The sequence below is a fragment of the Prochlorococcus sp. MIT 1303 genome (assembly GCF_001631965.1).
GTDB classification, from domain to species: domain Bacteria; phylum Cyanobacteriota; class Cyanobacteriia; order PCC-6307; family Cyanobiaceae; genus Prochlorococcus; species Prochlorococcus marinus_D.
Map to the genome: position 1 here is coordinate 1 of NZ_LVHK01000039.1, position 83,850 is coordinate 83,850.

79 protein-coding genes are annotated in these 83,850 nt (G+C 50.0%); 38 read left to right on the top strand and 41 right to left on the bottom strand.

The window, feature by feature from the left end:
* A partial coding sequence (locus PMIT1303_RS04860; protein WP_197459770.1) for a substrate-binding domain-containing protein occupies nt 1–291 on the bottom strand: 291 nt, incomplete at its 3' end.
* A 350-nt stretch (nt 292–641) separates the two neighbouring features.
* Between PMIT1303_RS04860 and PMIT1303_RS04865 the strand changes: the two genes are divergently transcribed.
* Nucleotides 642–980 (top strand): c-type cytochrome, encoded by a 339-nt coding sequence (locus PMIT1303_RS04865; protein WP_011129888.1) that lies wholly within the window; start codon nt 642–644, stop codon nt 978–980.
* A gap of 74 nt (nt 981–1,054) precedes the next feature.
* Here PMIT1303_RS04865 and PMIT1303_RS04870 read toward each other — a convergent pair whose 3' ends face one another.
* The 3 genes from PMIT1303_RS04870 to PMIT1303_RS04880 all read right to left on the bottom strand — a co-directional run bounded on the left by PMIT1303_RS04870 (nt 1,055) and on the right by PMIT1303_RS04880 (nt 2,890).
* A complete protein-coding gene (locus PMIT1303_RS04870) occupies nt 1,055–1,939 on the bottom strand; it encodes a GNAT family N-acetyltransferase (RefSeq protein ID WP_011826386.1) in 885 nt (294 codons plus the stop codon).
* Between the two features lie 91 nt (nt 1,940–2,030).
* Nucleotides 2,031–2,288, bottom strand: coding sequence for a DUF6737 family protein (locus tag PMIT1303_RS04875; protein WP_063397763.1), 258 nt, complete (start codon nt 2,286–2,288; stop codon nt 2,031–2,033).
* The gene (locus PMIT1303_RS04880; RefSeq protein ID WP_063397764.1) at nt 2,285–2,890 is read right to left on the bottom strand and encodes a PCC domain-containing protein; all 606 of its coding nucleotides are present in this window, start codon (nt 2,888–2,890) and stop codon (nt 2,285–2,287) included. The genes PMIT1303_RS04875 and PMIT1303_RS04880 overlap by 4 nt, the downstream gene beginning before the upstream one ends.
* Before the next feature lie 176 nt (nt 2,891–3,066).
* Here PMIT1303_RS04880 and PMIT1303_RS04885 point away from each other — a divergent pair, with 176 nt between their 5' ends.
* Together PMIT1303_RS04885 and PMIT1303_RS04890 are read left to right on the top strand one after the other, a co-directional pair.
* Nucleotides 3,067–3,285 (top strand): CopG family transcriptional regulator, encoded by a 219-nt coding sequence (locus PMIT1303_RS04885; RefSeq protein ID WP_231901330.1) that lies wholly within the window; start codon nt 3,067–3,069, stop codon nt 3,283–3,285.
* Nucleotides 3,286–3,665: 380 nt separating this feature from the next.
* Nucleotides 3,666–4,214 (top strand): hypothetical protein, encoded by a 549-nt coding sequence (locus PMIT1303_RS04890; RefSeq protein ID WP_063397766.1) that lies wholly within the window; start codon nt 3,666–3,668, stop codon nt 4,212–4,214.
* A 27-nt stretch (nt 4,215–4,241) separates the two neighbouring features.
* On the opposite strand, the gene PMIT1303_RS04895 is transcribed toward PMIT1303_RS04890, so the two are convergent.
* Complete coding sequence (locus PMIT1303_RS04895; protein WP_231901332.1) at nt 4,242–5,270, bottom strand: transporter substrate-binding domain-containing protein; 1,029 nt, start codon at nt 5,268–5,270, stop codon at nt 4,242–4,244.
* Nucleotides 5,271–6,041: 771 nt separating this feature from the next.
* Between PMIT1303_RS04895 and PMIT1303_RS04900 the strand changes: the two genes are divergently transcribed.
* A complete protein-coding gene (locus PMIT1303_RS04900; protein ID WP_063397768.1) occupies nt 6,042–7,595 on the top strand; it encodes a hypothetical protein in 1,554 nt (517 codons plus the stop codon).
* Nucleotides 7,596–7,714: 119 nt separating this feature from the next.
* Here the strand turns inward: PMIT1303_RS04900 and PMIT1303_RS04905 are convergent, their stop codons facing one another.
* Nucleotides 7,715–8,185: a CBS domain-containing protein gene (locus tag PMIT1303_RS04905; RefSeq protein ID WP_063395742.1), complete on the bottom strand. Its 471-nt coding sequence runs from the start codon at nt 8,183–8,185 to the stop codon at nt 7,715–7,717.
* 32 nt (nt 8,186–8,217) lie between these two features.
* On the opposite strand from PMIT1303_RS04905, the gene PMIT1303_RS04910 reads away from it, so the two are divergent.
* Entirely contained in the window at nt 8,218–8,787 is a 570-nt protein-coding gene (locus tag PMIT1303_RS04910) for a CDP-alcohol phosphatidyltransferase family protein (RefSeq protein WP_063395743.1), read from the top strand.
* Here the strand turns inward: PMIT1303_RS04910 and PMIT1303_RS04915 are convergent.
* Nucleotides 8,756–9,661 carry an NAD-dependent epimerase/dehydratase family protein gene (locus PMIT1303_RS04915; RefSeq protein ID WP_231901333.1) on the bottom strand — a complete coding sequence of 302 codons (906 nt, stop codon included), beginning with the start codon at nt 9,659–9,661 and terminating at the stop codon, nt 8,756–8,758. The genes PMIT1303_RS04910 and PMIT1303_RS04915 overlap by 32 nt on opposite strands.
* A gap of 118 nt (nt 9,662–9,779) precedes the next feature.
* On the opposite strand from PMIT1303_RS04915, the gene hisA reads away from it, so the two are divergent.
* The 18 genes from hisA to fba all read left to right on the top strand — a co-directional run bounded on the left by hisA (nt 9,780) and on the right by fba (nt 26,611).
* Nucleotides 9,780–10,547 carry a 1-(5-phosphoribosyl)-5-[(5-phosphoribosylamino)methylideneamino]imidazole-4-carboxamide isomerase gene (hisA, locus tag PMIT1303_RS04920; protein WP_063397770.1) on the top strand — a complete coding sequence of 256 codons (768 nt, stop codon included), beginning with the start codon at nt 9,780–9,782 and terminating at the stop codon, nt 10,545–10,547.
* Nucleotides 10,548–10,702: 155 nt separating this feature from the next.
* Nucleotides 10,703–11,077, top strand: coding sequence for a Fur family transcriptional regulator (locus PMIT1303_RS04925; RefSeq protein WP_231901344.1), 375 nt, complete (start codon nt 10,703–10,705; stop codon nt 11,075–11,077).
* A gap of 71 nt (nt 11,078–11,148) precedes the next feature.
* Entirely contained in the window at nt 11,149–12,825 is a 1,677-nt protein-coding gene (locus PMIT1303_RS04930) for a DUF3685 domain-containing protein (protein ID WP_063397771.1), read from the top strand.
* 32 nt (nt 12,826–12,857) lie between these two features.
* A complete protein-coding gene (locus tag PMIT1303_RS04935; protein WP_063397772.1) occupies nt 12,858–13,427 on the top strand; it encodes a thylakoid membrane photosystem I accumulation factor in 570 nt (189 codons plus the stop codon).
* Nucleotides 13,428–13,508: 81 nt separating this feature from the next.
* Entirely contained in the window at nt 13,509–14,675 is a 1,167-nt protein-coding gene (locus PMIT1303_RS04940; RefSeq protein WP_063397773.1) for a hypothetical protein, read from the top strand.
* 58 nt (nt 14,676–14,733) lie between these two features.
* Nucleotides 14,734–15,771, top strand: coding sequence for a hypothetical protein (locus PMIT1303_RS04945; RefSeq protein ID WP_231901334.1), 1,038 nt, complete (start codon nt 14,734–14,736; stop codon nt 15,769–15,771).
* Entirely contained in the window at nt 15,768–16,253 is a 486-nt protein-coding gene (ruvX, locus tag PMIT1303_RS04950; RefSeq protein WP_063397774.1) for a Holliday junction resolvase RuvX, read from the top strand. Before PMIT1303_RS04945 ends, ruvX begins: the two co-directional genes overlap by 4 nt.
* Nucleotides 16,254–16,273: 20 nt before the next feature.
* The gene (locus PMIT1303_RS04955) at nt 16,274–16,810 is read left to right on the top strand and encodes a DUF3727 domain-containing protein (protein ID WP_011826367.1); all 537 of its coding nucleotides are present in this window, start codon (nt 16,274–16,276) and stop codon (nt 16,808–16,810) included.
* Nucleotides 16,811–16,815: 5 nt separating this feature from the next.
* Complete coding sequence (locus PMIT1303_RS04960; RefSeq protein ID WP_063395751.1) at nt 16,816–17,325, top strand: YqeG family HAD IIIA-type phosphatase; 510 nt, start codon at nt 16,816–16,818, stop codon at nt 17,323–17,325.
* Nucleotides 17,322–18,407, top strand: a complete 1,086-nt coding sequence (gene proB / locus PMIT1303_RS04965; RefSeq protein WP_063397775.1) for a glutamate 5-kinase — start codon at nt 17,322–17,324, stop codon at nt 18,405–18,407. The genes PMIT1303_RS04960 and proB overlap by 4 nt, the downstream gene beginning before the upstream one ends.
* Before the next feature lie 56 nt (nt 18,408–18,463).
* Nucleotides 18,464–19,507: a UDP-3-O-(3-hydroxymyristoyl)glucosamine N-acyltransferase gene (gene lpxD, locus PMIT1303_RS04970; protein WP_063397776.1), complete on the top strand. Its 1,044-nt coding sequence runs from the start codon at nt 18,464–18,466 to the stop codon at nt 19,505–19,507.
* 37 nt (nt 19,508–19,544) lie between these two features.
* Nucleotides 19,545–20,618, top strand: a complete 1,074-nt coding sequence (gene leuB, locus PMIT1303_RS04975) for a 3-isopropylmalate dehydrogenase (protein WP_063397777.1) — start codon at nt 19,545–19,547, stop codon at nt 20,616–20,618.
* A 97-nt stretch (nt 20,619–20,715) separates the two neighbouring features.
* Nucleotides 20,716–21,618: a phosphoribulokinase gene (locus PMIT1303_RS04980; protein ID WP_063395755.1), complete on the top strand. Its 903-nt coding sequence runs from the start codon at nt 20,716–20,718 to the stop codon at nt 21,616–21,618.
* Between the two features lie 385 nt (nt 21,619–22,003).
* Nucleotides 22,004–22,816: an A24 family peptidase gene (locus tag PMIT1303_RS04985; protein ID WP_063397778.1), complete on the top strand. Its 813-nt coding sequence runs from the start codon at nt 22,004–22,006 to the stop codon at nt 22,814–22,816.
* A 187-nt stretch (nt 22,817–23,003) separates the two neighbouring features.
* Nucleotides 23,004–23,885, top strand: coding sequence for an acetyl-CoA carboxylase, carboxyltransferase subunit beta (accD, locus tag PMIT1303_RS04990; protein WP_063397779.1), 882 nt, complete (start codon nt 23,004–23,006; stop codon nt 23,883–23,885).
* A gap of 44 nt (nt 23,886–23,929) precedes the next feature.
* Nucleotides 23,930–24,298 (top strand): hypothetical protein, encoded by a 369-nt coding sequence (locus tag PMIT1303_RS04995; protein ID WP_063397812.1) that lies wholly within the window; start codon nt 23,930–23,932, stop codon nt 24,296–24,298.
* A 9-nt stretch (nt 24,299–24,307) separates the two neighbouring features.
* Complete coding sequence (locus PMIT1303_RS05000) at nt 24,308–25,417, top strand: Gfo/Idh/MocA family protein (protein ID WP_063397780.1); 1,110 nt, start codon at nt 24,308–24,310, stop codon at nt 25,415–25,417.
* Between the two features lie 120 nt (nt 25,418–25,537).
* The gene (gene fba, locus PMIT1303_RS05005; RefSeq protein ID WP_063395759.1) at nt 25,538–26,611 is read left to right on the top strand and encodes a class II fructose-bisphosphate aldolase; all 1,074 of its coding nucleotides are present in this window, start codon (nt 25,538–25,540) and stop codon (nt 26,609–26,611) included.
* A gap of 59 nt (nt 26,612–26,670) precedes the next feature.
* On the opposite strand, the gene PMIT1303_RS05010 is transcribed toward fba, so the two are convergent.
* The 3 genes from PMIT1303_RS05010 to purS are packed head-to-tail and all read right to left on the bottom strand — an operon-like array spanning nt 26,671 to nt 28,585.
* Nucleotides 26,671–27,627, bottom strand: a complete 957-nt coding sequence (locus PMIT1303_RS05010) for an LD-carboxypeptidase (RefSeq protein ID WP_231901336.1) — start codon at nt 27,625–27,627, stop codon at nt 26,671–26,673.
* A 27-nt stretch (nt 27,628–27,654) separates the two neighbouring features.
* Nucleotides 27,655–28,308 (bottom strand): phosphoribosylformylglycinamidine synthase subunit PurQ, encoded by a 654-nt coding sequence (gene purQ / locus PMIT1303_RS05015; protein WP_011826357.1) that lies wholly within the window; start codon nt 28,306–28,308, stop codon nt 27,655–27,657.
* Between the two features lie 7 nt (nt 28,309–28,315).
* On the bottom strand, nt 28,316–28,585 hold the full coding sequence (gene purS, locus PMIT1303_RS05020) for a phosphoribosylformylglycinamidine synthase subunit PurS (protein ID WP_063397813.1): 270 nt from the start codon (nt 28,583–28,585) through the stop codon (nt 28,316–28,318).
* A gap of 601 nt (nt 28,586–29,186) precedes the next feature.
* Here purS and gltS point away from each other — a divergent pair.
* Entirely contained in the window at nt 29,187–30,431 is a 1,245-nt protein-coding gene (gene gltS / locus PMIT1303_RS05025) for a sodium/glutamate symporter (RefSeq protein ID WP_063397782.1), read from the top strand.
* Nucleotides 30,432–30,821: 390 nt separating this feature from the next.
* On the opposite strand, the gene PMIT1303_RS05030 is transcribed toward gltS, so the two are convergent.
* Nucleotides 30,822–35,558, bottom strand: a complete 4,737-nt coding sequence (locus PMIT1303_RS05030) for a 2-oxoacid:acceptor oxidoreductase family protein (protein ID WP_063397783.1) — start codon at nt 35,556–35,558, stop codon at nt 30,822–30,824.
* 654 nt (nt 35,559–36,212) lie between these two features.
* On the opposite strand from PMIT1303_RS05030, the gene PMIT1303_RS05035 reads away from it, so the two are divergent.
* Complete coding sequence (locus PMIT1303_RS05035; RefSeq protein WP_231901337.1) at nt 36,213–37,442, top strand: sodium:proton antiporter; 1,230 nt, start codon at nt 36,213–36,215, stop codon at nt 37,440–37,442.
* Between the two features lie 301 nt (nt 37,443–37,743).
* On the opposite strand, the gene PMIT1303_RS05040 is transcribed toward PMIT1303_RS05035, so the two are convergent.
* A complete protein-coding gene (locus PMIT1303_RS05040; RefSeq protein ID WP_063397784.1) occupies nt 37,744–38,967 on the bottom strand; it encodes a glycosyltransferase family 2 protein in 1,224 nt (407 codons plus the stop codon).
* A gap of 650 nt (nt 38,968–39,617) precedes the next feature.
* Here PMIT1303_RS05040 and PMIT1303_RS13050 point away from each other — a divergent pair.
* Entirely contained in the window at nt 39,618–39,980 is a 363-nt protein-coding gene (locus tag PMIT1303_RS13050) for a hypothetical protein (RefSeq protein ID WP_156486904.1), read from the top strand.
* A gap of 769 nt (nt 39,981–40,749) precedes the next feature.
* On the opposite strand, the gene PMIT1303_RS05055 is transcribed toward PMIT1303_RS13050, so the two are convergent.
* Both PMIT1303_RS05055 and PMIT1303_RS12790 read right to left on the bottom strand, forming a co-directional pair.
* A complete protein-coding gene (locus PMIT1303_RS05055) occupies nt 40,750–41,160 on the bottom strand; it encodes a hypothetical protein (RefSeq protein ID WP_231901338.1) in 411 nt (136 codons plus the stop codon).
* Between the two features lie 256 nt (nt 41,161–41,416).
* Nucleotides 41,417–41,584: a DUF4278 domain-containing protein gene (locus PMIT1303_RS12790; RefSeq protein WP_071818067.1), complete on the bottom strand. Its 168-nt coding sequence runs from the start codon at nt 41,582–41,584 to the stop codon at nt 41,417–41,419.
* Nucleotides 41,585–41,599: 15 nt separating this feature from the next.
* On the opposite strand from PMIT1303_RS12790, the gene PMIT1303_RS13290 reads away from it, so the two are divergent.
* The 3 genes from PMIT1303_RS13290 to PMIT1303_RS05065 all read left to right on the top strand — a co-directional run bounded on the left by PMIT1303_RS13290 (nt 41,600) and on the right by PMIT1303_RS05065 (nt 44,500).
* The gene (locus PMIT1303_RS13290; protein ID WP_156486905.1) at nt 41,600–41,779 is read left to right on the top strand and encodes a hypothetical protein; all 180 of its coding nucleotides are present in this window, start codon (nt 41,600–41,602) and stop codon (nt 41,777–41,779) included.
* A gap of 885 nt (nt 41,780–42,664) precedes the next feature.
* Nucleotides 42,665–43,444: an SIMPL domain-containing protein gene (locus tag PMIT1303_RS05060; RefSeq protein WP_011129925.1), complete on the top strand. Its 780-nt coding sequence runs from the start codon at nt 42,665–42,667 to the stop codon at nt 43,442–43,444.
* 543 nt (nt 43,445–43,987) lie between these two features.
* Nucleotides 43,988–44,500 (top strand): hypothetical protein, encoded by a 513-nt coding sequence (locus PMIT1303_RS05065; protein WP_011129926.1) that lies wholly within the window; start codon nt 43,988–43,990, stop codon nt 44,498–44,500.
* Nucleotides 44,501–44,909: 409 nt separating this feature from the next.
* Here the strand turns inward: PMIT1303_RS05065 and PMIT1303_RS05070 are convergent, their stop codons facing one another.
* From PMIT1303_RS05070 to PMIT1303_RS05095, 6 genes are all read right to left on the bottom strand, one after another.
* Nucleotides 44,910–45,620 carry an SDR family NAD(P)-dependent oxidoreductase gene (locus PMIT1303_RS05070; protein ID WP_063397786.1) on the bottom strand — a complete coding sequence of 237 codons (711 nt, stop codon included), beginning with the start codon at nt 45,618–45,620 and terminating at the stop codon, nt 44,910–44,912.
* A gap of 52 nt (nt 45,621–45,672) precedes the next feature.
* Nucleotides 45,673–45,864, bottom strand: a complete 192-nt coding sequence (locus tag PMIT1303_RS05075; protein ID WP_063395770.1) for a hypothetical protein — start codon at nt 45,862–45,864, stop codon at nt 45,673–45,675.
* 355 nt (nt 45,865–46,219) lie between these two features.
* Nucleotides 46,220–46,768 (bottom strand): MAPEG family protein, encoded by a 549-nt coding sequence (locus PMIT1303_RS05080; RefSeq protein ID WP_063397787.1) that lies wholly within the window; start codon nt 46,766–46,768, stop codon nt 46,220–46,222.
* 477 nt (nt 46,769–47,245) lie between these two features.
* The gene (locus tag PMIT1303_RS05085) at nt 47,246–47,680 is read right to left on the bottom strand and encodes a hypothetical protein (protein ID WP_231901345.1); all 435 of its coding nucleotides are present in this window, start codon (nt 47,678–47,680) and stop codon (nt 47,246–47,248) included.
* A 422-nt stretch (nt 47,681–48,102) separates the two neighbouring features.
* Nucleotides 48,103–48,930, bottom strand: coding sequence for a methyltransferase domain-containing protein (locus PMIT1303_RS05090; protein ID WP_063397789.1), 828 nt, complete (start codon nt 48,928–48,930; stop codon nt 48,103–48,105).
* Between the two features lie 44 nt (nt 48,931–48,974).
* Entirely contained in the window at nt 48,975–49,817 is an 843-nt protein-coding gene (locus tag PMIT1303_RS05095; RefSeq protein ID WP_063397790.1) for a class I SAM-dependent methyltransferase, read from the bottom strand.
* Between the two features lie 323 nt (nt 49,818–50,140).
* Here PMIT1303_RS05095 and PMIT1303_RS05100 point away from each other — a divergent pair, with 323 nt between their 5' ends.
* The 3 genes from PMIT1303_RS05100 to PMIT1303_RS05110 are packed head-to-tail and all read left to right on the top strand — an operon-like array spanning nt 50,141 to nt 53,108.
* A complete protein-coding gene (locus PMIT1303_RS05100; RefSeq protein WP_197459772.1) occupies nt 50,141–51,292 on the top strand; it encodes a glycine betaine/L-proline ABC transporter ATP-binding protein in 1,152 nt (383 codons plus the stop codon).
* Nucleotides 51,289–52,203, top strand: coding sequence for a proline/glycine betaine ABC transporter permease (locus PMIT1303_RS05105; protein ID WP_063397792.1), 915 nt, complete (start codon nt 51,289–51,291; stop codon nt 52,201–52,203). The genes PMIT1303_RS05100 and PMIT1303_RS05105 overlap by 4 nt, the downstream gene beginning before the upstream one ends.
* Before the next feature lie 50 nt (nt 52,204–52,253).
* A complete protein-coding gene (locus PMIT1303_RS05110) occupies nt 52,254–53,108 on the top strand; it encodes a glycine betaine ABC transporter substrate-binding protein (protein ID WP_231901340.1) in 855 nt (284 codons plus the stop codon).
* A gap of 42 nt (nt 53,109–53,150) precedes the next feature.
* Here PMIT1303_RS05110 and PMIT1303_RS05115 read toward each other — a convergent pair whose 3' ends face one another.
* The gene (locus PMIT1303_RS05115) at nt 53,151–54,266 is read right to left on the bottom strand and encodes a GTP-binding protein (protein WP_063397816.1); all 1,116 of its coding nucleotides are present in this window, start codon (nt 54,264–54,266) and stop codon (nt 53,151–53,153) included.
* 26 nt (nt 54,267–54,292) lie between these two features.
* A complete protein-coding gene (locus PMIT1303_RS05120) occupies nt 54,293–54,889 on the bottom strand; it encodes a pentapeptide repeat-containing protein (protein ID WP_011129936.1) in 597 nt (198 codons plus the stop codon).
* On the opposite strand from PMIT1303_RS05120, the gene PMIT1303_RS05125 reads away from it, so the two are divergent.
* The 3 genes from PMIT1303_RS05125 to ilvD are packed head-to-tail and all read left to right on the top strand — an operon-like array spanning nt 54,888 to nt 57,534.
* Nucleotides 54,888–55,505 (top strand): uracil phosphoribosyltransferase, encoded by a 618-nt coding sequence (locus tag PMIT1303_RS05125; RefSeq protein ID WP_063397794.1) that lies wholly within the window; start codon nt 54,888–54,890, stop codon nt 55,503–55,505. The genes PMIT1303_RS05120 and PMIT1303_RS05125 overlap by 2 nt on opposite strands.
* A gap of 24 nt (nt 55,506–55,529) precedes the next feature.
* Nucleotides 55,530–55,823: a hypothetical protein gene (locus PMIT1303_RS05130; RefSeq protein ID WP_011129938.1), complete on the top strand. Its 294-nt coding sequence runs from the start codon at nt 55,530–55,532 to the stop codon at nt 55,821–55,823.
* Nucleotides 55,824–55,863: 40 nt separating this feature from the next.
* Nucleotides 55,864–57,534 carry a dihydroxy-acid dehydratase gene (ilvD, locus tag PMIT1303_RS05135; protein WP_063397795.1) on the top strand — a complete coding sequence of 557 codons (1,671 nt, stop codon included), beginning with the start codon at nt 55,864–55,866 and terminating at the stop codon, nt 57,532–57,534.
* 11 nt (nt 57,535–57,545) lie between these two features.
* Here the strand turns inward: ilvD and PMIT1303_RS05140 are convergent, their stop codons facing one another.
* The 9 genes from PMIT1303_RS05140 to glpX form a co-directional block, all read right to left on the bottom strand.
* Nucleotides 57,546–57,941, bottom strand: coding sequence for a hypothetical protein (locus PMIT1303_RS05140; RefSeq protein WP_011129940.1), 396 nt, complete (start codon nt 57,939–57,941; stop codon nt 57,546–57,548).
* 263 nt (nt 57,942–58,204) lie between these two features.
* The gene (locus PMIT1303_RS05145; RefSeq protein WP_063397796.1) at nt 58,205–58,774 is read right to left on the bottom strand and encodes a CIA30 family protein; all 570 of its coding nucleotides are present in this window, start codon (nt 58,772–58,774) and stop codon (nt 58,205–58,207) included.
* A 258-nt stretch (nt 58,775–59,032) separates the two neighbouring features.
* Nucleotides 59,033–60,235: a cytochrome P450 gene (locus tag PMIT1303_RS05150; RefSeq protein WP_063397797.1), complete on the bottom strand. Its 1,203-nt coding sequence runs from the start codon at nt 60,233–60,235 to the stop codon at nt 59,033–59,035.
* A complete protein-coding gene (locus tag PMIT1303_RS05155; protein WP_156486906.1) occupies nt 60,225–60,800 on the bottom strand; it encodes an EF-hand domain-containing protein in 576 nt (191 codons plus the stop codon). Before PMIT1303_RS05155 ends, PMIT1303_RS05150 begins: the two co-directional genes overlap by 11 nt.
* Before the next feature lie 448 nt (nt 60,801–61,248).
* The gene (gene pgl, locus PMIT1303_RS05160) at nt 61,249–61,959 is read right to left on the bottom strand and encodes a 6-phosphogluconolactonase (RefSeq protein ID WP_063397799.1); all 711 of its coding nucleotides are present in this window, start codon (nt 61,957–61,959) and stop codon (nt 61,249–61,251) included.
* A 10-nt stretch (nt 61,960–61,969) separates the two neighbouring features.
* Nucleotides 61,970–63,388, bottom strand: coding sequence for an NADP-dependent phosphogluconate dehydrogenase (gene gndA / locus PMIT1303_RS05165; protein WP_063397800.1), 1,419 nt, complete (start codon nt 63,386–63,388; stop codon nt 61,970–61,972).
* Nucleotides 63,389–63,564: 176 nt separating this feature from the next.
* The gene (locus tag PMIT1303_RS05170; RefSeq protein ID WP_011129945.1) at nt 63,565–64,860 is read right to left on the bottom strand and encodes a glucose-1-phosphate adenylyltransferase; all 1,296 of its coding nucleotides are present in this window, start codon (nt 64,858–64,860) and stop codon (nt 63,565–63,567) included.
* A 123-nt stretch (nt 64,861–64,983) separates the two neighbouring features.
* Complete coding sequence (locus PMIT1303_RS05175) at nt 64,984–66,294, bottom strand: glutamyl-tRNA reductase (RefSeq protein WP_063397801.1); 1,311 nt, start codon at nt 66,292–66,294, stop codon at nt 64,984–64,986.
* A 31-nt stretch (nt 66,295–66,325) separates the two neighbouring features.
* Nucleotides 66,326–67,330, bottom strand: coding sequence for a class II fructose-bisphosphatase (gene glpX / locus PMIT1303_RS05180; RefSeq protein WP_063395785.1), 1,005 nt, complete (start codon nt 67,328–67,330; stop codon nt 66,326–66,328).
* A gap of 212 nt (nt 67,331–67,542) precedes the next feature.
* Here glpX and rpe point away from each other — a divergent pair, with 212 nt between their 5' ends.
* Entirely contained in the window at nt 67,543–68,226 is a 684-nt protein-coding gene (gene rpe, locus PMIT1303_RS05185; RefSeq protein WP_011129948.1) for a ribulose-phosphate 3-epimerase, read from the top strand.
* Between the two features lie 85 nt (nt 68,227–68,311).
* Here the strand turns inward: rpe and ccsB are convergent, their stop codons facing one another.
* From ccsB to PMIT1303_RS05220, 7 genes are all read right to left on the bottom strand, one after another.
* On the bottom strand, nt 68,312–69,268 hold the full coding sequence (gene ccsB, locus PMIT1303_RS05190) for a c-type cytochrome biogenesis protein CcsB (protein ID WP_036915410.1): 957 nt from the start codon (nt 69,266–69,268) through the stop codon (nt 68,312–68,314).
* Nucleotides 69,269–69,307: 39 nt separating this feature from the next.
* Nucleotides 69,308–70,519, bottom strand: a complete 1,212-nt coding sequence (locus tag PMIT1303_RS05195) for an LptF/LptG family permease (protein WP_063397802.1) — start codon at nt 70,517–70,519, stop codon at nt 69,308–69,310.
* Nucleotides 70,516–71,244 (bottom strand): LPS export ABC transporter ATP-binding protein, encoded by a 729-nt coding sequence (gene lptB / locus PMIT1303_RS05200; protein ID WP_063397803.1) that lies wholly within the window; start codon nt 71,242–71,244, stop codon nt 70,516–70,518. The genes PMIT1303_RS05195 and lptB overlap by 4 nt, the downstream gene beginning before the upstream one ends.
* The gene (locus PMIT1303_RS05205) at nt 71,241–71,627 is read right to left on the bottom strand and encodes an LptA/OstA family protein (RefSeq protein ID WP_231901343.1); all 387 of its coding nucleotides are present in this window, start codon (nt 71,625–71,627) and stop codon (nt 71,241–71,243) included. The genes lptB and PMIT1303_RS05205 overlap by 4 nt, the downstream gene beginning before the upstream one ends.
* Before the next feature lie 102 nt (nt 71,628–71,729).
* Entirely contained in the window at nt 71,730–72,119 is a 390-nt protein-coding gene (locus tag PMIT1303_RS05210; protein WP_063397804.1) for a DUF309 domain-containing protein, read from the bottom strand.
* Nucleotides 72,120–72,127: 8 nt separating this feature from the next.
* The gene (gene typA / locus PMIT1303_RS05215) at nt 72,128–73,930 is read right to left on the bottom strand and encodes a translational GTPase TypA (protein WP_063397805.1); all 1,803 of its coding nucleotides are present in this window, start codon (nt 73,928–73,930) and stop codon (nt 72,128–72,130) included.
* Nucleotides 73,931–74,076: 146 nt separating this feature from the next.
* Nucleotides 74,077–74,808, bottom strand: coding sequence for a M15 family metallopeptidase (locus PMIT1303_RS05220; protein ID WP_063397806.1), 732 nt, complete (start codon nt 74,806–74,808; stop codon nt 74,077–74,079).
* A 109-nt stretch (nt 74,809–74,917) separates the two neighbouring features.
* On the opposite strand from PMIT1303_RS05220, the gene chlP reads away from it, so the two are divergent.
* Nucleotides 74,918–76,324, top strand: coding sequence for a geranylgeranyl reductase (chlP, locus tag PMIT1303_RS05225; protein WP_063397807.1), 1,407 nt, complete (start codon nt 74,918–74,920; stop codon nt 76,322–76,324).
* Between the two features lie 15 nt (nt 76,325–76,339).
* Here chlP and glyS read toward each other — a convergent pair whose 3' ends face one another.
* The gene (glyS, locus tag PMIT1303_RS05230; protein WP_063397808.1) at nt 76,340–78,505 is read right to left on the bottom strand and encodes a glycine--tRNA ligase subunit beta; all 2,166 of its coding nucleotides are present in this window, start codon (nt 78,503–78,505) and stop codon (nt 76,340–76,342) included.
* A 96-nt stretch (nt 78,506–78,601) separates the two neighbouring features.
* Here glyS and PMIT1303_RS05235 point away from each other — a divergent pair, with 96 nt between their 5' ends.
* A complete protein-coding gene (locus PMIT1303_RS05235; protein WP_063397809.1) occupies nt 78,602–80,398 on the top strand; it encodes an NADPH-dependent assimilatory sulfite reductase hemoprotein subunit in 1,797 nt (598 codons plus the stop codon).
* On the opposite strand, the gene PMIT1303_RS05240 is transcribed toward PMIT1303_RS05235, so the two are convergent.
* Both PMIT1303_RS05240 and recG read right to left on the bottom strand, forming a co-directional pair.
* Complete coding sequence (locus tag PMIT1303_RS05240) at nt 80,353–81,111, bottom strand: M15 family metallopeptidase (protein WP_197459773.1); 759 nt, start codon at nt 81,109–81,111, stop codon at nt 80,353–80,355. The two genes, PMIT1303_RS05235 and PMIT1303_RS05240, sit on opposite strands and share 46 nt — an antisense overlap.
* 324 nt (nt 81,112–81,435) lie before the next feature.
* A partial coding sequence (recG, locus tag PMIT1303_RS05245; protein ID WP_074159203.1) for an ATP-dependent DNA helicase RecG occupies nt 81,436–83,850 on the bottom strand: 2,415 nt, incomplete at its 5' end.

Consider the following 83,850-nt stretch of genomic DNA (forward strand, 5'->3'; position numbering starts at 1 on the left):
ACGCTGAACCTTGTCAATATCTTCTTGCTTCATCGGATCATCCGATGCCGCGAAGCTCACGGTCTGATCAATGAAGGCTTTACGACCAGATCCAGAGCCAACAGCCTGATAGTTGACCTGCGGCCCCTCAGCCTTGGCCAGCTCAGAGAACCAACGGGTATAGATCTTTGCAGGGAAAGTGGCACCAGCTCCGCTGAGACGGCCGGATGAACTTGAGGTGCTGCAAGCCGTGATGCCAGCACTAAGAACAACCACTGAAAAGAGCAAAAGGGCCTTCTTTGAGAACGACATGGGGCCCCTGAAGGATTTCATCAACCCATAACTAGATAAGAAATGCCCTTTGATGGGAAAAAGTCAGCAATTGACTAGGAGATCTTGATGAATCGGTGAGTGGTTAAGGGAGACAAGAATGTTCTACCCAGTAGAACCCTTTTCTTTTCTCTAGGCAAAAGCCCAGCAACTGAACTATCAAAGGGAGATTCCTGCCCCCTTGCTTAGTCAAGCTAGGCTTCGCCTGGATCTGCAACGATCAACAAGGAGTTGGTTTTTCGGTGAATATTTGAATTAATAACAGCTTCTATCCAAAAGAGCTCAATGCCCATTTGATCACCAACAATGGTGGGCGTTGATACATGCTTCTGATGCGTAGGCTACTTTCAGCTCTCCTTGCTATCACCGTATGCTTTGCAGCTCCTTCTTGGGTGATGGCTGCTGACTCGGCCCATGGCGGACAAGTCTTCTCGTCTACTTGTGCCGCATGCCACGCTGGCGGCGGCAACATCGTAGATCCTGCAAAGACCCTGCAAAAAGCGGCCCTAGAAGCAACCTTAAGCAACTACGGCTCAGGGCATGAAGAAGCAATTGTTGCCCAGGTCACCAACGGTAAAGGCGGCATGCCTTCTTTTGCAGACGTCCTCAGTGCAGCAGATATTGCTGATGTAGCAGCCTATGTTGAAGCGCAAGCCAGCAGTGGTTGGTAGTTAAAAGTCAATTAATCGTTTCAAATCCTTCAGTCAAGTCTGGTTTATTAACCAGCTTGATTGAAGGATTTTTTTTAGCCCAACTCCAAGCAGGCCAAACCATAAACCTCGTCTAAAGGAATAGAGGGTTGTACTCCGCGATACATTCGCAAAGTTTGAGAAACAGCATTGAAGCCAAGTCGTTTCAGGAGGGGCTCTGCTGAAGAGTTGCCTCCAGGTGCGTCCAAGAGCACCACACCTGGATGACGTTGGATCAAACGCTTCAGCAACAGCTCTGCGAGTTGCGGACTATCAGCCAATAGCGGCCCAATCCGCCAGCCTTCCCCATCACGTAATAAACAAGGCCGGATCCTGCCAAATCCATGGCAACAATCGTTGCCATCTACCAGGGCCAACACATTACCGGCCGGATGCTCAAGCCAATCGGAAAGGAAGTGAGGGCGGGGGCTGGGTTCCCGTATGGCGTCATAAGACTGCACAGCCATCGCGGGGATCGAATCACCCTCAAGCAGTTGCAACCCTTCGCCATTGGAATAACCATCGTTGCCAACGAGGTTGCCATCACAAATCCTCTGCCAGCGGGTTGTCGGCGATGCATTTGCAAAGCCCCATCCGGCATAGTCGTCAATTCGATCGTACGCAGCTTCTAAACCAACGCAGGGAAGATCAACGAGATGCTCGAGAGCATGTTCCCATAGCTCAACCCCATACCCATGCCCTCGATGTTCCGGAATGACAAGGAACAATCCGATGAAGCCATAGGCGGCGTTGTAGCGAACTCCGGCAATGCAACCGACAGGCTGATTGCCGAGCCAACCCACCCATAATCCCTGACGGTCGGTATGACGATAAATACTTACATCACCCACACCAGGAGCAAAACCCTCTGCCCTGGCCCATTGCGTAACCATGGCGATGTCATTGCGTTGCAGCGGCCGGATCTTTAGCAGCGAGGCCATAACAGAGCAATTAACGAGATGTTTTTCAGGATCAAGCTGGTTTGGAAGATTGATCCAATGATGGGGCGTGATATTTAATGATTGAGATGCATCAGGATGAGATTTGATCTTGTTCCGAAAGTTGCTGCTGAATCTGCTGTCGATAGATCGCTGGGGCTAGCACTAGAAACAAGCCCCACCATCCGAACACGCCTATAGCGATCAGAACAGTAAACCAAAGCAGATTGGGCCACCACCAACTGACAGCGACACAAGCAACACCTGTGAGCAGAATGCTCCAGGGTTGACACCACCAGGGTTTTTCATCCCAAAAGCTTGCAGTGGTTGCTTTGCCTTGATCACTACTCATCGCAGTGTCTCTAGTTGGCCAGAAGCATGCATCTTCGAAAGTTCATCGTAACCGCCAATCAACTCACCATCGATGAAAATCTGAGGGAAAGTATTGAGCTCACTAAGGTGATTGAACTCCTTGAAAGAGGCATCATTGTCGATGCTCTTCACGGTGTGCGGAATTGAAAGAGAACGAAGCATCCTCAGAGCTCTTGTCGACCAAGGGCAACCGGGCAGAACAGCAATTTCCACCCTTGGTGTCTGAGAAGAATCAGGAGAGTCTTTTGGGAGAGACTGATCCAATAAACCCACCAGCAGATCAGCACCCTTGAGCACAAGGGTGCCTGGTTCAAGATGGCCACCCCATACCTGACAGGCACTATCAGAGAGGCTGAGATGCAGATGCACACTATTGGGAGAAACTGTGCCATTCAGAGTGATGATCTCCAAGTTTCCCTCGAGGACAGTAGGCCCTGACTGACCAGGACACTGAAATGCTGCACGCGAAAGATTGCCAACCACACCAAGAACAAAACCTGAGCTGTTCTGTTCCTGAGCTATTTTCTTAAGGCTTATCAGCAGGTCGCTGCCTGGAGCAAGCTTCAATGGCAGCGATCGCATGGAGTTCTCCTTTGAGAAAGCACAGATTAAGAAGTCAACAATAAATACCGGTCCTCAGAGCTGATCGATAGACGACTCGAAGATTGCCATAGAGAGCTTGTGGGCATGAATGGCAACTTATTGCTGAACTATTGATGCCAAGCTAAGACGTCAAAGTGTCGTCACTGCAGAACCCAATGGCCGAGCTGCAAGAGCGCCAAGGATTGTCTCAAGAGGCTCCAAGTGCAGCAACGGTGGCCGATTCTGCTCAATCGGAACGCCTAAATGTGACCCTGCCGGCGGGTTTGATGAATCGGCTCAAGCAGCATGCCCTCGCAGAAAGCCGTAGCTGTAGCAGCCTTGCCTCGTTCTTGATTGAAGATGGACTGCGCCGTCATCGTCAGTTAGACGGGTGACGCCCAGTTCTACTAAATAGCGAGGATCTTGACTGTTTAGATGCTGACGTAAGTGCAGTATTAGAAGGTTGACTAAATAGTGTTATTGGTTCGTCTTTGCTGCATTGATGAGTTGGAGGGGCGGTTTACTGGATATTTATAGTCTCAATCTCTGGGAAAATATTATTGAGATAAAAGTATCTTTATAGCTTCTGCGGCAATGATTTGTTTCGAATCTTTTAAGTCGATCGTTGATCGTCTTAGTCATCCAGTGTAAAATAGTTCTAATGAAAAAACTGTGTCTATGGAGAGTCAATTTAGGCGGCGCTTATTAATTTTATAAGTTGATCTGAATACACCTGCTCTTAGCCTCTGTCAACGTGGGGATAGACCAAGTTGTTATGTTGTCCTCCGTAATGCATCTGACCAGTCAGAAAGGATGTCGTCTAGCCATCGGAGCTTATCCAGCCTTTAGTTATGACGCTAGAGGTGGCGGTGGAGACGGTCTTCTAGGGCCTTTAAATCAAGATGGGCTGAGAAGTCTTCGCTTTGATCCAAAAAACCTGATCATTCCTGCTCTCAGCTGGCGCACAACACAGATTCTTGGCTTGCCAATGCCTCCTGGTTTGAACATCAGTATTACAACCCAAAAGCTTGAAGGGTCTTTCGCACCCGATAGCGGTGAATTGTCACTTCAGTTTGAAGCGCACTTCCGTTTCACGGTTGGCAGTTGGCTTACTGCTCCTGACCTGACTGTGAACACATGCCTCAGCAGTGGAAAGGTTGAGAGTCAGCGCCATCATGTACAAGGACAGGCACTTGATGCGGATGGCAATGCCGTACTTGTGGGCGTCGCCACCGTGCCACTGAGTGGAGCCGCATGGCTGGATCAATTTTTGGGTCTACCCGATGAAGCGCTAGCAGTGCTGAAGTGTCAGCTGCAAAACTAAATGTTTGTGAGCATTAGATCAGAGGAATTATTTCAAAAGCCTGTCGCTTATCGCTTGAACCTGATTACTGCGTTCAAGACGAAGGAGTTCAATATTAATTAAACGTTCCAATGGACTATCACTAGGCAAGACAAATCCATAGGTCTGAAGGGAAAGCCTAAAAGGTGCTAATTTTAGAGATTTATCAGGATTATTTTTCATATAATAACTCAAGATAGGTTTGTCTGAGATCAGTCCTGAGACTTTATTTTTCTTGATTAGATGAATAGCTTCCTTAAGGGTTGGTACTGGCAACGGCCGTGCGCCATATGATCTTGCTAAAGATACACCTGTGGTGCCAGTGACTACGCCAATTAATTCACCATCCAAATCCGATGGTTTCATGATCCTAGACAATTGTGTCTGAGATAGCGAGACGGTAAATGCCGAAGCCAATCCTGCAGTAATTGTCGACACTGATACTAGCGAAATTACCATCCACACCCCTGCTATAGTCCTTCCTGCCTTCGTTAAAGGTGCACGGTCTCCGTAACCTACGGTGGTGAGTGTAACCAAGGCAAACCAAATCCCATTCCCTAGACCCTTTATATATTGAGGAGGAAAATGTTCAGGGTTGCGTTTTCGCTCTGCAAGCCAAATCAGATTGCCTACACAAAAAAGTGTAAATAGCAAGAACGTGATAGAAGATAAAGCAGCGACACCAAAGAGAGGTTTGATCCTCGTCCATAATCCGGGTGGCTGTGATGGTACTAAAACACCCTCCTCTGCATAGAAATAAGGTTGAGTGAATTCAATCCCATTTTTTGCCGCCCGATCTGGCGTAATGCTGATAGGCCCGATGGCTAAATCAATCTTTCCATCAGCAACCGCCTTGATGTTCGAATCTATGTTGGGATATGGAACGAGAATGTATTCAAGCTTCTCTGCATTAGCGATTTGTTCCCAAACTTCAATACTAATCCCCTCATATACATCAGCCCTCTTGTCCACAAATGGTGGCGAACCACTCACACCAACTCTTAAAGCCATTGCCTGAAGGGGAGACGGAGTCGCCATGACAATCAAGGCAGCAACGGAGAGCCTTCTCTTGAAATTCATGCCGCCCATCAATCGCCTATACACGAAATGAAAAGCCCATCTCACCTAAGGCTGCCATAGGAGTGCGGACGATTCTTATCCACACCACCACGACAAGAAAGGTTGTAAGACCAGTCTGAGCAAGAACTTGAAAGGAGAGACAAGCAACAGCTTATTTCTGTTCAAGGCGACGAACGATCAAAATCATTGCTAGAACCGATCCAACTAGGGCACTAATCAGAAAAAGAGTCATCTAGAAGCTACGACTGGAAAGGTCATCTTAGATTGCGATCAACAGCCCTGAAGAGCATTTTGCTATTTCCTTTTGTAAGCTTTAAGCGCTTGCAAGAGTTGCAGATGGTTGCCTAACACAACCATAACCTTTGAATAAGACAGTATCTGACGGCATAACTAGGCCAAACAGATTGATCGCGTTTCGATGACATGACAAAGCCAGCCAGGCCAAATTCTTCCCTAAGCAATATTGATGTGGCTAGGAATAGATAACGGATGCAGCAAAAATACGGCTAACAAGCATTGACTATGAAAAGGCTTGAAATGGATCAAAATTCAGCACAGAAAGACCTTTTGGAATCATGAGAAGGTAATAAATTCTGGCAGAGAAAGGTTCGAAGCTCGAATGTCTTTGCCTGTTTCATTTTTGAGTAAGAAGCCATTCACCAACGACTTCCTTCATCTAGGGAGTTGACGGGAAGCCATTGATGCAGTGAGCTTTAGCTGAATTTGCTGATGGTGAAGGTAGCCATTTTTCACTTGCCCCGAACGAAAACAGCTACAACCAAAGCAAAGGCAGCCCCACTTAGACGTGCTGGCCGCACAGCCTCCCCGCCAAGGCGGCGACGGCGGCCTCAGCGTAGGAGATCTCAGCTATCCAAACGCTTACTTGTGATTGGGTTGCCGCTCACTGTTTTTGCGGGTCTTGTGGCTCTGGCCCCGAAAGCACCCGAACGCTTCAACCCAAGTCAAGTCGCCCCAGAGAGCATTAAGAGACAAGTACATGCTCCCTTTCGCTATCGACCAAACGATGAGGTCTACGCACTCGATTTTGACCCACGTAAAGTGAAGTTCGGCCTTCTTGAAGGCTGGGATAGAGAACAGGACGCTTTCCAGGACTCCTCTTCACTGGCATTTGTCTCTGGTCCGATGTATGAGCGGCATGTCGACATTGGCGGCCAAGAGATCACAGTTCCTCTTGGAGATCTCAAGCTGGGTCAACGCGTCTGGAGTAGTCGTAACCGCGCTGCCTCCATCCAACGCGCCTACATAGGCATTCGCTACAACGGCAGAGTTGACTTCGGTTACGGAGAACTAACAGCCAATCGTGCCTCCACCTACGACACCTTTATCGGAGGCCTACACAGCATTTACAACGATCTGGAAGCGCCTCCTCCTCGCTACAAGGGCGCATACAGCATCAGTATGGGCCAGCGGATCCGCTACTACCTTCCTCGCATCAGGATGATCATGGGCCTGCGAGAAGACGGGCGTATGGAGGTATTAATGAGCAGAGATGGGTTAACCCTTGAACAGAGCAAGGATTTAGCCCGCAGCCGTGGCCTTGTGGCGGCTTACATGCCAGACCATGCCTCCAAGAGTCGTTTGATCATTCCAGGCGTCAAGGGCTTCACAGAGGATGACGCCAATTGGATCAGCGGTGGTGTCACAAGCTTTGTGCATGTTCCCTATCTCCTGAGGCTCAGTGAACGTCGCTTCCAGCTTCAGGGCACCTTGGCAGCCTCTCTCAGCCCCAGGATTGATGGGGCGCAAGACTGCAATGGAGTTAATTGCCAACAATGGCCGGGCGTAAGACTGTTCGACCGGGCCCTGGCTGGACTGAATCGCTTGATAGAGCAAGGTGTGGAGCCCATCGCCAGGATGATCTGGGCGCCCAAGCCCGGCACTACCATTCCCAGCGATAGCCAACGCACTTTGCTGGCTCGTAATAGTGATCGAGCTCCTCTACGGGAACCGCCGATTACGGCAGATCCACTGGTATTGCTCGAAACGCCCGAAAAGTTGGATTCACCCTTGAATCTTAAAGATAAGGATCCCTTGAGAACGGATCTGGAATGGGGCAACACCCTGCTTCCCCCTGATCTGCCACCACCTTTGCTGCTTCGGGAAGGCGAGGTCCTGCCTACAGCCCAGGAGATCCATCAACGAAGAGACCCGATCCATCAAAATCCAGCTGAAATCGAGCCTCCACCACTGATCGGAGCCCCACCACTGCCGGTATTACCTCCACCACCGCTGTCTGCATCAGAGGTAGGACTGATCAATTAACAGTTAAATCAATCGTTTTCATGGCAGGCCTCTACCGATAAGGCCTTGCCAATTTGAATCGTGTTCAATTCCCTACGCCTCAAGATTGGCTAGTGCATATTCGCGAGCTTAGATAGGCACTAGTCACCCTGCATTGATAAAGCTCGAACAACATCACCCCGGGTAATCACCCCAACAAGTTTGCGCTGATCGTTGATTACAAATAAGCGCTGCGTACTGCGGTCATGAAGCATGGCGGCTGCCCTTGGTAATGGCAGTGCTTCATTGCAGGTATGGGTGTCGCTGCGCATCAAGTCGTTGACGCTGGTACCAAGCACCTGGTGAACTTGCTTATCCCAGTTAAGGGGGTTCCGCAAGTAGATAACACTGTCGAGCAGTAACACATAGGGACCAGCATCAACGCCGCTCTCGCGCACCATCAGATCTTGCTCAGTGAGTTCCCCCACAAGCGTTCCATCGTCGTTGACGACTGGCAGGCCACTGATGTGGTGATCAGTCAGCAGTTGTACAGCCTCCTGCAGAGATGTGGCTGGCACGACACTGAGCACAGGCGTTGACATGACATCCTTCACCGTCTGCTGGAGCACCATGAATCACATGCAAGTTCATTCATTCTGAGCCTGTGAGTGCACCATCCCGCCTCGGTTCACCATCAACACTGAGAAGATCGGCAAATGCTCTAACAGTGGGGCGTTCTGCCGCAGGCCTCCCCCTGGTGTTGTTGCTTCAATTGGGTCAGCCTGCTCTGGCATGGGTGTTGTTGCTGCTGGCAGGGCTTAGCGACGCCGCTGATGGCTGGCTAGCCCGCAGAGCAGGTGGTGGTAGTAGCTGGGGCGCTCGCCTGGACCCGCTTGCTGACAAGCTTCTTCTAGCAGCACCGATGATCTGGCTGGCCAGCAACGAGGTCTTGCCTGTTTGGTCGATCTGGCTACTGCTGGCCAGGGAACTACTGATTTCTGGTTGGCGTGCTCAAGCCTCATCTGGTGCTCCTGCTTCTTGGGGAGGTAAAGCAAAGACGATCCTTCAATTCCTAAGCATGCTGCTGTTGTTGTGGCCGCCTAGTTGGGGAAGCCACAACTTTTGCCTCAATATGCAGCACCTGGGCTGGTGGTTGTTCTGGCCATCTCTGTTCCTGGCGCTTAGCTCTGCGTTGGCATACATCAAACCCCGATCAAGGAATGATCGGCACTGAAATCTGGTTCAGCCGTTGGCTTCAAGGAGTAGTCGTTGCAGTAGCTATCTTCGAGGCCAGTCTCAAGGTCAAAGCGTGGCTGCCAGGCCAATTCCCGCTCCACCCTGGTGATATCGGTAAGGAAATGACTCAGCCTCAGCGGGAAGGCCTTACGAGCTTTGGGATTCAGGCCTGAAGGATCAAAAGAACGAAGCTCAACGGTATTTGGATCTTTGCCACAAGCCCTTGCTGCCGCTGCAATCAAGCCCCTGAAGGTGATACCACGCTTGCTGGAACAGTTGTAAATGCGATTCGTCGCTGTCTCCACCTCAAGGGAACGAACCATGGCATCAGCCAGATCAACAACATGCCCCAATTGGGTGATGGTGGTGCCATCTCGTGGCAAAGGAACCGGTCGATTATGGACGATACGATCGAAAAACCAACGTTCAATTGGGTTGTAATTACCAGGACCATAGATATAAGTAGGTCGGAAACTGGTAAAGGGAATTCCTTGCTGAAGCAGCCATGATTCGGTCTGAGCCTTGCCGGCATGACGACTGTTCGGGTCGGTTGCGCTCTCCTCATTCAGTGGCCACTGTTCGGAATCCGCATAGACGCCAGCGGAACTGACATAGAGGAAACGATGCTTTGGCTCTCCTGTACAGGCCACCACCCTTTGACTGTCTTCAAGCTTGCGCCCTGAGCTGTCGACGATGACATCGTAGCTTCGGCCTTGAAGACGACTCAGCCCCTCAGTGGTGGTTCGATCACCACTGAGATGTTCCACACCATCTGGCAAAGAATGGCGGCCACGAGTGAACAACGTGAGCGCATGGCCTTGGGCCTGAAGTCGAGTAACTAGAGGCTTGCCGACAAATCGGGTTCCCCCCATGATCAGAATCTTCAAAACAGCTGAATCATCAAACGCGCATATTGAAGCGCGTTCGATCAGCAACTGAAGGCCCTTCGCCCTGCAGGATGGAGGTCTCAGGCAACGTTCTTTGCCAATCATGGATATCATCCCAGCCATCGACCTACTGGACAGCGCTTGCGTGCGACTTCACCAGGGGGACTACGAGAAGGTGACTCGCTTCAGCGAGGACCCCGTTGCTCAAGCCCTGAGCTGGCAGAAGCAGGGTGCAACACGCCTACACCTGGTGGATCTCGATGGCGCCAAATCTGGTGAGCCGGTCAACGATTCCTGTGTGCGAGCTATTACCTCTGCTCTCAATATTCCTGTCCAGCTCGGGGGTGGTGTGCGCACTCTCGAACGAGCTGAAGAACTTCTCGCCTATGGCCTTGAACAAGTCATCCTTGGCACCGTGGCAATAGAGCGACCCCAGCTAGTGAAACAGCTTGCCCAAAGGAATCCCGGTCGGATTATCGTCGGCATCGATGCGAAAAACGGCAAGGTGGCAACGCGAGGATGGATTAGCCAAAGCGAGGTGAATGCAACAGACTTAGCCGCCGATTTCAATGCTGCCGGCATCGCTGCAATCATCAGCACAGACATTGCAACCGATGGAACTCTTGAAGGGCCAAACCTAGAGTCACTACGTGCAATGGCAAACGCCAGCAGCGTTCCAGTAATCGCCTCCGGAGGTGTGGGTTGCATGGCCGATCTACTTAGTCTGCTTGCTCTTGAACCCTATGGAGTGAGTGGGGTGATTGTGGGAAGAGCTCTCTACGACGGCAAGGTGGATCTAAAAGAAGCAATCCGAGCTATTGGCGATGGCCGACTGCAGGACCCACCAAGCAGCCAACCACTGATGGCATGAGGACCTTGGACTATGAATTGACCTTGCTGGAGCCGTAAATTGAATTCATTATCACTTCAGTTGTGACACACACCGCTCCCAAGATCAGCGGCTCAAGTGGTGGGCGGGATGAAGATGGATTGCAGGGAGCCTTCGAACGCTGCCGGCTGCTCGGGATGCGACTAAGCCGTCAGCGGCGCATGGTGCTGGATCTCCTCTGGAGTGAAGCCACTCATCTCAGTGCTCGCGATATCTTTCAAAAGCTCAACACCTGTGGTCGGTCCATCGGTCACACATCCGTCTATCAGAACCTGGAGGCACTTCAATCAGCAGGACTGATCGAATGTCTCGATCGAGCCAATGGTCGCCTATACAGCTACCGAAGCGATCCTCATAGCCACCTCACCTGCATAGAGACCGGCAACATCACAGACCTTGATATAGAACTACCTGAGGATTTGCTCGATCAAATCGAGGCCAAAACTGGTTACTGCATTCACTCCTACACCCTTCAACTCAGCGGTCGGCCAGCATGTAAGAACCAGAACTAAAAACATCAAGATCTCAACGGACTGGAGGATTTGCCTAACGCTCGTTACCTTGATGGCATAAGCCTTGTGCCGTGGTGAATTTGGCGGACAGCACATCCACTCAGATCCTGTTGTTAGCTCCCGATCTACTCGGTGAATCCTTAGCGTTGCAGCTCAGCAGTGCAAACCCAAACCTGGATGTCATTCTGCGGACGGACCAGCTGAGCCGTCATCCAGTCCTAGTGATCTTGTCGGTGGAGAGTTTCGAAACTCTCAGCACATTGCAACTGGAACTAAAAAGACTTCAGGAGCATTGGCAACCTGCTCCAGTAATGCTGATCCTTCCGGCCCAGCTTCGCTTCAATGCAAACGAGTTGTTGAGCCTCGATTGTCCAGGCCTGCTTCAAGACCCCGATCTGGTCACATTGCAGGCTGCCATCACCACCCTTTGTGGCGGTGGCAGAGTTGTGAGACTCAATGCTGCCCCCGTCTCCCCAGACAGCATTCCCCAAGCAACGATGGGGCTTGGTCAGTGGCTTTTGGTGAGTGGTCTCCAGCAGATCGACAACGATCTGAGGTTGATCGAAGCATTCCTCAACCCACCGCCCAAAAATGAACTGTCTCGTCTTTTGATGGAAGGGCGCCAGCGGGAACTCCGCAGTGCAAGAGATTTTTTGTTCTGGATTTGGGGCCCGCTGCAAGTGGGATTACGCAACCCTTTCCCCCAAAACCGGCCAGCCCAAAAGGCACGCATCAATTTCGATTTCGATGCTTCAAGACAGATCTCAGCAGAAGCTGCTGGAACGGTTATCTGCCTTAGTGAACGCAACGCAGTGGCGGTATGGGGAGCGATTCGTCAGCGGCTTAGCGATTCCGTAGAAAGAGGACTCAGCAATTCAACAGGCAGCCTGCTAGCGATTGAAAGCCTCAATCCCGAGCGACGTCGTGATCTACTCCTGGCCCTTTTGAACCAATTGGATCAAGTGATGAAAAGGCTGCGTCAAGCCAACAGTACCGAGACCCCACTCAATGACTCCTGGCTGACGCTCGAATCTGAACTACGTGAACAAGCCCTGCGATCCATGGCAGGTAATTACGTCAGACTTCCTCGAGGTGGTGAACTCAAACCAGTGGCAGATCAATTGCTTGCCACTGCCAATCTCAAGGGAATTGATCAAGAACTTCCAGATCCCCAGAGAATGCTGGCTCCATTGCTGCTCGACAGACCCGTGCTTGTTGAGGGGCAGCTGCTGCCGGCAGATGCCCCTCGTGCCTTACTGCAACTCGAAATGTTGGTGGGTAACTGGCTCGTACGAACCGCTGAAATAATCAGTGCTGAAGTTCTCGGAACCTGTGGTGAGTGGCCCGAACTACGCCGATTCCTACTTAACCAGCACTTGATCTCCACACGAGAACTCGAGCGATTGCGTAATCAACTCAATACTCAGGCCCGTTGGCAAAACTGGATTCAAAGACCAATCCAGCTCTACGAAAGCAAACGACTCCTCTACAGGTTGCGAGACGGCATTATCGAGCCATTACTGCTGACCGAACCTCGTGATGAAGAACTCAGCCAACTTGGTTGGTGGCAGCAGCAAGTTGCTCTATTGCTCGAAGCCCGCGATGCTCTGGCACCCTCAATGCAATCCCTGATCAAACGCATTGGTGATCTCATGGTGGTCGTGCTTACTCAGGTATTAGGCCGTGCTATTGGTCTGGTTGGACGAGGAATCGCTCAGGGAATGGGACGCAGCCTGAGAGGTGGCTAACTCCCACACTTTCGAGGCACTCAAGCGCCAAAATGAGCATTAAACATCTCCGTGTACTGCCCATGACCCATCTGCTCAAAGCACTCCTGAGCTTGGGTCTGGCCATTCTTCTGATGGGGCCCCCAGTCCAAGCCATCCGAGATGACGATGCCTACGACGGCAACATCTTTCCGATCTATGCGGGTGATGGTTCATTGGGTTACGGGCAAGCAACAAATCTTCCCGAAGCCCTTAGAGAGAAGCGCACAAGTGTGATCGTGTTTTATCTAGATGACAGCGCCGTCAGCAAGGCTTTCTCGCCTGTGGTGTCAACAATTAAATTGATATGGAGAGATTCCATTGATCTCATCCCATTGACCACGGACGAGTTTCAAGGACGAACAAGCAACGATCCCCAAGATGAGTCTTATTACTGGCATGGACGCATCCCTCAAGTGGTGGTGATCGATGGTCAAGGTGAGGTGCTACTCGATCAAGAAGGCCTAGTTTCACTCGATGAAATCAATGATGCAATCAGTACTGCTACAGGCCTAAGTAAACCAATTGATTCACTTAAAATCGACAGCTTCAATGAATACAACAGCTTCATGGTGAAAGAATAAGGCGCTAAAGTACTGCTATCAGCATCAACTACCCTTTACGCTGCGCGCCAGGTCCCCCGGTCTAGTAAGCCGGCTGCTCCAATGACTTGCCTGCTTGAGCTGCTCCTACTGCTGGGTCTTTGTGTGTTTTGGCTCGAGCTGAGGCATCGTCTGAGGCCCGCCTCCCCTCTGAGCCTCAAGGCGCTTGACTTCAAGGTCAAGCAAAACAACTCTGATCTTGATGTAGAAATCTGGCTGGAGATCAGCAACCCCCATCCGCGCATGGAAGTGATGGTGCCTGAGTTGCAAATTAACCCTGTTCTGCTTGGCAAAGCCGATCTAAGTGAAGTCAAGTTGAGCACAAAGATCACACCACATCATCCAGATGAAAAGGCTCGCGATGATGGTTACTGGGCGGCCTACATTGTCAAAGGCCACAAAAGCACGAGGGTGCAGGTGAACCTGCACCTGCAGAACAGTAAAAGCAGCGATTTGAAAACCAGTGCTGACAGCATTTGGGTAGATGTGAACTGGGTGAACTACGGCCCCTTTGGTCGGCTGAATCGTCGTCAAGGTGTCCTGGTGCCACTCCATCAGCCTGAACCCCTCCAACCCTCTGAAGTCAGCTTTCAAGCTGGCGATTGCTGTGAGGTGTTGCCTCTGAAAACCCATTTGCTTGGCACCCTCGATAACACCGTTGAGATCTTGCGTGACTACGCCAAGCCGCATCTACGCCCCGGAGATGTCCTCACGATCGGGGAAACCCCGGTGGCGATCATGCAAGGGCGCTATCACCACCCCAGCACAGTCAACCCTGGATGGCTCGCCCGGTTCCTTTGCCGAGCCTTTCATCCCACAAGCAGTCTTGCTACTGCTTGTGGGATACAGAGCTTAATTAATCTGGTAGGGCCAACCAGAGTGCTACTGGCATGGATCGTTGGCCTAATTCTGAAAACGCTAGGAATCAAAGGAGGCTTCTACCGACTTGCTGGCGAACAGGCACGTCTAATTGATGACATCACAGGAACCACTCCTCCATACGATCAAACGATCGTGCTTGGGCCCCTCGCGCCAACAAAGCTCTGCAGACAAGCAGCCGCTGAGTTGGGAGTTGGCGTTGCCATCGTTGATGTCAATGATCTGGGCCGGGTCAAGGTCCTGGCCTCTAGTGATGGTTGCGATGAAACCCTTCTCAAAAAAGCTCTGCGTCCGAACCCAGCCGGTAATGCCAATGAACGCACGCCTTTGGTCTTGGTCCGACCCAATTGACCACAATGGAAGACACGGTCAAGCTGGATAAGATTCAACTGAAGGCATTGGTCGAGGCGTGATCGAGGCATCCAGCAGCCCCCTTCAGGTGATGTCCCTCAGAGCGAGCCACTTCCCCATGCTGAATGCCAGCGATCACGCTGGTCGGATGCACTGGCTAGAGACCATGCTTTGGCGCGGTTGGCTGGCAAGAGCTGAACAACAACTTCCAAGCTTGCTGCCAACTAGGCAGCCAAGTTGCCTAGTTGCTCTTGAGCAGAAAAATCTGGTCGGCCTCGTTGTGATTAGGCCCTACAACCGACGTGGTACCTGCTGGTCAGTGACCTCACCGGAGTTAATAACGTCGCCGCGGCACTGCAGCAAGCAAAGCGTGAGCCGTGACCTTTTGAAAAATGCCATCCAGCAAGGCAGTAAGCGGGCACAAAGCTGGATCTTGCGCTGCCCCGTCAATGACACCGATCAGCTGGCACTAGCCCGAGTGCTCGGCTTTCAACCTCTCAAGCTATTCCAGTGTTGGACACCACCCTCACTGATGGCCCAGGCGATACCAACTTGGCCTGATGAGCTCAGCTGGCAACAGTTGAGCCGTCGAACAGCCTCCTTGCTTTGGCCACTGGAAAAAGCCGGAGGCTCTGGCCATCTCCGCCAGATCGTCGATCGACAATGGATCGACCTTCTTGACCAAAACCAAACGGGCAGTGGCGTGCTGCTTACCCAGGGCGGCGCAACGATTACGGCCATTGCAGGTCTGGTCAGCCATCCTGGAACAAACTCAGAAACAGTGCTTGAACTCATTCGCGATGTCGGCTGGGACCCTCGACTGTCACAAGCTCTGCCAAAAGTTTTGGCTGACCTTACGAGCATGTCCAAAACATTCCGACTGATCACCACCAGCGAAGACGAGCCGCTCAATACTCTTCTCGAACAACTGAGATGGAAGCGTGCGGGAGAAGAGTTGCTGCTTGGTCGCAGTCTTTGGCGTCGCCAGGTAAGCAGCAAGTTGCTTCTTGGAGCTCGACCACTGCAATCGATGCTGGGGCGACTGCAACCACAGCAACCACCCCTCCCTACTCCAAGCCTGGGCCGACGTGAATGACGGCAACAAAACCCAGCCCCAAATCCATTCTTAGTCTGGATTTGGGGAAAAGACGCATCGGCCTAGCAGGCTGCGATCCACTGGGAATCACGGTGAGTCCTCTACCACCTCTGCAGAGAAAAAGCTTCGACCGAGACCTAAAATCATTGCAGCGGCACTGCACTAGTCGCAAAGTGGAAGGTCTGGTCGTGGGTTTGCCGCTCGATGCCAAAGGTCTGCCCACTGATCAAGCACGACACTATGAGCGTTATGGACAACGCTTGGCGAGAGCTCTCAAGCTGCCTCTCGCTTTGGTCAATGAACACAGCAGTAGTTGGGCTGCTGCTGAACGCTACAACTTGCAAGGCGATCGCAGTGGCCAGCTTGATAGCGCTGCGGCAGCACTTCTGCTCGAGCAGTGGTTGCGAGAAGGTCCCGAACTGAAACCGGTCCACGTGGCGGCCCATCCAGTGAGCCAGGCGAACAGCGATAGTGGATCCTGAGCAAATCAACCTCAGCTCTAATGACTGCCCCGGGTCCAAACATCAATGGCGAGGTGCCAACGGTTCTAGTAAGAGATGATGAAGGGCGGGATCTGCTCTGTTTTCTCGAGCAACTCATTCCCCTTGATGACAAGGATTACGCCCTACTCACACCGGTCGACACCCCCGTCTCCCTCTTCCGCCTCATCGAAGGCAACGATCCTGAACTGATCGAAACGATTGCCAGCAGTGAACCAATCCTTTCAGTGGCCGATGTCGTGCTGCAAGAACACGACCTCACTCTTGTTCGCTCAGCCGTAACACTCACTGTGAACGGTGAACTAGACGAACCCGATCCAGAGGAATTGGAAGATGAGGAAACCGATGACGACTCAGAGACATACGAATTGCTCGTTAGTTTTATGGTCCAAGAGCAGGAGTATGGCCTTTATATCCCTCTGGATCCCTTTTTCGTTGTGGCTCGCATGACCGACGGTCAAGCGAAGCTTGTAGAAGGAGAGGAATTCGATCAAATCCAGCCACGTATTGAAGTCGAGCTCGAAGATAGGGAGCTGTAGATCTGATGAGCCAACACTGGCTTCAGCCAAACTGGGAACCCGGCCTGACGCTCCCCCATCTGCCGATCCAGCACTTGCTGGATCAGGGCCTGCAGGCCCTGATCCTTGACGTTGATCGCACCTTGCTGCCCGGGCGTGAGATTGAACTACCGCTATCCGTTACAAGCTGGGTTAAGGAAGCCCAACGCCATCTATTACTTCACCTCTTCAGCAACAATCCCTCTCGAAAACGTATCGGTTCGGTAGCTGAGCAACTAGATCTCACCTTCACCTGCAGTGCAGCGAAACCTCGCAGAGCCCGACTGCGAAAGGTACTCAATCAGCTCCAGTGCAAACCTACAGAGATCGCCATTGTGGGAGATCGAATCTTCACTGACGTGCTAGCCGGAAACCGTCTTGATCTCTATACCGTTCTAGTTCGACCACTACGCGCCGATGGCTACCCCTGCAACAACAACCGAGTTCAGCGTCTCGAACAAAAACTTGCCGCATGGCTAGGGGCCCCACAGACATGAGTCTGTGGGTGGTGAAGGTGGGAACCAGCCTGCTGAGAGGCAATGAGAAGCAATCCACCGCCGAAGTGATTGAGAGCTACAGCGCCTGCCTTTCAGCAAGCCTCAAGCGGGGGGATCATGTTGTCCTCGTAACAAGTGGCGCCGTAGGTCTGGGTTGCAATCGTCTAGGGCTAAGCCAACGGCCGGTCGATGTGGTGGCTCTCCAAGCGACGGCGGCTATCGGTCAAGGACAACTCATGGCTCTCTATGAGGCTGCCATGAGCCGAAGGGGCCACACCGTGGCTCAGGTATTGCTCACCCGCTCAGATCTTGGCTCGAGGCACCGTTATCGCAATGCTTCAAGCACCTTGAAGCAACTGCTCGACTGGGGCGTGCTGCCGGTGGTGAATGAGAACGACGCCCTCTCTCCGGAAGAATTGCGTTACGGCGACAACGACACCCTTTCAGCTCTCGTTGCAACCGCAGTGGGGGCTGATCAGCTCATCATGCTCACCGACGTGGATCGCCTTTATTCCTCAGACCCCCGCATTAATGCCTCTGCCGAACCGATCTCAGATGTTTACCATCCCCATGAACTGACTGCCCTGGAAGTCGCGGCCGGGGAGGGAGGTCCCTGGGGCACTGGGGGTATGACTACAAAACTTGCGGCAGCTCGCATCGCTACCGCAAGTGGCATCACCGTTCTTCTTGCTGATGGCCGCGATCCTCAAGTACTTGATGGGTTGCTGCAAGGAAGACGGAGCGGCACGGTGTTTCATCCTCACCCTCAACCTCTCGGCAATCGCAAGAGCTGGCTGGCCCATGCCCTTAAGCCCTTAGGGACCCTTCAGCTGGATGAAGGCGCCTGCGATGCCCTTCAACATCGTGGCGCCTCCCTCCTCTTGGTGGGGGTTAAAGAGGTGGAAGGAAACTTTGAAGCCAACCAGCCGGTAAGACTCATGAATCCCGAAGGAAACGAGCTCGCTCGAGGCTTGTGTTCCTTGAGCAGCAAAGAACTGCGCGAGGCCATTGAGACCCAAATGAGCACGAATCGTTCACCGGTTGTGGTGCATAGGGACGTGTTGGTTCTCCGCAACGCGTGACTTGAGTGAACATCAACAACACATCACGCCTACGATCCGCCGAAAAGTGATTTGACATGCGCTTCAGCCAGTTGATCGCCTCCCTCCAACAAGGAAGCGCTGGGCTGCAGGACCACCAGCTAGCTGAAGATCCTGAACTGCTTAGCGGCGCATCTCTCGATCAAGCAAAGGCCAATCAGCTCAGTTTTCTGGAACAGGGCAATGCACTAACCACACAGCTAAGCCACAGCAAGGTTGGGGCCGTATTGATTCCACCTCAGGATGATCTACGTGTCATTGCTGAACAAAGAGGGCTGGCCTTTGCGGTGTTGCGAGATCCTCGCCTGGCATTCGCTGAAGCCTTGGAACAATTGCATCCACGCTCGCGGCCCAAGGCAGGCGTTCACCCCACAGCTGTGATCGGAGATCAAGTGCATCTTGGCCAAGGGATCTCAATCGGTGCGCACGTCGTCATCGGTGATGGCAGCCGTATTGGTGCCTATAGCGTGGTTCATCCAGGCGTAGTGATTTACGAAGATGTGGTGGTGGGTGAAGCTAATGAACTTCACGCCAATGCTGTTCTTCAGCCTGGTTCCAGGCTAGGTCTGAACTGCGTTGTGCACTCCAATGCCGTTGTGGGATCAGAGGGTTTCGGTTTCGTACCTACCGCCAATGGATGGAGAAAGATGCCTCAAACAGGTTTGGTGGTTCTTGAAGACGGTGTAGAAGTGGGCTGCGGGTCGACCATCGACCGTCCATCGGTTGGTGAGACTCGCATCGGCGCTGGTACCAAAATTGACAACCTTGTGCAAATTGGCCACGGGGTGGTTACAGGCAAAGGATGTGCCCTTGCCTCACAGGTGGGGATTGCCGGCGGTGCTCGCCTGGGTGACGGTGTAATCCTCGCTGGTCAGGTTGGAGTCGCTAATCGAGCTGTAATCGGCGATCGTGCCATCGCTAGCTCGAAGAGCGGTATTCATGGCGAAGTTGAAGCGGGGGAAGTTGTCAGCGGCTATCCCGCGATTCCAAATCGCCTCTGGTTGCGCTGTTCCGCAACCTTCAGCAAATTACCGGAGATGGCCAAAATGTTGAGGAAGCTGACAAGAGATACACCTCAGTAACCTCATAGGAGGCACAAGCCATTTGGGAGTCCTCCACATGCGCCAGCACCGCATCGTTCTGCTGCCTGGTGATGGTATCGGTCCTGAAATCACTGCTGTAGCAAAGTTGTTACTTGATGCAGCAGGCGAACTACACGGTTTCAAGCTGAATTTCGAGCAACACCCCATAGGTGGTGTTGCCATCGACGCAAGCGGATCGCCGCTGCCAGCCAGCACCCTGGAGGCATGTCGAGCCAGTGATGCTGTGCTCCTTGCAGCAATTGGTAGCCCTCGCTTTGATGCCCTGCCCAGAGAGCAACGGCCGGAAACAGGCCTTCTATCCCTTCGTGCAGGACTGAAACTATTTGCGAACCTCAGACCGGTGACGATCCTGCCGGCCCTGATCGATGCCAGCAGCCTGAAAGCAAAGGTGATCAAAGGCGTTGATTTAATGGTGGTGCGGGAGCTCACAGGCGGGATTTATTTCGGCCAACCGAAAGGGCGGATTGAGGCCGATGGGGATGAGCGCGCTTTCAACACAATGACCTACTCCAGAACAGAGGTGGACCGAATCGCCAAGGTCGCTTTCGACCTCGCCCGCGATCGCAGCGGAAAGCTTTGCTCGGTAGATAAGGCAAATGTGCTTGATGTCAGTCAACTGTGGCGTGATCGTGTCGATGCTTTGGCTGTCAACTATGTAGATGTAGAGCTCAGCCACATGTATGTGGACAATGCCGCGATGCAATTGGTGCGCAACCCCAGGCAATTCGATGTGCTGCTCACCGGTAACCTGTTCGGAGACATCCTTAGTGACGAAGCAGCCATGCTGACAGGCTCGATTGGCATGCTGCCCTCAGCTTCGCTCGGCAGCGAAGGACCAGGACTGTTCGAACCGGTGCATGGCTCCGCACCCGATATTGCAGGACAAGACCTGGCCAATCCAATGGCAATGGTGCTTTCCGCAGCAATGATGCTGAGAATTGGCTTAAAGGAAAACGATGCCGCAACGGCTCTTGAACGATCAGTGGACCGTGTTCTTGCGGCTGGTTTCCGGACAGGTGACCTCATGAGTGAGGGCTGTACCCAACTGGGCTGCGCAGAGATGGGTGAGCAATTGCTGCAAGCGCTTTAAAGGATCGACAACTCTGATAAGCAAATGCTGATGTTGCCAAATTGAGCTGTTTGCTCCATGACCTGCCAAAATCTCTGGGCCTGTCCTGCCTGCGTCGATGTCGAAGCGTCACCCGGTTGTCGCCGTTACAGGGTCCTCTGGAGCCGGAACCAGCACCGTAAAGCGGGCCTTCGAGCACATTTTTTCCCGAGAGAAAATCACGCCCGCCGTTGTAGAGGGCGATAGCTACCACCGCTTCGAGCGGATGGCCATGAAGGAAGCCATGGCTGACGCCTTGGCCAAGGGTGAAAACTTCTCCCACTTCGGCCCAGAAGCGAACTTATTCGACAAGCTCGAAGAGCTCTTCCGCACCTACGGTCAAACAGGGGGTGGCAAGAAGCGTTACTACTTGCATAGCACTGAAGAGGCAGCAGAACATAACAGCCGCCTAGGTACGAAACTTGACCCTGGTCAGTTCACCCCTTGGGAGGAAATTCCAACCAACACTGATGTGCTCTTCTATGAAGGTCTGCATGGTGGTGTCGTTGGTGATGGCTACGACGTAGCAGCCTGCGCTGACCTACTGGTTGGGGTGGTACCAATCACCAACCTTGAGTGGATACAAAAAATCCACCGCGACAATGCCGAGCGTGGCTATTCCGCAGAGGCAATTGTGGATACGATTCTGCGCCGCATGCCTGATTACATCAACCACATCTGTCCACAATTCAGCCGCACAGACATCAATTTCCAGAGAGTGCCCACTGTGGACACCTCCAACCCATTCATTTGTAGGAACATCCCTACGCCGGATGAAAGCTTTGTGATCATTCACTTCCGCAAAGGTGCTCGCGAAAAATGGGGCATCGACTTCGGAGATCTGCTCAACATGATTAATGACTCGTTTATGTCGAGTCCGACAAGCATCGTGGTGAACGGAGGCAAGATGGGTTTTGCAATGGAATTAATTCTGACCCCGATCATTCATCGCCTGATTGAAGACAAACACAACCTCTCCTAAGCAAAATAATTTCGTTACCTCAAGAAACAACTATGATGGGATTATCTGAGTAATCAGTTAATCCTATTTCTATTTCTAACCTCTCATTTGTAATTTCAACAGCTGCTTCCCGATCAACCGAGGCAGCACGCTGGGATCGGATCAACAGTGGCCAACTGATTGAGAAAGCACGACAAATTTATTTCAACTATCTCTCCAACACCATCACTGGCACGGAACCCAGTGGTGTTGTTCTGAATGAAAACAATGGGAAAGGACGCGTTGTCTTTGATCTTCCGGTTCTGCTCCCAAAAGAAAAGTATCTCAAGCTAGAACTCCTTCGCACCCTCCCGATGCGCTCCCGTCAAACCCGCGCAAGAAACATCGCCATCTCTAGGCGCAGCTAATGCTCTGGATTTATATAGCGATCATCGGAGCTTGTATGGGCAGCTTCAGCAATGTGATGGCCTGGCGGCTTCCCCGAAAGGAATCATTGATTTGGCCTGGTAGTCATTGCCCACGTTGCGGATGTGGTGTGCGTTGGCACGACAACATCCCAGTACTCGCATGGATTCAACTGGGCGGTCGCTGTCGTGATTGCAGAACCACCATTCCAGTGCGTTATCCAGCTGTGGAGAGTCTCAGCGCCGGGCTTTGGGTATCGGCTGCCTTGGCAGCTCCAACCAGCATGGGCGAGTTCTCTTCCTTGTTCAATCTCTTTGCTGGAGTGGTGCTTGTCAGTGTGCTGTTGCCACTGGTCCTTATCGACCTCGATCACATGTGGTTGCCAGAACCACTCTGTCGGGCTGGTCTTTTGTTAGGCCTGGCTTTCACAGCGACAGCGGCAGCTTCAATCGGCTGGAGTAAGGGATCAGCCCTGCTGCTCGACCATTTACTAGCAGCAGCAGCAGCCTTCATTGCGATGGAAGGGCTTAGCTTCTTTGCCAAAAAGCTGATTGGTCAGCCAGCCCTTGGGCTTGGCGATGCCAAATTGGCGGCCCTTGCTGGAGCATGGTTAGGACTGAATGGGGTGGCTATGGCCATGACCTTGGCCATCATCAGCGGCGCAATGGTTGGTCTCATCGGTCGGCTTACTGGTCAGCTACAACCTCGCCAGCCTTTTCCCTTCGGGCCTTTCATTGCCTTTGGAGTCTGGGGTGTATGGCTTTGCGGATCAGATTGGTGGTGGCAAAATTGGGTGAACCTAATGGGTCTTTAATAGACCAAAGGCTGCTAGAAAAAAATGCCAACTGTCAGTGAGTGAAGCGCGCTTTAGATTTGGATGATTCACCACTTCTTAATTTGCGGTATTGGACATAAGCATGGACACTTGATCCATCCTTATGTCTGTCCGAGAAGCCTTGTGCCAGTTGAGAAGTCACCCGTCCTCACACTGATTTAAAAGGATGAGTTTATTCGACTGGTTTGCTGATCGTCGCAAGGGTCAGTTCGTTGGCAAGGTGAGCCAGGAAACTGAAGAAAGCGATGGCCTTTGGGTCAAATGCCCCGAATGCGGTCAGGTTGTTTATCGCAAGGATCTTCATGCCAATGCAAGTGTTTGTTCCAACTGCGGCTATCACCACCGCATCGATAGCGACGAAAGGATCGTCCTGATCGCTGACCAAGGAAGTTTTAAATCACTGGATCGCAACCTCAGCCCTACAGATCCACTCGGATTTAAAGATCGCCGTGCCTATGCCGATCGACTGAGAGAAAGCCAGGCCTCAACAGGCATGAAGGACGGGGTCGTCACAGGTCTTTGCCAAGTTGAAGGAATGCCGATGGCCATGGCGGTGATGGATTTCCGCTTCATGGGCGGTTCTATGGGATCAGTCGTTGGCGAAAAGATCACCCGACTGGTGGAGCGGGCCACAGCCCAAGGTCTACCCCTCTTGATTGTCTGCGCTTCAGGCGGAGCTCGAATGCAAGAAGGCATGCTCAGCCTGATGCAAATGGCCAAGATTTCCGGTGCTCTTGAGCGACATCGAGAGGCTGAACTGCTCTACATGCCACTGCTCACTCATCCAACTACTGGCGGTGTGACTGCCAGTTTTGCCATGCTCGGTGATCTAATTCTGGCGGAACCGAAGGCTCTGATTGGCTTTGCTGGACGCCGGGTGATTGAGCAGACCTTGCGGGAAAAACTACCCGACAATTTTCAGACTGCCGAATATCTGCAAGAGCACGGCTTCGTAGACACAATCGTGCCTCGCACGCAACTTCGTAAAACGCTGGCCGCACTCTTGATGCTTCATGGCTGCAAAGCGAAAAAGGCTGCGGGTAAATGAGCAAATCTTTATTCCGATTCTGCCTCTGGCTTGGTCAGGGTGTCATGCTCCTGCTGCTAACCCTTTGGATTCCTTTTGGCTTTCTCGAAGCAGAAATCGCAAGCGCTGGCCCAGTGGAATGGAAGGAAGTCCCAGCCACTGAAGCTGGACAGCAATGGTGGGATATAGGCAGCCTTCACTACGACAAGGATGGCAATCTCAGCGTGCTTAGTCGCTTTACTCCAGCGCTCAGAGAAGGCGAGAAGCAGCAAAATGGCAGCCTTTATTTGATGCATGTGGACTGCGATCAAAAGCTCTTCAGGGATACCTCGGTGAATGGTTTGCATCGTTTCCGCGCAGAATGGAAACCCTCTGATGGCGATGGGCTCATCGATGCAGTCATCGATGAGGTTTGCACTGCAGAGGTGACGTAAATATCAATCATGAATCCAATCCGCCCTCCAATTGGTGTTGCGATTGCCGGCCTTGGCTTCGGTGAAAGCGTTCATCTTCCGGCACTAAAAGCCAATCCAGACCTACAACCTGTTGCCCTTTGGCATCCACGCACAGAGCGATTAGAAAAAGCCTGTAACCAACATGAACTTATCGGCTATAGCGACTGGTCAGCCCTATTGATTGATCCAAAGATCGAGGCCGTGATTCTGGCAACACCACCAGGCCCGCGTTTTGAATTGGCGCTAGAAGCACTGAAAGCTGGAAAACATTTGCTTCTGGAGAAACCCGTGGCGTTGCATGCCGATCAAGTCGCTGAACTGCAACGACTGGCCATCAAGAAAAGATTGAGCGTGGCCGTGGACTTTGAATACCGTGCTGTGCCGTTGTTTATGCAAGCCAAGCGTTTGCTTGATCAAGGCATCGTGGGAACGCCATGGCTGGTGAAACTTGACTGGTTAATGAGTAGTCGCGCCAATGCTTCAAGACCATGGAACTGGTATTCCCAATCCGAGGCAGGTGGCGGCGTGATTGGGGCGCTAGGCACTCATGCCATCGACATGCTGCATTGGTTGTGTGGGCCAACTCGCCAGGTGAGTGCTCTGCTATCCACCTCGATTCAAACAAGGCCTGATCCAAGTAGTGGCGAACCGTGTGATGTGAGCAGTGAAGACGTCACCCTGGCTCAGTTAAAGCTGGGTGGAAATGAGAGGCCTGAAATTCCTGCCCAGGTGAGCCTCACGGCAATTGCCCTCCAGGGAAGAGGGTGCTGGCTGGAGATCTACGGCAGCAACGGCAGCCTCTTGCTTGGCAGTGACAACCAGAAAGACTATGTGCATGGCTTTGGCCTCTGGGCAGCAGCTGCCGGTGAGCCACTACGCAGCATTAGCGCTGATTTGGATCTAGCATTCCCCACCACATGGACTGATGGTCGCATCGCCCCTGTGGCGAGGCTTCAAGGCTGGTGGGCCGAGAGCATGCGCAGTGGCCAGCCAATGCTGCCAGGCCTTGCGGAAGGATGGGCCAGCCAAAAGGTATGCGACAAAATAAGGGATTCAGCTAGATCAGGACAGCGACTTGAAATCCAATCGACACTCTGAAAATAAATAAGCCTGATAGAGATAGGTGACAGTTCTGACCATCGTCTTATAAAGTCCGGAGCCGCAGGTCCAGGACTCTTTGCTTGAGAACTGGCCCCTACTGACACTACGGAGATTTCTATGGCCCTCGTTCCGCTAAGGCTTCTGCTTGACCATGCCGCAGAAAACGGCTATGGCATCCCTGCTTTCAACGTGAACAACCTCGAGCAGGTGCAGTCCATCATGGAAGCGGCTGACGAGACTGACAGCCCAGTGATCCTGCAGGCCTCCCGCGGTGCTCGAAGCTACGCAGGTGAAATCTTTTTAAGACATCTGATCATCGCCGCCGTTGAGACCTATCCAGACATCCCGGTTGTGATGCATCAAGACCACGGGAATAGCCCCTCAACGTGCTTTGGTGCTGCCGCCAACGGGTTCACCTCTGTGATGATGGATGGTTCTCTTGAGGCAGACGCCAAGACACCTGCCAGCTACGAGTACAACGTTGCTGTCACAAAAGAAGTCGTAGGCGTGGCCCATGCCATTGGCGTAAGCGTGGAGGGTGAACTGGGCTGCCTGGGCTCCTTGGAAACAGGTATGGGTGAAGCCGAAGACGGCCACGGATTTGAAGGCAAGCTCGACCACAGTCAACTGCTCACTGACCCAGCTGAGGCCTCCGACTTCGTCGCTAAAACCAAAGTTGACGCTTTAGCAATCGCGATTGGGACCAGCCACGGCGCCTACAAATTCACGCGCAAACCCACTGGTGAAGTATTAGCGATCAGTCGAATTGCAGAAATCCATAAGGCCATCCCTAACACTCATTTAGTGATGCACGGTTCCTCTTCCGTTCCCCAGGAATGGCTGCAAATGATCAATAAATACGGAGGTGCAATCCCTGAGACCTATGGCGTTCCTGTCGAAGAGATCCAAGAAGGGATTCGCAATGGCGTGCGTAAGGTCAATATCGACACCGACAATCGCCTGGCTTTCACCGCTGCTGTGCGTGAAGCCTCTGTCGCTGATCCTGCCAACTTCGATCCACGCCACTTCAACAAACCTGCGCGTAAATATATGAAGCAGGTCTGTCTTGATCGCTATCAGCAGTTTTGGTGTGCCGGCAATGCCAGTAAAATTAAGCAACGTGATATCAACTATTACTCAGCCCTTTATGAGAAAGGGCAGCTTGATCCAAAAACCGCTGTTGCTGCATGATTAAGGCCAAATGAATTGTTTAGGGGGGCTGTGAGGCCTCCCTTTTTAATGACTATGGCTTAGGACAACAACATTAGAGATCCATTGCGTCCGTCGAGGCGCGCGATTGCTCCAAGAGGCAAGGCAAGATTCGGTTGGCCATGACCAACAGGAAGATCACTGACCAATGGCACGCCAAGAGAAGAAAGACGCTCCTCAAGGATGCCGACCATTGAGAAGTCTCCAGGGACAATCTCCCCTTTCCAGCTGAAACGGCCTGTAGCTACAGCCGCAACATCTCGTAGCAGCCCTGCACTGCGCCATTGTGTGAGCATGCGATCAACCCTATAGGGTGCTTCCCCTACATCCTCGAGCACTAACACGGCACCCCGCAAATCAGGGAACCAGGGTGTTCCGATTAAATGTGTAGCCACGGTGAGATTGGTTACCACTAAAGGGCCTACAGCAATGCCTGGAATCACCCCAATGCCTGATATCGGAGCTACAGATTGACAAGACAACAGATCAACCGTTCGTTGCCATTGTTCGTCAGACCCAGTCATCGACCCATGGATGGCGCCGCGAGATCCCACAGCCCACTGGGCCAATAACAGAGAACTGGAGTCTGAGAAGCCGAGGCTCCAAAGGGAGCGTCGTGGAAAATGGAATCCGTCCTCCAAAACCCTTGCGCCACCCCAACCAGAGCCGATGTAGACAATTCCATCAACATGAGGATCCCTCCACGCGTCCTCTAGTTCAGTGCGGCGCTGGGCATCTGTGCCAGAAAACCACTGCCATTGGCGATGCAACGATGGAGGTAATTCAAGGAGCCACCCCTGCGCCTTGCAACGCTCAACTAAAAGAGAAAAGTCTGTTTGAGGATCGATCCACGTACCAGTATTGACCGCCCGAATTCGTGAACCATCACGCAGTGGTGTTGGCGCCGCTAACGGTGTCGATGCATTAAAGGCTGGGGTATACGTTTGCCCCAGCTTTGGCCAAGCCAAGCTTGCTGCTAAGGCAGCCGGAACCCCCATCAGCAGCGAACGCCGTCGCATCGTGAATCAGCCAAGCAGTGACTGCAACAATCCTCTGCCATCCACACCACCAATCACAGGATCACAAGCCCGTTCAGGATGGGGCATCAAGCCAAGCACATTGCCAGTCTTGTTTGTAATACCAGCGATATCAGCCACTGAACCATTGGGATTATTGACATAGCGCAAGGCGATAGCGTCATCGTCTTGTAGCTGGCAAAGGGTTTCGTCACTGCACTGATATCGACCCTCACCATGGGCAATGGGCAGAGTGAGAGCATCCTTGCGTTGATGACCCATTAGCCAAGGCGTGCGATTGCTTTCCACAGTGAGCAAAGCATCCTCACAGATGAAATGAAGGCTTCGATTGCGGGTTAGAGCTCCAGGGAGCAGACCTAGTTCAGTCAGAACCTGAAAGCCATTGCAGATGCCGAGCACTCTGCCGCCACGTGCAACAAATTCCACCAGCGATTCAAGCACCGGCGCAAAGCGGGCAATTGCACCACAACGGAGGTAGTCGCCATAACTAAACCCGCCTGGAAGCACAACAGCATCAAGACCATTTAAATCACGGGTCTCATGCCAGAGAAAGCGCGTTGGGATGTTCAAGCATCCTTGCGCTGCCCAGCGCACATCGCGATCACAATTTGAGCCAGGGAAGACAACAACACCAATACTCATGGCTGAATTAAGCGGTGGTTGTAGGAACCGGCTGAAGCTCAAGGCTCCAATCTTCAATCACGGGATTGGCAAACAGGCGATCACTGAGCAGTTCCAGCTGCTTGCGTGCTTCCGCTTCATTATCAGCCTCGAACTCAAGATCAACAACCTTTCCGATCCGCAGTTTGCTGATGCCTTCCACCCCAAGGCGATTGGCAGCAGATCGAGCAGCCTCCCCAGCCGGGTCAAGTACTGAAGGACGCAGACTGACAAGAACGCGGGCATGAAATCGCGGCACGGTCTGTAGGAAGTGGATTGTTAAATCTTCGCAGCTCAAGGCACCCGCTTTAAAGGATGAAAGCGCGTTTAAGACCTAGGCCCCTAGGCCCGCACTGCTTGCGTGGTGAATGGTGATGCTTGATTCAACGATCAAAACAATGCTGATTGTCATTACAAGACTGGTCTTGTTAATGCTATTGATGAAGCATGCAAGCAGAACTGATAAGTGCAGTGGTCATAGGGTAGTGAAATTGCTAGAGGATTCCAGGCAATGGTTTCGATGGACGTGGGGCAGAGAAGTCGATGATGCTGGCTCTACGTCAACAACCAACACATCTGCTTTAGCCAAGGTGGCAGTGGAAAGATACAGATATGCTCATAAACAGTAAAGTCACTTGACAGCTATTCAGCCATTTTTTGATCAATGGGAAAACTCTGCGGTTAGGGAAGGTCTGATGACATGGGGACGTCCCACTGGATTAAAGCTGAGAAAGCAGGCGATCTACCGAAGCCCAAAGATCTAGAATGACCTGTGAAATAAATAGTTACTTTTAACGCACCTGTGCACTAGAAGTAACTAGTCTTACAGAAATTATAATTAAACATTAATTCAATAGGCAATGGATACACTTGAAATTAGATCGCTGATATCAATCTCAATTGGCATACTTGTACTGTTTATTGGCAAGCGCATCAATGGCAATATTCAAGCGCTGCAGAATTCATCGATTCCTGATTCTGTTACAGGCGGACTGATTGCAGCACTAGCAATCACACTCGTGAAATTGACAACGGATATAGAGGTTGTATTTGATCTTGGTGCAAGAGACTTCTTGCTTATTTATTTCTTTACTACGGTTGGTATAAGTTCAAATTTAATCAACATGAGAAGGGGTGGGAAAGCCCTGGGAATATTACTCGGTCTGGTTATTGCTTTCATTACGATTCAGAACATTTTCGGTGAATGGACAGTTAATCTATTTGGACTCCAAGAAGGCCTTGGACCACTTTTGGGTTCAGTTTCGCTTGCAGGTGGCCATGGTGTGACCATCGCATGGGCGCCAACCTTTGCAAAACAATTTGGCATCAAGAATGCTTTGGAAATTGGCGTTGCAGCATCTACATTTGGGTTGCTATTTGCCAGCCTAATAGGTGGGCCAATCGCCAATTACTTGATTCGAAAAAATCATCTGAATTTAGATCATAAAAAAGAAATATATAATGAAAACAGGAATGGAGAAGAAAATACAAACAAGACGGCATTGAATAATCAATTGCCATCAAAATTGGATTACAACAGTATTCTTTCGTCAGTGCTTGCTGTCAATATCTGTATTATTCTCGGGAAAATATGCCAGGGATTTCTTTTTAAGTTAGATGTTCAACTGCCACTTTTTGTTGTTTCTATGATCGTTGGAATCATTTTGAGCAGCATTTTGCCGGATCGTATGATTTCAAATGATTTTCTAATTTGGCCTAAGCAAACGGCTGCATTATTACTTCTGGCAGAGCTTTCCCTTGGCACATTTCTGGCAATGTCAATCATGAGTCTGCAGTTTTGGGATCTCTTGGATCTCCCTCCGGCCTTGCTGTTGATATTGGTTTTCCAAACTATCCTCTCTATCGTAGTCAATCTATATCTTGTTTTTCCGCTTATGGGTCGCAACTACGATGCAGCTGTGATTTGCGCAGGATTTGCGGGCATGTCGATAGGGTCATCGGCTGCTGGGCTCGCAAATATGACGGCAATATCAAGGAAGTATGGGCCAACCAAAAAAGCATTTATAGTCGTGCCACTGATCGCAACATTTATTGAGATTATAAATTCAGGTCTTATTATTCCAGCCTCAATTAGGTTTTTATGATTTATTAAATCATAAAATGAAGAATTCACCCGGTAAATAAAATTGCCAATATCTTCATCAGTGATCCGCCAAAGATAGACTGCTTATGCAAATCCTGAATAGCGAATCAATAGATGCAGGTACAGGAAAAATATAACACAAAAATTATAGTTATCCGAGCAATACTATGCAGCTAAAGTAAAGAAGAGCTGAATGGACTGTGCTGACCCTGGTTGTTAGTTGTCTGGCTGATGGCAAGTAAGACTCTCTGATGAAATCTTAACTTACAAGAGGATATAGATTATTTTGCTAAGCATGAGACAAGTCCCTAATAAAACAATGGGCTAGAAATACTCTCTGGGGCTCTATTGCGTCAATAATATAGATAAGAATTGGATGAAGTGAGTTTGGCTAGTGGATGGCTTGTTTGATTTGTTCATTCATCAACTCTCTGCCTCGACTAATCAAGTCATCTCGAGTGAACTCACCAGAATCCAGCTTTTGCAATATGATCTTCTGTGCTGCATAGTCTTCGTTGTGCAGTCCAGCACGGCTTTGCATCATCCGCCATGATTTACGGCGCTCTACATGGAAGAGAACCATCTGACGACTAACCGCATAATACTTAAACTTGCCATTGATTTCAGCCTTGAAATAGACACCCCAATCAGGCACATAGGCATGATGATTCTCATTGAAAACATTTCTATAAATAACATCTTGCTGCCTAATTAGAGTAAGCATATTATCGATATGTATAAACTCGTCGACTTGTGCTTCGGGAATCTCTTTGAGGTGTCTGCGAAAACGTGCTTCGGTAAGAGCCCAGTGAGCAACAGTGAGATTATATGGCTTTCCATCTGATTGATATTTAGCTGACCTCCAGTCTCGATTGATTGAAGGGTTACCCTTGAGCTCAAAAGTTTCCTGGATGGTCTCGCCAGCGCGAGGATTATAGATAAACTCAGGCATCCCACGACTATCGCGAATCATACGAGCCTGATAGGCACTCATGTCGTCACCAATACCATGCTCTGGTTGACAAGATGTATAGCATTGGAAAAAGGCTGTACCACGATATTCAAGTCCATCAAGCATGGCCTTATACATTTTTCCTGAATTTGCCATCGAAACCTGGGCAATAAATGGCGAACCATGGCCAGATGTAAATGCTTCTGCAACACTTTTCTTCTCTACGAGCTTACCTTGCGAAGCAACACCAAATTGGTTCATGTCATATCCACCCAACATGTTAGAGCTGTCAGAGTTTTGACCTCCGGTGTTGGAATAGACCTGGGTATCAAGCATCAGTAATTTCACATTTGGACGGTTTTGCAAGACGACCTTTGAAACGTTTTGGAAACCTATATCGCCCATAGCTCCATCTCCACCAATCGCCCAAACCTTAGGTAACTCACGTATTTCCTGATCAGTCATGAGTGAGTCATCAAGATGAGTTAGTTCGAAGTATTCACGCTCACTACAAACATTGATGTCACGATCGAGAAGTGCTGTAGCAAGTCGTTCCGGAGTCACAGATCGACGTGCATGATTGAGGACAGCAGATTCTCCTATCAGCCAACTAATGGTTGCGCCATCCTGAAATAAGGAATTCATCCAGGGGTATGGATGAGGATTGGAGGGAGGCGTAGAGCCGTAAACCGTATTGCAGCCAGTATGAGCACCCATATACATGGTGCACATTCCATTTGCCATACGTCCATCAACTGCCTGTAGATCACAGTGATTAAAGGCATCCTGATTGAGGACTGTTACCAGTGCTGTGATGATTTCTTGATCAGTGATCTCACCAAATCTATTGAGCCGAAGAGTTGTATCATCTTCGTTTTCACCACCAAGACCCATCACTGCATGGGCTACAGAACGCTTAAACCAACTATATTCATCATCATCTTGAGTCTTTAGAGTTGCCAACCTTGTGACACCACATTTTTCTAATAGTTGTGCTTTATTGCGTAACCGCTCTGCTTTTTGGTGATAAATCGGTCGCATGTATGCCTCTGTGATAGAAGCAGCGGCCCTCAGCACACTTTTTTCGCCACAGCCTGCACAAGCACCATCTCCAGAGACAAGAGACTCGTAATTACTCCGTACCATCAAGTGCTTCCGCAGGGCTGATTCAAGAGAAGATTCTGGTGATTCAGACTGATATTGCCCAAGAAACTTTTGACTGGTATCTGGTAATAAGCGGCTAAACACTTGGGCAGTTGTAAGATCGGCATTAAGTTCAGGCGTATCCTGCTTCATTCGCAGGGCATCATGTTCGCCACAAACCTGAACACACTCCCCACATCCTTTGCAGAGGTCGCTAACAAAAATAGAAAAGATACCCCCACTACCAGGATTCTTCTTCTCAAGACTTTTGTAAATACTAGGGGTGTTGTTATAAGCAAGTGGTAACTTGTCAACAATATCAATTAGCTGCTTACGGGAAGCTTGATCGATTGATGTAAGCTCATTCAACTCATTACTTAGAATAGTTTTAAATGGCTGTTTGGTTTTGGATGCAACATTGTCATTCATTTTTTCGTGGCAACGTTGATCTAATCCAGGTACCTCCTTCAAAAGTTGCTTCGATGCATTCTCATCAATGACATAATTGCGTATGGCAGTGACAAGAATTGTACTTACATCTTGTGCTGTATTAGGCAAGGCAGTATCAGGGCATGCAGCGATACATTCCATGCATTGAGTACAATTCTCTGCGATGTAAATTGGGGTTTCGCGCCTGGCTACATATTTACTTTGTGTAGCGCCACTGGCAGGTCCCATAACAGATAAGCTTGCAAAAGCACCTGATGGTTGGTGATAGCCCAAGTCGTTTCGGAATTCTGAATCAAATTTCTGCAGTGTTTGGAATGGTGACCTATTGGCTTGTCCATCAGGCATCGAACAAGACGAACAACCACTAGCAGCACAACCTGCAGTTGCTGGAATCTCAATGAGAGCAGAATCCTTTGGTGCAAGCATGGGATTACGCATGCTTGAAGTGTCTACATCCTTATTTTTTCCATAAGCAATTTCCTCAACCCGTTCAAAGCCACCAGCCATAACTTTCATGTTTGATTCAACTACCGCGTCACCAAAGCGTCCGAACTTCTTTTGATATTGGTTGCGAACAACCTCCTTATACGCTGCCTCACTAATTTCGTGATCTTGCAGAAAGGTTGAAACTTTGAAGAATGCACCAAGGAAGGAATTGCCTTGCATCCTTAATTGCAGATCAGTTCGAGTTGTTGCTTCTCGAGCGATATCGAATCCAGGCAGAATAAATACACGAATGCCGTTGTCCTTGATGAATTTTCGATACTTTGAGGGAATTCGCTCCCAAGCTTCAGACGCGGGCTCACTTGATTCCCATACAAGGCAACCGCCTTTATTTAAACCCGCCAGCGGATTAGTATGTGTGAATGCTTTGGGGTCACAACAGAGCACAACATCAACATGATTGAGCTCACAATTCACTTGTATCTTTTCAGCCGCAACTGTTAGGAAATAATTAGTAGGGGCTCCTTTCTTTTCAGAGCCATACTTGGGGTTGGCCATAATGAAGAGCTTTTCTTCCAATTGGCCATGTTGATCATAGGTTGGATCACGTTCGGAAACCATTTGCCCAAACTTACCGATAATTTCACCAAGGTTTTTACCCGTGGTGATCATTCCCCAGCCTCCAATCGAATGGAATCGAACAGCAATAGCTCCATTCGGCAATAGCGATGGTGTGTCTTTAGAAACCACGCTATAGGGGTGATCAATACCTAGTGTGAAATAAGCTTCGCCATCAGCTGCACTTTTGCCGTCTTTCCGGGCAATCTCCCCAGTGGCATATTCAAAAGCTCCGATGATATGTTCCGGACGAAAATCTCTAGAGCCAAGCCCATAACTTCCGCGAAAAATTCTTGGTGTTTGCTCAAGTGTTATCGCAGGCATCATGCCTCCATACTGAGTAGACTCTTGTCCTTTACTTAGAGCAGTGCGGATGTCTCGACCTAATGGATTATCACCAGCCAAGCCTTCATCTGTTCGTTCTAAAATAATGACATTCTTTTTCCCACGCAAAGCATTAATTAATGCCGCTTCAGGGAAGGGACGTAAAACATTTATATGAATAGATCCAACCTTGGCATTGCGGTGCTTACTTAGGTAATCGCATGCCGCTTCAATGTTTTCAGCCGCACAACCAAGAGAAATAAAGACTGTATCCGCTTCCTCGGTTTTATATTCTTGAATAAGACCGTAGTTGCGGCCTGTTAATTGACTAAATTCAAGATAGCATTTCTCAAGGAATTCAAGGATTGGTTCATTGAAATTATCACGACGTGCTATGACACCATTCATATGGTGTTCTTGATTTTGAACCGGACCTAAAAGCACCGGATTCTTTAAATCCAACATTTCGGGAACTCGGCGACGCCGAACTCCGAACAGTTCTCTTTGAGCTTGAGTGGGGCAATCTATCTGGTCATCTGGTGCACCTAGATATTCACGTAGGAGATCTGCTTCTGGTGCTCGATAAGTACGTTCAGAATGGGTAGTCAACATCCCATCCTGAATATTCATTCCTGGATTTAAGGCTAATTCATTACATTTACGCAGAATAATTGCCTGATCTGCAGCTTGCTGGGCATCACGGGCAATTAACATCGTCCATCCAGTATCTAGTGCCGCATTGAAATCATCATGACCACAGTGAACATTAAGAGCATGCTTGGTCAGGGCTCGAGCTCCAACCTCTAAAACCATTGTCGAGAGCTTTCCCGGGGCATGGTAATACTGCTCCATTGCATATACAATTCCCTGCCCAGAGGTGAAGTTAACTGTGCGCTTACCAGTCATCGCTACCGCAGTAGCACCGCCTTGCGCTGCATGTTCTCCTTCTGCTTCCACAGATAACTTTTGGTTGCCCCATACATCAAGAGCGCCTTCTGCAAAAGACTGTTGATATATTTCGCCACCCTCTGTTGAGGGTGTGATTGGGTAATAGACACCTCCTTCAGTAATGCGCGTTTCTACCCACTTGGTGACAAGATGATTGCCATTACATGTCACCGGAACTCCTGGATACTTGGGGTTTTCCCCCCCCAGTACTGCTGGAATCATTTCCTGTTCTACGGTTTGATCTGCCATACGTAGAAATCAACGAAGGAACGTCTGCTGTGTGCGTAAAATCTACTGAAATCTGTGAACAGATTGCAGCACTTGATCAAAGAGAGCGAAACAACACCTAAGCCCAGGCCTCAACGAGTCGATTCTAAAAAAGCTTAAGCCTCACCAGTCTGGCGAATGCCAGTCTTGAGGCTTTCCTTGATTTTTTCAAGAGCTGTGGTCTCTGCTATCAACCCCTAAAGATAGTGAACTGTTGTTCCTGGCTGCACAGGGGATGTTGCCTCAATCTGTTTTTAGAGGTTCTCAGCTAGCGACTCTGTTGTTTTCAAGTACACAAACCTCGAGACTACCTGGTATGACTACGGAATAGGCCTGTCTTGCCTGTGCAAGCACAAAGTCCTGTGCTTGCTTGTAGCTCAACAAGACCCATAGCTATCAACATTCTTGTCGTTCCTTGCCTTCGCAATAGCGCCCTCATCAAGGCCTATTGAATCATTGGTTGAAACAGGCCACCTCTTTTGAAGATCATTGGCAAAGCATCGTGGCAAACCGCTCAAGGGGCATGAATCGGTTTCACAGAACTTCCATCAACAAGATCTGAACATGGATGGTGGATTTTGAGATCTACATCCGAATTATGGGCAGCATCAAGGGGACACAAACTCACCACTAGCCGTGCTGCACAGCGACCTTGACCTGGCAGTGATCAGTTTAGTGATCTTCGCCTATTGCCTGCTTTCAAGACGATTGTCCAGGACAGCAGTCTCTGGACCACTGGTCTTTGTTGCGCTGGGCTTAGTTCTTGGCCCTGCCAACCTGGGCTGGCTCAACATCTCATTGGATTCAGCACTGCTAAGGCGTCTGGCAGAGATCACATTGGGTCTCGTGTTGTTTACCGATGCAGCAGCATTGGACTGGACAGTGTTACGCAACAGTGCCCGCCTGCCAATGCGCCTGCTGCTGCTCGGACTGCCACTCAGCATTCTGATGGGTTTCGTGGTGGCCCGATTGATATTGCCTGAACTAAGCCTGATTGAAGCAGCCCTACTTGCTGTGGTGCTCGCTCCAACAGATGCGGCACTTGGCGAAGCGGTGACCACCAACCTCGACGTACCAGAAGCTATCCGCGAAGACCTCAATGTTGAAAGTGGCCTCAATGACGGAATTTGTGTTCCTATGTTGTTGTGCTTTCTTGGTATATCAACTGGTCATCTTGACCAGATCAATGGACCGAAGGATGCATTGCAGAGCTTCGCCCAGCTGCTTGTCAGTGAAATAGGTCTCGGCCTCGTGATAGGAGCCTTTGTTGGATTATTGGGTAGTTGGTTAAGGGATCAGGCAGAACAACGCAAATGGATTGCTGAGGATTGGAGGCCTTTGATCACAGTGGCCCTGGCCCTGAGTGCCTACACCCTCGCCCAAACCCTTCATGGGAGCGGATTCATTTCCTGTTTCATCGCTGGTCTTTTTTATGGGATCTGCAGTCGCAAAGAACTCAAGGACGGTGAGATGGTGGCTTCCCTGGCAATGGGGGACATGTTGGCCCTACTGACCTGGGTTTTATTTGGCAGTGCCATGGTGCCCGATGCCTGGAGCCACATCACAGTCGCAAGTGTGGTCTATGGGGCTTTAAGTCTGACACTAGTGCGCGTTCTTCCCGTTGCCTTAGTAACCAGCGGCCTTGGACTTGATCACTGGACGAAACTCTTCGTTGGTTGGTTTGGGCCAAGAGGTTTAGCCAGCATTGTGTTTGTTGTGATGGTGGTAGACGCGGCGCTTCCAAGCGCACAAGCGATCCTTACCACCACAACGGTCACCATTGTTTTGAGTGTGATTGCCCATGGCATTACAGCTAACCGGTTTTCGATGTTCTACGGCCGTTGGGAAAGAAGCCATTCAGGCTGAAGTAAAGAAGATTGAGTTTATAAAGACTAAACAAAAAAGACGAAAGCCCAAAAGGACAAGCTAGTCAAATGAACGATCTATTGAAATGAAAGTATCTACAGTAATGATGCTCAGGATTAGGGCTGGAGATGGTTGAATGACATGTCTATCTATCTATATCGTTAGTGCTTGGAATTGTCAAAGATAATGAATGATAGAAATATGAGCCTATTGAGTGTTCTGCTGGAAGATGAATGAATTTAATTCTAGTATTAATTAATAATTGATGCGACTAGTTTGATTCATGGATAGCCAACACTCTTCAAGCCAAGGAACGGCCTTTCCAGGTCCAATCGCGTCCAGTCAGTGTTCTCCAAACTGAAGTTGGCCCAAGTAAGCCAATAAGGATGCCACCTGCACTCATCAACCACCAATTCGTTAGGGGCACCTCGAATTTTTGACGTGTCCAAAGACGTAGAATGAACTGAAGCAATACACCAATTAACGAAAAAGTAAAGGCAATTAATAGTGCCCCATAAAAAGGGATCCAGAGCAGGCTAACTATGATCAGAAACAATACTAGCCAGGGGCCTGTGAACATCCAGAACACTAGTGCTGATGCTCCGATTGCTTTGACGATACTGCTATCTAGGCCTAGAAACCAATTCTTGCTCCAGCCTTCCCAAAGCTCAGGAAAATTGTCGTACATCCGCAATTGCAATGCATCTAACCCAAGCAGATAACGCAGTCGAAAGCCCCCGCTTTTCACTCTACGAGCTAGAGCCAGATCCTCTATCACCACCTCAGCCAGTGCACGATGACCACCAATCTCCTCATATGTTGATCGGCGAAATAACATAAATGGTCCAGCGGCAAATGCTGTTGATTCAGCTGGATCATTGGCGGCTTTAATCGGAAAACCTACAGCCAAAAGACAGGCCATGATCGGTTGCACCATCCATTCAGCAGAGCAGCTGCAGTTAATACGTGGTACCAGGCTCAGCAGATCTGCTTCTTCCTCAATTGCCTGATTCAGTGCACGCTTGAGGGTTTCTGGGTGAAGCTCCACATCTGCATCTACAAACAGCACCCAGGTGCTACTTACAAGCTCCATTGCACGTGAGCAGGCCCAGTTCTTGCCTACCCAACGCTGCGCCAAGGGTCTTGGTCCGGCGTTCAAAATTGTAAAGCGACCTTCCTCGAGCTTTAAGACTGAGGCAACAGCGCTTGCAACTTGAACGGTTTCATCAGTACTCCCGTCATCAACCAACAACACTCTCCAGTTATTGCAGGGTGGATCACTGGCCAAAATGCTGCTCAGGCACACTTTGATGTTGGTGGCCTCGTTATAAGCAGGAACAACCACTGTGAGCTCCGTTCTCTTGAGGGTTTCCCCCTTGCTAGTAGGTGGCTGCCCAGGCTGAAACTGCTTGGAATTTAAGGTTGGAGCATTTTGGAACACACGTACAAGACTGAACAGCAGCAGTAATAAGCCGAGTGCTGCTCCTGCAGCAAAGACAATCAAGATCCAAGTAAGGATCAACAAAATTGTTTCCCTAAAAAGTCCTTCTATCAAATCATCTCAAGGAGTAATCGCGGAAATCAGTTCCATAGGCATTTGCGGTGAAAGCTGGAATGACCAGTTAACTCTGTAATCAAAATCACAGGTCGCCATGAGCACAGTCACTAACTAACTGATAAAAGTCATGGATAATCATTGTATCAATGAAGTAATGATCATCATTTGGTCAAACTCATGACAATAAATAAATTCGAATTAGAGATCGAAAAGATCATCACACTCAGCATTGCGATTGGCTTTGTAACAACTGTTGCCACATCAGCTTTTACAGAAGTCAATGCGCAGTTGAATACCAACTCAAATACTGCAGGCCTTCCCTTTGAAAGACTGCATAACGAAGTTAAGGCGAGGAACTGAGATTGCCTTAATAAGACTTACTAATCCATGTTTGCTGATAGCTTTTATTTGCAAAAGCAAAATGCAATTTTCTAATATTAGGTGTATTTGCTCGTAAATTCTTTGTTGGTAATAATCAAAGCCGATTTTTTACGAGCTTGCCTATATGCCGATGTTTCTATGCATGCAAGTACAAGTAGGTGCCACAATGGCTGAGGTTCCTTTGCGCAGGATGTCCCGCATTGTCAGTCGAGAAGCCCATTGAGCCAAGCACTGTGATGCAGTTTCAGACCGAGAAATTGCGTAGAACAATCCAGGAGTGTCAGGATGTTGACACCCTACGTGGCATCGCAATGCAATTGTTGCAACTTCACGAGAAAAAAAGCGCAATTGCAGAGTGGGCAACAAAAAAGGGAGTTGATGCTGAATGTCGAGCACTTGTGGCCGAGATGGGTAACAACAACAAGCTGGCCAACACTTTTCAAATAATACGAAGTGACGGCCAATCAGATGAGATCGCTGGTAGGTATTTTTCCAGCTATGACGAGGCACATACTGTCTTGGAAAGATATTATGCTGATCTCAGCTGTTGCGATGAGGATGAGAGAGAATACTATGACATTGTTGAGGTAAATAGCTAAGGCATGATGCCTAAGCCACCCCTTATCATTATTTCAAATGGAAGTATTTACCTAAAACAAGAAAGGAAATTCAGCATCGCATCTTCCTTGTTGATCTTATCAAAACTGAGAAGTAACTAAGGGGAAATGCTTGATGAAAAGCGGAAACAGCACTTTGTTTTAAGCGACAAACTAATGACGTCATTCTTGTTTATTCAGTCGATGTGAATGAAAAAAAAGATTCTGGAAATTAATTCACTATGCAGAAAGTTGACACACAAATCTAAATTCATACAGCTCAGGACTATCTTGTTGAATCAACAGATCTGAAAAGCCTTGGTAGGCCTATCTATGGTTTTTCACCAGGGCAAATCCCAGCCCATTCGACCAAATAGCCAAATTCCTAAGGTGACCTTGGCTCCAGTTGTTAAAAGCCACCAGCCCAAGAGCTGCTTTTTAGTAAAGCCAAACAGCATTTTGACAAGACCTTAGTCATTACCATTCATAGCCCACCAAGGGGTCTGTTAGCTACCGGCTGTAGTGGTTAGTCAAAAAAGAGCCCCCAGCTGTCGGTCTGGAGGCCTGCATACCTTGCTCAATTCAAATCAAACCGCGCTCAATAGCCTTGCGCTCTCGTAAGTAATACTCATTGCTGTATCTCGAATCAGCTGGTTTGCAGGAGGAGAAACCAACCTCGCTTACTGGGATAGGTGAGGGCGGCCAGCTCTGGGCATGGTCCCAGTGATAATTGGGGAGGCTTGCCAACATACAAGATAAAAAAGAAGCTCAATCAATCGGCATCTGGTTCCGCTTTGATTCTGTAATAGCGATCAACGCCGAGCCATTTCCAAGTTGCTCTAGCTGACTTTGGCCCCATAAAGGCAGCCAAAAGAAGGATTGGTAAAGACACCCAGACAACACCTGCTTGAAACGTTAGCCAAATAAGCCATCCAACAAATACAAGTTGAAGCAGACCAAGGATGGTAAAAACTGTTCCTCTGGGGTAGCGGAAGCCTTTGTAGAGAAGAACTGTGCACATGCCAAGGGTGAATGCTGGGGGCATCGCCAAAGCGATGTTCTTCACCCAGAACTCAAGCAGAGACGTATCTCCATAGATGGGGATACCGCTCAATGAGGGGTTAGTGGCCAGTAGTGCTAGCAGGAATATGACGGTTAGACCTGCGGCGAGTTGACGACTCATGGCTTCGTTGGAACACCCCCTGGAGATAGCAGGTTCTGATGACACTCGCAGTGACTTGGTGGAAAACCAAGTCAAGCAATCCTGGCATCCACAAGTCCCGTACTGAGAAGTAGAAACAAGATGACTTGATGATCGCGAAAAAGCTTTGCAATAAAGCTGCAAACAGTTGAGAGGCGCTAGACAAGCTCAGACCACAAAAAAGCCCCGACGAGCGGGGCGAGGTCAAAGGGTTTTTCAGAAGTGATTGCCAAATGAATTACTTCTGGTACTCCTGTCCGCGATAGGTGAGCACAGGATGGGTCTGGGCTGCTTTCAGCTTGTTGTTTGCATAGACAGTGCGGCGGTATGTCAGTTCTACGAGTTGCTTGGGTGCAACTTCTTTGTGCTGGGCATACTGCTGGCCGCGATAAAGAAGCGTGGTCATGATTCAGAGTCCGAAATGACGTCCAAGTCCCCGTTCCATGGCTTGGCTCGAACTGCGCCCTGCAATGATCAGGGTAAACGTTTTGGTAGCTATCGCTACAAATCAATTATGCACTCTGCGCAGCAGGGTTGGTTGTTCATGCGGATACAAAATCCTGCATGGATGGCGCCTCTTCGCTTTGGATTACAACTGTGAAGCTGTTCTGGAAATCTAGATTCGGTCTGAATTCTCTCTAAAGCTGTCGTTACCGAAGGGACCATTCATGACTTTTATCGGGCCGTGGTCGCAACAAATCTTTACGGGTATGAATGAATGGGGGTAGGTATCCTTGCAGAACTTACAGCAAGTTTCGCTATTGATTTCTTGATCGAATGAGTGTTGGTCCTTAAAAGGGATCTAATCAGAGTGAATGAGAACTGGGCATATTTCAACCAAAGAATTAGTGACAAGATTCAACAGTAGAAATACTTGAAATCGTTAGTAAGGCAGCAGGCTCTGCTGGCCTCCCTCAGCGGGCCGGCATTCAGCTCAGTCCTAATGGACACCTCTCCTAAATGAGACGAGAAAAACTGAGAATCACAATAAAAAATCCCCTTGGTTTCCGGACCCAGGGGATTGGACGCCGTCCATGGCTAACTTCGCATCTGCTTGGGGAAGAGGCTGTAATCAAGGCACCAAGCGAACGTGCCGAATGTATCGATCATCCTGATCAGTATTCACTATTCCCCTGAGCTAGGTATTTATTTTCAAGTTTTGGGATTGCCAAAAGTCTAAATATCAAGAGTCATAAGCATAGTAACGTATAAATAAATTGAACAAACCAATAAAAAATGAGTACTGAACTGTGCACCCATAAAATGGAATGAAAGATCTAACGGTCGCTTTTCATGCATCAAATTTCAAAAGAAAGAAGAGGGGCGTTGGAGTGGATGGGATTACAGAAAGAAAAATATCAACAAGCGAATCAGGTTATTGTGACTATCAACATTCTCGTGCAAGTCTGACAAGGTTAATTTAACAGAAAATCGACTAGCCATTGGCACGAAAATCACTAGAATTCCTGAATAGAGTCAGCCAGTCATGACCTCACCGCAAAGTCGAAGCTTGCTAAGCAAGTGTACTGATAATACTTGGCAGCTGCTGCGACGCACTCCACCAATGGTCTTTGCAACTGCTGTTTTCGTTTGCGGCATCGTCGCGGCATCTTCAATCTTAGTGAAGGGAATTCGCAGTAGTAATGACACAATTACTGTCACCGGAGCCAGTACGGAGCGGATTACGAGCGACTATGTCGATTGGTCTGTAAATGTTAAACAAACTGGGTACAACCAGCAGACTTCCTATCAGCTGCTAAAACCATCGTTAGAAAAAACGATTGTCTTTCTAAAAGCTAATGGGGTCAAGCCTGATGAGATAGAATTAGGAACTGTTAGGTCTAATAAAGATCAAGTTCGCAACCCAAAAACGGGAGAACTTCTATCAACAACTTGGACGACAACTCAGGCTGTTCTGATCGGAAGTTGGGATGTTAAAAAAATCCACATGATTTCAGGAAAGATCAGTGCCCTAATTGGTGAAGGGGTACCTCTTTCAATTAATCGACCCTCCTACACTTTTACAAAGCTTGCAGCCAAGCGCGTCGACATGCTCGCAAAAGCTACTCGTGATGCACGGAAACGTGCAAAGGCTATTGCCCAGGAAGCAGGCTCGAGTATTGGCGCAATTACCAACGCCGATACCGGCACATTCCAGATCACAGTGCCTAACTCTACACAAATGAGTAGTTATGGATCATACGACACCAGCACAATCAAAAAAGACATCACTGCGGTTATGGGGGTAACATTTAGGGTTGAATGAAGACTGAATAAGTCTATAGAGTTGAGGTTTTATCTTATTAATAATAATACGATTGCTGATTATACTAAAATGAGTAATTCCATGGATTGTGCCAATACATTGCCAGTGATTTTTTATTCTTTTTCATTGATAGCTTGATTCGAAATTAAGAGTCTTGTTTAAAGTTCTGTAATGCTTGAGCCAAAACAGTACATTGCGTGATCAGGATAGGGATTGTCAAGAATTTGATTGCATGCTTGCCAAATGATCCAGTACTAGCTAGTAAATATGAGCATCATTCGCAATGTTATTTTCTAATGATCTAGAATTGAAAAGAGAATCTATTCAATGCAGGGCAACCATTGCCAGCCAATTGCCAATAGTCTTGAACGATCGTCCTCTGCCTTCACCCCAGCCAGTTTAAGGGAATTTTATTGAATTCAATGCTAAAGATAATGCAATTACACAACAATATTGAGCAGGATGAATCAATCCCAATGATGATTGGGTGCATCATCAGTTACCTACACTGATGATGAGCATAACTACCTTATTGCTACGGCCATGACCCGCGAACGAGATCCCTTCCGCATCCCCCGAGCAGGACTAGAGATCGCGGCGATTGCAGGCCTTACATCGATTGATATCAACCTCAATGGAGGAGCCATCAATGGTGGCGAAATCGTTGCCGAGTCAACGCTCGGCGGGATGGCCGTCTATGCCATCTACCAAACTCTTCTGAGCGGATTAAGAACCGAAGCATTGCGCAAGCGGGGTGCGATCAGCCGCACCGTACAAATCCAAATGATAAGTACAACTGTCTGGGAATCCGTTAAACAGGGTGCCGCAGTCAGTGTCTTGTTGGGTGTATTGCTACTGGTGTTCCCTTGGTTGAGCCTCCCACTCTCAATCATGGGAATGGTCGGCATGGGTGTTGCCTCTATTGAATTGTTCAACGCGTTCTGGGATGGTCTTGATGCAATGCAGCGAGCTGAGCTTCATGCTGCATCAATGGAAGCCGGAGTGAATCTACGTCGCTTTCTGAATGGTGATCAGCCTGATGTTCAATTTTTTTAAATCAAAACGAGGACTTCTACGCAAGCTTTCATTTGTCTGGGCTTCTGCAAAAGCCTCACCCTCATGAACCTCCTGTCTAGACATCTCCAATGAAGGCAAGTTTGTTAGTCGCATTGATCTTTCTTTCACCGCCATATCTAGACCGCGATAGCCTGAACTCTTTCAGTATGAGTGATTATTGAATATTAGCAGACTAGTATCAATAATAAAAAGTCCAACTCAAGTAAAGATTGTCTTGTTTGGCCACTTTGTCATCTTTAATGATGGCCAATTAGTGAGAGTATATTCCTGTTCTTATTCTTATGTCTACTATTTTTATCGCGAAGAATCCATGTTATTGAAGAGGTTTGGAAAGTTTTGCTCGTCATTTCTTTGCCAATAATAAAGTCTCATCAACTCAACTAAGGGTTCAGATCTCATGTGTGCAGTTCATGCTCAGTTCAAACGGTACACAACTGTTAGGTAGCTTTAGCAAATGAGAGCTCAATGAGGCGATGTCATCAGGCTGAGTCATCGCCTCTTTGGGCAAAGACTTAACCCTGGCAGCCATATCGGTATTGACCCAACCTGGACAAATCGCTGTCACGCGGATGCCTTGCTCCCATCCTTCGTTACGCATGGTCTGACAAAGGCCCATCAGAGCAAACTTACTAACTGTGTAGCCAGCCAAGCGGCCCTTGGAGCGCTTGCCACTCATTGACACCAACACAATGATGCGCGCTTCAGCATGACATTCAAGCTGAGACCAAGCAGCGCGGCTGAGCATCCATGGGCCCATTACATTCACCTGCCAGAGCTGATCAATCTCATGCTGCTGGTTATCATTAAACCGTATGGGCGTGCGATGAAATACGCCTGCACAGTGAATCAAACTATCGAAGCCATTGAAATGAGCCAAGCTTGCTGATACCCAGCTTTCGGCAGCATTAACGTCCTGGGCTTCATAGGGATGTAGGAACACTTGTTCAGAACCAGCGATTGCCGGGTCAAGTGAGCTACCAATTAGGCATTTAGGGTCCCGTAGGCCAAGGCTAAGACGATGGCCATCAGCCAACATTCGTTCGGCAATTGCTCGGCCTATACCTCGACTGGCACCACTGATCAAGATGGTGCGCATCATTCCTGAATGGTCGCAAATCCAAAAACATTATTGCTGGTAGTTCTCGTGATGCTCATAACTCTGCAGAATCTGAAAACCTTTTGATGAAATCCCGCTCCACCCAGGCAATCAAAGCCCATGCAACGGAGCAAGCCGTCGCAGGGATCCATTGTTGTTTAATCAGGTCGATAAGCGCAAGCGTGCTTGCGGTGATTGCTAATGCCCGAAGTCCAAAACGTGAGAATCGCAGAAGTTGGTTGTTCATTAGTTTCTCGCCCCCTCTAACAATACCGAGTAAAAAGCCAACTCATCTAAGGAGTGATCAGTTGATCTAACTTTGAAAGGCTTTGATGCTGCCGTGAGTCGGCTAGATCAATCAAATCTAATGACTATGAGTTTCAACTTTGAACCCATAGTTAAGGGTTGAGTCACATGCTTCACTTTCCTCTAATGATGAGATAGCAAAATTCAGCTTAATGAGATCCTTGCATGAAGTAACTTGATGCAGAATCAGAAATGATAAAAGTGTTATCTATGCTTATCGGCTAATGAATCAAGAGCATCATATCGGAATCACACTAGTTCATTCTAGCGAGGCTGAAAGTAGTGACAGTTTCACCTTAGGAACCACCAGCAACGGCAGAGAGGGGCAAGACACAGACAGTGCAGATCAACATCAAAACCGACGGATAGAAAGCCATCGTGAAACCAACTGATCGTCCTACTGCACCACGCCGATAGCCTGCAAAGAAGAGAACTCTCCCTAGTGCAAAAGACAATGCTGCTAGAGGTACGACAGACAACCATGTTGAGGGCATGACGAATGTCCAAGTGCCATAAACGAATGCTGCTAGGACTGACTGCTCAAGGGTGTTTTGAAGAAGAGACTGGAGGAAGATGGCTCGATCAGAATCTGTTCTGAGACCTCTCCCATCAATCTCGTCTGGGTTAAAGAAGCGATGCTTAGCAAGACGGCCAATAGAAAAAGCAAGGCAGAGAGCAAGAAGGATCAGTGATTTAAACAGAACAGAACTTTTTTCTAAGAGTGTAAGATTGGACTGGAAATTAAACGGATTTAGCAAAATTCCGAAAATAATTAGCCCTATGGAAATTGCTGCCCCAGTGAGCATTCCATGAAGGACACCACGCTGTTTAATTGAAAATTTCATTGTTAGCTTCGAATTAGTATTCATATTGCTATCAACTCAGTATATCTAGGATTCATGGTCATGATTTGAGAAAAAATCATATAAAGCTAATTCTGGAGGAGTAATTGCGAATCAACGGAACACCTACCCAAGCTTAGCCCGAAGGTCCTAGTTGGATAGGGCCTGAAACGATGAACGAGTAAGAGGCAATCTGCTTGCTTTTGGAATAATATTGAATCAATTTTAGAATACTAATATCCTAGATGTTTCACTACAGAGTAATAAGATACTGGCTCGATTAAAGGCCAAGCCAGGTTTTTGTGACAGCCCTGGTCTTAATCTTTTAAAAGTTTTAACCTTTTAAGTGTTTGAAGCCTGGGGTTTCGTTTCTTGCTAGAGCTGAAGCTGGCTTTAGAGACTTGCTTTTTTTAGTTAAGGGGTTATATTCTCTGCTCACTCTTGCGTAGAGGAGATTCCATGCTTGACGGCTGGTGATAATTAACTTCTGATAATCATTACCGTGTGTTCTCTTCTCTTGATTTCTAGGTTTAAGAAGAAGGGTTTTCTTTCTGGCTGAAAAGAATTTGATGTCAATTCATTTTCATCAGGATAGTTAGCCCGATCGATCTCGTGTTGAGATGCATCTTCTGTCTTTAACTCTGATGGATGAATGCCAAGCACCATTGATTGTGAATTATCTGTCTGCTTGGCTGTCGAATCAACGCTTTGACCATTACTGCTATCGACTGTGAATGAAAATCCAAGCAGCCATTCGGCCAGGGCTATAACCAGAGCCATCGAATACACCAGGAGTAGGTGCAGAATCAAGAGCAGAGGTTGTAAGCCTAACCAGGCTGGACGAAGGAAGATTAGCAAGGGCTTGATAACCCTCGAGAAGCGTTGTATGGGCACTATCAAACCATTGACAAGCACAATGGCCAACTCGATAGGGTGTGGAGAGGATGGCATTACTCGTCGTCCCATTCAGGAAAATCTAGTTCTTCCAATGCATCGCTAGACCTAGAGAAGGATCCATAGACGATCAACAACCATTTAACATCACTCTCCGAGCTCGACAATCGAGATTGGTACTCAAAAAGAGGTTGCTACTTAAAAAGATCTGCTTGCTTCATCGCCTGGAACGCTTCGACCTTCCCATAATGATCTGATCCGACTAGAAAATTGAATCCACATATTTTTAACTATCTGGACAATTTAAAGGTATACTTCTGGCAAATCAATGATGGAATTAATGCCAGTTGAGGAGGATCGGCTTGCCTGTCGATTAATCAACAAGATAGATTCTTGATATGATTCACTATAAAACAAAGGAAGAATTAGTGTTAAGTCATAAGTTAGTGCTTTGTAAAACGCATTAGGCCCCAGCAAAGTCTTCCCTGACTCCCACCTTCAATCCAATGACCAAGGCCTGCATCCATGCGACTCAAATAATCCGTACTAATTACACTCGCAAGTTCTTGATGACGTCGACGTAGTTCCTCTCGAACTCGGGTGTAATGCCTCACAAGCATTTCTGTGCGTTCTTGCCATACATCTCTAGTCATCCCTGAAGCCTCTGCCCAGATTCGGTAACGATCAGGAGATGCCAAATCTGATAGGTGGATACGATCAAGAATCGGTTGAAGGGCGTTGGCTTCGATGCCGTCGCATGCCATTGGATCTGTTAAGACAAATACACCCCCCGGCTTAAGAAGCCTTGATACTTCATTCATTACCTGGAGGCGATTGCCGGAATGAAGTATGGCGTCTTGACTCCAAACCACATCTGCTATGCCATCGGGCAATGGCACTTCTTCGAATGATGCATCATGTACTTCGATGAGCTTGGCCAATCCGGCAGCATTGTTGAGATCTCGATGGCGTATATTCTCGACGGCAGAGATATTGACAGCATGCACATTGACCTGCCATTGCTTGGCGATACGTCGTGCCGCTCCGCCATACCCAGAGCCAAGGTCTACAACGCAACCTTTAGCTGGAGGTTGAGTTGCAAGCTCCATAAGTGCTTGCACGGTTCTCTCGCTCGCGGAAGCGATGGCTTGGTCGGCAGTCTCGTATAGGCCGATATGGATGTCTTCACCTCCCCAAATCTCGGCATAAAACCGATCTGCATCGCTGCTGTCGTAATAAGTAGCAGCAACAGTTGATGATGATGAATTCATGATTGATTAGGATTGTATTTTACTGAAGTCTTTAATATCACGTATCAGTTTTGTTTAATGTCTGCTTTGTATTCCTTCTCAGCGACATGTACATAAAAATCTGGGTCTTGATGGCCAGGCAAGTAATCTCCAAAAGATGTAATCTTCTGGAATCCAACTTCGGTCATAAGTCGGTTTACGTAGCTTTGCCTTAGGGGGAACATATTCAAGTGATAAGTGCTGCCATCACTGAAGGAATATTGAAAACGCGCTAACCCTTCATCAACATGCTCAGGGCTGACATTGACATCCTTCCCGCAATAAACATTTCCCTTCCCGGAGCGTATCGCTACACCTTGATCGAGAAGTCGGTCATAGTTTCGGTGGTCAAGAATAAGGATTCCATTATGTTTAAGTACTGCGTAATATTCTGCTAGAGCCTTGCGTCGATCATGCTCTCGAAATAGGTGGGTAAAGGAATTGCCTAGACAGATCACAGCATCAAATTCGCCATGAATATCTCTATTTAGAAAGCGCCAATCAGCCTGAGCAGTGCGTAATAACTGACCATGATCACGAGCATTCTGAAAGGCCCTCGCCAACATATTAGGGCTTCCGTCTGCACTGATGACGTCAAACCCTTCCTTCAACAAACTAACCGAATGAAATCCCGTTCCGGTAGCAACGTCGAGCACGGAACGTGCGCCATGTTCACGAAGGATTCGAATATAAAAATCCCCTTCAGCTTCGGACCTCGCCTTCCAATCAATCAGTCGATCCCATCTGTCTGTGAAATCCTCAACATATTCCTGCTGATAATGGTCTGTATCACGTACTTGTTCCGGTTTATCACCAAAGTTTTGCAGATCGTCTTGGCAGGGTTTTTGCGAATGTTGAGTCAAAGTCATGCAGATTCAAACTTCCCGAAGATTTTTTTGATGCGCCATATCTTTGAGGTCGGGAAAGGCCCGAATCAGCTAGAGAGGCATTGGTCTGAGCAAGGCTGCGTTACAGCTTATGCAATTCCCATTCGTAATTATAGCGAATGATTCTATGGATGTCTGTTAATCAAAATCTAATGACATCACATCAGTTCCCTTAACGCCTAAAAATTCATCAAATCCCTTTGGCAATAAGTGCTTTCAGCCGATGATTCAAGATAGACAATTCATTTGACTTCATAGGTGCCTTGGTACGGCCTGCAAGCAGTCATAGTCTGTAAATACAGTCGATGTCAGATATGACGCCCCGGATCAGCATCGACCAAGTCTGGAAGGTGTTTGGTGAGCATCCTGAACGTGCGCTTGACGATCACTGTCAAAGCATGGATGCGGAGCAACTCCATAATCAAACCGGTCTTAAGGCTGCCGTACGCGATGTAACGCTGTCGATCTCTAGTGGCGAGATTTTTGTGGTAATGGGCCTTTCGGGTTCAGGAAAGTCCACGCTGCTACGCATGATCAATGGCCTAATCCTCCCAACTGGCGGTGAGGTTTCCGTTGACGGCAAGCCGATCACTCAGTTGGCAGCTGCTGAACTGCAAAAGCTTCGCAGCAACAAAATGGCCATGGTTTTCCAATCTTTTGCGCTCTTCCCCCAGCGAACCGCACTTGAGAATGCGGCCTTCGGCCTTGAGGTTGCGGGAGTTCCGCGACAAAAAAGGCTGGAAAAGGCCAGGGAAGCACTTGAGCGTGTTGGTCTTGGTAAGGATCTCGACAGGCTGCCTCAACAGCTCTCTGGCGGCATGCAACAGAGAGTTGGCCTGGCCAGAGCCCTGGCACTTGATCCTCCAATCCTGCTCATGGATGAGGCCTTCTCTGCTCTTGATCCTCTGATTCGGCGCGAGATGCAAGAACAACTGCTGGAACTTCAGGCAGAGAGTCCCCGCACGATCGTCTTTATTTCCCATGATCTAGACGAAGCTGTAAGGCTTGGTGATCGCATCGCTCTAATGAAAGAAGGCAAAGTTCTGCAATGTGGAACGCCACGTGAGCTGCTCTGCAAACCCGCCAATGAGCAAGTTCGTCATTTCTTCCAAGATGTTGATGCTGCCTCTGTGATCACTGTTGATACCGTTGCCGAATCACCCGCTCGCCTAATCAATCAATCAGATTTGCGGCAGCTGCAGATAGAAGGAGTTACAGCAATAGAAGCACCGACGTACATCGTGGACGATCGAAATATCTTCAAAGGTGTTCTTCAAAAGAACGGCAAAATCATTCCAGCTGAAACTTGTCCAGCTCTCATCGCCGAGACCACCATTCGCGATGCCATGAAATCTGTTGCCAACGCCCCGTATCCAGTTCCAGTGATTGGATCAGACCAGCGCCTCATTGGCGTGATTAGTCCACGTCGACTTTTGCGCTCGATGATCCTGAGATGATGGATGTGAACGACCAAGTTTTTGCAACCGTCAGTACCGGCCCTGTAGGCGAGGGCATGAGCAGATTCGTGGATTGGTTGCTCAATCATGCGCAACCAATTTTCCTAGTAATTGATTCTGCAATTAATGGGTTAGCCGGAGCCATCGAACAGATCCTCTCCGTACCAGCGCCCTGGCTGCTAGCTCCCCTGATCGCCATACTCGCAGCTTGGCGAGTGAGCTTTAGCTTCGCCATTCTCAGCCTTCTTGGTCTGAACCTCGTTTTGTTTATGGGGCTTTGGCCGCCAATGATCTCAACCCTGGCCCTAGTTATTGCAGCCTCATTACTGGCACTAATCATTGGCATCCCGATCGGCATTTTTTCTGCCCGTCGCCAACACATCTGGGCGATTACCCGCCCAGTATTGGATCTGATGCAAACCATGCCGGCATTCGTTTATCTCATTCCGGCAGTGATGTTTTTCGGCACAGGGCTTGTCCCATCCACTATCGCAACGCTGATCTTCTCGATGCCACCCGTAGTACGCCTGACGTACCTGGGCATACGACAAGTCCCTGTTGATCTAATCGAAGCCGGGCGCGCCTTCGGTTGCTCAGAACGACAATTGCTCTGGAAAGTGCAACTTCCAAACGCCTTACCAACCTTGATGGCTGGTGTTAATCAAACCATCATGCTCGCGCTATCGATGGTTGTGATCGCATCAATGATTGGTGGGGGCGGCCTAGGTGATGTGGTGCTCAGAGGCATCCAACAACTTGATGTAGGCCTTGGCTTCGAGGGAGGGCTCGCCGTGGTAATTCTGGCTGTAATCCTGGATCGACTCACACAAAGCCTGGCTGCCTCAAACTTTTCGAGAAAGTCATTGCCGCAGCGCTTTAAAGCCTTTATTAACTTCTGGACTTCCTCATGAAAATGTCTAACAAGTTGCGAAATCTAAGCCTTGTTATCGCTGGAGTGCTGATGACTGGGTTGTCGGGATGTTCGAATGCCAAACCAGATCAATTGCGCATCGGCTGGACTGCCTGGGCTGATGCTGACGTAGTAAGCCTGATGGCTGAAAAACTAATCGAAAGCCACTATGAGCAGCCTGTCGAACGAGTTATGGCAGATATCGGTATTCAGTACGACTCTGTTGCTCGCGGGAAGCTCGATCTGATGTTAATGGCATGGCTGCCAAAAACACACGATAAATACTGGCAAAAAGTAAGCGATCGAGTTGTAGATCTTGGCACGATGTACTCAGGTCGCATTGGCTGGGTAGTCCCTGACTATGTGCCAAAACAACGGATTGGCTCCATTGGCGATCTGAGCGACCCGAAAATTGCTAACGACTTCAACAACACAGTTCAAGGGATAGACCCGGGATCAGGGCTGATGCAGGCATCTGAGCAAGCGCTAACTGCTTATGACCTATCGGATCTGAAACTGATTTCAGCTAGTGGTGCCGCAATGACAGCCGTTCTCGATCGGGCTATCAATGACGATCGATGGGTCGTGGTAACTGGTTGGACCCCTCACTGGATGTTTGCTCGCTATAAACTTCGCTTTTTGAAGGATCCCAAGAGTGTCTTTGGTGGCCAAGAAGGCATCCATGCCATTGCACGCCTAGGGCTGGACAAAGACCATCCCAAAGTGGTCGCCTTTTTCACCCGCTTCAAGCTTTCCGATGGTCAGCTGGACACCATATTATTGGATGCTCAGAACACCTCAACAGAGGAAGCCGTTAATAATTACATAGCCAACAACCGCAATCAAATCGACTACTGGATGAACGGCACGATGCAAGAGCCGAAAGATAGAGAAGCCAAACCATAACCACCCGCTCAGCTCTTGAGCTGCTTAATCAGTTGACTTCCCTTAGAGAATATCTGACATCAAAGAGCTTTCAAGACCAAAGCGAATCGCTTCAGCTGCTTGCTTTTCAAAACTAAGCACCACCAGATCAACGCCCGCCTCCTCAGGATGCCAGGCGTTCTTTGGAGCAGCCTCAAACCAACTGCTAAGCCTTGGGCCAACCATCTGCAGCTGAAGGGGTAAAGCTTTGCCCGGTAGCCATAAGCGACCTTTTAGGCGTACAACCTGATGAAGTGTTGCCAACTCAGGCAGAAGTGCTTCAACCGTAGCCCGATCAACAGAACCTTCAAAGCGCACCACACCACTCACCATCTCCACATGGTTGTGGTCATGATGATGATCATCTTCATGATGATCGACATCAATGGAAGCATCGTCGATTAGGTCGTCGCCAAATTGTTTAGGCAAGCTCTTTTGTTGGTCACTATTCTCTGTCGTACTGAGGCCTAGCACCACAGCTGGATCAACTTGGCCATGACTGATGGGCATCATTGACGTGCCAAGGCGTACCTTTTCAGCAAGTTCGCTTTTGAGCTTGCGGAGGTCGACATTGGAGACAACATCCGCTCGACTGATCAACACCAAATCAGCAGCTTCCAACTGATCAGTGAACAAGTCTTCAACAGCACTGAGATGATCAAGGCTTGGATCCTCCTGTCGCTGCCGTTCTAACCCGGCAGGATCACCAACGGGGCTACCCGCTGCGAGGGCTTCACCATCCACCATTGTGACCACTCCATTCACATAAACTCGAGTGCGTACGGCAGGCCAGTCGAGCGCTTTTAAGAGGGGGCGAGGAAGAGCAAGGCCACTGGTTTCAACGATAATTCCATCCAACTTATCCGCCTGTTTCAGCAAGGTCTCCATGGTGGGTAAAAAGTCTTCCTGCACCGTGCAGCAGAGACAACCGTTATTGAGTTCAACGACTCGACCATCCAATTCCTCCTCCGGACAAAAGCCACAGCTACGGATTAAATCGCCATCAAGACCAATCGTGCCAAATTCATTGACCATGACCGCTAAACGCTGCCCCCCATGAGTGAGCAGATGACGTAGCAAGGTGGTCTTTCCAGCTCCAAGGAAACCAGTCAAAACAGTGACTGGTAGACGCTTTGAAATCAAGGCAGGTTTATGCAGGTTGGGAATTAAGAACGACAGCCAAGGCTGTCAAGAGTTTGAGACCCGCTAGCGGCATTGGTGCCGTCTGCTCTGGCGCAAAGCTCATTCTGCTGGCGACGATCAAGCACAGCATTGCTGAAATCAGCTCCTTCAATCAGGGCATCTTTAAATTGACTCTGCATCAGCATGGCGTTGGTGAAGTTGGCTCCCCTGAGATCGGCTCCATCGAAACGACTAGCAAAAGCCACCACATTTTCCAAATCAGCTCCTTGCAGATCAGCTTCTTGCAGCTGGCTGCTGTTAAACACCGCACCACGCAGATCGGCCTCACTGAGATCAACGCCGCGCAGGTCAGCCTTGAGAAAGTTTTGCTCCTTGAGGTCACGTCCGTGCATGTCTTTGGAGATCTCTTCAATGGCCTGGCCTCCTCTGAATTCAGGAGGGATGATTGCCATTACAGGTGACTCTGTTAAACCCAACACAAGAATCACAAGGCCACTAAGCAACACTGCTCGACAACGGTTCCACCAACAGGGAGAGAGATTCATGAAACTAGAAAATTGCAATGAGCCAGTAGTTTGAGCAGTCACGTTATGGCAATTGCCGGCCAATTCACGCGTCATGCCAATGACCCTAAGGGTAGTGGTCCCCCCCCATCCACTGATCGCCCACTGGCTCACATTGCTGCGCAACACCACAACACCGCCAGCCCTCTATGCCACAGGCTTGGAGGAACTTGGTCGCTGGCTTACCTATGAAGCCCTGCGGGATTGGTTGCCCCACCGCCGTGAAATGGTAACCACATCCCAAGCAGAAACAGAAGGCACGGTGGTCGAGTCCAATGTGCCATTGCTGAGCATTCCCTTGTTACCCGGGGGCCTTGATCTTTGGCAAGGAGCACGACGGGTATTGCCCAGTTCACAGCTATGTCTTGGCGGGGTGCCCGATAACATCGAAACCAATGCTGGGGTGATTGTTTTTGTGGATCAGATCGCTAGTGGTGAGCGTTTACTAGGCATCCTGAAGCTTCTGCAGACACAAGAAATCGAGGCTCGCCGGCTAAGGGTGATTACTGTTCTGGCATCAAGTCCAGGCCTCAAACAACTTGGCGAAATGATGCCCAATCTCACGATTCACACCGCTTGCATTGACCCCGACCTCACAGAAGATGGTGAGATCAGTCCAGGCATTGGTAATCCGGTTTTGCGACTAAACACCAGAACTGCAGGTACGACCTAGACTTTCAAAACTGATCCAGCATCTATGGGCCAGCATCGTGAGCCGGCAACCGGCAGCCTCACCTCATTGATCAGCGGAGCCGTACTCGGCGCTGCAGGACTTGCCTGGTGGCTTTTTTCTGAGGCAGAGCGTCGGCAACGCAGTCGCCACCAACGCGCCATGCTTCACGCTCCTCGCATGCAGGACGGATCAGAGGCCCTGGAGGCCATCTCGCATCCCCAGAACAACAGCCAGCACCTGGAACATCGAGTCGAACAACTCAATGCCGCCATTGCAGATGTGCGCAGACAGCTTGAAGATCTAGGGGCGCGGACCTAAGAGCTCGGTAAGTTGGCGACTGAGTGCCCCAGTCGCCACCATGCTCAGATCCGCCGCCATCACAAAGGGAACTCAACGCTCTCCCAACCGAGCCATGCTTCGCGCAGTGGGCTTTGGCGACGAAGACTTCAATAAACCAATCATCGGTATAGCCAACGGCTACAGCACGATCACTCCTTGCAACATCGGTCTTAATGACCTGGCGCGACGTTCAGAAGAAGCAGCCCGCCAGGCCGGTGCAATGCCCCAGATGTTCGGCACCATCACCGTCAGTGATGGCATCTCTATGGGCACCGAAGGGATGAAATATTCCCTGGTAAGTCGCGAGGTGATTGCTGATTCGATCGAGACAGCCTGCAACGCCCAAAGCATGGACGGCGTACTAGCAATCGGTGGCTGTGACAAAAACATGCCTGGAGCGATGATCGCCCTGGTCCGAATGAACATCCCAGGTGTCTTTGTCTATGGCGGAACGATCAAACCAGGAAAATTGGCTGACCGCGACCTCACTGTAGTCAGCGCCTTTGAAGCTGTTGGTCAGCATGCCAGTGGCAAGATAAATGAGGAGCAACTCACCGCTATCGAGAAGAACGCTTGCCCAGGAGCAGGAAGTTGCGGTGGCATGTTTACAGCCAACACGATGTCAGCCGCTATTGAAACATTGGGATTGAGTTTGCCTTACAGCTCAACGATGGCTGCAGAGGATGAGGAAAAAGCAAATAGCGCAGCCCGTAGTGCTGAAGTGCTTGTGGATGCCATTAAGGCAAATATCTGTCCCCGCGATCTACTCACCAAGAACGCATTTGAAAACGCGATTAGCGTTGTCATGGCAGTGGGCGGCTCCACCAATGCAGTTCTGCATCTGCTTGCGATTGCCCGTAGCGCAGGCGTAGACCTTTGCATCGATGACTTCGAGCGCATCCGCCAGCGTGTACCGGTGATTTGTGATCTAAAACCCAGCGGCCGTTACGTGACTGTTGATTTGCATAACGCAGGCGGCATTCCCCAAGTGATGAAACAGTTGCTTGATGCAGGCTTACTTCATGGAGACTGCCGCAATGTGGAAGGTAAAACCTTGAGAGAACTGCTCAAGGATGTGCCATCCGAGCCTTCAGCAGAGCAAGACGTCATTCATCCCCTCTCGAAACCGGTCTATGCCAAGGGGCACCTGGCGATCCTTAAAGGCAATCTGGCCAGCGAAGGATGCGTGGCCAAGATAAGCGGGATCAAAACCCCTGTACTTACTGGACCTGCAAGGGTTTTTGAAAGCGAGGAGGCCTGCCTTGCTGCCATTCTCAACAACAAGGTGAAGGCGGGAGATGTCGTCGTCATACGTAACGAAGGCCCGGTTGGCGGGCCTGGAATGCGAGAGATGCTTGCTCCTACATCTGCCATCGTCGGTGAAGACCTTGGCGACAAGGTGGCCCTGATCACAGATGGACGCTTCAGCGGAGGTACCTATGGTTTGGTGGTGGGCCATGTGGCACCGGAAGCAGCCGTAGGCGGCATGATTGGCCTTGTGCAGGAAGGCGACAGCATCACCATCGATGCCAATCAACTGCTGATCCAACTCAATGTCGAGAAGGATGAATTGGAGCGTCGCTCCAGCGCATGGAAAAAAACACAGCCGCGTTATCAAACAGGAGTTCTCGGTAAATACGCCCGAATGGTGAGTAGCGCCAGCAATGGTGCTGTCACCGACCAGCCCTGAACTCTGATCAACTAGCTCTGCTCAGGCAAAACCAGCAGTGCTCTCAACCTACGAGCGAACGCTTCCAATGGTGCTCCATCCTCAGGCGGCTGACAGCGTTGGCCACTGTTGCCATCCATCCACACGGGATGCTGCCCTTGCCAAAGCATTGGACGGTCAGGCAATTCACACCAAGTCAACATCAGATTTAGATCGTTGCCGCTGCGATAGATCTCAAGTTCAAGGTCATGCTCTGGAAGGCGGTCACCTTCTCGGTTTCGGCATTCAATACGAACAATGAGATCAACAGATTGAGCCGATATTAGATCGAGCGTAGATCCAGGCTTCTGATCATCGACATCAGCAACATCTGTGAGCACAACAGCATGAAGCCAGGGCTTTAAACAGACATCAGCCGCTGAGGCCACGAGGACCGACCAATTTTGCGCAGTCTGTTGGATTTCATTGCCTGTCAAGGCTCTTAGCTGAATCTAGGAGGTGAAAAAATCTTAGGCTATTTCTAAGCAAGATTTGACTATTGAAAGGAAGTCAATCACTATGCTGAATTGATGATCTATCCCGAATGGATTCAATATTACATTTGATTAGGGCCTGAATTTGATTAGGTAAATAAATACCAAACCCTCTGAATGTATATGGCCATTTTGAAGACTAAAAAATCTGTAATGAATCAGTGAATTGCTTTGATCGAGCGCAGTAAAACTCGAATTGGGCCAGGGCGGAATTCTGGGTTTAGTTCTCCTGGCTGACCAAATTTAGAATGCAATAATTGCACTTGGTTGATACTTGATGCATCAAAGCGAATCAAGCGCAGAGGCATAGCCAAAGGCTGGGCAAGCACCGTAGGTTTCAGTGTGTTGAATGGGATCTCAATGGATGTAGTACCAGAAGTCTTAGTCGGCAACTGAGCGACCCATCGCAAACCACCATAAAAACGCTCAGTGAGGCCAAAGAGCCCACTTCGAGAGCCGAGTGCAAGCTTTAGGGTGCGACCGTCTCCATTCACCTCCACCTGTAAGGCTCGATAGCTGGAAAGATCAAGAGGGGGGTTCAAAAGGGGTGAACGGCAACTGACAAAGCCACCATCCTGTTCAACAATTTCTCCTTCTAGGATCAGGCCTTCGGAGGTCACTCGACAGGCAGCTTGGCTGGATCCGCCCATAATTGTGTCGTTCAAGCTAGACCAGGAGTTGAAGTCGTTCAGTTGAACCTGAACAGAGGCTTGCGGCGGCTGTTCCATAGAGAGACTCGCATCATTTTAAGGCTAGACATGGAAGGCTAAATGGTTGTCTTCATAAAGACAAATTTCAGGAGATGATTTCAAACTGATCATCCATCGAATACACTTTAATTCAGCCCAAAGATTCAATAGATAGGTAGCCTCAGGCTCGGCGACCTCAATGCAATCTTAACTAGAATGTATGGATTTGATAGAAACTTAATACACTTAACTCTTAGTAAATAAAATCGGAAATAAGAGGCTCTTCATGTGAGAGTTTTAGCTTTGAAGTACTAGGCATTCAAATCCTCGAAAGCGATCCCCTATCAAACGCTTAGACATCTCAGGTACCCATTTAATTTGTTCAAACTGATCACATAAGACTTCGAGAACAGCCCTCGCTTCAAGCCGTGCCATGTGAAGGCCCAGGCATTGATGAATTCCAGGTGCAAAGCTGAGATGAGGATTGTGAGCGCGATTAATACAAAAGTGATCTGGCTGATCAAATATCGCTGGATCACGATTGGCCGCACCCACCAGCACCGTCACAGCCTCGCCAGCCCTAATAGTTGTTCCATTGATTTGATGATCCTCCAAGGCAACACTGCCATTAACCGCCTGAGCTGGAGGGTCCCAGCGAAGGGTTTCCTCTATTGCGTTGGGGATCAATTCTCGATCAGAGCGAATGCGCCTGTAGCAATCGGGATTGCAAGCCATTGCCCAGGCCAGGGTTCCAACTAGCAACCTTATAGTATATAAACTTGCCGAGTAAAAGTTGCTACTGATGATTAGCAATAACTGTTCATCAGAAAGCCTAATACCGGCCTGTGAATCACCAATTAGCTGGGAAATAAGGTCATCTTTAGGTTGTGTCCTACGCGCTTGAATCAGGGGCATAAAGTAATGGCTATAAACATCAAATGCCTCCTCTCCTTCAACAGCGATGTCATCAGTCTGCGTCAGTCCTCTTGCCCGCACAAAGGAAGAGACGTGATGGGCCACTGCCTTCTGTTGGCTAGCTGGTAGACCCAACAACTCACTAACAACGGCAATCGGTAGATCGTTGGCAAGAATATTGACAAGATCAAAGGTCTGACGGCTATCCACGCTTCCCAGTCTTTCGGCAGCAAATGCTTTAGAAAACGCAAACAATTTATCTAGGTCGATTGAGCGGTAGGCATTGCTCACATGCATGCGCATTTTGTTATGAATATCCCCATCCATAAAAGGAATATCGAGTCTCTGATGCTGATAGATATGACTTTTCTCAGCGAATCGTGCAATAAGGCTATCGAGATAAAGTTGCCTGCTGTATAGCTTGGATCGCATCTGTTCAACCGCCTCGGCATAGCCGAGAATGACCCACATTCGTGGCCCCGAGCACCAGTGAATGGAAGATTGGTCACGGAGCTGGGCATAAGTGGTGTATGGATCATCAACTCCTGGCAGGCAAGGGTCACGATGAAACAAATCAAACGTCATCAGCAGCTACAAAAGGAGGAGGCTTGACAGGGTCGCCAAGCAGATGGGCACCCAGGCAAGAATCATCTGGATTAAACCAGTATTGCCAGATGAGCATCAAGAATTCAGCCCGACTAATCCTTAGTTCATCCCGTCCAAGACGGTGACAGATGGTTTTGAAATTACTCGTTATCCAAGGACCGTCATGATGGTGACCAGAAGCATAAATCTTGATATCATCCAGCTCTAACCAACCATCATGATCTTTATCAAGCAGCCTGAAGAAATCCCCTGCCGCCTTATCAACGAAGGCCTTTGACTCTTCAGGCCTCTCATGAGCCATTTGATTAATATACTCGTGGCTATGTAAGAAGACTACAAGATCAACAAAACCTTTTCCAGCAAGGTCACGCCTAGCATTTTCCGCAATAAATGTATCGTGCAGATAATTATATAGTTTTCGGTGTAAAGGGCCATCATCAGGAAAACGTCGATTGGCTATCTCCGTAGCTAGTGGCGTAAAGTCCTCTTCGCCAGAAAGAATATTGTCATTATTGGTGTCAAAAAAGGAGAAAAGACGTTCCATCCTGCGTTGAAGAGAGGGGTGCATGGCTCTATCCCGTGAATTAAACCTTTAAAGATTGCCCTGAAGAATGAAAGCCCAAAGAAATAGTAAAGGCTGAAGTTTTATGATTTAGTTGACCATCATAGTTGGAATCGTACTATATGGGAACTCAGTGATCATCACGTAAAATCTTTTCGCGCTCACGGGGCTCGAGTCTATCCCAATTCACATCAAATAATATTCCATCAATCCAGGTTAATTAGGATGAAGGTTTTTAAAATGTTCTCAGGCACAGGCTAATGCAAAGATTCACCAGAAGATAAAGTCATCATTAGATATTTAGGCTGAGTGTTCTATGTCGACTGCCTACTCAATTGCAGAGAGAAGATGCTTAAGTGTCAACTACCCTGGTCACTTGCCTGTCAATGAAGGCCAAGGGCATTTTGTTCTGCACAGCATTCCCTGCTCATCAGCCGAGTAAGGCGGCCTCATCTGCCAAGACCAAAATCGGTGAACGAGGTTGAACCAAGCGGGCAGGCGTGCGTTCAGCTGATTCAGCAGAATCTAATAAGCGCTTCAGGGCAACCTGCTTCCCTACACCACTCACAAGAAAGATCACTTCGCGTGCAGAGCTGAGCACCGGTGCGGTGAGAGTGATTCTTTCTAGACCTTTCCCTTTACCGACAGTAGCCCAGCGATCAACAACGGCGGGGGCATCCGTTCCTGGAAAAAGAGAGGCTGTATGGCCATCTTCACCAAGTCCTAAAACCATTAGATCAAACACCGGCGGATCACCTGCACAGGTTTCCTGCACGAGCTTCGCGTAGGCCTCGGCACTGGCCTCAGGGTTTGGCAGCTCCACCGTTGGCACGGGATGAAACGCAGCCTGCGATCCTGGGCCTTCAGCAAGAAGTGTCGTACGAAGCATGCGGGCGTTACTGGCGTCATCCCTGGCATCAACCCAGCGCTCATCCCCCAGAAAAACATCAACACGATCCCAGGGCAGTCGCTCCTGACCAAGCAACCTATAAGCAATAGCGGGTGTGCTCCCTCCCGAGAGAGCGATCTGAACGCGATCACGCTGATCAAGTACCAGATCAATATGAGATGCGAGCCTCTGGGCGGCGCGACGTGCCAGATCCTCAGGGTCGCTCGCTCGCTCAACTTTGTAGGTTGTCATCACGATCTCCTTAGTCCAGCCACTCAGTATGGAAGCTTCCTTCTTTGTCAACCCGCTGGTAGGTATGTGAGCCGAAGCAATCGCGCATGGCCTGCACCAAATTCTGTGGTAATCGTGCCGTGCGATAGCTATTGATGTAATCGAGCGTGCTGCTGAAGCAAGGCACTGGGATACCGGCTTCAGCTGCGCCGGCTACCACCTTTGCTAGGCCCGGCAGGCGACGGTTCACTTGCTCAGCGAACCAAGGATCGATCAGCAAGTTGTAAAGCTGAGGGTCAGCATTAAAGGCATCCTGGATGCGCTTCAGCAGACGGGACCTGATGATGCAGCCACCCTTCCAAATCTGCGCGATGGAGGGCAAATGCAAGTTGTAGTTGTATTCAGCAGAAGCTATACGCAGTAGCTCCATGCCCTGCGCGTAACTAGCCATGCAAGACAACACGACGGCGTCCATGAGCGGCCCCATGCCATCTGCGGAACTGCCAAGATCAAATGGTTTGATCGCTGACCCATGCAAAATCTGCTCAGCGGTAATTCTTTGAGGCTTCATTGAGCTCATCACACGGCCATTCAGAGAGGCGTAAATGGTTGGCACTGAAGCTCCTAATTCCAAGGCACTGACAACGGTCCATAGACCAGTTCCCTTCTGGCCTGCCTGATCCATAATTTTCTCAACAAGGTCACTTCCATCGTCAGGATCCTTGGTGCGCAAACACACTTCGGTGATCTCAACCAGATAAGAAGAGAGCTCTTCTGTGGCATTCCATTGCGCCAAGACATCAGCCATCTGGGTACCGGTCATGCCACCAACACGCTTCATCAGGTCATAGGCCTCGGCAAGAATCTGCTCAATGCCGTACTCGATGCCGTTGTGGACGGTTTTAACGAAATGCCCAGAACCTCCAGGACCGATGTAGGTCACACAGGGACCATCCTCCACTTGGGCAGCCATCTTGCAAACAAGGCTCTCAATCGCCTCATAGGAGGTTTTTGTTCCGCCTGGCATCATGCTCGGCCCTTCAAGTGCCCCCTTAGCCCCACCGGAGACACCCATCCCGATATATCCAAAGCTTTTGCTCTCTAACTCGGCGACACGTCGCTCGGTATCACGAAATTCGGAATTTCCACCATCGATGAGTAGATCACCTTCCTGCAGATAAGGGGAGATCTGCTCAATAACGGCATCAATAGCCGAACCTGCCTTGATCATCATCAGAATTCGACGGGGTCGTTCGAGCTTGTCGACGAAATCTTGAAGGTCTTTGGCACCCTGAATGGCTTTGTCAGCTCCACGCCCTTTAAGGAACTCCTCTGTTTTGGCGTAGGTGCGGTTGTAAACGACACTAGAAAAACCATTGCGCTCTGCATTGAGCACAAGGTTTTCGCCCATCACGCCAAGACCGATCAAACCGAAATGTGCCTTGGACATCGCCAGTGAAACGATCAACTGGCGTCAGTGTGACCACAGCAACTCCAATCTGCTGTGATCTGTACGGCTATGTCAGGGTTGAACCATCCTCGCTGTAGATAAGAAACCGTAGAGATCATCACCAAAATTTCCAAAAAAACTACTTGGATCTTGTGTTGATTCAGCCTCGGGCAGCATCAAATCACAGTGCCATCAGAAATGGTGGCATTTTTGACCACTACCACGATCCCATTGCGGATGTAGAAGCCCTCATCAGCACGGTCGGCTTCCTCAACGTGATCCTTGTTGACGATCGTGACGTTGTTGCCGATGCGTGTGTTCTTGTCGAGGATCGCACCCTTCACGGTAGTGCCTTGGCCAACGCCGAGCGGGATGCCTCCTCCTTGCCTTAGAAGAGTGCGTTCCTCGGATGATTCATAGAAATCAGATCCCATCACCAGGGAATCTTGCAGGACCACATCGCTCTCAACTCGGCTTCGCACACCAAGGACGCAATGATGAATACTGCAGGATTTGAGGATGGATCCCTCTCCAATAATTGATTCCGTGATTTGCGCATCGACCAGTTTTGTTGGCGGTAGATAACGGGGTCTTGTATAGATCGGGAACTTCTCGTCATAGAAACTGAAAGGTGGATTGGGCTGTTGGGTGAGAGCCAAATTTGCCTCATAAAAAGCTCCTATCGTGCCGATGTCTTCCCAGTACTCATCGAACACATAGCTTTGCAGCCGGTCTCCTCGAGCTAGGGCCTCAGGAATCACCTCCTTGCCGAAATCCTTGTGAGAAGGGTTCTTATGCAGCAAATCGAAGAGAGTGGCGCGACTGAACACATAGATCCCCATTGAGGCGAGATAGGGCTTGTTCCTTGCTGACTCAGCTGACAAGCCAAATCGAGAGGTATCGACGGCCATGGCCTTGAGGGATTCACCCTTGGGCTTTTCACGGAACTCTTGGATGTTGCCATCGCTATCCGTTCGCATGAGACCAAATCCCTCAGCCTGTTCTGCATCAACGGGAAGAGCCGCCACTGTGAGATCAGCACCTGAGCGACGATGGTGCTCCACAAAAAGGCTGTAATCCATACGGTAGAGCTGATCACCAGAGAGGATCAGATATTCATCAACATCCCATTCCTGAAACAACCACTGATATTTACGAACTGCATCCGCAGTCCCCTCAAACCATGAAGGACTTTCTGGGGTCTGCTGTGCGGCAAGAACTTCTACAAAACCTTGACCAAAGGCAGCACTGAGGTTGTAGCTCTGTCCAAGGTGCCGATTCAGAGAAGCGCTGTTGAACTGCGTCAACACATACATCTTGTTGATGCTGGAGTTAATGCAGTTGCTGATTGGGATGTCAATCAGACGATATTTGCCTGCAAGAGGTACGGCCGGCTTGGCCCGCATCTTGGTGAGGGGGTAGAGGCGCGTTCCAGCTCCTCCCCCGAGAATGATGGCTAAAACACGCTTCATGCCGCCCCCGCAAATCGGCGTTGCGCAGCAAACTTACCGGACGGTTGGCCATCTAAAGCTGTCAGCTGCGAAGATCCAACAAGACTTCTGCAAATCAAGAGGCAACCAGAATTTGGCATAGAACTACCCATCCTCTAGTGGTGGATCTAACTCAAACAAACTCGCCACCACACGCAGAGCCTGTTGCCGCTCTGGACGAGCCTGGGGAGCCCGTAGCTGAGTGACTGGGGTATGGAGAATTTTGTTGATGATTCCTTTGCTTAAAGCCTCAACGACTTTGCGCTCTCGAGCAGAGAAATCAGGCCCCATACGACTGAGCGCTTTTTGTAATTCCTCTGCACGAATAGCCTCAAGGGTCGCCCTCAAGCGATTAATGGTTGGCACAGCTTCAAGACTGTCCCACCACTCTAAAAACAGACGCGTCTCTTCTTGGAGCACAACCTCTGCTTCTTTGGCCATCTGTTGGCGGGCCTCCTGATTACGAGACACCACCTCATGCAAATCATCCACATCATGGGACTCAACACCGGGTACATCGACCACATCTGAGGCGATGTTGCGCGGCACGCCGATGTCAATCAGACGAAGAAAACTGCGGCGCTTGAGCTGCTTGAGCAGAGATGCATCAACAATCGGATCGTCAGCAGCCGTACTGGTAAATACCAATGAACAGGTACTTAGACAATGGTTCAAATCATCAAGGGGGCGACACTCAACGGGGAGCTCAGGGAAATCAGCCGATAGATCCTCAGCTCGTTGCCGCGTGCGGTTCAGCAACATCACCCCAGAACAACCTTTCGCCTGAAGATGTTGAAGCAGTAGTCGGCTCATCCGCCCCGCACCCACCACTGCGACCAACTCAGATTCCAGAGTCATCAACTGATCTTCCCCTTGCGCCTGGCCAAGTTTCAGTTGGGCTAACTCCACAGCCGCAGAACTAATTGAGACAGCCCCCGTACCCAGATTGGTTTCACTGCGAACTCGTTTGCCAGTACTCACTGCCTGAGTGAGCAAACGGTTAAGAATCGGGCCCATGGATTTGTGTTCCTGCCCCAATCGCACCATCTTCTTCACCTGGGAAAGGATCTGCCCTTCTCCTAAAACCAGACTGTCCAGACCCGCAGCCACCCTCATCAAGTGGGCTACTGCTTCATCGTGATGAAAGTTGAACAGATGGGGGGAAAGATCTTCCGTTGCCAAACCTGAATGTTGGCCTAGAAAATCACTAATGGCTGAGATACCTCGTTCAGGGTGACGAACCAAGGTGTAAATCTCTAGCCGATTGCAGGTGCTAAGGATCGAAACCTCAAGGACTTGATCGTTGCCGCGAAGAGTTTGCAGGGAGGTCTCCATGGTTTGCTCAGGGATGCTGAGCTTTTCACGGATTTCCACCGGCGCCGTGCGATGACTTAAGCCGACGACGGCAATGTGCATGGAGACGTCCCTTAGATCTTGTCTTGGATGGTTAGCTCAGAGCGATGCTCTTCGCTCCATCCTTGATATGCACGGTATTGGTAAACCGAGCTGTGTTGTCAAGAGTGCTGATTACCAAGCTGCTAGTGCGTGTGCAGTCAGGCTCGAACTTAACTCCATGGAACAACAGTCCATCAGTGATCCCACTACCCGCAAAAACAACATTGTTGCCGGAAGCCAGTTCTTCGGCTTCATAGATCTTGTCAACATCAGTAATTCCCATCTCATTGAGGCGGGCAATGTTGCCTTCCTTGGTGTAATCGGCCCACTCACTGGTTTGAGCAATGGCGGGGTCATACACCAGCTGGCCCTGAAAGTGACCACCGAGAGCACGCATTGCGGCAGCTGAAATCACACCCTCAGGAGCAGCACCGATGCCCATTAGACAGTGGGTGCCGGTGCCGGCAAACCCACAAGCAATGGCAGCTTGAACATCTCCATCTGAGATGGGTTGAACACGTGCACCAGTGGCACGTATCTCAGAAATCAGGCCTTTGTGACGAGCTCGATCCATCACGACAATGGTGAGTTCACTCACGGCAAGCCCAAGACACTGGCTAAGGATGTTGATGTTCTCGGTGGCAGATTTGCGAATGTCCACCTTGCCTTTCGCTGATGGGGGGGCCGCTAACTTTTTCATGTAAAAGTCAGGAGCATTGAAAAGGCCACCGCGATCAGATGCGGCCAGTACAGCCATCGAACCTCGCTGGTTGTTGGCGCAAAGATTGGTGCCTTCGCAGGGATCGACGGCAAAGTCAACGCCTGGGCCGCTGCCGCTGCCAACCTCTTCGCCGATATAAAGCATCGGGGCTTCGTCGCGCTCCCCCTCACCGATGACGATGCGACCCTGCATTTGGATTTGTCCCATCCGCTTGCGCATGGCTTCAACAGCTGCTGCATCGGCTTCGTCTTTCTTGCCGAGACCAGTCAGATGTGCCGACGCAATGGCAGCTTGCTCAACGACCTCGAGAATTTCCTGAATAAGAGTGCGATCCACTGGTATGCGGCGGTGGGGATGGGTGTGACGACCAAAGAAACGAGCAGGGCTGGACTGAATTCACGGGTCAGCGTTATACGCTGATCATGTGAAAGGACCCGATGCCGCAGGGGTTCTCGGCTCTAAAGCGCTGCTCACTGTATCAGTGCCGGCAACAACGAGAATGCCCATACAGCCGATTCCTAGAATCGCCCACTCCCTAACCCCGATCGATGAGCACGAAGCCCCTGGTAATCGCCCCTTCGATCCTCTCTGCCGATTTCTCCCGCCTAGGAGAAGACGTGCAGGCTGTAGATCAAGCCGGCGCAGACTGGATTCATGTGGATGTGATGGACGGCCGATTCGTGCCAAATATCACGATTGGTCCTCTGATCGTTGAAGCACTAAGGCCTGTGACCAGTAAGCCCCTAGATGTCCACTTGATGATCGTGGAACCAGAAAGGTATGTAGGAGATTTCGCAAAAGCAGGTGCAGATCACATCTATGTGCAGGTTGAAGCCTGTCCACACCTTCACCGCAACCTTGCGCAAATCAAGGATCTCGGTAAGAAAGCAGGAGCAGTACTCAACCCAAGCACACCTCTGGACACCCTTGAGTACTGCCTGGAGCTATGTGATCTAGTACTGATCATGAGCGTCAACCCAGGCTTCGGTGGGCAAAGCTTCATCGACAATCAAGTGCAAAAGATCCGCGAGCTGCGTCGTATTTGCGACGAACAGGGTCTCGATCCCTGGATCGAAGTCGATGGAGGGATCAAGGCTGACAATGCCTGGAAAGTGATCGAAGCTGGCGCCAATGCGATTGTGAGCGGGTCTGGCGTGTTCAATCAGCCCGACTACGCCGAAGCCATCCGAGGCATCCGTAATAGCAAACGTCCTGAAGGTGTTGTGGTCTGAAGTAATAGATGCAGCAATAACTGCATCTATTGCCTATTAGTCTTGTGGGGATTGTTGCTAATAAGAACAGATCAATATCACAAGATTAGGCTTCAAAGAACCAGCCGTAGCTGTGCAAACCAATCCCTAACAGATTCACACCGATATAACAAACAACGATCACAACGATGCCTGCCACGGCAACTAAAGCCGGACGTCGCCCGCTCCAGCCACGACTGAAACGTGTATGCAGATAGGCCGCATAAACCATCCAACAAATTAGAGCCCAGGTTTCCTTTGGATCCCAACTCCACCAGCTCCCCCAGGCCTCATTGGCCCAAACGGCACCACTGATTAAGCCAAGCGTGAGCAACAAAAAGCCAACCGTAATCGTGCGATAACTAAGGCTGTCCAACTGTTCAGTGCGGCTCAAGTTGATTGAACTCAGGCGCAGGCCATCATTCTGATCCATAGCAGATGTGGCTAGCTTTGCCTGACGAAAGCCACCTGTTCCAATTGAACTGCTGCGTAGCTCCAAAGTTTGCTGGCGATCAGTAAATAGAACCGCCATTGATAAGAAAGAACCAACAAGCAGGGCAGCGTAACTGCACATAATCACGCTCACGTGCATCACAAGCCAACTGGAGCGAAGAGCTGGTACTAGAGGAGAGGCCTCCTGAAGAGTTTCTGGTAATGCAAAGCTGGCAAAAGCCACACAAAGCAAAGCCATTGGTGTAGCAGCGGCTGAAACAATCGGGGAAGACAAGGAACGCTCAACCAATAGCTGCGCAAGTGTGCAAGCCCAGGCTAGAAAACAGAGGGATTCATAAAGGTTGCTGATCGGGAAGTGACCCGACTGCCACCACCGCAAAACCAATTGAGCGGTAAGAACCAAATTGGCAAGAGCCACCAGAAGTGTCACAACAGCAGAATTGCTACCTCCTGAAACCATCCAAAAAGAGATTGGTATGGCCAACAGAAGTAGGGCAAATGCAGCCAAACCAAGAGCCAAAACAGGATCCCCTAGCGAGGCGGAAAGCTCAGCCAACGTCACTCCAAACACCAGGTCCTTGCGACAACTCTCTTATTCTGCCGCTGCAGTTCAACGACTGGCCTGACGCAGCAACAGACCGCCACCTGCCAAAGAGATAAAAACAGGGATCCACGCGGCCAACATCGGTGTCAAAGTTCCCGTAACACCAAGAGAACTGAAGCTGAAGCTAAGCGTGTAATAAGCAAGAATTAATAAGAGACTGATGCCAAATCCCTGGGTCCGGCTGGTCCGAGAATTAGGTTTTGCACCAAGGCTGCTGCCAATCAGGCCAAACACCAGGCAGGACATCGGGAAAGTGAATTTTTCTTGGATACGCACCTTCAAACGCCTGGCCTCTTTACGGTTACCAGCATCGGTATAAATACTTGCGGCCTCCATGGCCTGTGCAACAGTCATGTTGTTGGCATCTTTAGGGAGTTTGGCCACACGAATTGGGCCTGATGTTAGGGGGTAGAGATAGCGATCAAATTCAACTGAAGTGGTACTGCCACTTGGTGTGAGAGTAAGGATATTGCCGTTAAAAAATTCCCACATCGCCTCCTGCTCATTCCAAATAGCCCGCTCGGCCTTCAACATCTGAGTAAAACCAAGACGAGATAAATCAAGCACTGTGACATCCTCCATTTCTCCCTTAAGGAATTCCTTTGCATAAAACAACTGAGAAAGCCCTTGATTCCTGTCTTCAGCTTCTGAGCCAGTAATCGTTCCGAATCGGGAATAAACAACATGTTTGCCTTTCTCTGTAGCAATTGCTTTGCCAAGAGCACGCTTTATTGTCACCTCAGCAGTACTATTTGTTCTTGGAACAATGACATCATTGAAGATAAAAGTTAGCCCTGTCATCAATAATGCCAATGCCAATGCTGGAGCAACGATTCGTCTGGTGCTTACACCGAGGCTGCGCAAAGCCGTGAATTCGCTGTTAGAAGAAAGACGGCTATAAGCCAACAAGGTGGCCAGCAAGGTGGCCATCGGAAAAGAAATCACCAGAAAGAAAGGTAACTTCAAGCTAAAAACCTGCAATGCAAAATGCAGAGGCAATCCAAACTCAACAATCTTGCGCACCAAATCAAACATCACCCCCACTGAGACGGACACCACCGTGAAGGCCGCTATGGCAAACAGCAATACGGGTATCAACTCACCTAAAAGCCATCGATCCAGCAGCGGGATCAGCCTCCACTTGGACGAAGCCCAGCGCCACCACTTCCAAGGCCAAGAATCAACGTCTTTCAACTTTCCAAGGCGCCATTTGCTCAAAGCTGAAAACCCTCCCCGAGATAGTGACGCCGCACCAAGGGGTTGTTTGCCACTTCTTCAGAACGGCCTGAAGCAAGAATGCTGCCTTCCGTAAGAATGTAAGAGCGGTCAGTGATGGCAAGGGTTTCACGGACATTGTGATCAGTGATCAGGATTCCCATGCCACGCTCCCGGAGGGTATGAATCAATACCTGGAGGTCCGCCACTGCCATGGGGTCAACACCAGCGAAGGGTTCATCAAGCAAGAGGTAGGTGGGACCTTCTAGGCCTACCGCCAAGGCACGTGCTACCTCGCAGCGACGTCGTTCGCCGCCGGAAAGTTGATAGCCACGACGGTCCAAGAACAAGTTGAGATGAAAGTCTTCAACCAACTGCTCGAGACGCTCCCGACGCTGATGAGTTGTTAAATGACTTTGAGAGAGCGCAAGCTCAAGGTTTTGTCGCACGCTGAGCTGCCGGAACACACTTGGTTCCTGAGGGAGATAACCGATACCTAGACGAACTCGATTGGGCATCGGCAAATCCGCCACTGGCTGTCCATCAAGTTGCACCTGCCCGTAATCAGGACGCAACAAACCGATGACAAGATTGAACGTTGTTGTCTTGCCGGCACCATTGGGACCGAGTAAGCCAACAACTTCGCCTGGATCAAGGCGCAAGGAGACATCTTTTACCAGGTGACGCCCTCCCACGGTGAGCGCCACCTGCTCTAAACAAAGACTCATTGGGCCAAAGGTGCCTCTGCCTGATTGTTGGAATCAAGTTGCACAGAAGTGAACACTTGAGCACCAGTGCTTGGGTCTGCTACCGCTTGCTCCTCTTCGAGTAGATAAACAACTCGTTCAGCCTGCATGGAATTTTCCCCGTCCCGAATCACATCAACATCTCCGGTAAGGACCACACGATCTTCTTTGCTGAAGTACTGAGCCTGTCTAGAGGTAGCAACGATGCCTCGGGCTGGATAAACGATGCGAACGTTGCCGATGGCGGTGAAAACCCCTGTGACGCTGTCTGCGTTTTGGATATCTGATTCGATCGTGATCAAACCGCCATCTTCTACCGGAGCAGAAGGGCTGCCCTCCTGGCTTAAAACCGCAGGGGTAGACATTCCAATCAACGCTGTCGCTATGGCGAGATGAACTTGCCAACTCCTTGTCATAACTTGAACAAGAGCAGCCAAAGCGGAACAATCCAAATCTTTATGGTTAATTTACTCAGAAACTGAGCTGTCATAGATCAGGCCTGGGACAGTGCACTCGTCGGGATCTTGTCCCTGCTGAAGCCGTTGCAAGCGATTCTCCACACAGGTGCAGAGCTGATCAAGGTCAAAACCCAGGTTTGGAGTTCCTAGAGCTTTTAGACGCCCGAGGCCTTCACCATAAAGAAGGGTCGCCCCGCGACGATTTCCGCGCTGCAAGTGAAGTTGGGCAACAGCAACCTGAAGTACCCCTTGGATGGTCTGGCGTGCTTGACCGGATGTCTCATGCCAAAGCTCCTCAAAGGCGTCATGAGCGGGGTACCAATCGGCCTGATTAAAAAGCTCCACGGCTAGTTGAAAACGTGGATCATTGATCAGATCAGTAGGCTGGAATCTCTCCATCAAGAGCTTCAGCGTTTGGCCATCTTCTTGGCAGGCAACTTGCGCAAACGAATGGACTCTGGGGTGACTTCAAGCATCTCGTCTGGACCGATGTACTCAAGAGCACGCTCAAGGGTCATCTGAACAGGTGTCTGCAAGGTATCGAGTTCTTCTGCACCAGCAGAGCGCATATTTGTGAGTTGTTTGGCCTTGCAAACGTTTAACTCCAGATCCTGAGGTCGATTGTTTTCGCCAACGATCATCCCCTTATAAACCTTGACACCCGGAGAGATGAAGAACTGACCTCGACCCTCAGCATTCTTGAGTGCGTAGAAGGTCGCAGTGCCCTGCTCAAAAGCAATCAGAACACCATTCCGACGAGCATCAAACTCACCCAACATTGGGCGATATTCAAAAAAAGAGTGGCTCATAATTCCTTCACCCCTGGTAGCACGTACAAACTCACCACGAAAACCGATCAACCCTCGAGAAGGCACAACAAATTCAAGCTGGGTGCGACCGTCGTTACCGGTTTCCATGTTCTGCATTTCACCCCGACGCACACCCAACTTCTCAATGCAGGAGCCAACTGCTGCCTCTGGTACATCCATAACCAAGGTCTCAACGGGCTCACAAGGAGTGCCGTCAATCGTTCGGAAGATCACCTGAGGCTGGGTTACCTGAAACTCAAACCCCTCGCGGCGCATGGTCTCAATCAGGATGCCCAGGTGTAGCTCACCACGTCCGCTAACCGCAAAACGATCAGGGGAATCAGTGTCCTCAACCCTTAGGGCAACATTGGTGAGTAATTCCTTGCGTAAACGATCTCGCAGCTGCCGGCTAGTGACGAATTTGCCTTCTTTTCCAGCAAAGGGTGAATCATTGACGACAAATGTCATCTGCAAAGTTGGTTCATCCACCTTAATTAGAGGTAAAGCTTTTGGTTCATCTGGACAGGCAATGGTCTCGCCAATATTGACTTGATCGAAACCGGCTAAAGCAACGAGATCTCCCGCTCCGGCTTCTTGTATCTCAACCCGTTGCAATCCTTCGAAACCGAGTAGTTTGCTAATTCGGCCACGTTTAATGCTGCCATCATCCTTAATCAACGAAGCACTCTGACCATTACGGATAACCCCGTTGTGGACCCGACCAATCACAATCCTGCCCAGGAAGTCTGAATAATCGAGAGTAGTGATCTGTAGCTGAAGAGGCTTGTTCTCATCTCCAACAGGTGGTGGAACATGACGCAGGATGGCATCAAATAGTGGCTTCATTGTTTGACTTTCAGTTGCCATATCCGGCTTGGCAAAACCTCCCATTCCACTGCCGAACAAGTACGGGAAATCACATTGGTCATCATCTGCACCGAGTTCAACAAACAGATCGAGCACCTTGTTGACAGCGGTTTCAGGATCCACCCGCGCACGATCAATCTTGTTTACGAACACAATTGGCCGCAATCCCTGCTCAAGCGCCTTCTTGAGCACGAAACGCGTCTGTGGCATAGGCCCCTCGTTGGCGTCAACGATCAGCAAACAGCCATCAACCATGCCAAGCACTCGCTCAACCTCACCACCAAAATCAGCATGCCCAGGGGTATCAACAATGTTGATACGCGTCTCGTCGTAGGTAACGGCCGTGTTCTTTGAAAGGATCGTAATGCCCCGTTCCCTTTCCAAATCATTGGAGTCCAGGACACATGTGGGTACAGCCTCGTTGTCTCGGAAGATCCCGGACTGAGTGAGGAGGGCATCCACCAAGGTTGTTTTGCCGTGATCCACGTGAGCGATAATTGCAATGTTGCGGATCGCCTTGGCCTGGGCACTCATGGGTCAGAGACTTTCAAAAGGAAAAGGAAACGCACACAGGCGTAGTGGCGGAAGGATATCTCAATTTGAGATTCGACTTAACTTCTAGGCCCCTTCCGCTAGCTAATCAAAACTTCTAAGACCGAAAAAAACCTTCTTCAGTTCATTCATTCCAGTTGATGAGCTGATTCAAAGAGTCTCAGAGCAGAAGCTGAACCCTCAAATCGCCAATGCCAAGGCTCATAAGTCACCCCCTGGGGGTTATCAAGGGGAAAGGAAAGGACAAAGTGATAACTAGCAGCATGATCCTGTAGCCAGCGGAACGCCCTAGTGGCTTCGAAGCTTTCAGACAGATTCGCTTCAGGAATCGTCCCGTCACCAAGATCAATGGCATAGCCAGTGCTGTGTTCGGAATACCCTGGAGGTGCAGAGACCTTGGCCCGTTCGGCTGCTGTCTGGTTTCGGTCTGATTTGATATCAAAAAAGATTCGCTCTTGTAGCTCGTGAGAGCGGTAGCCACTCAACAGCCTCAAATCAACACCATCTGCTGCAGCCGCAGCACGCATGGAATTCAATGCATCAGCAGCTTCCTGATGAAGCTCAATCCCAGGCTGCATGAGAATTCGATTCTGTACTGAGGCTTCTGGATAAGGGAAATGTCCGAGCAGACGTCCGTCAGCAGTAGGACGATCCTGAATGCCCTCAACAGGAGCTGGACCCATAAGCCCAGCAAATAGCCACGGGCCGAACAAAACAGCTGTGATGGAACCTCCAAACACCATCAAACAAGCCACCAATAATCCCAATGAACCACCCCTTGCCCGTCTCTGAGGACGCGACCGACGAGCAACGGGAATGTCATCTCGGCTGATGCGTCGAGCGTTGATTGCTCGAGCCACGAAGTTGATGCAGAGTTATCTAGATCGTAAGGGGGGGCGCCAGGGGGCCCCAAAATCTCTTTCAGGGAAGTAAGTTTTACTTAAGTGATTCCGCGGAGCGGATCTGAACATGCTGCGTGTTGCCGTTGTCGGTGGTGGTCCAAGTGGATCCTGCGCCGCAGAAGTTCTTGCCAAAGCAGGTATCCAGACCTGGCTATTCGAACGCAAACTCGATAACGCCAAGCCTTGTGGTGGAGCGATTCCTCTTTGCATGGTGGATGAATTCGACCTGCCCGAGTCGATCATCGACCGCAAGGTTCGCAACATGAGAATGATCTCTCCATCAAACCGTGAGGTGGATATCACTCTGGACAAGGTTTACAGCCCAGACGACAAGAGTGAATACATCGGTATGTGCCGCAGAGAGGTCATGGATGCCTTTATGCGAGATCGCGCCGCCAGCCTCGGAACTAACTTGATTAATGGACTCGTTACCAAAATCGACACTGGCTCTAATCGTCAAGGTCCATACACAATCACCTATTCCGACTATTCAACTGGTAAATCCACTGGTGAAGCCAAAAGCCTCGAGGTTGACCTCATTATTGGCGCTGATGGAGCCAACAGCCGTGTAGCAACAGCCATGGATGCCGGTGACTACAACGTCGCGATTGCATTCCAAGAGCGCATCAAGCTGCCAAATGAAGAAATGGCTTACTACGAAGATCTTGCTGAAATGTATGTAGGCACTGATGTGTCACCAGATTTTTACGGCTGGGTGTTCCCCAAGTACGACCACGTTGCCGTTGGCACAGGCACCATGCAGAAAAATCAGACCTTAATAAAAAGCTTGCAAAAAGGAGTACGCGAACGGGCTAAGAAACGACTTGTTCATGGAGAAGTGATCAAAGTTGAAGCCCACCCGATTCCTGAGCATCCTCGTCCTCGCAGGGTTGTTGGCCGTATGGCCCTTGTTGGAGATGCAGCGGGCTACGTCACCAAAAGCTCTGGCGAAGGCATCTACTTTGCTGCCAAAAGTGGCCGCATGTGTGCTGAACAGATCGTGGAATCGAGTCGGTCAGGTGAATTAATCCCCTCCGAAGCTGATCTCAAGAAATATCTGAAAAAGTGGGATCGTAAATACGGTTCTACTTACATCGTTCTGTCAATACTCCAAGCCATCTTCTACTCGAATGACACTGCCAGAGAAGCCTTTGTTGCCATGTGCGATGACATGGACGTGCAACGTCTCACCTTCGATAGTTACCTCTACAAAAAAGTTGTTGCGATGAATCCATGGCAACAGATCAAACTCACACTGCTAACTGTGGATGCACTCGCACGGGGAATTTTCCGTAATCAAACAAGCTATCAACCTGTTCCCAGTGCTGTACGTAGCGACGAAGAAGTGAATGCCATGCTGGCGATCAAAACCATCACCGGTGGCATCAATGTTGACAACAACAAAGATGCCTCCAAGCAAAATTTGGCATCAGAACAAGGAGAACGTGACCCTGCTGTTTCAAACAAATCCTAAGCCTGAAATAACCACTTAGCCGCTGATTTGGCTGAAATCGGCCAGCACACCAGCTTGGTTGCGCAAAAGGCTAAGAAGATTGAGACGGTTTGCGCGTACAGCGAGATCTTCACTCATGACCATCACACTCTGATCACCATCAAAAAAAGCTGCGAGAGCTTCCGAGCCAGCAATCAGGCCATCCGCTAAATGGCGGTAGCGTTCACTTGAAGAATCCTTAGTGATTGGTTCAAGAGCATCGAGCACCTTCAACATCTCCAACTCACTAGGCTTTTCAAACAAATCAGGATCAACGACCTCAGCAGCACTCAGTACGGTTGCTGGTAGGTCCCCTTTCTCTGCTAAGCGTGCCGCTCTGGTAACAACAGCCTGAACCGCCAGCAACTTACCCGTGCGGCGCATCCTCACGAGCAGATCCACTCGCAGTCGCGCATCAGCAGGGTCAGAAAGAAGACGATCGATCAAAACTGTTTCACCAGCTACCGCTTGGGCTAGATCAGTATCGGTTCCTGCCTCCTCCAGCAGGCTGAGCATCCGTTGGCGAAGAAACTCACCCAGCTCAGCCGCCAAGGTGGATGGTGTGACCTTTAGATGCGGTAGGAGCTTGCTCCAATGGTTCGTCGCTCGTTGCAATAAGGCGAGCAGATTCAGCCGCCAACCCTTCGACCAAAGGATTTGCAAAAGACCGTTACCGGCCCTGCGCAAGGCATAGGGGTCCGAGGAGCCACTAGGACGGTCACCCTTGGCATAGATGCTGAGCAGCAATTCCAGGCGTTCGGCCAGGGCAAGCACTGCTCCCGATTCTGACTCGGGCAAAGTATCCCCTGCCCCACGTGGCAGGTAATGCTCCAAAACGGCAAGGGCTACTTCTCGAGGCTCTCCTTCTGCTAACAAATATTTCGCTCCCATTACGCCTTGTAGCTCGGGAAATTCGCCCACCATCTGACTGACCAGATCGTGTTTACAGAGATGGACGGCTCGACGCACTTGTACAGAAATTTCAGCAGAAAGATCCAGCAGCTCAACAAGCACATCAGTGATCCATTCCATGCGCTCAACTCGATCGAGCAGAGAACCAAGTCCCTCGGCAAAGGTCACATGCGCTAGCTTTTTTCGTCGCTCGATGCTGGCCAAAGAGCGATCGGCCTCGACAAAGAATTCTGCATCAGCCAGCCTGGCTTTGAGCACCCGCTCATTGCCGAGTCTTACAGGATCGCTTGCCTTCGCGAGCCCATTGCTGATGCAAAGGAATCTGGGCAGAAGACTGCTCTTGGCATCGAGAGCAAGAGGGTCATTGACAGCATTAAGACGGTAAAGGGGCACATAGCGCTGATGCACTCTCATCACTGTGCTGAGCACTTCAGCGGGTAGATCTAGATATGACTTGGCGAAGGCTCCCTCTAAAAGCAGAGGTGCTTCCACTAGGTCGGTGAGCTCTTCGAAAAGATCATCAGGACAATCAGGGCATGCTTCAAGACCTGCAGCAGCCGTATCAATTGCCTGACGGATCAAGGTGCCACGTTTTTGCCGATCGACCTCCACACCAACCTTGGCGAGGGTTTGTACGTAACTGCCTGCAGAAGGAATGATGACAGCTTGATCGTGAAGTCGATGGCCCCGACTCAGGTTCGCTGCACAAATCTCTGGGTCGCTTCCGTCAAGGCAAACAGGGATGATCTGCTCATCGAGCAGGGCCACAAGCCAACGAATCGGACGAGAAAAACGCCTTTCCCCTTCGCCCCAGCGCATGAAACGTCGACCTTGAAGGCTACCTATCCACTCAGGGATCTGGTCTGTTAGTAGTTCCATTGCAGAACGTCCATGCTGAAGCACGGTTGCAAACACAAAAGGTCCCTTCGGGGTCTCCCGAATCTCGAGATCTTCTGGTTTCAGCCCACAGCGCTTGGCAAAGCCAGCGGCTGCCTGGGTTGGCACACCATTTTTGAAGGCTTGGCCAGCCGGTGGACCCTTGCGTACTTCCTCTAGATCAGCAGTAGCGCTGGCCAAGTCTTCCACCAGCACGACAAGTCGCCTTGGCGTACTCGTGCATTGGATCATGCCGTAGCTAAGACGTAGACCTTGCAAATCACGACTGACCAGCTGCTCCAGCTGGGGTAAGGCAAGCCGGGCAAAATCAGCTGGCAGCTCCTCAGTCCCAATCTCCACTAGAAGGGTCGACACGGAGGCGAGCAATCAAGACCGCCCAACTGTATTGAAGGGAGCAGCTCAACAGGTCGTGTGCATTTCGCTACGGTGTATTAGGAAAATTTTGACGCCGTGACCGAAGGGCAGACAACATCTGGCCAAGCGGCAGATCTCAAGTTCGCAGCTTGTCTCGCCAGTGGAGCAGACCTGAGCAAATTTGAACAATTCAAGGCTGATAGCTGCTACTTACTAGATCCCCTGGCTGCTGAACTTGAGAACAGCAGTGATCACTTCAGCAACGACGCCGTTCAGCTGCTCAAATTCCACGGAAGCTATCAACAGGACAACCGAGATAACCGCCAGAAAGGTGAGGGTAAGGATTGGCAAATGATGCTGCGTCTGCGCAGCCCTGGCGGACGTATTCCACCATCACTGTTTTTAGCCTTAGATGATCTGTCCAATCGCCTTGGCAATGGGAGCCTGCGGGCCACTACCCGCCAGGCGTTTCAGATTCATGGGGTCCGCAAGGAGGACCTGCGCGAAGTTATCAGCACAATCATCCGATCAATGGGATCAACCCTGGCGGCTTGTGGTGATATCACTCGCAACGTTATGGCACCAGCAGCTCCCTATGAGAAAGGTGGTTATCCAGCTGCCCGACAACTTGCCAATGAAATTGCTGATGTTCTCAGCCCAACGGCAGCGGAGGGCTCCTATCTAGACCTATGGGTGAATGGAAGTGCGACCTACCGCATCCGCCCCTCCAGGCGAGTGAAAAAAGTTCGTACCCGCCAGCATCAGGGCAACGTCTTCAGTGGAGATGCCAAGGAACCTCTCTATGGCACGACCTACTTGCCGCGCAAATTTAAGTGCGCCGTCACCGTGCCAGGCGATAACTCAGTTGATCTACTTACCAATGACATCGGTCTAGTTGTCTTTACTGCTGCAAACGGTGAAATCAAGGGTTGCAATGTCTATGTGGGTGGCGGCATGGGTCGAACCCACAACAATGAACAGACATTCGCCCGCACAGCTGACCCTCTTGGCTATGTGGCTGCAGAGCATGTATTGGATTTGGTGCAGTCGATTTTGGCCTTGCAACGCGACTACGGAGACCGAAAGACAAGGCGTCATGCCCGCATGAAATATCTTCTCAATGATCAGGGGATCAGCTGGTTTAAACAGGAACTCAAGAGCAAATACTTTCTTCATCCAATCAAAGCGTTAAGGCCTGAACCAAAGAGCAAACTTGAGGACTATCTGGGCTGGCATCAGCAAAGCGTTGGCCAATGGTTTGTTGGTTTGCCACTGCTCTCTGGTCGCTTGGCAGGAGATCTAAAGAAAGGACTCCGCCAACTGGTGGAGACCTTTCAACTTGAAATTCGCCTAACACCGAATCAGGATCTACTGCTCTGCAATATCGGGACGTCACAACGGTCCAGTGTGCGCAAAGGTCTAGCCGCTCTAGGCATCCGCGCTCCAGAGGCTCCGGCGATGCTGGCACGGCATGCAATTGCTTGCCCTGCGTTGCCCTTATGTGGTCTGGCAGTAACCGAAGCAGAGAGAACGCTGCCTGTCTTGCTTGAGCGAATTGATGCTCAGTTGCGACGTCTTGAAATTACTAAATCGATCCTGATCCGCATGACAGGTTGTCCCAATGGATGCGCTCGGCCCTACATGGCCGAGCTTGCACTAGTGGGAAGCGGTGTCGATCAATATCAACTCTGGCTGGGAGGCACCCCAAACCTGCAACGTCTTGCCAAACCCTATCTACAGCGGATGCCCCTCGATCAACTCGAGAGCACACTTGAGCCCCTATTGCTGAGCTGGAAGCAAGCTGGTGGTCGACGCAGCCTCGGAGATCATGTCAACAAACTTGGCGATCAAGCCGTCCTTGGCTTGCTGTCTGGTACTGGCAAGGCTCCATAGATTGCTTCAGCGACACCCTTTCTCCACGCCCAGAGTTGATCTCCATAGCTGAAATGCCACCACTCATTCGGGTGCTGAGAAAACCCAGCTTTACCCATGGCCTCAGCTAAAGATTGGCGCCTGTTGTGCCAGAGGTAAGCCTCTGATTGAGGTTGATCGTTCGCAGCTTCGCGGTAGTGATCCGGTTCTGAAATGCTGCCAATAGCATCGATCTCGCCACCCATATTCAGAGCTATTCCCTGGCTATCAGCAAGGGTGAGATCCACGGCAGCTCCAGTGCTATGAGGAGGTGGAGTACAAGGATCAAGGCTGGGCGGAGCCCAAAACCTGCCAACATCATCAATGACCCTTTGCAGCTCCTCGGCCTGACTACGGTCACCGCGCTTCAGTTTGCGTTTGCGGCACTCCTTAGCGATGGCATGCTCGACCATAAAAGCCTGAACAGGAATCGGTCGCCAGGCATCAAAAATGGCAAGGCAAAGTTCTGGATGCTCTTGCTGCAGCTCATCTTGAGCCCTCAGCAGACGATCAACTACACCCTGACGCAGCCGAAAGGGATCAGCCTCTACACCATAGGGGGCACCTAAGGATGCATAGGGATGTGGCTCCAATCGATGCAACGAAAGAGGGATTTGATTGAGGGACTCCCCACAATCACGAATGGGCCTATCACTCCAAGGGCGCAGCAGGAAAAAAGTTCGCGCCGACAACATTTCCACAGCGACAACCTAGTTTTCCACAAAGCAAATCTCGTTGATGCGGCGAGATTTGAAATTGGTACAGCGAACCAACATCAAGCAAGTAAAACCTTGATAAACAGTTAAAAAATAAAAAATTAAAAAAATTCTGCCTGCCATTCAGTGAGATCGATTGCAGCACAGTGCCTTTACGGCACTAGCTAAAAAAATTGGGCACTAACGACAATGACCGCACCAGAAGCCTGCCCGGCAACCGACGTAGCAGAAGGCACATCGGCTCGTAATTTCTGAGTATTAAGACTCAAACGAGTCTCAAGTGTGTGGAAAAAATCAATGGGCTCAATTCAGATGGGCTGTTCCACTCAGGTGCTTCCACTGTGCCTCTAGCAATTCCTTGAGCCGAGAGTGGTCAGTCAGGTTCGGATCATCGCTGAGCAGTCTTTGAGCCTCATCACGAGCCTCTTCAAGTACGGACCCATCATCCGCCAGGCTGGCCAGGGCCAAATCAGGCAATCCAGACTGTTTTGTGCCAAGTACCTGACCTGGCCCTCGCAAGCGCAAGTCAATCTCAGCAATCTCAAAGCCATCACTGGAGCGCACAAGGACTTCAAGTCGCTGCCTTGCTAAAGGGTTTGTGCTGTCATTGATCAGTACGCAATGGGACGCCGCTGCGCCACGTCCCACACGACCTCGCAGTTGATGCAATTGGGCTAGACCAAAGCGATCCGCGTGGTCGATCACTATCACACTTGCTTGAGGTACATCCACGCCTACCTCCACCACAGTGGTAGAGACCAGCACCTGGCAATCACCCGCTGTGAAGGATTGAATCACGCCCTGCTTCTCTGAGCTACTCAAACGTCCATGCAGTAATCCAACCGTGAACTCCGCAAATACCTCCTCTGATAAATGGGTGTGAACCTTCACTGCTGAACGCAGATCAAGTTTTTCGGAGTCGTCGATCAGCGGTAACACCACATAAGCGCGCTGGCCAAGAGACACTTGATCACGGATGAGTTGATAGGCCTGATCACGATCGCAGCCCCTAATCATCTGAGTTTGAATGGGGGTACGACCGGGAGGTAATTCATCGATCTGACTCACATCCAAATCTCCATGCAACGAAAGTGCCAGTGTGCGAGGAATGGGCGTTGCTGTCATGGTCAAAAGATGAGGCTGGAGCCCCTTGTTCAACAATCTGTTGCGCTGCTTCACTCCAAAGCGATGCTGTTCGTCAACCACCACCAGCCCCAGTCTTGAAAAGGCAACAGGATCTTCGATTAAGGCATGGGTGCCTACCAGTATTTTCAAGGATCCATTGACGAGATCATCAAGGATCTGACGGCGACGTATACGAGTGGTTGCCCCCGTAAGCAACTCGACGCTGACATGTAACTGAGGCAACCAACAACACAATGTGCGGTAGTGCTGCTCGGCAAGGACCTCAGTGGGTGCCATGAAAGCGCCTTGCCAGCCGGCCTCTACCGCTGTGAGCAGGGCTGCTATGGCGACAACTGTCTTGCCACTACCAACATCTCCCTGAATGAGGCGCGCCATTGGTTCCGAGAGCACCAGGTCAGCTTCGATCTCCCTCAACACACGCTGCTGAGCTCCTGTGAGAGGGAATGGCAAAAGCTCCAGGAAGCGAGCGACAAGGCCATCTCGCTGCCCTGCTGTCTGCAATACAGGAGCAGGACAACTGCGTAGCTCTGCTCGCCGTTTGAGCAACCCCAACTGCAATAGAAGAAACTCGTCAAAGACCAATCGACGTCGAGCAGACTGCAATGTGTGCTGATCGTCTGGATGATGAATTGCGATCAAGGCATCGCTTCTGCTGGGTAAACGCAATGCCTGACGACGTGGTTCAGGCAGGGATTCAGGCCAACTTGCTGCCAAAGGTAAAACCTGCCTTACCAGATCACGAAAGCGGTCAGCCGTAAGGCCTTCAGTGAGGGCATACACAGGCAACAACCGGCCAATGCTTTGCGATCGCAACGGCGAATGCGGACTCTCCATGACCTCAATCAAAGGGTCTTGAAAACTCATGCCGTAAGGACCCCCTTTGACCAATCCACTTACGGCCACAGTGACTCCAGGTGGGTAAAGGCGTGACTGGCTTTTGAGGTAAGCAGGGCTGCTGAAACGCCGACCAGCGAAAAATCTCCTCACTTTGAGCCGACCAGTTGGGTCTTGAAGCTGCAGCTCAAGAATGGATAAATTTGGGTTGCGTGGACTGGTGAAGCCATGACAACGCCTCACTGTGGCCACAATCGTGGCCGCCTCCCCTGCCTCTAGGGCCTGGATACGCCGCAGCGAGGAATAATCCACATAGTCCCTGGGGTAGTACTGCAGCAAATCTTTTACGAGCAGTAATCCAAGCCCGGCCAAGCGTTCAGCAAGTTTTGGGCCGATTCCTGTCACCTCTGACAGTGGGCTTTCCAACTTCAGAGAGTGGTTCCCACTAGGTAAAGGCATCTGCCGCTGCCTTTCAGCTCCCCCCTGCTTGAGTTTGGGAGGGCCTATTGGCGCTGGTGGTTCTAATCCCTGGCGAATGCCATGTAGAAGCTGTCTTGAGTCCGTCACCAATCGACGTCGCGCCGATTCAGAGCTGTCTGGATAACTCGCAAAGGCTTCAGCTAACTGGCTGAGACGAGCCTGACTTTTAGTAGGCAGCAGTCCAGAGGGTGGTTCTGCTAACTGACGCACCAAGAATGCATGAAAATTCTCCTGACGCCCCTCAAGATTCTTAAAACC

Bases quoted from the DNA above. Each gene is read 5' to 3' on its own strand.
- PMIT1303_RS04865 (WP_011129888.1), top strand. From the start codon at position 642: ATGCGTAGGCTACTTTCAGCTCTCCTTGCTATCACCGTATGCTTTGCA.
- PMIT1303_RS04870 (WP_011826386.1), bottom strand. From the start codon at position 1,939: ATGGCCTCGCTGCTAAAGATCCGGCCGCTGCAACGCAATGACATCGCC.
- PMIT1303_RS04875 (WP_063397763.1), bottom strand. From the start codon at position 2,288: ATGAGTAGTGATCAAGGCAAAGCAACCACTGCAAGCTTTTGGGATGAA.
- PMIT1303_RS04880 (WP_063397764.1), bottom strand. From the start codon at position 2,890: ATGCGATCGCTGCCATTGAAGCTTGCTCCAGGCAGCGACCTGCTGATA.
- PMIT1303_RS04885 (WP_231901330.1), top strand. From the start codon at position 3,067: ATGGCCGAGCTGCAAGAGCGCCAAGGATTGTCTCAAGAGGCTCCAAGT.
- PMIT1303_RS04890 (WP_063397766.1), top strand. From the start codon at position 3,666: ATGTTGTCCTCCGTAATGCATCTGACCAGTCAGAAAGGATGTCGTCTA.
- PMIT1303_RS04895 (WP_231901332.1), bottom strand. From the start codon at position 5,270: ATGGCGACTCCGTCTCCCCTTCAGGCAATGGCTTTAAGAGTTGGTGTG.
- PMIT1303_RS04900 (WP_063397768.1), top strand. From the start codon at position 6,042: ATGGTGAAGGTAGCCATTTTTCACTTGCCCCGAACGAAAACAGCTACA.
- PMIT1303_RS04905 (WP_063395742.1), bottom strand. From the start codon at position 8,185: ATGGTGCTCCAGCAGACGGTGAAGGATGTCATGTCAACGCCTGTGCTC.
- PMIT1303_RS04915 (WP_231901333.1), bottom strand. From the start codon at position 9,661: ATGGGGGGAACCCGATTTGTCGGCAAGCCTCTAGTTACTCGACTTCAG.
- hisA (WP_063397770.1), top strand. From the start codon at position 9,780: ATGGATATCATCCCAGCCATCGACCTACTGGACAGCGCTTGCGTGCGA.
- PMIT1303_RS04925 (WP_231901344.1), top strand. From the start codon at position 10,703: ATGCGACTAAGCCGTCAGCGGCGCATGGTGCTGGATCTCCTCTGGAGT.
- PMIT1303_RS04935 (WP_063397772.1), top strand. From the start codon at position 12,858: ATGAGCATTAAACATCTCCGTGTACTGCCCATGACCCATCTGCTCAAA.
- PMIT1303_RS04940 (WP_063397773.1), top strand. From the start codon at position 13,509: ATGACTTGCCTGCTTGAGCTGCTCCTACTGCTGGGTCTTTGTGTGTTT.
- ruvX (WP_063397774.1), top strand. From the start codon at position 15,768: ATGACGGCAACAAAACCCAGCCCCAAATCCATTCTTAGTCTGGATTTG.
- PMIT1303_RS04955 (WP_011826367.1), top strand. From the start codon at position 16,274: ATGACTGCCCCGGGTCCAAACATCAATGGCGAGGTGCCAACGGTTCTA.
- PMIT1303_RS04960 (WP_063395751.1), top strand. From the start codon at position 16,816: ATGAGCCAACACTGGCTTCAGCCAAACTGGGAACCCGGCCTGACGCTC.
- proB (WP_063397775.1), top strand. From the start codon at position 17,322: ATGAGTCTGTGGGTGGTGAAGGTGGGAACCAGCCTGCTGAGAGGCAAT.
- lpxD (WP_063397776.1), top strand. From the start codon at position 18,464: ATGCGCTTCAGCCAGTTGATCGCCTCCCTCCAACAAGGAAGCGCTGGG.
- leuB (WP_063397777.1), top strand. From the start codon at position 19,545: ATGCGCCAGCACCGCATCGTTCTGCTGCCTGGTGATGGTATCGGTCCT.
- PMIT1303_RS04980 (WP_063395755.1), top strand. From the start codon at position 20,716: ATGTCGAAGCGTCACCCGGTTGTCGCCGTTACAGGGTCCTCTGGAGCC.
- PMIT1303_RS04985 (WP_063397778.1), top strand. From the start codon at position 22,004: ATGCTCTGGATTTATATAGCGATCATCGGAGCTTGTATGGGCAGCTTC.
- accD (WP_063397779.1), top strand. From the start codon at position 23,004: ATGAGTTTATTCGACTGGTTTGCTGATCGTCGCAAGGGTCAGTTCGTT.
- PMIT1303_RS04995 (WP_063397812.1), top strand. From the start codon at position 23,930: ATGCTCCTGCTGCTAACCCTTTGGATTCCTTTTGGCTTTCTCGAAGCA.
- PMIT1303_RS05000 (WP_063397780.1), top strand. From the start codon at position 24,308: ATGAATCCAATCCGCCCTCCAATTGGTGTTGCGATTGCCGGCCTTGGC.
- fba (WP_063395759.1), top strand. From the start codon at position 25,538: ATGGCCCTCGTTCCGCTAAGGCTTCTGCTTGACCATGCCGCAGAAAAC.
- PMIT1303_RS05010 (WP_231901336.1), bottom strand. From the start codon at position 27,627: ATGGGGGTTCCGGCTGCCTTAGCAGCAAGCTTGGCTTGGCCAAAGCTG.
- purQ (WP_011826357.1), bottom strand. From the start codon at position 28,308: ATGAGTATTGGTGTTGTTGTCTTCCCTGGCTCAAATTGTGATCGCGAT.
- gltS (WP_063397782.1), top strand. From the start codon at position 29,187: ATGGATACACTTGAAATTAGATCGCTGATATCAATCTCAATTGGCATA.
- PMIT1303_RS05030 (WP_063397783.1), bottom strand. From the start codon at position 35,558: ATGGCAGATCAAACCGTAGAACAGGAAATGATTCCAGCAGTACTGGGG.
- PMIT1303_RS13050 (WP_156486904.1), top strand. From the start codon at position 39,618: ATGCAGTTTCAGACCGAGAAATTGCGTAGAACAATCCAGGAGTGTCAG.
- PMIT1303_RS05055 (WP_231901338.1), bottom strand. From the start codon at position 41,160: ATGAGTCGTCAACTCGCCGCAGGTCTAACCGTCATATTCCTGCTAGCA.
- PMIT1303_RS12790 (WP_071818067.1), bottom strand. From the start codon at position 41,584: ATGACCACGCTTCTTTATCGCGGCCAGCAGTATGCCCAGCACAAAGAA.
- PMIT1303_RS13290 (WP_156486905.1), top strand. From the start codon at position 41,600: ATGACGTCCAAGTCCCCGTTCCATGGCTTGGCTCGAACTGCGCCCTGC.
- PMIT1303_RS05060 (WP_011129925.1), top strand. From the start codon at position 42,665: ATGACCTCACCGCAAAGTCGAAGCTTGCTAAGCAAGTGTACTGATAAT.
- PMIT1303_RS05065 (WP_011129926.1), top strand. From the start codon at position 43,988: ATGACCCGCGAACGAGATCCCTTCCGCATCCCCCGAGCAGGACTAGAG.
- PMIT1303_RS05070 (WP_063397786.1), bottom strand. From the start codon at position 45,620: ATGATGCGCACCATCTTGATCAGTGGTGCCAGTCGAGGTATAGGCCGA.
- PMIT1303_RS05075 (WP_063395770.1), bottom strand. From the start codon at position 45,864: ATGAACAACCAACTTCTGCGATTCTCACGTTTTGGACTTCGGGCATTA.
- PMIT1303_RS05080 (WP_063397787.1), bottom strand. From the start codon at position 46,768: ATGAAATTTTCAATTAAACAGCGTGGTGTCCTTCATGGAATGCTCACT.
- PMIT1303_RS05090 (WP_063397789.1), bottom strand. From the start codon at position 48,930: ATGAATTCATCATCATCAACTGTTGCTGCTACTTATTACGACAGCAGC.
- PMIT1303_RS05095 (WP_063397790.1), bottom strand. From the start codon at position 49,817: ATGACTTTGACTCAACATTCGCAAAAACCCTGCCAAGACGATCTGCAA.
- PMIT1303_RS05100 (WP_197459772.1), top strand. From the start codon at position 50,141: ATGTCAGATATGACGCCCCGGATCAGCATCGACCAAGTCTGGAAGGTG.
- PMIT1303_RS05105 (WP_063397792.1), top strand. From the start codon at position 51,289: ATGATGGATGTGAACGACCAAGTTTTTGCAACCGTCAGTACCGGCCCT.
- PMIT1303_RS05110 (WP_231901340.1), top strand. From the start codon at position 52,254: ATGACTGGGTTGTCGGGATGTTCGAATGCCAAACCAGATCAATTGCGC.
- PMIT1303_RS05125 (WP_063397794.1), top strand. From the start codon at position 54,888: ATGCCAATGACCCTAAGGGTAGTGGTCCCCCCCCATCCACTGATCGCC.
- PMIT1303_RS05120 (WP_011129936.1), bottom strand. From the start codon at position 54,889: ATGACGCGTGAATTGGCCGGCAATTGCCATAACGTGACTGCTCAAACT.
- PMIT1303_RS05130 (WP_011129938.1), top strand. From the start codon at position 55,530: ATGGGCCAGCATCGTGAGCCGGCAACCGGCAGCCTCACCTCATTGATC.
- ilvD (WP_063397795.1), top strand. From the start codon at position 55,864: ATGCTCAGATCCGCCGCCATCACAAAGGGAACTCAACGCTCTCCCAAC.
- PMIT1303_RS05145 (WP_063397796.1), bottom strand. From the start codon at position 58,774: ATGGAACAGCCGCCGCAAGCCTCTGTTCAGGTTCAACTGAACGACTTC.
- PMIT1303_RS05150 (WP_063397797.1), bottom strand. From the start codon at position 60,235: ATGACGTTTGATTTGTTTCATCGTGACCCTTGCCTGCCAGGAGTTGAT.
- PMIT1303_RS05155 (WP_156486906.1), bottom strand. From the start codon at position 60,800: ATGGAACGTCTTTTCTCCTTTTTTGACACCAATAATGACAATATTCTT.
- pgl (WP_063397799.1), bottom strand. From the start codon at position 61,959: ATGACAACCTACAAAGTTGAGCGAGCGAGCGACCCTGAGGATCTGGCA.
- gndA (WP_063397800.1), bottom strand. From the start codon at position 63,388: ATGTCCAAGGCACATTTCGGTTTGATCGGTCTTGGCGTGATGGGCGAA.
- PMIT1303_RS05170 (WP_011129945.1), bottom strand. From the start codon at position 64,860: ATGAAGCGTGTTTTAGCCATCATTCTCGGGGGAGGAGCTGGAACGCGC.
- PMIT1303_RS05175 (WP_063397801.1), bottom strand. From the start codon at position 66,294: ATGCACATTGCCGTCGTCGGCTTAAGTCATCGCACGGCGCCGGTGGAA.
- rpe (WP_011129948.1), top strand. From the start codon at position 67,543: ATGAGCACGAAGCCCCTGGTAATCGCCCCTTCGATCCTCTCTGCCGAT.
- lptB (WP_063397803.1), bottom strand. From the start codon at position 71,244: ATGAGTCTTTGTTTAGAGCAGGTGGCGCTCACCGTGGGAGGGCGTCAC.
- PMIT1303_RS05205 (WP_231901343.1), bottom strand. From the start codon at position 71,627: ATGTCTACCCCTGCGGTTTTAAGCCAGGAGGGCAGCCCTTCTGCTCCG.
- PMIT1303_RS05210 (WP_063397804.1), bottom strand. From the start codon at position 72,119: ATGGAGAGATTCCAGCCTACTGATCTGATCAATGATCCACGTTTTCAA.
- typA (WP_063397805.1), bottom strand. From the start codon at position 73,930: ATGAGTGCCCAGGCCAAGGCGATCCGCAACATTGCAATTATCGCTCAC.
- chlP (WP_063397807.1), top strand. From the start codon at position 74,918: ATGCTGCGTGTTGCCGTTGTCGGTGGTGGTCCAAGTGGATCCTGCGCC.
- PMIT1303_RS05240 (WP_197459773.1), bottom strand. From the start codon at position 81,111: ATGTTGTCGGCGCGAACTTTTTTCCTGCTGCGCCCTTGGAGTGATAGG.